The organism is Shewanella fodinae (assembly GCF_014651955.1).
Taxonomy (GTDB): Bacteria; Pseudomonadota; Gammaproteobacteria; order Enterobacterales; family Shewanellaceae; genus Shewanella; species Shewanella fodinae.
Genome location: NZ_BMXW01000007.1, coordinates 1 through 115,343 on the forward strand (window position 1 = coordinate 1; position 115,343 = coordinate 115,343).

Genomic DNA, 115,343 nt, shown 5'->3' on the forward strand with positions numbered 1-115,343 from the left:
CATTGGCTGGCGTGAAGGTGATGAACAAAGTCATAGGACTAGGTATGCCCATTCGCCAGAGGCTCAATTAACACCACGAACCATGATGGGAACTGGCTTATCTGCGATTGATTTGATCAACAAGGCCTCCTTTACATAAAGAAAATCAAAATAAAGACCTTTTATATAGATTGTGGCATGCCGTCTGTAACTGGATATGTAGGACTGATTTGGTATTATCTGATTTTGCCTGCTCTTCATCATACGCGAATGTTTGTTTTAAGATTGAATTTGAAGATGTTGATGTCCCCACTCAAGTATCTCAAGTACTTGCTCCCGAAACTCTCAGCAATTTAATAAAGACCTCTACATCTGTAGAAAATGGCATTCTGCATATAAGCTGTAAGTTCTTAAAAAAATATTTTCTTGCATTTCATCGAGCTGACAACGTTGCTGAGAGGACCATCATAAAATCATTGCTTACTGTTTTTATAAAAGAGTCTGTTGAATGTAATGACCATGAGGAGCTAGTTGAAAGTATTTTAGGTCATGTTTTTACTGATAATTATGGTAAAGAAGTGCATATGCTCACCGCACAATCCTTTCTGGATTACGTCAAAATGAGCTTACCTGAACCTTTAGTATTAGACCGTTTTGATGATGCCACCATTAAAATTGGGCTAGCATGGATGTCGAAAAGCCATACCGAGCCATGCTCTATCTACGGCAAAAATGAATGCACGCAATATTTACAAGACTTAACTTTGAATCTTTGGAAGGAAATCCAGTCATATTTGGGGTCTTTTAACAAGAAGGAGCTAATTAACTTCTTGCTTAAAAATTATACTGCTGTAGAAGCAGATATTGAGCATTGGCAGCGTACTTTCAAAGCCATGCTGGGACTCCATAATGATAAAGATGATGTATATTCAGTCGCATTGGAGCGAATTTCTTCAAATAATTCTGCACTTACGGGGTCTAGGATTCTTATTGAAATGGCTATCTGTGAATCCTTAGATGAAGGCGGAAAAGCTCCAAATCATCTGGATTTAACTAAGCTAATAACTTTTGCAACTGCAATTTTCCAATATGGTAATCTTTCAGATTCGATTATGTATGAGTTGGTTAAGCCCCATCTAAGGCTTTCCACATATGGTGATGTACAATTCGATCACACTGCGTATGACACAGTAGTAAATCCTTACGGTAAGTCCGTTCAAACAGTGATGATAGACCATGCTTCAAATAAATATGATGATCATTTCTCTGAACCAAAAGTTCATGAAAAGGTTGCCGGTCTACTTGGTCAAGAGTTCGAGACTGCTTGGCATGAAGAGTTTGGGGTATCTATCGATGAAGCCAGAAAAATCTTAGATGTTTTTGAAAATATTGGGATCGAAAAAAACAAAGCTGTCTATGAAATCTCATGCTCAGAGCTATTTTATCAATCGAATACTAGTGGTGTATCGGATGCTGCGTTGAAAGCTTTTATGGATAGATTTACCCTACCACAAAGATCCAGCTGGATGGCATTATCTTCAGGTTATCGTGTAAGCGATATTTCCCCATGGAGATATAGACGCAGGTTGTCATTGACAGCACGGCCATTAATAATACTTGGTGATAAGCTCGTTATAGCCCCAAGCTTAATACGAAGAGGGGTTTTGTATTGCTTATCCAATTCACTTGACGCAACTCTAGACGGCTCATTTTTCAACACCAAAGCGATGAAAAAATGGATTGGGGAGCAACGAAATAAGTCGGGGCACAGATTCAACCAAGAAGCTGCTGACAAATTTAGTAGCTTGGGTTGGAAAGTTGAGGCTGATGTGAAGGTCAGCAAGATTCTTAAAAAAAGAACCAAGAAAGACTTTGGAGATGTTGATGTGCTCGCATGGAACCCTTCAGAAAAAATTGTCTACCTCGTTGAATGCAAAGACCTAGAATTTGCCAAAACTCAAGGTGAAATAGCTAAACAAATATACGAATTTCGTGGTGTAGAGAAATCAGATGGCAAACCTGATCGCCTAAAGAAACACATGGATCGCTTCTTAGTATTGGATGAAAACATCGATAAGTTGAGGGATTACTTGAAGCTCGAATCTATAAACGAATTGAAAGTAATGTTGTTGTTTAGGCAGACCGTACCTGTTTCGTACGATAACGCTGACAGTGATATACCCGTTACAGTTTGTTTCTTTGACGAACTAAATGTCTAATTCAATGATCAAATAATTGACGTACCGTTGTATTGATTGAGTGAATTTGGTGGTTAGTCTATTCTAGATTTGCAATACCTGAACTTATGCGTGAGGAGCTAATTTAGCAAATTTGTCGACTCATTTATGTCCAGAAGTGAGCTGTATAGGCATACGCTCAAGTCACACTACACACCATATAATCAAAACGGCTAGAGCGTGTATAAGCCATTACACCTAAGAGCTTAAAGATAAGCGTGAGCGTTTCAATCAATCCAATCAAAGTCCTAGATTGACCTCTAGGACTTTGATAGCAATCTGCAACATCACCTTGCAAGGCGATGAGTTACACAACCTAACCGTATTAAGCTGCGACTATTCTTGGTTTTCCTGCCAGTTAACGGCCTTATCCGCTAACAATACCGGGATACCATCATCAATAGGGTAAACCAGACGGTCTGCTTTACAGATCAGCTGCTGGTGTTCTTTGTCATACTCCAGTTTGCCTTTACAAACCGGGCACGCCACTATGTCCAGAAGTTTTTTATCAAATGCCATCTGACTGTCCTTTCTATTTAGTCATGCTTGTTGCTCATTACTGAACGCACACATTCCAGTAATTGCGCTTCAAATGTTGCCGAGAATACCGCATCTACTGCCAAATACCACCACTGTGCGCCTGCAAATGTGCGACATTTAATGGCATCTTTTTCGGTCATCACAATGGGTTGCGAGGCAACCTGGGTAAAATCTTCAATATTGTAAGGATGATGATCCGCAAATACTATGGCCTGGCTCAGGGAATATCCTTGCCGTTGCAAGGTCTCAAAAAAACGTTGCGGATTGCCAATCCCCGCTAGCGCCACCACAGGTTGTGCGGTTGTTGGCGGCACTTGGTCAATGTCACTGGCAACAGGTTTTAACCCGGCAGGCTGCAATGTCATGGCAAAGTGCGCCGTGCTGTCTGCAAGCGCACCATTACACAACACAAAATCAGCGGTTTCTAAACGCCAAGCACCTTCCCGTAACGGCCCTGCGGGCAACAACATGCCATTGCCCAAACCACGGTTGGCATCCAGTACCACCAGTTCAATATCTCTGGCGAGTCGGTAATGCTGTAAGCCATCGTCGCTGATAATAATATCCACAATGGCTGATTGCAGTAGTAAGTGTGCACTAGCAATACGATCGGCGCCTACGGCCATGGGAACACCAGTACGGCGGACTATCATACAAGGCTCATCCCCTACATCTGCTGGTGTTGACGTGGCAGACACTAAACGTGAATGTCGTTGCTGGCTACCATAACCACGACTGATCACCCCAGGGCGATAGCCCTGACGCCTCAGCCACTCCACCAGATAGATCACCATAGGTGTTTTGCCACTGCCGCCGACAGTAATATTTCCGACAATAATGACGGGTACCGGTAACTTTACCTGTGTTTTAATACCAAGACGAAATGCCAGCCGCCGCAGACCACTGATAAGGGCAAACAACCAGGACAAGGGCCATAACAACCAACGCACCCAGTGCCGACCGTACCAGATCCGATTGACCCACGCTTCCATCTGCATCAGCTCCCAAACTGCATCTGATACAGTTTGGCGTACATGCCATCTAGCGCGAGTAGCGCCTTGTGGTTACCGCGCTCAACAATCTGACCTTGATCCACCACCAAAATTTCATCCGCATTTTCAATGGTAGATAACCGATGTGCAATCACGATTGAGGTGCGGTTACGGCGCAAATTATCCAGACCTTTCTGAATCGCTTTCTCTGATTCCGTATCCAGCGCCGAGGTAGCTTCATCTAGGATCAGCACTGGCGCATCGCGCAAAATCGCCCGGGCAATGGCGATACGTTGCCGCTGACCACCGGATAAGGTCACACCATTTTCACCAATTTCGGTATCCAGCCCGTGAGGCAGTTTTTCAATAAACTCCATGGCATAAGCCAGACGCGCCGCATCTTCTATCTGTTGTCTGGTAACTTCACCGGGATACGCATAAGCAATGTTGTTGGCAATGGTGTCATTGAATAACGTAACTTGCTGTGACACTAAAGCCACCTGACTGCGTAAACATTTAAGGGAATAGTCATAGATACTGACATCATCCAGCAGAATATCACCATTTTCCAGGCCGCTATAAAAACGCGTCAGCAAGCTGGCGATAGTGGATTTACCAGAGCCTGAACGCCCGACCAACGCCATTGTATGCCCTTGTGGCACATGAAAACTGACATGTTCCAGTGCTAGCTTGTCCTGGCTGGGATAGCCAAAGCTGACATTGCTAAAACGAACATCGCCCTGCACTCGCGCAACCTCATAACTGCCACTATCCTGCTCCGTTGGGGTATCCAACAGTTCAAAAACCGTGGTACAGGCCGCGATACCGCGCTGAAACTCAGCATTGATGCGGGTCAAATTTTTAATCGGCTGCAACATTGACAACATACAAGCCAACACTGTCGTAAAAATCCCGGCGGTTAACTCGCCACGTAAACTGTCAAGACTAGCGGCAAAGATCACTGCGCCCAGCGCAAAAGAGCCGATAATCATCACCAACGGTTGGCTGATAGCTTGAGTGGTTGCCAACTTCATATTCTGATAACGGTTAAAATCGTTAGCACTGGCAAACCGCTCGGCTTCGGTTTTCTGACCACCAAACGCCAGCACATTTTTATGGCCCTTGATCATCTGCTCAGTAACGGTAGTAACCGACCCCATAGCGTTTTGGATCTGCCGTGACACCTTGCGAAAACGGCGACTCACTATGGTGATCACCAAACCGATAGCCGGAGCAATCACCAAGATAAAAATCGAGAGTTTCCACGAGTAGTAAAACATGACGCCAATCATACCGATAACCGTGATGCCATCACGAACGATGGTGATCAGTGCATTGCCCGAAGCGCGAGCAATCTGCTCAGTATCATAGGTCACTTTAGAGATGAGATTGCCGGAATTCTGCTGATCCATAAAACTGACCGGCAGTTTGAGAATATGCTCAAACACCTGTTGCCGCATCTCCTGGATCACCTTGGTACTCATATAGGAAATGCCATACGTAGAAATGAAATTGCACACGCCACGCAAGAAAAATAGCCCCACAATAATAAACGGTGCCAGTGCCAACACATCATTACCAGACTGAAACCCATGCGTGGTCACCAGATCAGCGCCTACCGCAACGGAAGGTTTACTGGAAAACCCTTCGTCTACAAAGGGTTTGATAAAGGTCATAAAGGTGATATCAACGGCACCGTAGCCAAGTAGTCCCAGCACAGAGATAACAAACACCTTTTTCAGGTGCTGAACGTAGGAGATTAACCGCTTAAAGACTGTCCAGGTTTCGTGTTTTGGCGCACTGCTCATGGAGACTGTAACTTCACTAATATGGGCAAAGTCGGCATTCTACTCTGGATTGACGACGTTACCAAATCCAAACAAACGGTTATACCAATAGGGCGCTATTTGTTGGCGATAGCTATCAACATTAATGCCGCTATCATCGAAGTGAAAACTTACCTGCCCTTGCTCACCACTAACGAGCGATATGACATTTGCCAGTTGGTAACGCTCACGGATTTCCGGTCGCGGGAACTGCCAACGATTGTTGAGTCCGGCGGGGAATACAACCCACATAGGACTGACTGCTTTAATAAAATCAGTACTGGATGAAGTTTTACTGCCATGATGGGGTGCCAACATAATATCAGCGTTAATCGGCTTATCTTGTCGCAATAATGCAACTTCACCGGCTAATTCAATATCACCCGGCAATAACACTCGATGCTGATTATCCGCCACCAGCAACACACAGGAACCATCATTGCCACTTGCTGCGACTTCAGGACCTAACACTGTTAAGCTCAGAGCCCGCCACTGCCATTGTTTGGGACGGCAGCCTTGAGAAGCTGGCAAACCGCCAACATCAGTGATCAACTGACTATTGGGGAATGCATTGAGAATAACCGATGCGCCACCGGCATGATCGTTATCACCGTGGCTTATCACCAAGTAGTCCAGGTGTCTGACGCCGGCGGCGGCAAGAAACGGCAAAATCACCCGCTCAGCATAACTAAACCCAGAGGGAAAGGCCGCACCGGTATCGAATAACAGCGCCTGCGGCCCTTGCTGAACCACCACCGCCAAGCCTTGACCAACATCCAACACATGCAATTGCCAACCTTTTGCCGGCAGCCAGCCTTGCCATTGTGCAGTCTGGAATAACGCGGGCAACAACAGCAAGCATGGCAACCACAAAAAGCGTCGCCTAGGCCGCCAGTACCAGATTACCCCGCCGACCAGCACAAACATCAGGCTCAAAGTGAGCTGCCAAGGCAGCAATAACCAACTGCCCGGCAGATGGTCACTGAGTTGCCATAACCGATCTACTGGCCATAACGACCAATCTGCTAAGTGCCAGATAAACAGCTTGGCAGCAGACGTTGGCAACCACCATTGCAGAATTCCCCACGCCAACAAAGCTAACAAACTGAGGGGGATCACCACCACACTGAACCAAGGCACTAATAACAGATTGATCCAGAAGCTATGCAGGCTCACGCCTCCGAAAAGCAACGCTTGTACTAACGTCAATCCCAGACATAAACGCCACTGCACTCGCCAAAACTGACGACACCAGCGCCATAGTTTCTGATGCCAACTAGCATTGAACTGCGGCTCACTTCGATGCCACTCCAACAGGATCAGCGCCAAAGCCAAGAAAGAAAGCCAAACGCCGCCGCTGAGTGCGGCTAATGGGTCTAGCAGCAAGACACAGGTGAGCGCCCACAGCCAACGCTCCCAAGCAGATACCGAGCGCATTGACATATTAACCAACACCAGCGCCAACAGCATCAGTAACGACCGTTGCACCGGAATGCCAAAGCCAGCGAGCCAAGCGTAAACACCGGCCCCGGCTAACGCCAATAGCTGCGCCAACAGCAGATTACGTCGGCTTTGCACTGGCCAAAAGTGTAATAGCAGCCAGCGACTACTTACATATAACCATAAAGCGACGACCGACAGATGCAGCCCAGAAATCGCCACCAGGTGCCCCGTGCCAGTTTGCCTTAGCTGTTGCCAACGCTGTTCACTGATAAGACTGCGCTCACCCATGGTGAGCGCCAGTAAAATGTCCCCATTGTCAAAAGCTTGCAGAGTTGTTGCCAGCTGCTGCAGCAGTTGTGCTCGACCACCATCAACAGTTGCTAAACGGGTTGCCGCCTGAATGTTGCCTCTGGCGGTGATATGCTGGGCCAGTAATTGACGCTGCTGATTAAAACCGCCCAAATTCAGTACTGACGGGAACGCGCGCGGCCGAACCTCAAATGACCATAACTCCCCAACTTGCGGCAACGGGTGCCTATCTATGGCTGCCAAATGTTGCCGATCCCAACCCAATCGCCAGCGCCGTGGCGGCTTCCAGAAGCTTTGCGTCCGTGCTTCAGCAACTTCTATACTAATCCAGTCGCCATCGCCGCCAACCAGTGATATGATTTTTCCCCGCACAGTCAGGGGTGTCGTATGTCCCCGAAGCGATGAATACTCGTCCACTTCCCGCAACGACAACACACTATGGCAGTACAATATCATCCATAGTATTCCACCAAGTACGCCGCAAAGCAGCGTCTTGAGCGGGTGACGATGTTTGAGATGCCACAGTGCGCACAGGAGTAAAGCCCCTGCAATAATTAACTGTGATAATAGAGAGGATGGCATCTGCGGCCAGAAAACAGCCGAGATCAGAGCCAGGCAAAAGCCACTCAGTACGTAATTCATCAGCTAAGTTAAGACAGCAATCGAACCTTATGCCAAAGAAACTGATTAAAAAGTTCCTGCCCAAACCTGAAGTCCTGCGGGAACATAAATACCTGCGTGTTTTCGGTGATTTGCTGAATAACCCTAACCTATGGGCGCTGACGCGACGTTCAGCCCCCGGGGCCTTTGCCATTGGACTATTTGTGGCATGGGTGCCTATGCCATTCCAGATGGTGTTAGCCGCAGCGTTGGCGATTGCGTTTAATGTTAACCTGCCAGTTTCTGTCGCATTGGTGTGGATTACCAATCCGGTGACCATGCCGCCAATGTTTTATCTGGCATATCTAGCGGGTGCCAAGATACTGCATCATCCGCCAGAACAGTTTGCGTTTGAGTTGTCATGGAAATGGATAGAAGAATCGTTTTCCACCATTGCACCGCCGTTTTTCCTAGGGTGTTTCGTCTTTGGGGTGATAAGCGCGGTTGTAGGTTATGTGGTGGTGCGTAGCGCTTGGCAATATTCCATTTATATGCAATGGCAAAAACGCCGCAACAAATAGTCAATAGGCCGCTCTCGCGGCCTATGCTTTTAGTGGCGTTAGCGTGCGGCCAAGGCTTGTGCTGGCGCGATACGGCTGGCGCGATAGGCAGGATACAAGGTTGCCAGCAGGCTCATCATCAATGCCATTACCAACACCAGCAACACATCTGACAGTTCCAAACGTGACGGCAGAAAATCGATAAAATAGACATCGGCCGACAAAAATTTATGTCCGGTCAGCTGTTCGATAAACGCAGCAATCGCCGAGAGATTTTGCGCCAATAACACGCCGCACACAGTACCGAGCACGCAGCCAACAATGCCATTAAGGGCTCCCTGCACCACAAACACCGCCATCATCGCCCGACGACCAAATCCCATGGTCATCAGAATCGCAATCTCCGCCGCCTTGTCGCGCACGGCCATCACCAGCGTTGACACGATATTAAAACAAGCAACAGCAATGACCAACGCCAGCACCAGATACATCACGGTACGCACCATCTGGATGTCCTGATACAGGTGGCCCTGAGTCCGAGTCCAGTCACTGATATACAACATCTGCTGTTGTTGATAACCCAGTTCACGGATGAGCTTTGGCGCCTCAAATACCCGTGCTACTTTGATGCGTACAGCGGTCACGGCATCGCCCAGCCCCAGTAGTTTTTGTGCATAAGCTAACGGCACATAAGTATTGGCAAAGTCCAATTCGCCACCGACACTGAAACTACCGCTGATCACCAAGGTATGACTGCGAGCACGACCAATATCCGTCGCCGCGCCAGTGCCACGGGGGGGCGGCAGATAAAGCGTCACCGAATCGCCGACTTTCAGCCCGAGTTTTTTCAGTAAACCTTGCCCCATCACAATATGATTGCCATCGCCTTGCAGGCTTTGCCAACCCGGGGACAGATAATTACCCAAGGTCGAGACGTGCTGTTCCAGCGCTGGGTCGATACCCACCACCTGCACACCTGCAAAACCACCGGGTTTTTGCACCAGCCCTTGCATCTTCACCATAGGCGCCGCAGCGGTAATGCCGTGGATGGCACTCGCGTCGCTAAGCATCTGCCGCCAGTTGGCAATCGGTTGACCAGCAGACAACAACTCGCCTTGCGGCACGACCCCGAGCAAACGTTTTTCCAATTCGCTTTCAAAGCCATTCATCGCCGATAGCACTAGGATCAACACCGCCACCCCCAAGGCAATCCCTGCGGTGGAGGCAAAAGAGATAAAGCTGATAAAGCCACTGCGCTGCCGCGCCCGATAAAAACGCCAGCCAAGCAGTAAAGGCAGCGTCGACTTCATAGTGATGCCCCTGCCACACTCAGGCGACCATCCACCATTTGCAGTTGCCTATCCATCCTAGCCGCCAGTTGATGATCATGGGTGACCACCACAAAGGCAGTGCCCAATTGTGCTGCCAGTTCACGAATAAGCTCATAGACTGTTTCGCCGCTGTTAGCATCCAGATTCCCGGTCGGCTCGTCGGCCAACACAAGCTTAGGGTTATTAATGAGCGCCCGTGCAATCGCCACGCGCTGACGCTCGCCACCGGAAAGCTCCGACGGCAGATGCTGCAGCCGATGCTCCAGTCCGACCCGCGTTAACAACTGTTGGGCTTGCTGCTGCACATCGACTTTATTCCGCCCAGCAATCCAGCCTGGCATGCAGACATTTTCCAGTGCGGTAAATTCTGGCAACAGATGATGAAACTGATAGATAAACCCTAACTCCTGATTGCGGATCTGCGCTTGCCGCGCCGCCGACACTTGGTACAGCGTCTCACCATCGAGAATTACCTGACCGCCGCTGGGCTTATCCAGTGTACCTATGATATGCAGCAGGGTACTTTTGCCGGAGCCAGAACTGCCAACAATGGCAAGTTGCTCGCCGGCCTCAACGGTCAGTGACACGTCATGCAGCACCGGAGTACTGAGTTTGCCTTCCTGATAACTTTTGCTGACCCCAAGGACCTGCAGTAATGGCTGATTCTGCATCTGTTTTCTCTTAACTTGATTACTCATAACGGAGCACATTGGCGGGTTGAACTGCAGCCGCACGCAGTGCCGGGTACAGCGTTGCCAGTAACGTGATGATAACGGTACCGATAGCAATCATCAGCAATTGCTGCGGATTGATAATCACCGGCAACAACTGGCCGGCCCCAAGAATATTAATACCAACACCACTCAGCAGCGGATTAATATGTTCGGTGGCAACAATCCCCATTAGTAGGCCTAATGCCAAGCCCAACAAGGCATTCAATGACCCCTGCGACACAAATACCAGCATGATATCCGCCCGCCCTAACCCCTGGGTTTTAAGCACTGCCACATCGGCGGTCTTGTCCACTACCATCATCACCAGTGCCGAGACAATATTAAATGCCGCCACGGCGATGATCAGACTGAGCATCAACGACATCATATTTTTTTCCATCTTTACTGCCGCAAACAGATGACCATAATTATCCCGCCAGTCACTGACGGTAACCTTCAGTCCTTCACTCGCTAACAATTGCGCCACTTTAGGCGTAAGCTGCGGTGCTGCAAAAGGATCATCGAGAAACAAACGCAGATCCTGAATCGCATCAGGAGCTTTGCGTATCAAGCGTCGGGCATCGGCATAATACAGATAAGCAACATTGGCATCGACCTGCGAGCCCATTTCAAACACCCCGGCCACTTCAAAGGTGCGTTGGCTGGGCACCGGCCCTAAAGGCGAATACACTACACCATCACCGCTCAGCAACCGCACCTTATCGCCACTACTGACATTCAGTCGTCTGGCTAACTCGCCACCGAGCAGCACTTTGTAACTGCCACTCTGCAGCGCGTTATAGGCTTCTGGAAATGTATGATCAGCAACTGGTGACAACTGGCGGTCAGCATCAGGCAAAATACCATAGAGCTGCACCGCGCTGATATTGTCACTGGATTGTACCATCGCCTGCGTAGCAATAGACGGCGCGGCACCGCGTACGCCAGGTAAGGTCTTTAGCGTTGCCGCCAATTGTTGCCAGTGCACAATCGCTTGCTCACTATGAATTGTCAGCTGTGGCACTGCGCCCAAAATACGCTGCTTAAGCTGCCCTTCCAGACCATTCATCACTGAGCTAACAATGATCAATGCGGCGACCCCCAGGAAAATGCCACTGACCGCAAAGAAGGTAATAAAGGAAGCAAAGGCATTAGATTTGCGCGCCCGCCAGTAACGGTAACCGATAAAACAGGATAGGGCCGGATTCATGGGCAGAACAACGTCTCCTCAACTGCAGCGCGGTAAATCCGCAGCAGGCTTGCTAAATCATTGAAGTGGGCACGATAATAGGTGGATTGACCCGCTAAATACAAGAGGCTTCGCCTTGTTTCCAGAATCCAGTGGCTATTTCAGTGTTCCACACCCATTTGACGCTTACATCTCGTTATGGCCAGAAGACCAGGCATTGCCCGATGAAGATCAGCTACAAAGCATGAAATCCAAAGGCATGCAGTTAATGAGCGAAGTCAAGGCGTTGGAAGGTGACTGTCTGATCCATCTTAGACAATTGGGGGATGATGGCCGGGCCATAGTAGAATACTTGAAACTGCAATCCCGCAAAGTGGATCTGGTATTACAGCATCTGCTGGAACAGGAAGCCCGCGATGGCCAGCACTGCATCGGTCTGCAGTTTGGTGGTAGCGGTGTGCGTCTGCAAAGTGAGCAGGCACTACCGCGCAATGCGCAGGTAAAGCTGTTGTTGTTTGTCCGAGAAGAGATCCTTTCCGTACTGTGTCTTGCCAGAGTCAGTGATTGCCGGGAAGATCCCGATAATCCAGAACGCTACCTGCTGGATCTGGAGTACAGTGTCATTACCGAAGCCGAAGTGGAACAACTGGTCAAAGCCAGTCTGGTGGTGCAGCAAAAACAACTGAAGCAGCGCAAGAGCAGTCGCTAACGCCTCTGGTACTCACCGGCGCAAATCTCTACAATGTGCGCCATCTTTCAGAAACAAGCCTTTGCCGTTTCAATGACTGTTTTTTCTGTTCTGGCACCAGAAGGTGCCACTAAAGCCGGAGACATCCGCTATCTGGGCTTACCGGAAGGTGTTGCCCGCGCACTGACGTTAGCCGCGCTGGCAAGACAGCATGGCGCCATCAGTCTCTTGGTAACGCCAGATACGCCCACGGCGCTGACACTGGAAGCCGAACTGCGATATTTATTGGCAGACGACATGCCGGTATGGCTGTTCCCTGACAGGGAAACGCTACCCTATGACAGTTTTTCGCCACATCAGGACCTGATTTCGCAGCGGCTTGAAACCTTGTCGCGCCTGCCGGGCACCAAGCAGGCATTGGTGATTGTGCCGGTGACCACATTGATGGTCAGATTACCGCCGCAAGCATTCCTCAGTGCCAATGTAATGCTGCTGAAAAATGGCGACCATTACCCGTTACAAAAGATGCGCGAACATCTGGTAAACGCCGGATACCATCTGGTGGGTCAGGTGTATGAGCATGGTGAATTTGCCATCCGCGGCTCCATTCTAGATATTTTCCCTATGGGCTCGCCCGCACCGTTGCGCATCGAACTGTTTGATGACGAAGTGGAATCTATCCGTTACTTCGATGCCGATACCCAGTTGTCGCAAGATCCAGTCAATGAAATCCGCATGTTACCTGCACGCGAATTTCCAACCGATGATGCCGCGATTGAAGGCTTCCGTCTGCGTTACCGCCGCTATTTCGAAGTGGTGGTCAAAGAACCGGAATCGGTATATCAGCAAGTGAGTCGACACCTGATGCCAGCGGGCATCGAAAACTATCTACCGTTGTTCTTTGATGAAACCGCTAATCTGTTCGATTATCTGGGGGGCGAGATACAGTTACTCACCATCGGCGATTTGCAAAGCGCCGCCGATGAACATCTGACACAAGTGCAGCACCGCTATGAAGACCGTAAAGTTGATCCATTGCGGCCACTGCTGGCACCTAAAGATCTGTATCTGTTAACCGATCAGTTGTTCAGCAGCTTCAAACAACTGCCGCGCGTCCAATTGGATGGAGTCACCGATCACAAGCATCAGTGGCACGCTGCCCTCAAGCCGTTGCCGGATTTAACCGTTAATCATAAACAAAAACAGCCGTTAGCCGCCTTGAGTGCCTTTGTGGCGCAAACGCCCAAAGTTTTATTCAGCGCAGAAACGGAAGGCCGCCGAGAAGCCTTGTTGGAGCTGTTGGCCACGATTGATCTTAAACCGCAGTTATTTAGCAGTATCAAGGCGTTTCTCAATAGCCCAGACCCTATCGGGTTGATGGTGTCGCCATTATCACTCGGTTGTCAGTTGCAGCAACCGGCCTTAAGCATCATCTGCGAAACCGAATTGTTTGGCATGCGTATCGCGCAGCAACGACGCCGCGAGAAACAGCGTCAGATAAGCCAAGATGTGCTGATACGCGATCTAGCGGAGTTAAAAGTCGGCCAACCGATTGTGCACCTTGAACACGGCGTAGCCTTGTATCAAGGGCTGGAAACCCTTGACGCCGGCGGCATGGTTGCGGAATATCTGAAGTTGGAATATGCCGGTGGTGACAAACTGTATGTGCCGGTAGCATCGTTGCACCTTATCAGCCGTTATACCGTTGGCCCGGATCAGCAACCTGGACTCAATAAACTCGGCAACGATACGTGGGACAAAGCTCGAAAAAAAGCCATTGAACGGATCCGTGACGTGGCGGCGGAATTGCTGGATATTTACGCACGCAGGCAATCGCGTCCAGGCGTTGCCGTTGCACTCGACCAACAGGATTATGCACTGTTTGCCCAGAGTTTTCCGTTTGAAGAAACCGTTGACCAAGAAACGGCTATCGATGCGGTGCTGAGCGATATGCAATCGCCGATGGCGATGGATCGGCTGGTATGCGGTGACGTTGGCTTTGGTAAAACCGAAGTTGCCATGCGTGCCGCTTTTGTAGCAGTGAATGCAGGTAAACAAGTGGTGGTGTTAGTGCCCACTACCTTGCTGGCACAGCAACACTACGAAAATTTCAAAGACAGATTTGCCGATTGGCCGGTGCGGATAGAGGTGATGTCACGTTTCCGTACCGCTAAAGAGCAACAGCAAGTGATTGACGCGCTGGCTGAAGGCAAGGTGGATATCGTCATCGGCACCCATAAACTGCTCAATACAGACGTGCGTTTTGAAGATCTCGGCCTGCTAGTGATCGATGAAGAACACCGTTTCGGCGTGCGCCAAAAAGAGAAAATCAAGGCACTCAGGGCCAATGTGGACATTCTGACACTCACAGCAACGCCCATCCCACGCACACTTAACATGGCAATGTCGGGCATGCGCGATTTGTCGATTATTGCGACGCCACCCGCTAAACGGCTGGCGGTTAAAACCTTTGTCCGCGAATACGATAAAAATACCGTACGCGAAGCGATTCAGCGTGAAATTCTCCGTGGTGGTCAGGTTTATTTCCTGCACAACAATGTGGAAACCATTGAAAAAGCCGCTGCCGATATCCGTGAGTTAGTGCCACAGGCTCGAGTAGTGGTGGCTCACGGACAGATGCGGGAACGGGACTTGGAACGAGTGATGTCCGATTTCTACCACCGCCGTTACAATGTGCTGGTGTGTACCACCATCATCGAAACCGGTATCGACGTTCCCAGTGCCAACACCATCATCATTGAACGCGCCGATATGTTCGGACTGGCGCAGCTGCACCAGTTGCGTGGCCGCGTGGGACGTTCCCACCACCAGGCTTATGCTTATTTGATGACACCGCATTCAAAACGGATGACCACAGACGCCCGCAAGCGTCTGGAAGCGATTGACGCTTTGGAAGATCTGGGGGCCGGGTTCATGCTGGCAACCCAAGATTTGGAAATTCGTGGTGCAGGTGAACTCCTCGGTGAAGAGCAAAGCGGCCATATTTCTAAAATTGGCTTCAGCCTTTACATGGATATGCTGGAATCCGCCGTCAATGCCTTGAAGCAAGGCAAAGAACCGTCACTGGCACAGATGCTCAACGAGCAGTGCGAAATTGACCTGCGGATACCAGCGCTGTTACCGGAAGATTATGTTGGCGATGTCAACATTCGCTTGTCACTCTATAAACGCATCGCCAACTGTCGCAGCGAAGCCGCCTTAGACGAGCTGAAAGTAGAACTGATCGACCGCTTTGGCCTGTTACCAGAAGCTACTCGCAACCTGATGCAGTTGACGCTGTTGAAGCATCAGGCGACTGGACTTGGCATCAAGAAACTGGAAATGCACGGTCGTGGTGGCAGTCTGGAGTTTCGCGATGATCATCGGATTGATCCGGGATTCATTATCGGCTTACTGCAATCACAACCACAAATCTATCGAATGGACGGCCCGAATAAGTTAAAGTTCACGTTGGCGACTGAAAGCAGCAAGCAACGGTTAGAAATGGCCGAATTATTGCTGCAACAGTTGGCACAACACACAGTGGGAGACAGATAGTGTTTGCAAAATTTATGCTGGCAACGCTGGCCGCATTGACATTGAGCCCCCTGGTTCAAGCGGCGCAATATCCTTGGTACGAAGTGGAAATCTACATTTTTGAACGCCAGACACAAACCGATGAGCATTGGCCAGATAGCCCACTGGAACTAAAAACCACTAATGCATTGGATCTGCTGACACCGCAAGTTGCTAGTGATATCACCGGCGTCAGTATGGCGATGGGGGATTGTGGTAACAGCAACTGGAATACCATTGGCACCAGCAGCGGTGATAATTCAGCGACATCACCACAACCACCCTGCCATGGGTTGGAAAGCGCCAAAACCCTGGTTATACCGAAAGTTATGCCCGTAAATGTGTTGCCGAAGGACGAGCAAAGTGCCAACTTACAAACGGCGATTCTTGAAGGTGCCGATAAGGCCCGTTTTGGTGAAATGATAGCAAAACTGCAGCGTCAGGCCGGTGTACAACCACTGTTGCATATCACTTGGCGCCAAGAAATGAAGCCAAGGCGACAAGCACAACCCTTACATCTATTTGCTGGGCAGGATTTCGCTACACGCTTTCAGGCCAACGGTCTGCCTATCAGTGAACAACCGCTGAACCAGAGCAGCTTCGACGGTTTTAACAATTTAATGTCTCCAGAAAAATCTGCAGCCGTTTGGCAATTTGACGGTTTGCTCAATATCTATCTAAGCCATTATCTATACGTCGAGACCCGGTTCAATTTACGCCAACCAGGGCGGAAGAGTATTTCAATTGAAGGCCAGCCTGCCACAGTAATGCCTTATCTTTACAGCCTGCCCATGGAACAGAATCGACGAATTCGCAGCACCGAAATCCATTATTTCGATCACCCGGCAATGGGCATGATTTTGCAGGTAAGACGGATCCAGCAGTCAGATGACGCTGAGTCACAGGAACCAGAATTGCAGGAAACAGAGGCCGATCAACCGCAAACTCCGGCAGCAGATACATCGCCAGCCACTAACAGTATTCCGCCACAAACACGTTAAACCGTGATGGAAAAATCGAGGTAGATTTCATCTGCCTCGTCCTCTTCCACAAAGACACTGTCAACTTTGGCGTTAGCTGGTCCGGTTTCGCACCAGTGGATTAGTTGATCCACTGCCGGGAACGCTCCTTGCGCGAGGATTTCTACTGCGCCGTCATCTCGATTACTCACATAGCCGGTAACCCCAAGCGCGTTAGCTTTCTGCAATGCCGAATAGCGAAAGCCAACCCCCTGGACCTTGCCTCTGATGGTGATCATTACCCTTTTCATACCACCGATTCCCCTTTGCTATTGCTCTTATAAATCAAGCACTCCGATTGAAAAAAAGCAAAGTCAAAAAGTGATGGATGACAAATTGTGAACACCGCTACCCGTTAAACAGGCAAAATCGGTCACTCAGTGACGATGGGACTAGTGGTCACTCACGATTTGAGGCTCCAATGTCACCACTCACGGCTGCTTCTTGAAAGCCTTGATGGCGACCATGTGACTGGAGAGTGACGGAAACTTATGTGATTGCTGTTTATCCCAGATCACCTCGTAATATTGTCGCAACAGCGCATCGCTGCGGCAACTGTCCAGCACTTCGTCGTGAACAGATAACAGACACAATGCCCGTCCGCGATTTTTGCTGCGAAAATCCTTAACGCATTTTTGAGCGATGTCCACATATTCTTCTGGTCGGTCAATTTTCCCAGGCATGTTTTCTTCAGGCCAGAGATTAGGATTGACCAGCACGGTTTTAATCCCCGCCAAAAAGCCAATGCGTTCCGCCCAGAACCCGCCCAATCCAACACCTAGCAGCAAGGGCTGTTTATCATCTGTCAACTTCAGCTGTTTGCATACTTCGTTCAACAAATGCTGCATATCATGTTTGGGATATAGTGTGCTGTAACTCAGCAGTCGCACATCATCATCAATAAACTGCAACTGTCTGACTTTTTCATAATTGCCGGGACTGGTCGCGTCAAAGCCGTGTAGATACAAAATCATTGTTGCTGTTCCCTATGCAGGCATGTGCTGTATTCAAACTAACTAATCTTTGTGCAACTTTTCTTGTGCCAGGTCAAATTATTAGGGATGAAGCCTCGCCGCCAATGCCGATGCACTCAGCCAGCGCGATTCATTTTGCAAGGCATCAAGCAGCCGCCCTTGGTCCGGTCTCAGACGCGCCAGCATATCATTCGCTGACACTGGCCAAACAAAGTCTTGCAGCAGCGTTCTGGCCCCCTCCGGTTCATTACACACCAGTACCATATCACAGCCAGCAGCAATAGCGGCCGTTGCCCGTTGCCGAAAATCCCCAGCAAACGCCGCGCCCTTCATCCCGAGGTCATCGGAAAAAATGACGCCGTTGAACTGCAACTGTTGCCGTAACACTTGCTGCAACCAAAAATGAGAAAAGCCAGCAGGCTTAGCGTCCGCCTGTGGGTAAATCACATGCGCGGGCATAATGCCCTGTAACGCGCCTTCGGCAATCAGTGTTTTAAAAGGCTGCAGATCGTTGGCTGCAATCTCCGACAACGCTCGATTATCAACAGCCTGAGCATGGTGAGTATCGGCAGCGACACTGCCATGTCCGGGGAAGTGCTTCCCTACGGCGGCCATCCCGGAGTCCTGCATTCCAGCAACAAAACTGCGTGCCAATGCAGTAACAGTCGCCGCATCGCTGGCAAAAGCACGTTTACCTATCACTTCGCTGATGCCATCCAAGTCCAGTACCGGAGCAAAACTCAAGTCAATATCGCAGGCCAATAGCTCTACTGCCATCAGAAAACCGAGTTCTTTCGCCCAGTTGAGCGCTTGTGTCATATCTTGGGCGGCAGGCAGAATATTGCCCATGGCCGGGATCTGACTAAATCCGTCACGAAAACGCTGCACTCGACCGCCCTCGTGATCGACGGCAATGATCAGTTCCGGCCGCAATTGTCTAACGGAACGCACCAGTTCAATTAATTGTTCGCGGCTCTGATAATTGCGGCTAAACAGGATCAATCCGCCAACAGCAGGGTGCTGCAGCACTTCGAATTCATCCCCTTGTAACTGGGTTCCGGCCACATCCAGCATCAGATAACTCATGCATTTTCCTTATTAAATTTATTCTGTGTGGGTGCAATCCCTATATGCAGGATATTCAGCCAGTCTCTGACTATACTCAATACCCAACGTAATTATAAGTAACCCTAAAACAGCTAATGCGAATCTATAATGATAAAAATAACTAATGATATAGCTGCCGGAAAGTGTGGGATACTGAAGCTAATATCTGGTCAGCATTGCTGCCAAGATTACCTGTAAATTTCACTGGGTGCGAGAGTGGCACGCAGGAAGTACAACAATAGCGAGCACTATCAGGGTTTATTACATGATCAGCGTATTCGACATGTTCAAAATTGGTATCGGTCCGTCTAGCTCCCATACCGTGGGGCCGATGAAAGCGGGCAAATTCTTTATCGAAAGACTCGACCGTGAAGGCCTGTTAACCACAACCGATGAACTGCGGGCAGAACTGTTTGGCTCTTTGGGACAGACGGGTAAAGGCCATGGTACGGGGAAAGCCGTCATTCTCGGTTTAATGGGTGAAGATCCCGAAACGGTTGATACCGACGGAGTTGATGCCATTCTGCAACAGGTAAATGATAGCGAATTGTTACAACTGGCCGATGGTCGCCATGTCAAATTTACCCGCGAAGCTGGCATTACCTATCACCGGCGTAAAACCCTGCCAGCCCATGCCAATGCGATGACCCTTTCCGCATGGCAAGATGGTACTTGTTTGTGCCAGCGAACTTATTATTCCGTGGGTGGCGGTTTTATCCTCAACGAGGAGGAAATTCAACAGCAGGATGCTTCACCAGCTACGCCATTGCCCAAAGTCCCTTATGACTTTGATAGTGCCAGTCAGTTAGTGAATTTATGTCTGGATAACGGTCTGAGTATCTCATCGCTGATGCTGACTAACGAACTGACGATGCGACCGGAAGCCGAGGTTAAGGCAAAACTGTGGCATATCTGGCAGACAATGAAACACTGTGTTGAGAAAGGGTGTCGCAAGGAAGGCATTCTTCCCGGTGGACTGAAGCTACGCCGCCGTGCCCCCGCCCTGTATCGTCGCCTCAAGGCCGAAAGCAAAAATACCATAGACCCATTAAATGCGATGGACTGGGTAGACCTATTCGCGATGGCCGTTAACGAACAAAATGCTGCCGGAGAGCGCGTGGTCACGGCGCCAACCAATGGCGCGGCGGGGATCATCCCGGCGGTGCTATGCTATTATGACACCTTTGTCGAGCCAGTTGACGAAGATAGCTGTGCGCGCTTTTTGCTAACGGCGGCGGCGATTGGCATCCTCTACAAGAAAAATGCCTCTATCTCCGGTGCCGAAGTAGGTTGTCAAGGAGAAGTGGGCGTTGCCTGTTCCATGGCAGCAGCAGCACTGACCGAAATTATGGGTGGCACTGTGGAACATGTAGAAAATGCCGCCGAAATTGGGATGGAACATAACCTTGGTCTGACCTGCGATCCCGTAGGCGGCTTAGTTCAAGTGCCTTGTATTGAGCGTAATGCCATGGGGGCAGTCAAAGCCATTAACGCATCACGACTGGCACTGCGTGGGGATGGAAATCATAAGGTGTCACTGGACAAAGTGATTAAGACCATGATGGATACTGGCAAAGATATGCGTAGCAAGTATAAGGAAACTGCCAGAGGCGGACTTGCCGTTAATATCGTGGAATGTTGATGCGCTATCCGCTTGTCCCGTCCTTAGATAGGTTGACAGTTTTCAGGCCAGCTCCAGTAGCTGGCCTTATTACGTTTGCTTAACCGTTAAACTTAGCGCACAGGCAGCTCTATGTTAGCGAACATCTCTTCAATCAGTTGCGCATCTTTCAAAGCTTCGGCTTTTTCCACTACATCTCGAGTCAAATGAGGTGCAAAATGGCGGATAAAATCATACATATATCCTCTCAAGAAGTTACCTTTGCGGAAGCCAATCTTAGTGGTGCTATGGGCAAACAAGTGGCTGGCATCAATTGCCACCAAATCACTGTCAATCACCGGATCTACCGCCATGGAAGCGATAATGCCCACACCTAATCCTAAACGGACATAGGTTTTCAGCACATCCGCACTGGTAGCACTGAAGACCACCCGCGGTTCAATGCCCGCTCGCTTAAAGCCTTTTTCAATTTCTGATGCTTTGTCAAACCCAAACACATAGGTGACTAACGGGAACCGCCCTAACTCTTCAATAGTAATATGACTGCGTGACGCCAGAGGATGGTTCTTCTGGACTACCACCGAACGATTCCAGTGATAGCATGGCAACATGATTAAGTCGGTATACAGATGCATCGCTTCCGTGGCAATAGCAAAATCAGCAATGCCGTGGGCCGCAGACTCACTGATCTGCGCCGGGCTGCCCTGATGCATATGCAGGTTAACTTTGGGGTAACGCGCAATAAACTGCTGGATGATCTTCGGTAAGGCGTAACGGGCTTGGGTATCAGTGGTTGCCAAGTTAAGGTCACCCTGATCTGGCTTGGTGTACTCTTCTGATACCTTTTTAATACTTTCAACTTTCCCGAGAATGTCATTGGCAATACGGATGACCTGTTCACCAGCGGGCGTCACATGGGTTAGATGCTTGCCACTGCGGCCAAAAATCTGAATGCCTAACTCATCCTCCAGCATACGCACCTGTTTGCTGATCCCAGGCTGTGACGTGTAAAGATTTTCAGCGGTGGCAGAAACATTCAGGTTATGGTTAACCACTTCGGCAATATAGCGCAATTGCTGCAGCTTCATGTTGATAAATCCTTGAATTTCTGTACCGCACAGTGACAGAATGAGAGGTTGAATACCGCTTAACTATAATCAAATGTTATAGTACAACGTTATAACTAAATCAAACAGGAATATAATGATTTTCCTGTCCAAGATCTACGACACTGTCATTAAGCTAGGCTATGATAACTAGGCTAGTTTGTTGATTTATTGTAGCATTAACAAAATTATAAATTATCGGAACAACTATGGCATTTATCCTAGTACTGGTGCTGATCGGTGCGCTGCTGCTGTTGGTGATAGGGATTAACGCCCTGCAACAGCAAAAACAGCGCGCTGAAGCGTTGCGACGAACCGAACTGACTCGTCAGCGAGCCATTCTGGAGGAAACAGAGGAAGTATTAGCCAACACCGGCATGTTTCCCTGTACTAGCCATATTAATCTGGCACTATACAAAAGGATTAAGGAAGCGGCGCAACAAGCAATGATGCTCTGTAATGCCTCACAGCGGGCAGATTATGAGCGCCGCGTCATCGACTTAGACAGCATGATCAACAATCTGCAGAAAAGCCCCCCACAACAACCTTCCATTGAAAACTTTCGGCTACCTGATAATGACCGGCAAATTCTCGTACTGGTGCAGACCCTTAAAAAGCTGAAAGCGATCATTCGCGATGAGCATAATAAAGGGAAAATGGATCCTGTGGTATTTGCCAATGAAGAAAACCGCATCAACAGTTTGCAGTTGAGAATTAACGTCGACAGCATGATGTCCCGCGCTCGCAGCGCTTGCTATATGAAACAGTACGGCTCATCAAGGCAGATGGTAACTAAAGCGTTAGGCACGCTGAATACCATTAAAGGGCAAACCCCGGGAGACCCCTTTATTACCCGTAAGGTGGAAGAAGCCAAACAACTGCTGGAAGAGATCAACGGTGCAGTAAAAATGGCACAGCCCAGTGCTCCCAAGCCAAAAGAAGAAGACGATATCGACGTGTTGTTCCAACCGAAGAAGAAATGGTAAAAAGCAACGCCCTGCAATGCAGGGCGTTTTTATTAATATCCGTGAAACGTTCAGGCTTTCTTTTTGGAGCTATTCACCTGCCATTTGCCATCAACATAGTAAGCTGCCCAACCAGTCGCTTTACCGTTAACTTCACTGGCAACATACTGCTCCTTAGTCTTGCGACTAAATTTCACTACCGTTGGATGTCCATCATCGTCAACCACTGGCGCATCAGCCAAATACAAATATTTTGGCCACAGCAAGTCACGATATTTCACTAACTCCGCCACTAAAGGTGCTCTGGTTTCCCGTGATTTAGGGAAAGTGCTGGCAGCCAGAAATACCCCTGCTGCGCCATCGCGCAACACAAAATATCCATCAGATTTACTGCATTTGAGTTCTGGCAAATGGATAGGATCTTCTTTAGGTGGTGCGGCCTCACCATTTTTCAGCAACTTACGGGTGTTTTTACACTCGGGATTAACACAACCGAAATATTTACCAAAACGCCCGTTTTTCAGCTCCATATTAGCGCCACAACGATCACACTCAATGACTGGACCTTCATAGCCCTTAATCTTGAAATGACCATGCTCAATTTCATAGCCAGGGCAACTCGGGTTGTTACCGCACACGTGCAGTTTGCGCGTTTCATCTAGCAAGTAACTATCCATCGCCGTACCACAGAGTTTACAACGATGTTTCGCCCGTAGCGCTTCAGTTTCTGCATCTTCGCCGTCACTAATGGCTTCTTCGCCCGGGGTCAGGTTAAGCGTGGTTTTGCAGCGTTCCTTCGGCGGCAGCTCATACCCTGAACAACCGAGAAACACCCCTGTTGACCCGGTGCGGATCCCCATCGGCCTACCGCAGGTGGGGCACTTGATGTCAGTTAAAATCATCTGGTTAGGGCGCATACCGCCCTCTTCCGCTGGTAACTCAGCTTTCTCCAGCGTGTGACTGAACCCTTTATAAAAACTATCGAGTACCTTTTTCCATTCCAACTGTCCCTGCGCAACGTTATCGAGCGTTTGCTCCATCTCTGCGGTAAAGTCGTAACTCATCAGGTCAGAGAAGTTTTCTAACAAACGATTACTGACAATCTCACCCATCTTTTCAGCAAAGAAACGACGATTTTCCACCCTTACGTAGCCACGTTCCTGAATGGTGGAAATAATGGTGGCATAGGTAGAGGGACGGCCAATACCGCGTTTTTCCAACTCTTTCACCAATGAAGCTTCGCTGTAACGAGCCGGGGGTTTAGTGAAATGTTGTTTAGGTTCGAGTGATTGCAGCGACAGTTCATCGCCTTCAGCCACGTAAGGCAGAGTGACCTCTTCCTCATTTTTCTTTTTCAGTGCAGGTTGTACCCGTGTCCAACCGTCAAACTTGAGGGTGCGGCCGGTAGCACGAAGTTCAAAATCACCCGCGGAAACGGTTAAGCGCGTGGCATCATATTGTGCCGGGGTCATCTGACAGGAAACAAACTGGCGCCAAATCAACTCATACAGACGCTGGGCATCGCGTTCCATGTCTGTCAATGTTGCGGCATGGACTTTCACATCTGACGGACGAATGGCCTCATGTGCTTCCTGAGCCCCTTCTTTGTTGCCATAATGGTTAGGCGTTGCTGGCAGATAATTTTCGCCAAATTCTTTGGCGATCATAGTGCGCACGCTCTCTAACGCTTCTTGGCTGAGGTTAGTCGAATCGGTACGCATGTAGGTAATGTAACCGGCTTCGTACAAACGCTGCGCCAACATCATGGTCTTTTTAACACCAAACCCCAGGCGAGTACTTGCTGCCTGCTGTAAGGTGGAAGTGATAAAAGGTGCACTCGCCTTGCTTTGTGTGGCCTTAACTTCTCGGGAAACAACCCGATAAGCAGCGCGTTCCAGCAATTTGACCGCCGCCATTGCTTCGGCTTGATTACGCGGAGAAAACTCTTGATCCCCTTGCTTCACAACTTCCAACGCCAACGGTTGCGCCGCAAGGGTTGTCATATTGGCATGCACATCCCAGAATTCTTCTGGAACAAAGGCCTTAATTTCGGTTTCGCGTTCTACCACCAGCCGCACAGCGACTGATTGTACGCGTCCGGCAGACAACCCCCGCGCCACTTTTTTCCACAGCAATGGAGAAACCATGAACCCCACAACTCGGTCCAGAAAACGGCGCGCTTGTTGCGCATTAACCATGTTGTTGTTGAGCTCACCGGGATGACTAAAGGCCTCTTTAATCGCGCTTTTAGTAATTTCGTTAAATACTACGCGCTTAAAACGGGTCTTATCACCACCAATCACCTGTTGCAGATGCCAAGCAATCGCCTCCCCTTCGCGATCCAAGTCGGTAGCGAGATAGATTTCATCCGCGGCTTCTGCCAGCGACTTAAGCTCTTTAACGACTTTCTCTTTGCCAGGTAAGATCTGATAGTTTGCTTTCCAGCCGTGCTCGGGGTCTACCCCCATACGAGACACCAGTGCGGAATGCTCCTTCTGCTTTTTGTAATCGGCCTTTTCCTCCGGCGACATCTTACGCACATCTGCAACGGACTTAGTCTTGCCATTCGGCTCGGCAGAAGAGGAAGTCGGCAGGTCCCGGATATGACCAACGCTCGACTTAACGATGAATTCTTTACCAAGATATTTGTTAATAGTCTTGGCTTTAGCCGGCGATTCGACAATAACTAGCGATTTTCCCATAGTGTGATTCGCGCCAAAAGATCTCTGAAAGGTAAAAATTGCCCTCATATATAGAGGGTTGTCTATCGACTTGCAAGTCAATCCCCGTTTTATGTGCAACAGCGACTCACTTTTTAAGCAAGGAAAAAATATTTTAAAGAAATAATGTTGCGTTATTAAAAACTAATATTTCATATTCTGCGCTCAATCAAGCAATAGTTATGCAATTGTGACAATAAACCGCCTTCTCTATTGTATTGGCACAGGTTGTGAGCAGAGCGGACATCAGTATACTGGCATTCAGACTTTTACAATGACGCCCTGCATCACAGCAACAGGAATCGCCATGAAACAATTTGAAGCCAATTTTGATGGTTTGGTCGGCCCGACCCACAACTATGCCGGACTCTCCTTTGGCAATGTGGCCTCACAGAGCCACGCCACCCAACCATCTAACCCTAAAGCAGCTGCTAAACAGGGGTTGAAGAAAGCCAAATCTTTGGCCGACATGGGGCTGATACAAGGCGTGTTAGCGCCACAGGAGCGTCCCGATGTACACACGCTACGTCGTCTAGGATTCTCTGGCACCGATGCCGATGTATTGCAAAAAGCCGCCAAACAAGCCCCCGAGCTATTGCAGGCTTGTGCCAGCGCTTCCAGCATGTGGACGGCCAATGCCGCCACGGTATCGCCGAGTGCCGACACCCATGACGGCAAAATCCACTTTACCCCAGCCAATCTTGTCGATAAGTTGCATCGCAGCCTAGAGCCACAGACAACGGCCAATATTCTCAAGGCTATCTTTGCTGATAGTCGCTATTTTACCCATCATCAAACGCTACCCGCACATGCCACCTTGGGCGATGAGGGTGCGGCGAATCACACCCGACTGTGTCAAGCGTATGACCAGGCCGGAGTTGAAATTTTTGTATATGGGTATTCGGTGATTGATAAACAAGCACCTAGACCCCAGAAATATCCCGCGCGGCAGACGCTGGAAGCTTCAGCAGCTATCGCCAGACTACACCGGTTAGATGACGACAATACGGTTTTTATTCAACAAAACCCGGCCGTCATTGATCAAGGGGTGTTCCACAACGATGTTATCGCTGTAGGTAATCAGAATGTGCTGTTTTTCCATGAACAAGCCTTCTGGGACAGCAAGAAAAAATTAGCGGAATTACGCGCAAAATTACCGGGAACATTGCATCTTATTGAGGTTCCGAGTCATCAAGTCAGTATTCAAGATGCGGTAGCGACGTACCTGTTTAATACTCAGTTGGTGACGATATCGCAAGGAGAGATGGCGTTAATTGCGCCGACAGATTGTGCAGAAAATCCACGCGTTAAGGCCTATTTAGATGAGTTGCTGACGATGGATACGCCTATCAAACAGATCCATTACTTCGACGTAAAACAAAGTATGCATAACGGCGGTGGGCCAGCTTGTTTGCGATTGCGAGTCGCCATGAGTGATGTTGAGCTGGCGGCCATTAATCAACAGGTTTTGCTGACCGATACACTGTTTGACAAGTTAAATCTATGGGTCGACCGCCACTATCGTGACCGCTTAGTGGTCGCCGACTTGGCAGATCCCCAGTTATTAATGGAATCAAGAACTGCGCTAGATGAACTCACACAATTATTGAAACTTGGTAGTATCTATCCGTTTCAGCAATAGTTCTTCCAATCGTGTTATAGAGAAGGGCGCCTAAGCGCCCTTCTCTAAATCATCAATATATATTGACTGGAATATTCACGACTTCAGTGTTCAAGCCATCAGGGGACTCTACGGTCACAATAAATGAGCCAGAGTCTGGCTGATCAGCCCCTTTAATCGTCACACTGAACTGGCGTCCGCCATTATGATTGGAGCTAGGCCAAGTGTAACTGGTAGAACTCGCTACCGAACCTGCCGATGTTGTGAAGGTTACTACGCTACCAGCAGGCATCTGTTGGTTGTGCAAATCAGCGATAGTGAATTGCACTGTTGCGGTAGATTTACCATTAATATCAATGCTCCCCCCCAGATTATCGCCATCACGGTCAATGATCCGAATATCGTCTCTCGCAGTGGCATATGCAGTACTGCCTGACATCACCATCACTAAGCTGGCCCGGACATTCACAGACTTAGCATGATTAATACCATCGGCACATCCGGCATGTGCCGGAATAGAACATAACACCCCGTTATAAACGCCATCATGCTGATCGAATACACCATTATTGTTGAAATCGATCAGTTCTTCTTGATCGCCGCCGGCTTGACCGCCGCTTTGTGCGGGGTTAAACAAACCATCTTCGTTATAATCACCAAAAGCTTCATCCAGATCATATGGCTTACCACTGACATCTGTTCCCTTGAAAGCTGTCATTTCTGCGGCATCAAAGCGGCCATTGCCGTTGGTATCAGGGAATGATTCTTCACCGTCAGCAGTGGCTGTAATTGTGGCTCGGCCACCAAATTTCTGGCCATAGTAATTACCGCCGCTAGCATTTAAGTTTGCAATTGGATTGCGATACATTACCCCAAAACTGTCGATTAGCGCTTGTCCTTCGGGACGAGCATTCTGGCTGGTCCAGGTAACCGTACATGCACCACTGACGGTTAAACAGGAAGGTGTAATGGCTCCACCTTCTGTGGTGAAGTAAACGGCTGTGCCATCGGGTACGGGGTTATTAAATGCATCAGCCAGACGAGCGGTCACTTTGACTTGAGTACCATCCACGTCCCAGCCTTCTGCATTCAGAATTTCAGCAGAAAGTGAGAAGGAGTCTTGATCTGGAACGCCAGTAGAAATCACCAAGACACTTGATTGACTGGAGATCAGTGGGACGGTACCGTCTATCGCAGCTGTCACTCTCACCGTAGTGGCGACAGTGCCAGAATTAACCACAGTTTGAGCTATGCCTTCATTGTTTGTCGTTGCGGTTATAGGGTCAAGACTTAGCCCACCCACTGAGGTATTCAGGCTGAATGTAACCGCCTTATTCGCCACCGGATTACCATTGGTATCGAGGACCTTAAATCGTAGCGTTGATGACTCGTCGCTGCCAGTACCTTTAATGCCAATATTCTCAGGCGTAGCGTCAATAAAGACTATGCTTCCTGCATCTGCCGCTAACACATTAATAACACCAGTGGCCGATAAGCTCTTTCCTCCCACATCTGCTGATACGGTAATGTTATCGTCACCCACACAGCCTTTCGCCAGATAAGTGCTAGAAGCTAGGCCATTGACAGCTGTCACCGGACTACTAATCACCGCCTGCGGAGTGGCGCTCTTAGAGCATTTGGAAGCAAAACTGACATCTACTGGTTCGGTGAACGGATTACCATCGGCATCCTGCAACATCACCGAAATAGTAGCCGTACCACCAGCAGACAAGGTCGTGGTGCTAACAGCAGCTTTACCTGAGACAAATGGCGTACCACTGCCCATCATTACATTGCTAGCACCAATTACAAATACTTGATCCGCAGATTCCCCGGTGGCAATAGAGGCGGTGGCGGTGCCAGCTCCTGGGGTGCTACCTGCATAGATACTGACACTGGCGACACCATTAGCATCAGTAATGGCCGTTTTTATCGGTAAATCGCCGATTGTTGAGTCAAAGGTTACAATCACCTGCTTTGATATCCCCTTCACCGTGGCGGTCAACACGCCTGGAGAAGTGGAAGTAATACTGCTGCTAGCAACACCACTGGTGTCCGTTAGCTTTAGGGTGATTTGAGCGCTGCCTCCACTTGCCCCCCCATCGCCCGCCATAGTAAACCCTACTGTTGCTGAAGCACCTGAAGCTATGGATGCTTCAACCGTACCCGCACCAGCAACATTAGAAGTGGCGAGCGTCACAGTCGCCACACCATTGGCGTTTGTGAGTGCCGTACCGATAGCCGGTACAAATGTGCCAAGTGAGCTGTTGTTAAGAGTAAAAGTCACCAATTCACCAGCCAACGGGCCTGTAAGCGAATTTTTGACTGTAGCCGTTAATGTTGCTGGAGTCTCAGCATTGATATCGCTGTTGGAAATGGTTAGTGAGATAGTATTGCTGCCTGAAGGAGGTGTCTGACCGTTACCAGGATCAGAAAGTGCACTACCGCCACCACCACAGGCACTCAACAAAAAACTGCAAAATAACGCCCCAAAAAACTTAAATGCTGACTGCATTGTCAGCCTCCTTGTTGTCCATATGAACTTAAAGACTCGCATATACGCTACAGCTTAGAGTAAACATAATATTCACACAATAATTTCAATTTTATCATTCTATAAACGTGTATTTACTTTCAATATCTGTTCCTCTGTGTTCCCTGAATTATGCTTTCTTGATAGGCTTAACGCGCCAAGAATAAAATCTATAAATTAACAGGAATAATTATGGCGTTTATGAAGAGGAAGTTAGGGCTTACCAGCAAAATCCTAATTGGGATGACGCTAGGGATTTTTGTTGGCCTGATATTGCGCATTGCGTTTCCCGACAGCCAGTTTGTGCAGGAATATATTACTGAAGGGGTGTTGAACGTCATCGGTACCATATTCATCAACTGTCTTAAGATGTTAGTTGTGCCGATGGTGTTTATCTCTCTGGTATGTGGCACCAGTTCACTAAGTGAGCCCTCGAAGCTGGGCCGACTAGGTGGTAAAACTTTGGCCTTCTATCTTTTTACTACGGCAATAGCGCTGGTTCTGGCAATCTTTGTCGCGGTGATCATCCATCCAGGCAGTAACACGCTTTCTACAGCTAATCTGGTATACGATGCCAAAGATGCCCCTAGTCTAGCGCAAGTGATTATCAACATCGTACCCACTAACCCCATCAAGGCGATGACTGACGGCAATATGCTGCAAATTATTATCTTTGCAGTCATTTTTGGATTTGCTGTATCTCATGTCGGTGACAAAGGCCGTCGAGTGGCCGCCGTGTTTGAAGATCTTAATGACGTGATCATGCGAGTAGTCACGCTGGTAATGTATCTGGCACCTTATGGTGTTTTTGCATTGATGGGAAAACTGGCTTTAACGTTAGGACTAGGCACATTTGCAGATGTACTTAAATATTTCGGTGTGGTTTTAGGTGTGCTGTTGCTACATGGGTTTGTGGTATATCCGACATTACTTAAACTGTTTACCGGTCTCAACCCTCTGATTTTCATGCGTAAGATGCGTGATGCGCAGTTGTTTGCATTCAGTACTGCCAGTTCCAACGCCACATTACCAGTCAACATGGAAACTGCTGAACACCGACTGGGTGTTGATAACCGGGTCGCCTCATTTACGTTGCCTTTGGGGGCTACGGTCAATATGGATGGCACGGCGATTATGCAAGGGGTAGCGACTGTTTTTATTGCGCAGGTTTATGGCATTCACCTTTCCATTCAAGACTATTTTTCCGTAGTAGTAACGGCAACACTGGCATCGATTGGAACCGCCGGAGTTCCGGGAGTCGGTCTGGTAATGCTGGCCATGGTGTTAAAGCAAGTGGGACTTCCAGTTGAAGGGATCGCCTTGATCTTGGGGGTGGATCGTCTGTTGGATATGGTACGTACCGCCGTTAATATCACCGGCGACAGCGTTGCGACAATGATTGTTGCCAAAAGCGAAAATGCATTTGATTCAGAAACATATCACGATACCAATGCTGGTAAGGTTCGCAGTTTTATACCGAAATCAGATACTAAGTAAGTCTTGCACTAAGCATAAAAAAGGCGCTTTAAGCGCCTTTTTTAACGCTCGCTTAACGTTCCCAGTAAGCCTCTTCTAGGCTATCTTCGCGCTCCGGTAACCCGCGGGATAAGCGCGGGCTGTTCTGTGCTAGCACTTCATAGGCTACCCGGTTGGCATATTTACAGATCTGCGAAAAAGAGGAGTAGCACAGTCCCCCACGTTTATGCTTAATGGAACCAGGAACCCGTGATTTATGATAGTTATTAGCGGCCAAATCATGCAGTAGTGCTGCTAATGCGCCATCGCCAGCACCGTTAGTATTACGGATCTTTTCTGGCCCACCCATGTAAGGGGAGATATGCGCAAACACCTTGATAGGATTATCACAATCTTGCTTGCGCTTCGGACGAGAAAACTCATAACGGTTAAACTCAGGGATACTACCGGGTAACAACAGATGTGCAGTTTCGCGCTTTTCAGATTCTTCAGCATATCCCGCAGTATAAAGCCCGGTAGCACCGGCGGTGGTCAACACCATATCACACCACTCCAACGCCTTTTCTGACGCCTGTAGCGGATCGTCAAACCCCGTTAAAGCCTCGCCCTCATCCTCATTCATTGCCAGTACGGTGACATGTTCCCGGATAAAATATTGCCAAAACTTGGGGTCTTCCTCGATCAGAAAGCGCGTTCCAAGTGTCAGGACAACGGGCACATCAGCCTCTTTGGCATATGCAATTGCCTGCATCGCGGCGTCAGCAATACCATCTTCCTTACGCGCTCGCATCAAATAGGCCGTCAGTACCAGCGCCGCGCCACCTTGCACCAAAGGTTTGCTGATGTGGTCGGGGGTCAGTTTGTCCATCGACCCCTTGCTAATAGCAAAGGTCCGTTCGCCCTCAGCGGAGATCAGCGTAAAACACCGGCCAATGGGGCCATTCACCGGTTGTAGGTAGTCCAAATCAACTTTCGATGAGGTATGACACAAATAGCGGTAGGCATAACTGCCAACTTCAATCTGCTTACTCATTACCCCAAATAATACCGAGCGATCATCCGCCAGCACCGAATAGTTATGTACTGTATTACCAATCGTACCGCCGGCAAATTCGCCGGTAATCAACTGCTGTTGCTGCAGTTGCTGGTACAGTCGCTGTGCTGTCGTGTCATCAATGACGGTAGAGTTGCCTTTGGGCAGACTATAATCGGCAAGCAGTTGCTCATCCACCTGAGCTTCTATATCGACCAGAGTCTGATCAATACCGCAGATCCAAGTGTTTACAGGCGCAGGCTGAATTGTCAGTTGTGCCAATAACGGGTCTCGATTCATAACCGGGAAATAATGTTTGGATTTACGTTGTCCAGGAAACTTCATGATGCTTCTCAGTGCTCTCGCCAAGCGAGCCAAACAATCACCACCGTCAGCGGCGGTGATTTAGGGATGAAAGTAAAACTGCCGCGTATTAGCGGCAGCTGAATTGGTGCGAATTTTATCACATCATCTAAGACGCGCCAGCGCCATCAACGCCAATTTTCGGCATGAGAGATCACCAAGTCGGCAAGAAATGCCATATGTTGCTCACCATCATTCAGGCATGGCACAAAATGGTACTGCTCGCCTCCCGCATGTAAAAAGGTTTCCTTACCGCCCTGCGCAATTTCTTCCAGCGTTTCTAGACAATCAGCAGCAAATGCTGGGCTGATGATATCAACCGATTTCACACCTTTGCTGGGTAAGCTAGCGAGTGTTTCATCGGTATAGGGTGTCAACCATGGCTCCTTGCCAAAGCGGGACTGAAAACATACTTGCCATTCAGCTTCTGGCAATGCCAGGGCCTGCGCAACCAACGCTGCGGTTGTTAGGCAATGTTGTTTATAAGGATCACCTTCATTGATGTAACGCTCCGGCACGCCATGAAACGAAAACAGCAGTTTTTCTGCTTTGCCGTACTGTTGCCAGTGTTTGCGGATACTCTCGGTCAACGCAGCAATGTATCCTGGCCGATCATGATAGTCTTTGACCATCCGCAGTTCTGGAATATTACGACGAGGCTTCAATGCTGCGGCGACACCATCAAAAACGCTGGCAACGGTAGAGCAAGAGTATTGAGGGTACAATGGCAACACCAACACCTTATCGACACCTGCCCGTTGTAACTCATCTAGACCATCCGCCAGCGATGGCTGACCGTAGCTCATACCTAGCGCCACAGGGATGGCAAAGCCAAGTCTTGAGGCCAATTGATTGGCCAGCGCCAGTTGTTGCCGCTGACTGATCACCATTAAAGGAGAGCCCTCTTGCCACCAGATAGACTGGTAGAGTTTGGCAACTTTTGCAGGACGAATATTAAGAATGATCCCCTGCAGAATCGGCTGCCATTGCCAGGCGGGCAGATCGACCACCCGAGGGTCACTCAAAAACTGCTTTAAAAACGCACGGACAGCGTCTTTGGTGGGCGCGGCAGGCGTCCCTAGGTTAACCAGTAAAACGCCAAAAGGTGGATGGCTATGTGACACGGCAACTTCCTGATAAAAAGAACATGGCGTCAAGGTAACACCCCTTAAAACATAAAAAAAGTCCGCAACTGCGGACTTTTTCCAATTATGCGAATCGGCCTTATTGATAGCTTATGCCAATGCTTTCTCAATAGCAGCACTTACAGAGGCAACACTCTGGGTACCATCAAATTTGCTGTACTGAGTGTCACCTTTAGCAGCCATCGCGCTGTAGTAACTGACCAATGGTTCAGTCTGTTCATGATAGATAGCCAAGCGTTTACGCACCGTCGCTTCTTCATCGTCAGGACGGATCACCAAATCTTCACCAGTGACATCATCTTTGCCCGCATTTTTCGGTGGATTGAAGACCACATGGTAAACTCGCCCTGAACCAGGATGTACCCGGCGACCACTCATACGTTTAACAATGTCTTCATCCGGTACGTCAATTTCAATGACGTGATCGATATTGATACCGTTACTTACCATCGCGTCGGCCTGAGGAATTGTGCGAGGGAAGCCATCCAGCAAAAAGCCGTTAGCGCAATCGTCTTGAGCAATACGTTCTTTCACCAGTTCAATGATCAGATCGTCTGACACCAGTTGTCCGGCGTCCATCACTTTTTTCGCTTCCAAACCCAGCGGAGTACCTGCTTTTACCGCCGCACGCAGCATATCGCCGGTAGAGATCTGTGGAATACCATACTTTTCCATGATGAACTGAGCCTGGGTACCTTTACCGGCACCAGGGGCGCCCAATAGGATAATGCGCATATTAAAGATTCCTCTGTTCGCATCTATAATTCTTGTCAGGGCGGGGATCTTCGCATAAATGCGCACCGTTGAGAAGGTTTTTGGTTTCGACCTTCGCCGTAGCGAATGTAAGCGAAAGTTGGCAAATTCTCCTGCTAATCTGCTGTCTGCGCAGTAGAATTTGCCTATATCTGCAATTAATACAGCAAGCTGTATAACTTACGCCGATATTGTCCTGCTAGGGCATTCCCCTGCCCCAGCGCAGATAATAACGTCAGCAATTGCTGTTTTATCGCCCCATCTCCCATGTTCAAATCGCGCGATAATGGTGCAAACAACAGCGCCAGCGCTTCTTCATCTCGATGTGCCTGGTGCAATGCCGTCGCCAACTTTTGCAACAGCTCCACATCATCTGGCGCGGCATCCAAGGCTTGCTGAAGCGCACGAATCTCTGGGGTGTCCGCGGCTTTCTCTGCCAAGTCTAACTGTGACATCAGAGAGTTGTAGTAACCGTCTTGGTCCGCCAGTTTAATGGTTGCCAACAGTGTTTTAGCGGTTGCCAAATCTCCGGTTTTCAAGCACGCATCAGCATAAGGCAAGGCAACAGCCGCCTCCGCCTGTTCCGCATAAGCCTCTTTAAATAATGGCAACGCAGCATTGGCATCTCCTTGCTGCAACAGCGCCTTGGCGTCATTTAACTTCAATTCCCAAGCGGCAGGTAGATGCTTTTGCAAAATGGCGAGGATCTGCTCGCGGCTCTGCACACCAGCAAATCCGTCAACCGGCTGTCCTTGGCTCAGCAGCAAGGTGGTTGGCAGACTACGGATCTGGAAATAAGACGCTAACTCCAACTGTGTTTCACAGTTAACGGATGCCAACTGCAACTGACCTGGGAAAGCCGCGATGAGCTGTTCCATAGTCTGCAGCAGTGCTTTACTTTCCGGCATCTGCTCCGCCCAGAATACCAGGGCTACCAGTTGCTGATTGGAAAGTTCTACCACTTGCTGAATATTGTCGCGGGTAAGTTCCATAGTGGTTTCCATCGTTATTGCCGCGGACGTATCCATCGGCAGTCATTCATAAAATTGGGGTGTTTCACCCGCCAGTATAATGAGAAAAGGGCCAGAGCGGCCCCTTTCAACCAGCTTATTTCACGCTATCCATCAGCATTTTGTTGACCAGACCGACGAAAGTGGAAGGGTCTGACAAACTGCCTTTTTCGGATAACAGAGACTGTTGCAGCAACAGATTGCTCCAGTCGGCAAAAAGACTTTCGTCCTGCTCGTCATTCAGACGTTTCACCAGAGGATGCGCCGGATTGATTTCAAAAATCGGTTTCACTTCCGGCACCGGTTGCCCAGCGGCCTGCATCAGTTTGATCATCTGCGTCGACATTTCGCCTTCACCTACCACCACACAGGCTGGGGTGTCGGTTAAGCGGGTAGTGATGCGCACATCGGTAACCTTGTCACCCAGCGCATCCTTGATACGTTTTACCAGTGGCTCAGATTCTGTCGCCAGCTTTTCCTTTTCTGCTTTCTCGTCGGCATCTTCCAGCTCACCCAGTTCCAGATCGCCACGGGTCACAGAATGCAACTGTTTGCCTTTGTATTCATTCAGATGGCTGATCAGCCATTCATCAATACGGTCAGACAACAGCAACACTTCCACATCTTTCTTACGCAGTTGTTCCAGATGAGGACTATGCGCAGCGGCCTGATAACTGTCAGCAACGATGTAGTAGATGTGTGTTTGCCCAGCTTTCATACGCTCAATATAGTCATCCAACGACACATCTTGCGTTGCGCTGTCATTGTGGGTCGAGGCAAAGCGCAGCAGGCCGGCAATACGTTCTTTATTGCTCCAGTCTTCAGCTGGGCCTTCTTTCAACACCTGACCAAACTCAGTCCAGAACTGCTGATATTTTTCAGTATCATCCTGCGCCAGTTTTTCCAGCATACTGAGTACACGTTTGGTCAACGCACTACGCAGTGCCTGAGTGACTTTGTTGTCTTGCAAAATTTCGCGGGAAACGTTCAGCGGCAAATCGTTAGAATCGATCAAACCTTTCACAAAGCGCAGATAAGACGGCATAAACTGCTCTGCATCATCCATGATGAACACTCGTTGTACAAACAGCTTCAGGCCATGTTTGTAGTCACGATTCCACAGATCCCACGGCGCTTTAGCTGGGATATACAACAGACTAGTATATTCCTGTTTCCCTTCTACGCGGTTATGGCTCCACAGCAGTGGGTCACTGAAATCATGGGAAATATGTTTGTAAAACTCTTGATACTCTTCATCGGTGATCTCTGACTTGTTGCGGTTCCACAGTGCTGTGGCTTTATTCATCACCTGCCAGTGACCTTCTGTTGCCGGAATTTTCTCGCCATCTGGGCCATCATGTTCCGCAGTACCTTCCTGCCACATTTCAACCGGGATGGAGATATGGTCAGAGTATTTGGTGATAATGGATTTCAGACGCCAATCATCGGCAAACTCTTTCTCGTCTTCACGCAAGTAAAGGGTAATTTCAGTGCCACGGTTTTGTTTAACAATGTTTTCTACGGTAAAGCTGCCTTCACCGTTAGATTCCCACTGCACTGCTTCATCAGGTTTTACACCCGCAGCACGCGTGCGAACGGTGACCTTATCAGCCACGATGAAAGCGGAGTAAAAGCCTACCCCAAACTGACCGATAAGCTGTGAGTCTTTGGCGGCATCGCCAGACAGATTTTTGAAAAATTCAGCAGTGCCAGACTTGGCAATGGTGCCCAAATGCTCAATCACACCCTCACGGGTCATACCAATACCATTATCATCGATAGTCACTGTGCCTTTTTCTTTATCGGTGGTAATGCGTACCCGCAATTCGCCATCGCCTTCGTACAGTGAATCATCTGTCAACGCCAGATAACGCAGCTTATCAGCGGCATCGGCAGCATTTGACACCAGTTCACGCAAGAAAATCTCTTTGTTGGAATACAAAGAGTGGATCATCAAATGCAAAAGCTGTTTCACTTCAGCTTGAAAACCAAGAGTTTCTTGTTGTGACATGAATAGTTCCTTCGTTTATCGCTAACTAATGGGTAAAACACACCAAATTGGACTGTTACTTGAAGTGGGGATCATGAATATTTTTTCAAGGGCTGAACGATAAAAAGCCGTTGCCTGAAAAAACACAGCCCCGCTTAAACGAGGCTGAGATAGGAGCAAGAATAAACGCGTTTACAGCGGTAGCCGACCATTAAACGACAACGCCAGGGTGGTACTGTCAACATATTCCAATTCCCCCCCCACCGGCACGCCATGGGCAATACGGCTAACACTGACTTGATAGCGATGGGCAATATCAGCAATGAAATGCGCCGTGGCATCACCTTCAACCGTAGGATTGGTTGCCAAGATCAGCTCATTGATTTCACCACCTGCAAGATGCTGCTCCAACAGTGCTAACCCCAGTTCCTCCGGGCCGATACCATCCAAAGGCGATAGATGTCCTAGGAGAACAAAATAACGACCGCTGTAATGGCCTCCGGCCTCGATAGCCAGCACGTCTGCGGGGGTTTCCACCACGCAGATGGTATCGGCATGGCCGCGTTTGGCACTACCACAAATAGGGCACAACGATTCTTCGGTAAAAGTACGGCAGGACTGACAATGACCGACATCCTTCATCGCTTTATCCAATGCGTCAGCCAGTTGCAGGCCAGATTTACGATCCCGTTCCAGTAATTGGAATGCCATCCGCTGCGCCGACTTGGGGCCAACGCCCGGTAAACAACGTAGCGACTGAATAAGCTCATCCACCAATGGACTGAATTTCATCGTCTAATCCGCAACGCGCATCAGAATGGCAATTTCATGCCTGGCGGTAATTGCATACCACCAGTCACTTGCGCCATTTTTTCTTTCTGGTTTTCTTCCACACGACGTGCAGCATCATTGCAGGCAGCGGCAATAAGATCTTCCAGCATCTCTTTGTCGTCTTCCAACAGACTCGGATCGATGTCAACCTTGCGGACATTATGGCTACCAGTCATTGTCACTTTCACCAGTCCGGCACCTGACTCACCAGTAACTTCCATGCGGGCAATCTCTTCCTGCATTTTCGCCATACGTTCCTGCATCATTTGGGCCTGCTTCATCAGGTTGCCCATTCCACCTTTTCCAAACATAACGTTATCTCTTCAATTAACAGTGAGTGACAGGTTAAAGTTCGCTGATCTTACCCAAATAATTGCGCTTGGCAATCCGTAGCATGGCACAAACCGCGTTGTATCACTGCGGTAACTGTCCATCGGGAATAAGCGCGGTTTTTTGCACCAGTTGCTCTGGGTTATAACTCAAGGAATCCGCTTCTAAAGTTGCGCCCATGTGTTGCACCAACCAACGCACCTTGTCATCCGCTAGCAGTTTCTCACCCGCATGCGCCAATAACTCTTTTTTAAACCGTTGGCGGATATCCTGCGGGGTTTCTCGCCCCGGTTCATTGCCCACAGTGAACTCTACTGTGAGCGGGCGCTGTAAAGCATCGAGTAATGTTTGTTGCAGCTGATTGATAGCCGCAGCAGCGGCGAGATGTTTCTGATCCGGTTTGAGTAACAACAGACACTTTTCACTCAACGACAGGCACACAGAATTAGCTGCTAATTGCCGCACGCGCCCACGGATTGGCAGTGAAGAAACCAGTTTATACCACCCTAAATCAGCGGGATTACCTGCGGGAGCCTCGATAGCACTGGCTGCAACCTTCGGCGCTACGTTAGCCCCATCAGCCGCCGCAGTGACCGATGTAGTCGCCGCCGAAGATGTTACGATCGTTTGCGCGTCCGCAACGGCTACCGTTGGCGGTACTGCGTTATCTGATGGCGCTATGGTAGTGTCGTCACTGTCTGGCAGTGACGGTTCGTCGACTTGTTGCGCGGTCCATTCACCATAAACCTCTGCACTATTGTCAGAAAATGGCTCATCTGCCATTACATCAGCGTCTGACTCAGCAGGTTTGGGTGCACCAGTATTAGCAGCGCTAGAAACTGCTATCGCGCTGCCTTTCAGAGGGATTTCAGTGTTTTTTTTTGAGCTGGAATCGTGCTGATGCTCCGGTATTTTGGCTGGCGTTTCATCGGTTGCCAACGCATCAATATCTTGCAACAGTTGCTCTCTGGTTGCTAAAACCTGATCGAGTAATTCATCGCCAAAAAGCGATGTTGTCGAGGGTGTTGCTTGTGGATCTTCCACCACCGCTGCTTGAAGTTCATTTTTCGACAGTTCAGCGGCAAACATATCGCTGGTCAGTTCATCACGAAATGGCGGCTCTGCCGACGCATCCTCGCCAGAATTTATCGGTTCATCCTGCTGAAACTGATGCCCCATACTCTCAGCCTGCGACAAAATTAACGTCTGTTCAGCGATGAAAGCGGCATCATCTTCATCTATTTCATGGTCTTCAACATCAACCGATGTAGGGGCCGTTGTTGCATCACTCGGCGTAGGCGGCGTAGCAGCTGTGCTCACATGAGGGTTAGCAGTTGATACAGGTACTGACTTATCAGTGGTTGGCGCTATGCCACTCATAGCCGTAAACACTGGTTTGTCGCCATGAGTTGCTGAACTTTGCCAGCGCTGAGGCGGCGTTTCCGGGACAAAAGCAACGGCCCGTAACAGCGCCATTTCCAGTCCTGATTTTGGATCTGGCGCAAACGGTAGATCTTTGCGCCCCTGCAATAACAGCTGATAATAGAGCTGTACCTGCTCAGCAGATAGCTGTTCGGCAAATTCTTGGATCTGATCAGCGTATAGCGACAGTTGCGCGGCAGCAGGGGCAAATTGTGTTAGGGTGATCTGGTGTAATAATTCCAATAAGCTACGTAGCACTTCATTCGCATCAGCGCCAAAAGCCAATATACGTTCCGCTTCCTGCATTAACGGCGCCACATCGGCTTGTACCAGCGCTTGCAGCAGAGAAATCACTTGTCGTTCATCAATCGCGCCCAGCATGGTTTGCACCTGCTGCAGTTTGATCTGCCCAGCACCAAAAGCGATGGCCTGATCTGTCAGACTTAACGCATCACGCATGCTGCCGTTGGCGGCCTTGGCCAGCAGCGCCAGAGATTGCGGCTCAAAAGGTAATGCTTCTGCGGAGACAATATGTTGTAGCTGTCTGGCAATTTCGTCCTGAGTCAGGCTTTTCAGATTGAATTGCAGACAACGGGATAACACGGTTACCGGCAGCTTTTGCGGATCGGTTGTCGCCAGTAAAAATTTGACATGTTCCGGCGGTTCTTCCAGTGTCTTCAGCAGCGCATTAAAACTGCTGCGAGACAACATATGTACTTCGTCAATCAGGTAAACTTTAAAACGGCCACGACTTGGGCGGTATTGCACATTGTCGAGTAACTCGCGAGTATCATCGACCTTAGTGCGGGACGCGGCATCCACTTCAATTAAATCAACAAATCGCCCCTGCGCAATCTCCTGACAGGCACTGCATTTTCCGCAGGGAGTTGCGGTAATTCCTTGTTCGCAGTTGAGTCCTTTGGCAAAAAGGCGTGCCAAGCTGGTTTTACCCACACCCCGGGTGCCGGTAAACAGATAAGCATGATGCAGACGTTGCTGGCTCAACGCATTGGTCAGGGCGTGCAGTACGTGAGACTGCCCAACCACCTGTTCAAAACTGGCAGGTCGCCACTTACGGGCTAATACCTGATAGGACATGAAACTCCCCAGAATAGCTTTACATTCATATTACGGGAGCAAGCTCCACGGATCGCCAAACAATAACATGTGCCAATCTGACATGCTACCCAGGCGATCCGGGACCGGGAATAAAGAAGACTATTCTCCTTCAAATTCACACAGTTTCAGCACTTCTAATCCCTGTGACTGCAGGCGTTTTTCACCGCCAATATCTGGCAGGGAAATAACAAATGCGGCATGACTCACTTCCCCCCCAAGACGACGAATAAGCTTTACGGTAGCTTCAATAGTGCCGCCGGTGGCGAGTAGATCATCCACTACCAGTACCTTGTCCCCCGGCACAATCGCATCAACGTGCATTTCCAGCGTGTCGTGACCATATTCCAGTTCATAGGTTTCAGCAATGGTTTCACGTGGCAGCTTGCCAGGTTTGCGCACGGGGACAAACCCGACACCTAATTCCAGCGCCAACGGTGCGCCGAACAGAAAACCACGGGCTTCAGTACCGACAACTTTGGTAAAGCCAAGGCCTTGGTAATGCTCTAAAAATGCGCGGATAGTGGTCTGATAGGCAATCGGATCTTCCAGCAAACTGGTCACATCACGAAACAGGATCCCGGCTTTCGGGTAGTCAGGAATAGTTTTAATGCTTTGCTTAATCAGCGCTAAGCTGTCGGGGTTAATAGCCATAGTTTCAGTACTTAATTTCCCGGAATATACCGGCTTCATACAACAAAAAAGTCCACACCAAGGTGGACCGCGTTTCTAAATCCGGCTAAAGCTTAAGCCGCTTTGCAGTCAGTTGCAACAGCGATTATCCGATTGTGTGCCACATCGCAACATCGTCTACTCCGGGTCATAGACCGACGATTTTCCAGCATCGGCAACGACGGGAAGCCGCCATAAAAAAGCAACCAAGATCAAACAGATAATTGCAAGAAAAAGCTTGAGCCACAGCACAGACACCAGCCAAATACTCAAACTAAAACTAGCGATAGTCATCACCAATGCCCGGCGTTTTAAAGGCAAACGCAGTCCGCGCTGCTGATGCCAATCGCACAATGCCTGAGCAAACCATGGATGCTGATGCAACCAGCGATGCAGTTCCGGGCTGGAGCGGGCAAAACAAAACCCAGCCAGCAATACAAAAGGCACCGTTGGCAGCAGTGGCAATACGATTCCCGCCATGCCTAACAACAGACTAACGATTCCCAACCCCAGCAACACACTGCGTTTTATCATAGGTCACAAATAGCAATAGTTTTCATTTAACGGATATCTTAACAACAGTGTCTGAAGTAGCAAAGTGACTCGCCACTGCTTATGGAAAGCACTTCGGAAATCCGCCACAATCAGGTAGAATGCGCGCCTTTATCCGTATAGTGGAACAACCAACGTGAGAGTCATTCTGGCCCCAATGGAAGGGGTGGTCGATCATACGATGCGTGAACTTTTGTCCACCATTAATCCTTACGATTTAATGGTGACAGAATTTGTCCGCGTGGTGGATCAATTGTTACCAGAGAAAGTCTTTTTACGGATGTGTCCAGAACTGAATAATGCCGGATTTACCCAGAGCGGCACTCCGGTACGGGTACAGCTGTTAGGGCAGGAACCCGAGTGGATGGCCGAGAACGCCGTTCGCGCTATCAAGCTTGGCTCACATGGGGTTGATGCCAATTTTGGTTGCCCAGCGAAAATGGTTAACCGCAGTAAAGGCGGTGCTGTATTACTACAATATCCAGAGCAAATTTATCGTATAGTGAGGGCCATGCGCCAGGCCGTGCCCGCCGAGCACCCCGTCACCGCCAAAATCCGCTTAGGCTATGAAGACAAGAGTCTGTTTATGGAAAATGCGCTGGCAATTTATGAAGCCGGAGCCACTGAACTGGCGGTTCATGCCCGCAGTAAAGTGGATGGCTATCGCCCGCCAGCATACTGGGAATACATTACCGACATCCGCCAACGGTTGCCAATTCCTATCATCGCCAACGGCGAGATCTGGAACCGCGAAGATGCGCTGCGCTGCATATCTCAAACAGGCTGCGACAGCGTTATGGTTGGCCGCGGCGCCATCACCCTGCCGAATCTGGCAGCGCATATTAAAAACAACGAGGCCCCTTATAGCTGGCAACAAACGCTGGCATTGCTGATGGAATATACCCGTCAGCAACAAAGTGTCCCCCGCAATGATTATTTCCCCGGGCGAGTCAAACAGTGGTTCAGTTATCTGAATCGCCAGTACAGCCAAGCCGATACGCTGTTTCGCGAACTGCGACTGCACAAAACCACTGATGCGGTTGTTGCCGTGTTGGCAAGCGCTGCCTGAACAGCACACTTTGTTGTTGTAAACCTTGCTTTTGATGGGTATCACGGGAAATCTAAAGCGGATTTGATCCGCATCATAGTTGACCCACCATTGCCAATTAGACTAATAGGTCCATAAGCAAGCAAAAGGCGGTAAAGAGTGAGTGGTTCCCTGATCAGACAACGATTGTCTGCAATTGAGAAGGATCTCAGAGTCGCAATCACTGAGCTTAACGCTGACTGGGCAGAATGGTCTATAGGCGAGATCATTGATGCCATGGTCGGTGCCGAGCTGTGCCATCATCCGCTGTATAATAGGCTCAATCGACTGGATGCTGCCCAGTGTCAGTTAGATCTCGGGCTGTATGGTTTATGTGCCGATTGTGAAAATGAGATAGAACCTGAAAGGTTGGCTATGGATCCGACTGAGCAGCGGTGTCAGCACTGCTCTGAGCAATATGCCCATGAGCATCGCCAGGAACTGCGGCTCAGCCATTAACTCAGGTCACCTATGGACAAACACAATCTTAAAATAAATGGTCATTGCTCCAACAATAAAAAAAGGCGCTTTAAGCGCCTTTTTTTATTTCGTAGCAATTAACGGGTACGTGGGCAAATTTCATCAGCAGCGAAGAAATAAGCAATTTCACGTTCGGCAGAAGCCAGAGCGTCTGAACCGTGAACCGCGTTTTCGTCAATACTATCAGCATAATCAGCACGCAGAGTACCACGAGCAGCCTGAGCTGGGTTAGTTGCCCCCATGATTTCACGATTCGCAGCCACGGCATTTTCGCCTTCCAGCACCTGCACCATGATTGGACCAGACGTCATGAAGCTTACCAGTGCGCCAAAGAAAGGACGTTCACTGTGTTCAGCATAGAAGCCTTCAGCCTGCTCTTTGGTCAGGTGTACCATCTTGGCCGCAACGATTTTCAGGCCAGCGCTTTCAAAACGGTTGTAAATAGCACCGATGTGGTTTTTGGCAACAGCATCAGGCTTGATAATAGAGAAAGTACGTTCAATCGCCATGACTAGGATCCTTAATCAGCGAGTTTCAAAATTCGCGCGGATTATACGCAATAACGGCGACAAATCCTAATCCAATCTCACAAACTACAAGGATTATGCGAGTTTGCGACTAAATCCACCAAAGCTAACGTGTTAAATGTGGCAGCAGAAGGATTAAAAAACCTTACGTCACGATTTTTCGTTACTTTTCATCCATCCAGCATTGCAGAATGGCTTCCAAGATCTGCTCATTACACCGCTGGGGATCATCATCAAAATCATCCAGCGCCAGAATCCACTCATAGAGGTCGGTAAAACGCACGTTCTGTGGTTCTACCTCAGGATAGGCTTCGAGCAATTCCAGAGCCACATCCAACGAGTCAACCCATTTCAAAGACATAGGACCTCCAATTTCACTTATAACTATCTGATGACATTATAGCGTTGACGTTATTTGCCACATCAAAACAAAGCCGGTCTTAGACCGGCTGTGAGAATTTTATCAACCTTCGCTGACCTGATTCACCGTATATTTGGGAATTTCCACAACCAAATCGTCATCTGCGACCTTGGCCTGACAAGACAAACGACTTTCTGGTTCCAGTCCCCAGGCTTTATCGAGCATGTCGTCTTCTAGATCGTCACTCGGTTCTAGGTTATTGAAGCCTTCGCGCACAATCACATGACAGGTGGTACACGCACAAGATTTTTCGCAGGCGTGCTCTATCTGAATACCATTGCGCAAGGCCGCATCCAGGATTGATTCACCGGTTTTGGCTTCTACCACAGCACCATCAGGGCATAACTCCTCATGGGGCAAAAACACTATCTGAGGCATGATTTCACCTATATCTTGTCAACCGACTGACCTTTCAGTGCGGTCTTAATTGAATTATCCATCCTTCTGGCAGCAAAGTCCTGGGTTACTGCATCCACTTTCTCTATCGCTGTCTTGATATCATCGGCATTGTCACCGGTAGCCGCCACATCCAACGCCTTAATCGCGTTATCAATTAGTGCTCGCTCCTCAGCGGCAAGCAGGTTGCCATCCTGCTGCAGGGCAGAGTTTAGCGATTCAATTACCCGTGCCGCTTCTACTCGCTGCTCGGTGAGCATACGCAGTTCAATGTCAGCCTTGGCATATGTCATCGAGTCTTTGATCATGCCGGCAATCTCATTTTCAGAAAGCCCAAATGAAGGTTTCACCTGGATACTAGATTGCACGCCAGTGGACTTCTCCATAGCGGTCACACTCAGTAAACCATCGGCATCAACCTGGAATGTCACCCGGATATGCGCGGCGCCAGCGGCCATTGGCGGGATACCTTTTAACGTAAAGCGCGCCAGCGAGCGGCAATCAGCCACCAATTCGCGTTCACCTTGCACGACATGGATCGCCATCGCCGTCTGACCATCTTTAAATGTGGTGAATTCTTGGGCTCTGGCAACCGGAATAGTGGTGTTACGTGGTACTACCTTTTCCACCAACCCTCCCATGGTTTCAATACCCAACGACAAGGGGATCACATCCAGCAACAGCAATTCCGAATCGGGTTTATTGCCGACCAGGATATCGGCCTGAATCGCCGCGCCAATGGCGACAACCCGGTCTGGGTCAATGCTGGTCAGCGGTGGTTTACCAAAAAACTCACCCACTTGTTCCCGCACCAACGGCACCCGAGTCGAGCCACCAACCATGACGGTTTCTAGCACATCGCTGGCATCAACCTTGGCATCTCGGAGCGCTTTACGGCAACTACTGATGGTCTTACGTACCAATGGCAGAATAAGCGCATCGAAATCGCTACGGGAGATGTCACACTGTAACTGTTGTTCTGCAACTTTTAATGCGGCAGTTACACTATCCGACTGACTCAGTGCTTCTTTCACACGCCGAGCTTCCATCAGCAACTGGCGCTCCTGTTGACGGTTGAGTTCAGTAACGCCCATCTGCTGCCGCAATGCCTCCGCTAGCAGATGGTCGAAATCATCACCACCAAGACGAGAGTCACCGCCAGTTGCCAACACTTCAAATACGCCGCGATTCAGTCGCAGGATGGAGATATCGAAGGTACCACCACCAAGATCATAAACAGCAATAACACCTTCCTGCCCAGAATCCAGCCCATAAGCGATAGCGGCTGCAGTGGGTTCATTCAACAGCCGCAAAACTTTTATGCCTAGCAAATTGGCCGCATCTTTGGTCCCTTGGCGTTGAGCATCATCAAAATAGGCGGGGACGGTAATCACCACGCCTTCCAGTTCGCCCCCCAAGGTTGCTTCTGCGCGCGCAACTAAGGGCCGCAGGATCTCCGCTGACACTTGCACCGGATTCACTTTACCGGCACTGGTGACAAACACTGGCAAACCATTTTCGCTGGCTTCAAAATGATAGGGGAAACGCTGTTCACCTTGCTGTACGTCGACGAGTGAGCGTCCCATAAAGCGCTTGACTGAAACTATGGTATTTTCGGGATCCAGTGCTGAATTAGCCAAAGCGGCTTCGCCCACGGTCAAGCCGTCAGCGCCAAAATGCACTACCGAAGGCAGCGCATGTCGGCCAGCCTCGTCGGGTAACGTTGTGGCCTGGCCACTACGCACTGACGCCACCAATGAATTAGTGGTTCCCAAGTCAATGCCGGCCGCGAGTTTGTGTTGATGAGGTGCGGCCATCTGGCCGGGTTCAGCAATCTGCAAAAGTGCCATAATGTTCCATTCTTCGTTAAAAAAATGGCCCAATCATATTGAGCCAATTCAATGTGCTTCGTGCCAGAAAACCCGAGACGGACTAGTCGTACATAGCGTCCTGAATGCGCGTCAATTCATCTTGTAATTTTGCCATGAATTTCAGTTTTCTGACTTGATCTGCTGCCAACATTGCAGAGGATGCCTGGGTATCGACTAACTGTTTGCTCAGATTATCCAGCAGCTGTTGTCGATACTGGGTGAATTCAGCTTCCAGTGCTGCAATATCTGCGTCAATATTGTCACTATCACGCAATTCAGCCAAAGCTTCGCGCCATTCCAACTGCTGCATCAAAAAACCGCTATCTTTCATGGTGGTTGATTCATTGTCGATATCAACTCCCCGCAGCAACAGCATATGCTCAGCGCGACGGATAGGATCTTTCAGTGTTTGATAGCCATCATTCACTTGGGCCGTTTTTGATATTGCTAACAACTTCTGCTGCTCACCGGCGTTAGCAAATTTATCGGGGTGCACAGTTTTTTGCAGTTCCCGATAACGGTTAGACAATTCAGCAATATCAACATCAAAACGCTGAGGGATCTCAAACAGTTCGAAGTAGTTCATAAGCGTACTACGGTTACCGCGCTAGCTTACACAGTGAAGCTTTCGCCGCAACCACACTCCCCTTTGGCATTTGGGTTATTGAACTTAAACCCTTCATTGAGACCTTCTTTGACAAAATCCAGCTCAATTCCCTGCAGATAAATTAGGCTTTTGGCATCCACAATAATGTTGACACCATTCAGCTCAAATACCTCATCGTCTTCGTTAAGTTCATCTACGAATTCGAGGACATAAGCCATACCACTGCAGCCAGAGGTTTTTAAGCCCAAACGCAGACCTATACCCTTTCCACGATTTTGCAGAAAAGTACGTACTCTGTCCGCCGCGGCAGGCGTCATTGATATTGCAGCCATGTCAACTCCCGGCATTACTTCTGTTGCTTGGATTTGTATTCTTCCAACGCCGCTTTGATAGCGTCTTCTGCCAGGATTGAACAGTGGATCTTCACCGGCGGTAATGCCAGTTCTTCAGCAATATCAGTATTCTTGATTGCGGCGGCTTCTTCTACAGACTTCCCTTTCACCCATTCGGTGACCAGCGAGCTGGAAGCAATCGCGCTACCACAACCGTAAGTTTTGAATTTGGCATCCTCAATAATGCCATTGTCATTAATTTTCAGTTGCAGCTTCATCACATCGCCGCATGCTGGCGCCCCGACCATACCAGTCACAACGGAAGGATCATTCTTGTCGAACGTGCCTACGTTGCGAGGGTTTTCATAGTGGTCAATTACTTTTTCACTGTAAGCCATATTACCGCTCCAAATTCATCTGTTTGCTGGGAAAATTAGTGGGCTGCCCACTTCACCTGGTTGAGGTCTACCCCATCCTTGAACATCTCCCACAAAGGAGACATCTCCCTCAGCTTGCCGATAGAACTCTTGATGGTTTCTATCGCATAATCAATCTCTTCTTCTGTGGTGTAACGACCAATGGTAAAACGGATTGAACTGTGTGCCATTTCGTCATTCAACCCCAGAGCCCGCAACACATAGCTCGGTTCCAAACTGGCAGAGGTACAGGCAGAACCTGAGGATACCGCCAAGTCTTTCAGCGCCATCATCAATGATTCACCTTCAACATAGGCGAAACTGACATTGAGGCTGCCACAAAAGCGGTGTTCCATATCCCCATTGACATACGTTTCTTCAATGTCTTTAATGCCGTTCCACAGCTTGTCGCGCAGATAGCGAATACGGCTGCTATCAGCGTCCATTTCTGCTTTAGCAATCGCAGCGGCTTCACCCAAGCCCACGATTTGATGTGTTGGCAAGGTGCCGCTACGCATACCACGTTCATGACCACCACCATGCATCTGGGCTTCCAGACGGATACGTGGTTTACGCCGCACATACAGGGCACCAATCCCTTTAGGGCCATACATTTTGTGGCCAGAGATAGAGATCAGGTCAACCTTGGTCTGCTGCACATCCAGTGGCAACTTACCTGCCCCCTGGGCCGCATCAACGTGAAACACAACGCCTTTGCTGCGACACAGCTCACCGATAGCGTCGATATCTTGCACCACACCAATCTCATTATTAACGTGCATAATGCTCACCAGAATGGTGTCATCACGCATCGCCGCCTCAATACGTTCCAAGGGGATCAGACCGTTGCTGTCAGGATCGAGGTAAGTTACCTCAAAACCGTCACGTTCCAGATGACGACAAGTATCTAGTACCGCCTTGTGTTCGGTCTTACTGGTAATAATGTGTTTGCCCTTTTTCTGGTAAAAATACGCTACACCTTTGATTGCCAGATTGTCTGACTCGGTAGCACCAGAGGTAAACACGATTTCACGGGGATCGGCATTGATCAGATCCGCAACCTGATTACGGGCGATATCTACCGCCTCTTCAGCCTGCCAACCGTAACGGTGAGAACGGGATGCGGGATTTCCGAATACTCCGTCCATAGTCATGTACTGTGCCATTTTGGCAGCAACCCGAGGATCAACTGGGGTTGTTGCGGCATAATCCAAATAAATAGGAAGTTTCATTACACACTCCGTACTGCGCAGTCTCTGTCGAGGCTACATACAACGTACAATTATCATTATTTATGGCATTAAACAGAGCAGGCCTCAGGCACTGATCCTCTGTTCTTGATGCATCTGGTCTTGCTTGATGGAGATATATTGCACATCGCGCTTCTGCATCAATGCCGCAAGACTGATACCGTTTAAAAAATCAGAAATTTGTTTACTCAAATCTCCCCAAAGAGAATGAGTCAGACAACGTGAACCACTTTGACAGTTGGACTGCCCTTGGCAGCGAGTAGCATCAACCGATTCATCTACGGCATTCACTACCATACCGACAGAAATCTCGCTGGCTTCTAGTCCAAGACGATAACCCCCACCGGGACCGCGAACACTGGCAACTAGCCCTTGTTTTCTGAGTTTGGCAAAAAGTTGTTCAAGATAAGATAAAGAAATGCCCTGTCGCTCAGAGATATCTGCTAGAGGAACAGGTCCCTGAGCCGAGTGGATGGCAACATCCAGCATTGCAGTGACTGCGTAACGACCTTTAGATGTCAGTTTCATGGATACACCACAGCTCTTAATTGGAGATGGCTGAATTTCATCATACCCTAGTAATTTAGTCAACTATAAATCCGACTTTATCACTAGGGTGATGGCCCGATTTCTTTACGAATACCCTGACGGCTTGGTCGGATATTTAACATTTTTAGCCGTCAGGATTCAATGCTGTGAGTTCACATTTACCTATAAAAGTCAGATTTCCGGATCAAAAGCATCCAGTGCTTGTTGACGTTTCTCTGCAGCCGCCAACTCAGCCTCACAGAAATCCCCCACATCCAACTGTGGCAATCTTTCGGTACAGACAGCGCCACCCATCTTCTGAATGACCTGACACAGCTCAGCCACTTTAGAGTCCATCAAATGCATATGATCTAACATCTGCCCAATAGCATTTGCCACAGGATCGGGATTATCTGGCGACACCGCATAGGCATCAAAACCGTATTTCTTGGCCATGGCATTACGCCGTTCGCTCTTTTCTTTCGACTGTGGCGTAGCAACGGTGACCGCTCGCCCAGGAATACCAACAACCGTGGTATCTTTAGGGACATCTTTTACCACGACAGAGTTTGAGCCCACCCGTGCGCCATCATGCATCGTAATAGGGCCAAGCACTTTAGCCCCAGCGCCAATCACCACATTGTTACCCAAAGTTGGATGACGTTTGCCTGCTTTCCAGGTGGTTCCCCCTAAGGTGACACCATGATATAGCGTACAATCATCGCCAATTTCCGCCGTTTCACCAATCACCACGCCCATACCGTGGTCAATAAAGAAACGTCTGCCAATCACCGCACCGGGATGGATTTCAACCCCGGTCGCCCAACGCGCGAAAGTGGATAAACAACGCGCCAGAAAATAAAACTTAGCCATCCACAGCTTGTGACTGACACGGTGCATCCAGATGGCTTGCATGCCAGGGTAGTTGAGCAGGATTTCCAACGCACTGCGCGCGGCAGGATCGCGATGGTAGATGGATTGAATATCCTCTCTAATTCTTGATATCACACCCATTTGAGTTCCTCGGCTACTCTTTATTACCTGAGTTATCGACTATTTTCTTTTCAACCGACGTCAGGATACCGCGTAAGATATTCAGTTCCTGCGTTTCGATTTGCGCCTTGGCAAACAAACGCCGTAGTTTTTGCATCACCTGCCCAGGGTGATTCTTGATGATAAAGCCGGTTTCCTGCAAGGTACGCTGCAGATGTTCATAGAAACGTTCATGATCTTCAGCAGACGGATATGCAATGGGTTCCGCCGTCTGTGGCTGTAGTTGCTGTAAATGCGCCATCCGCGTTTCGTAGCACACTATCTGGACCGCCTGCGCCAAATTCAGCGAGCTATACTCTGGATTAGCGGGGATCAACAGATGATAATTACATTTCTGCAATTCTTCATTACTCAAACCATTACGCTCACGGCCAAAAACAATGGCTACTGCGCCATTCTGGCTCTGCACCGCTAGTTTTTCAGCGGCTTCCCGCGGTTCCAGCACCGGCCATTCCAACGTACGGCTGCGAGCACTGGTAGCCACCACTAGGCCACAGTCATGAATGGCTTCATCCAGCGTATCAACTTTGACCAATGTTTTAAGAATATCGGACGCTCCGGCCGCCAAGGCGATGGACTGCCCGTCAGGCTCGACCTGAGGGTCAACCAAATAAAGGGATGATAATCCCATCGTTTTCATGGCCCTGGCGACAGAACCGATATTTCCGGGATGAGTGGTCCCCACCAACACCACACGAATATTGCTGAGCATGAAATAGATGTCGAATCAAAAAAACAGGTGGCGGATATTACCATATCCCCCAATTTTTTAAGACAGAAAATTCGGCAGTTGCCATCTTGGCCTGGCAGAGTATAATGCGCCGGTTATTTTTCGTTCTTTTACATCCAGGGGATTGCAATGCATCCGATGCTCACTATTGGTGTGCGCGCCGCACGTGCCGCAGGCCAAGTTATAATGCGTGGTTTTTCTGAGTTGGACCGGATCCAGGTTGACGCCAAAGGTCTGAATGACTTTGTGTCTAATATTGATAAAGAAGCCGAAGCGGCAATTATTTATCAGATCCGTAAGTCATATCCAGACCACACTATCGTTGGTGAAGAAAACGGTGAAAACCGCGGTGAGAATCAGGACTATATTTGGATTGTGGATCCTTTGGATGGCACCAATAACTTTGTTAAAGGCCTGCCCCATTTCTCCGTTTCTATCGCCTTACAACACAAAGGCAAAACCGAAGTTGCTGTAGTTTACGACCCAGTACGTGATGAGCTGTTTAGTGCTGTTCGTGGTCAAGGCGCTAAGCTGAACGATTTCCGTTTGCGCGTTAACAACCCTGTTGATTTGAGTCATAGTCTGGTTGCGACCGGATTTCCATTCAAAGCACGCCAACATACCGAGACTTATCTGAAGCTGTTTGCTGAGACCTTTGCCATGTGTGCAGACATTCGCCGTGCTGGCTCGGCGGCGCTGGACCTGTGTTATGTTGCTGCTGGTCGTGTTGACGCCTTTTTTGAAATCGGTCTTAAACCCTGGGATATTGCTGCAGGCGATCTGATCGTGCGTGAAGCTGGTGGCACGGTCACTGACCTTTCAGGTGGTTATAAGTACTTAACATCTGGTCATGTCGTGGCAGGCGGGCCTAAAGCTACCACGTTGTTGGTAAAAAGTTTCCGCCCACTGCTGAGCGAAGCGCTTAAGTAAACATGTCGCCCGCTAGTGCTTCGGAAAAGTCGCCGTAAGGCGGCTTTTTTTATCTGTGACAACAGATTATGCTTTCCACTATATTAACCATATGAAAATTTGTGAAGCATATCACGCACTTTCCCATGCCGCGCCACTTCGCTTTTGTCGATAATAGAGCCATTCAATTTTTATCGGAGTTTTCATGGAATTATATCGGAAGTATGGCTCCAGAAGTCTCAAGGCCATCGAGCATCTGGTGCTGCTATTGATTGCCATTGCCACCATAGTTGCAATTGGTCAGGAAGTCTTTCATCTGATTGATATGCGCTCAGTAGAGTTGGCGGATCTGCTGTTGCTGTTCATCTATCTGGAAGTGTTGGCAATGGTAGCCAATTATGCTGAGTCGGGTAAGTTGCCGGTACGAATGCCACTGTATATCGCGATTGTAGCATTAGCGCGATACCTGATTTTAGATATGAAAGCGATGGAAGACTGGCGTGTATTAGCCGTTTCCCTATCAACGCTGGTACTGGCGACCACCGTTGTGGTGATCCGCTGGGGGCAACTGAAAATGCCCTATCCAAAAAATCAAGATTATGACAACTAAGTCTAAGCCCGGCTACTTGCCGGGCTTTTGATCACGCTTGTTTATTGTCTGATACTGGGTGAAAAACTGTTCTGTGCTATGTTTAACGGGCAGGGTCACATGACCATTACCACAGGAACCAATTATGGGTGCTGATAATGTTGAAAGCTTTAAGGAAAGAAGAACTTCGCTGAGAGTAGATCTCGAAGCAGAAGAAGTCCGGATTGGCTGGCAAGATAATGATGAAAAACTGTGTACCGATTCTGCAATCTGCGTTGATTTGTCCCGAAAAGGTCTGTTGTTCGAATATCGCCAGCCTTTTAAGGTCGGCGCCTTGATAGAGGTGACCTTTAACAGCGGTGGTGATGCCCAGAATACCGTAAAGGGACAAGTATGTCGTTGCACCAAGAGTGAGACCAGCCACCGCATCGCACTGCAACTACTTTAGCAAACACACGATTTTTACCGACTGTTCTATACTTTACCAACTAAGTATCTAATGCTCTGGGAGAAAATCTATGATACTGCTCGTTGGCGGCGAAAAAGGTGGCAGTGGTAAAAGCTGCCTTGCGCAAAATATTGCGGTTCACATTACCCAGAAGTTCAACGCCAACGTGTTGATGGTCGATTGCGACCCCCAGAGAACCACCTCCGACTGGATCCAAGCGCGTAATAATGATACCGCGCTGCCTGCAATAAACTGCATCCAGCTCTACGGTAAAATACGCAATGATCTGTTGAGCCTTGACCAACGTTTCGATTACGTTATCGTCGATTGCGGTGGGCAAGACAACTTGGCGATGCGCGCCGCGATGTCAGTAGCCACCTATGTGGTGATCCCGTTGCGCCCCAAACGTCGAGATTTGAAAACGCTGCCCCATATGGAAGATATGCTGAGTACCTGTAAAATGGTTAATCCTAAAATGGTTGCCACTATAGTGCTAACGCAGTGCCCATCGCTGCCAACGCAGGCCAAGCGCATTCTTGAAGCCAAAGAGGTTGTGGAATCTTTCGGATTGCGAGTACTCAATGCGGTCACCTTTAGTCGCAATATATATGACGACAGTGAGGAAAAAGGCTCGTCAGTCTTAGAACTAGAACCGGATGGCAAAGCTGCGGAGGAGATCCGGGCAATTGCAGATGAACTGCTGGCCATTCCGCCGGAAAACTCTTATGAGCTTAACTGATTTAAAACGTAAGCAGCAGAAACAGAAACCCCAAAAAGTGTCTATCGAAGAATTCATCGAAGATGCTGTCAATTATGCCGAGGGCAAACCCAGCCAATTGCAGAAATCGGCTAAGCCTAAAAAAACAGCACCGCGAAAATTCCGTCATGCCACCTTTAGTCTCAGTGAGACTAGCATCCGTCAGCTTGACAATTTAGCTCAGTCCACCGGGATCGCAAAATCCCGGCTGCTTAGAATGTTTATTCACTACTACTTTGATTTGTCGGAACCGGAGCAACAAGAGCTGTTGGAGCAGCTGCAAGATCTAACACCACCATCCGCTCAATGAAAGACTCATCAGTGATTGCAAATCAGGCTAGCGTCGGTGGTGAGCCCTTGGCTGCGATCAATAAATTTGCCTTTCTGCGCCAGAAACTGGAGCAGCGCCTCAGCATCCATGTCACTGGCACTACAAGTGTGAAAACGTGCATCAGCACCAAAACGCTGCGTCATCTGCAGTAGTAGTTCGCTCTTACTTAATCCCTGAGGGTATTCCAACAGCAATTGCAGTACTTCATGACCATGAATCGAGTCACTCATCTTTTCACTCCGATAAAAAGCATTAAAAATATATCTTATATCTACTTTTGTGCTGATTTCACTGATTTGGCGCAATAACGCTGGCAATATATGATTCCCGTCAGCAATATGGGAAAATTATCGCGTCCGTTAACTCTGCAGGTTTTCAATGTCACTTATTCTTGCCCTGACGCAACAGATGTGTCTGTACTTGGTAATTGTCTACCTCACCAGCAAGACACCGCTGTTTAAGCTATTTACTGAAAACTCCACGCGTTTACCGCACAAAATATTTATCTATCTGGTTTTTTCAGCGTTCTGCATCATGGCGACTTACTTTGGTGAACAAGCACATGGTGCCATTGCCAATACCCGCGCCATGGGGGCGGTACTCGGTGGTCTGTTAGGCGGTCCCGCGACTGGTTTTCTGGTGGGACTGACCGGAGGTCTGCACCGATACACTCTTGGCGGTTTTACCGATGTAGCCTGTGCCGTATCAACCACCATGGAAGGCCTGAGTGCCGGCATGATCAATTTATATCTGCGGCGGCACGGTAAAAGTGAACTGGTATTCAATCCGATGGTGGTCGGTCTGGTAACTTTCTATGCCGAGATGATGCAGATGTGCATTATTCTGATGATTGCCAATCCTTTCGAAGAAGCGCTGGAATTGGTGCGACAGATTGCGCCACCAATGTTAATTGTAAATTCCCTAGGTGCGGCGTCATTTATGAGCATGGTACGCGACCAGAAAACGATGTTCGACAAGATGTCGTCTACTTTTTCCACCAAAGCCCTTAAAATTGCCGAACGCAGCGTTGGCTTACTCAGCAAAGGTTTCAATGAAGCCTCTAGCACGCAAGTGGCGCAGATTGTCATTGAAGAAACTAATGTTGGAGCGGTGGCTATCACCGACCGTGAGAAACTCATGGCTTTTATCGGTATCGGTGCCGACCATCACTTACCGGGGACGCCGATATCCTCGCAAATCACTATGGATGCAATCCACCAGAACAAAGTCATGTTTGCCGATGGTGTAGAATTCCCCTATTCCTGCTCCATCTCACCTAATTGTAAGCTGGGCTCAAGTTTGGTGATCCCGCTTCGCAGTGACAACGAAGTGATTGGCACCATCAAACTGTATGAACCTAAAAACAAATTGTTTCTCAACATCAACCGGACACTGGGGGAAGGGATTGCCCGCTTGTTGTCGAACCAGATCCTATACGGCCGTTTTGAACAACAGCAGAATCTGCTGACACAGGCGGAACTCAAATTGCTGCAGGCGCAGGTCAACCCACACTTTTTGTTCAATGCCTTAAATACCATCAGCGCGATTATTCGTCGCAATCCGGACAAAGCCCGACAGTTATTACAGCAACTCAGTCAATTCCTGCGCATCAACCTGAAACGCACCACCGGCATGGTGAGCCTTGGCGATGAACTGGAGCATATCGAATCTTACCTAACCATCGAAAAAGCCCGTTTTATCGACAAACTCAAAGTCAGTATTGATATTCCTCAAGAGCTCTACGCTGTGCAGGTTCCAGCGTTTACCTTGCAACCTATCATCGAAAATGCGGTAAAACACGGCACTTCGCACATGATGGAAACCGGAATTATCACCGTTAAAGCGATACAACAAGATAATGATCTTATACTGGAAGTAACTGATAATGCTGGTTTATACCAACCACGCTCTGATTCTGATGGTTTAGGGATGAATCTAGTTCACAAACGGATCCAAAACCTATATGGCGATGAATATGGGGTAACCGTTGAATATGAACCGGAAGTGTTTACCAAAGTTAACATCCATCTACCCAACAAGGTCTAACGATGATTAGCTGTTTGATTGTTGATGATGAGCCTTATGCCAGACAAGAATTGGCGGATTTACTGCTGCAAGCGGGTGATCTACAAATAGTCGGTCAGTGCAGCAATGCGCTAGAAGCCATGCAGGCAATTAGCAAACATAAACCCGATCTGTTGTTTTTGGATATCCAGATGCCGCGTATCAGCGGTATGGAACTTATCGCAATGTTAGACCCGGAAACCATGCCTAGAGTGGTGTTTGTGACCGCTTATGATGAGTTTGCCGTGCGCGCTTTTGATAATCATGCCTTTGATTATCTGCTGAAGCCGCTCGATGAAAAACGCCTCCGGCAGACATTGGAAAAAGTGCGGAAGGATTTACGTCCTAAGTCACTGGATGTTCTGATGCCACAGTATCTAGAACATTTGCCCTGTTTCAGCGCTAATCGACTGAAGATCATCGCAGTTAAAGATGTTGAATATGTGTTTAGCGATCTCAGCGGCATCCATGTTGCGACGGCAAAGGAGAAGGTGCATACCGAGCTGACACTGAAAGTACTGGAGGAAAAGACGCCCTTGTTACGCTGTCATCGCCAATATCTGGTGGCCCCCTCGGCGATAGCGGAGATTGAAATATTGGAAACCGGGGCCGAAGTAACAACGCATAGTGGTGCCAAAGTCCCCGTCTCCAGACGTTTTCTTAAACCGCTCAAGCAGGCTTTCGGTTTCCAGTAATACAACAAGCAACAGCATCGCTGTTCATGTGGTAACGGTAAGTTACCACTTACCCCGATTATCGACCGCTCAACCCGGTATCTGACCGCTCAATTGTTACCAAAACCGCTTATCTGTATCAGCAACCGCTCAACCATCGCTTTTGACCGCTAACTCAAACTCAACTTGGCGTTGTTACGCAATTGTTTACACTTGCTACGATTCTAATTGGGGGAGACAAACCTATGTTGTGGTTCCTACTGTGTGTCGGCCTGCTGGTCGGCGGTTACTTTATCTACGGGACCTTCGTTGAGAAGGTGTTCGGTATTAACAAACAACGCCAAACTCCGGCTTATGCCCAGAACGATGGTGTTGACTATGTGCCAATGTCAAAAGGCAAAGTTTACTTGATCCAGCTTCTGAATATCGCAGGTGTTGGTCCAATCTTTGGCCCTATCTTGGGGGCGCTCTACGGCCCTGCCGCCATGTTATGGATTGTTATCGGCTGTATTTTTGCCGGGGCAGTACATGACTATTTTTCTGGTATGCTATCTGTCCGTAACAATGGCCAATCAGTACCAAACCTAGCAGGCAAATACCTAGGTAAGAATGCCAAAAACTTTATGAATATCTTCGCTCTGGTGCTATTGCTACTGGTCGGTGTGGTGTTCATTTCTGCTCCGGCAGGTCTGTTGGGTAAATTGACCGGTTGGAATGTCAGCATGTTCGTTGGCATCATTTTTGTGTACTACCTGATCGCCACCATCGTTCCCATTGACAAGATCATTGGCCGCCTGTACCCGTTCTTTGGTGCCTTGCTGATGTTCATGTCTGTCGGTCTGACTGCGGCAATTATCGTTTCTGACCAGCACACACTGTTGGCAGGCTTCGGTCCTGGCGACTTCCTGCAGAACCTGAACCCGAAAGATGCACCGCTGTGGCCAGCACTGTTCATCACCATCGCTTGTGGTGCGGTATCCGGCTTCCATGCCACTCAGTCACCGCTGATGGCTCGTTGTGTGGAAAATGAATCCAACGGTCGCTTTGTGTTCTACGGTGCCATGATTGGTGAAGGTATTATTGCGTTGATTTGGTGTGCAATTGCCCTGTCATTCTTTGATGGTGTACAAGGGCTGAGCGATGCGATGGCTGGCAACCCGGCTAACGTAGTGTACGGTGCCTCTACAGGTCTGCTGGGTGCGGTTGGTGGCTTCCTTGCAGTATTAGGGGTAATTATTCTGCCAATCACGTCTGGTGACACCGCCTTCCGCGCTGCACGTCTGATCCTGGCTGAATACTTCAACATGCCACAAACCAAAATCTCCAAACGTCTGGTACTGGCTATTCCGCTGTTCGTGCTGGGCGCCATCCTGACCCAAGTAGACTTTGGGGTTATCTGGCGCTACTTCGGTGTGGCTAACCAAGCAACTGCCGTGATGATGCTGTGGACTGCCTCAGCTTATCTGGTACGCCATAACAAGCTGCACTGGATCTGTACCATTCCAGCCATGTTTATGACTGACGTGGTGATCAGCTTCCTGCTGAACTCCAACACATTGGGTGCGGGGCTGCCGATGACAGTTTCCACCATTGCCGGTACTATCATGACCGTGTTAATCACCGGGCTGGTGATCTACATTGGCAAAGGCAAGGCGCAGGAACTGGCGGCGACTGAAGCTGAAGAAATTTAATAATAAATAAAAAACGCAACATGAAGACCAAAGAGCCAGTCCTTTAGGACTGGCTTTTTTATTATTGCAGAGGCAAATCTGTGCATATCAAATAGCGCCGGGCTGCAGGTGTTTCGCAAACGGAAAAGCAGCTTTCAGACGCTGAATTTCTGCTGCATCCGTAATCCGCAATAACCATTGCCCTAATTCCCAGTTTGTCAGTAAATCACTGTCAGCGAGTGGCGTATAAACTCGTGAAGCATCTCGGCGCACCAATTCCAGAAGTTCAGGTGCCTCTACGCCATCCATCGCCACCAGATCCACCCTTTGCAACCAGGGTATTGCCGCAATCGGTAATAACTGAGAGTCCACATCGTGCTGCAGTAATAGCAATTCGCCGTGGCTATCAATTTCAGTAAAACATTGCTGATATCGAGTGCGGGTGAGACCGTCAAAACGCTCGCCATTGATTTGCAAAAAGCGCTCCCAGAAACGTCGGCGCTGCTGAGGAGTTGGCAACTGTTGCTGAACATCTGCGCGTTTATCGGCAATAAAGTCCATCAGTGGTGCCAACGATGGCGGTAACAATGCTTCTAGTTTGCCACGGATATCCTTAGCAAATACCGGCGCGGCACCATTGGTACTCACCGCCACGATGAGCCGACCCCGATCCACCAGTGAAGGCGTGATAAAGTCGCAGTTGTCAGGATCATCTACCACATTAACCATCGCCCCTTCTGCTCGGGCCAACTCGGCTAACTGTTGGTTCAACAACCTATCGGCAGTGGCAATGTACACCAGATCAGCTTGTTGCAGATCGGCTGTAGTGACGGTACGACAGGACAGTGTGATACGGCCACTTTCGGCATATTCGGCAACATCATCACACACGTTGGGTGCAATCACCTGAATGTCGGCTTCAGAACGAGCCAACAAATCCAGCTTGCGACTGGCGACTTCACCGGCACCAACCAGTAACACAGATAGATTCGAAGTATCGACAAATAGCGGGAAATAGCGCATCGGTCCGGGTTCCAAAGCTGACGTTAGACGTTATCTGTCAGCATAAAACTGACAGATGTCACCGGATCGCAGTATTCAGGTCAGTTGTGACACTCACTGCGTTCGGCACTGCAATTCCAACACAGTTCGAAACTGGCGTCATTAAATTCGTGACATTGCAAACATTGCCATTGCGGCAAATCGGCATTTAACGTCGCTAACTGTGACTGAGCCGGCTCCTGTTGTGACTCCGGGATCCACAGCTCTACCGTCTGCATATCAACCGGTAACTCGCCAACACCGCCCATCAGCGCTTCACCACGTAACTCCACGGTTATACCACAGGCCTCCAGCATACCTTTCCATGTATGAGCCTGAAGCAAATTTCCGCCAGCAACTAGTATCTTACGTTCTTCCATGTGACTTCCTACCGCTAGACTCTACCCATCAGGTAAAGAAAAATCAGGAATAAATCGGATGGACAAAAATTAAGCTGTTCAAATTTTGTCAAGCGACATGCTACTGCCTGATAAAGCGGCTGTCGAGCGGTACTCAGTAAAAATTTACTTTTCATCAACATTTGGGGGCGAACACAGCAGCCCCGACAGATGTACAATAAAAAGAGCCACCCGATAGAGTGGCTCTTTCCAATTTAGCTATGGGCTTGATTAAGGCATGATAGAGGGCTGATCGGCGCCTTCTTTCTCGACCTGAACCGGCATCATATGTTCGCGGCAAATGCCTAGCTTGATTGCCAGAAAACTGGCCACATAGATAGAGGAATAAGTACCCACGGTAATCCCCATCAGCAATGAAGTTGCAAAACCATGGATCAGCGTACCGCCTTTCAAGAACAACGCAATTACCGTAATAATGGTCGTTCCGGTGGTAATGATGGTACGGCTCATGGTCTGAGTGATGGAAGTATTTACCACCTCAGTCGGTGTTGCCTTACGCATCTTCAGGAAGTTTTCACGGATACGGTCAAACACCACAATAGTGTCGTTCAACGAGTAACCGACCACGGTCAACACCCCGGCCAATACTGTTAGGTCAAATTCTAACTGTAGGAATGAGAACAGCCCCAGTGTTACCGTCACGTCGTGCGCCAGTGCTGCCACCGCGCCCACCGACAACCGCCATTCGAAACGAAAAGTGACATAAAGCAGGATACAGATAAGAGCCACCAGCACCGCCAGTGCCCCCTGTTCTGCTAGCTCCTTACCTACCTGAGGGCCAACAAATTCGACACTCTTCTGCACCACTTGTGGATCCTGCGCCTTAGCAGCACCTATCACCAGTTTTACTTGATCATCACTCTTGACGCCTTCCTTAGTCTGCAACCGCACTACGACATCGCGGCTGGAACCAAAGTTCTGCACCACTGCACCAGAAATGATTTCATTATCCAGTTTGTCACGCAGTAAATTCAGATCAGCGGGCTGACTAAACGTCAGCTGAATTGACGTACCACCAGTGAAATCCAAGCCCCAGTTAATGCCCTTGGTCGCCAGCGACACCAACGACAGCACCACCAGGATCAATGACATGATACTGATAGGTAATGCATGACGGAGAAAGTTGACTGAGCCTTTAAAAGATAAAATCTGCAACATGTCCACGATCTCCTATATAGACAGCTTTTTCAGGCGCTTACCGCCCCACAGGGCATTCACAATCGCACGAGTACCCACAATCGCGGTAAACATGGATGTGGCGATACCTATCATCAGCGTCACTGCAAAGCCCTTGATGGCACCAGTGCCTACGGCAAACAGGATCAGGGCCGTAATGAAGGTCGTAATGTTCGCGTCAGCAATCGTCGAAAACGCATTGCCATAACCTTCATGAATCGCCTGCTGAATAGAGCGACCTGCGCGTAATTCTTCACGAATACGCTCGTTAATCAGCACGTTACCGTCTACCGCCATACCGACCGTCAACACCATACCGGCGATACCAGGCAACGTCAGCACAGCACCAGGGATCATCGACATCACGCCCACCACCATCACCAGGTTAGCGGTCAACGCTAGGTTGGCTATCACCCCAAATGCGCGGTAGTAAACCATCATGAACAGCAGCACCACCACCATGCCCCAAATCATCGCCTGTAGACCATTCTGAATGTTCTCGGCGCCTAGGCTTGGACCAATTGTACGTTCTTCTACGATGGACACTGGCGCAATCAAGGCGCCAGCGCGCAGCAGCAACGCCAGATTCTGTGCTTCACCATGTGTCAGTCCGGTAATCACAAAGTTGCGTCCCAGGCGCGCCTGAATGGTGGCGACTGAAATCACTTCCTCGACTTTATTCATTTTCACTGAGCCATCAGGATTACGCTCACCGCTATCCTTATACTCAATGAACAGTGTCGCCATCGGCTTCCCGATGTTGTCTTTGGTCACATCAGAGAAAATGCTGCCGCCTTTGGCATCCAGATTGATGCTCACTTGAGGTCGGCTGTACTGGTCAAATGATGGTTGAGCACCGGTGATATGATCACCTGTTAGCATCACATCCTTGTAGAGGACGACTTCCCCGCCTTCACGACGTTTGTAAACTTCAGAACCAGCAGGAATACGCCCGGCTTTAGCGGCCGCCAAATCAGTTTTTTGATCCACCATGTGGAATTCAATAGAAGCGGTTGCTCCGAGAATTTCCTTAGCACGTGCGGTATCTTGCACCCCTGGTAATTCAACAATGATGCGTTCAGCGCCCTGACGCTGAACCACAGGTTCAGCCACCCCTAACTCGTTAACACGGTTACGGATAGTGGTGATGTTCTGGGTCAGTGCATCTTCTTTGATCTGTCGCAGATAATGTTCACTCATCGTCGCTAACAGCACAAAGTTGTCACCATCAGTGGTATCAGTAAACACCATCTCATTGTTGGAATGGGTTTTCAGGTATTGTTCCGCTTTTGCCAATGTTTCGGCATCTCGGAAACGTACTTCAATACCTTTCGGAGTCGCTTTGGCCCCAGCGTAACGAATACTCTGTTCGCGCAATTGGCTACGGAAATCCGCCACTTTAGCGTCTTCCATCTTGCGAATGGCTTCGCTCATATCCACTTCCATCAGGAAGTGCACACCGCCACGCAGGTCAAGACCGAGTTTCATGGGGTTAGCGCCAAGTTTCTCCAGCCACGCTGGCGTTGCAGGGGCTAAGTTAAGGGCTACCGAAAAGTTTTCACCCAGCGTAGAAGCTATCGCTTCCTTCGCCAACAGTTGATCTTCGGCACTGTTGACCCGCACCAGTAACTGGCCGTTTTCCAGTTCTGAGCGCTTGATCTTAATGCCTTTACTGAGCAACAGTTGTTCGACTTGAGTTTCAGTGGCAGGCGTCACGGCAGTACCGCGCGTTCCCACCACCTGCACCGCATGATCCTCACCAAAGAGGTTAGGCACAGCATAGAAAGCCCCCACGGCGATAATAATAATCACCAGCAGGTTCTTCCACATAGGATACTTATTTAACACGCCTCAGCTCCCTTGGCTTACAGCGACTGCATAGAGCCTTTAGGCAATACCGCCGCAATATAGTCTTTTTTAATGGTGATTTGAGTGTCGTCATTAAGACTGATGAGCACGTAATCATTGTCTTCGGCAATCTTGGCAATCTTGCCAACTAAACCACCACTGGTCAGCACTTCATCGCCTTTGCCCAGAGAGGCCATCAGATTTTTGTGCTCTTTCACACGCTTTGACTGCGGACGGAAAATCATGAAATAGAAGATCAGTGCAAAAATCGCCAGCATAAACACCAGTTCCATGGTGCCGCCAGACTGAGGTGCGCCACCGGCTGCACTCGCGTAAGCATTTGAAATAAACATAGTTCTCTCTTCTTATTAACAGTGGATTCAATCAATTGCTTCAGGGACTTCGCGCCCCTGACGGCTATAGAATTCCCTTACAAAGGCGTCTAATGTACCTGTCTCGATAGCGCCACGCAAACCTTCCATCAATCTTTGGTAATAACGCAGATTGTGAATGGTATTGAGGCGGGCACCGAGCATCTCATTGCAACGGTCAAGATGGTGCAAATAAGCCCGTGAGTAATGCTTGCATGTATAACAATCGCACTCAGGATCCAATGGTGATGTGTCATCCCTGTGACGCGCATTACGAATTTTTATCACGCCATCGATCGTAAACAGATGTCCATTGCGTGCATTACGGGTAGGCATCACACAGTCAAACATATCGACACCGCGGCGCACACCTTCCACCAAATCTTCCGGTTTGCCCACCCCCATCAAATAACGGGGTTTATCAGCTGGGATTTGTGGACAAATGTGTTCCAGAATGCGGTGCATATCGGCTTTAGGCTCACCGACTGCCAGACCGCCAATGGCATAGCCATCAAAGCCGATGTCCACCAGCCCTTTTAAACTCTCATCACGCAAAGTTTCGTAGATACTGCCTTGAATAATCCCAAACAGTGAGTTTGGGTTTTGTAAGCGATCAAATTCTTCGCGGGAACGCTTAGCCCAACGCAACGACATCTCCATCGACTTACGTGCTTCATCGGGTGTCGCCGGATAGGGCGTGCACTCATCAAATATCATTACGATATCAGACCCAAGCGCATGCTGAATTTGCATCGACTTTTCAGGGTCAAGGAAGATTTTTTCGCCATTGATGGGTGAACGAAAATGCACGCCCTCTTCGGTAATTTTGCGAATATCGCCAAGACTAAACACCTGAAAGCCGCCGGAGTCGGTCAAGATTGGTCGTGGCCAGTTCATAAAGTCGTGCAAATCGCCATGCTTACGCATGATCGCTTCGCCAGGACGCAGCCACAAATGGAAGGTATTTCCCAGCAGAATATCGGCACCGGTTGCGCGGACTTCTTCAGGGGTCATCCCCTTGACCGTCCCGTAGGTGCCCACCGGCATAAACGCTGGCGTTTCTACAGTGCCACGTTCAAAAATCAAACGTCCACGGCGCGCTCGGCCGTCAGTGGTATCCAGTTCAAATTTCATTTATTACCTCGTCAGAGAAACAGTCCGACTTTGCTATGGCCAGTGGCCCCTTAAATAAAGAAGGCAAGCGGTAACGCGATGCGTCCCCTTGCCCATTACCTGTTACAGTTAGCTTGGCAGTATACCGTAAGCCCAATGCTTAGTTTACTTTTTTGGTCACAAACATGGCATCACCGTAACTGAAGAAACGATATTTCTGTGCCACAGCATGTTGGTATGCCGGCATCACATGCTCAAAGCCCGCAAAAGCACTGACCAGCATAATCAGGGTGGATTCCGGTAAATGGAAATTGGTCACCATAGCGTCAACCACTTTGAACTCAAAACCGGGATAGATAAAGATGTCGGTATCACCACAAAATGGCTGAATGTCGCCGCCATTGAACTTAGCGGCGCTCTCTAGTGAACGGACAGAAGTCGTTCCCACCGCAATCACCCGTTTACCAGCCGCTTTAGTGGCTCTGATAGCCGCTACGACATCGGCAGGAACATTGGCCCACTCTGAGTGCATATGGTGTTTCTGCACATCATCAACGCGCACTGGTTGGAAAGTGCCCGCGCCTACATGCAGTGTCACAAACGCTTGCTTGATGCCTTTAGCTGCCAATTTTTGCAGTAATGCTTGGTCAAAGTGCAATCCGGCGGTAGGCGCAGCCACCGCACCAGGCGTTTTACTATAAACCGTCTGGTAGCGTTCTTTATCTGCATCTTCATCTGGCCGGTCAATATAAGGGGGTAAAGGCATATGCCCAACCGCTTCCAGCATCGACAGTATGGTGCCATCACCCTGCAATTCCAGCTCAAATAAGGCATCATGGCGAGCCAGCATTTTCAGCAAATAGCCGCCATCCAGCTCGATTTCAGAACCCGGCTTAGGAGACTTGGAACTGCGCACGTGCGCCAACATGCGTTTATCATCCAGCATGCGTTCCAACAGAATTTCCAGTTTGCCGCCGCTGGCCTTATGACCGTATACCCGCGCAGGCACTACGCGGGTATTGTTGAATACCATTAAATCGCCTTCTTCAACTAAATCAAGGAGATCAGTAAAATGAAGGTCATTGAGTCCACCAGTATTGCCATCCAGATGCAATAATCTGGATGCACTGCGTTCTGGCATAGGGAACTTAGCAATCAACTCTTCAGGAAGATCGAAAGCGAAATCTGCAACTCGCATTGGGAAGCCTCTGCATAGCGAAAAACGGCCGCTAGTCTAGGGGCTGGTCGGGACAAGATCAAGAACCCTTGGATTCCGACTCTGGCATCTCCTCTTGCTTATGTTCATCCATCATTGGCTGATTGGACGAAATTTGCTCAAACGGGATATCAACTTGCACCCGTTTACGTTGAGGTTGAGGGGTTTTACCGATAAATTTGCCGATCCAGTTCCACATCATCCTTGATCCTTAAAACCAACAGTCCTGACAAATAAGCGCGCACCATACCAGATACGCACAACAGCATCTGTGATGCTTTTCATACTCTGGTGCGACATAATAGTCCGATGATGAAAACCCGCAAGTACAAATTATGAACTTTTTGGCCCATCTGCACTTGGCAGATATTAGCGGAACCTCTCTAGCTGGTAATCTAGCGGGAGACTTTGCCAAAGGCAGCATTGCCGATCACCCGCAACACCTGCAACAAGGGATTTGGTTGCACCGCCAGATTGACCGAATCACCGATGAACACGAACTGACACGTGATCTGCGCCGACAATTTCCCAAAACACTACAGCGCGTGGCACCAGTGCTGATGGATCTGGCATTTGATCATATGCTGGCACGCTATTGGGAGGAATATCATCATCAAACCTTAGCCAGCTTTTGCGCTCATGCGTATCAACAGCTGGAACTGACAGCCCAATTACCTGAACGGCTGCAACGCCTAGTGCCGATGATGAAACAGGACAACTGGTTGTACTCCTATGCGGAACGTTCAGGGCTGGAAGCCGCCTTACAAGGTGTCAGCCGCCGAGTATCACAACCGCAGCTGTTTCAAGGTGCCGCCAAGGTCCTCAAGCAGTTGGATACTGAAGTCGAAATTGCGTTTCGTACCCTGTATCCACAACTGATGGCTTATAGCCGGATGCTGGCTCGCAAAACGCCAGAACAATACCTGTCCTGAACTGTGTAGTTTTTGGTAGAATGCCCACCCGTTCAAGGAGGCTTTATGCAAAAGTTCCACTACCAGCCACCCACATTGCCTTGGCTGGATATCCGTTATCGTGATCGTGACATTATTGTCATCAATAAACCTGTTGGCTTACTTTCCAATCCGGGAATGGCCGCAGAGACCCATGATTGCGCCCTCACCCGCCTGCAACAGTTATATCCAGAAACATTGCTGGTACACCGTCTCGATTGTGCAACTTCGGGGATCATGGTGTTTGCGCGCAGTAAAAAAGCCGAATCGAATCTGAAAACCCAGTTTCAGGAACATCGCAACGATAAACTCTATATCGCCGAAATTAGTGGCATTTTGGAAAACGATGAGGGAACGGTAGATTTGCCGTTGGCAGCAGATAAACAACATCCACCACTGCAACAAGTCAACGAAGATGGCCGTAAAGCGATAACTCATTATCGAGTGTTGGAACGTCGAGCCCACTCGACTTTGGTGACTTTACAGCCAGAGACCGGACGAACACACCAGCTCAGAGTCCATATGTTAGCCTTAGGTCATCCCATTCTTGGGGATGATTTTTATGGTGATGAACAGGTACAAAAAGCTCGGCCACGCCTGTGCTTGCATGCCGCCAGTTTGATATTCAATCACCCTTGGTCTGGCAAAGAGATGCACTTTGTCAGCATGGCCGGTTTCTAAATCGGCCTTAAGCGTTAAGCACTGAGCTTTTCAGCCTGGTAGCGACTGCCATTATCGCTGCAAAATACCAGCGAGTCGCTTCCCTGTAGCAACAAATAGTCACCAAAGAGATTGCCTTCGGTCTCTTCCAGACGCAGGCCTTCTGCAGTCTCCGTTGCTGTCATTTCATCGAGGCTGTGACAACCATCGCTGAACCAGGTTGCCATAAACCATTTACCGTTATCGCGAAACAGTTGTATTTCATCATTAAGATGCTGCCGCTGATCGCGCCAACACCCAATAAACTGGTGCTCACCGTGATGGACTTGTTGTAATCTACGGCGTTTTTCCAAAGCGGAAAGGCCGGAAAGTTTACTCAGTCCCTGCAGTTGCAAAGGTACTTTATTCTGGAGATCCAGCAGTAAACCCATAATACTTTTGCCCCCAAATGCAAAAAGTAATTAAAACGTAAAAAAAGATCAAATTATTTACAAACCAAGTAGTTAGTAAAAAATCTCTGATGCGTGCGCAGTGTAACCTATTGCACTAACAAAAGCGTGATAAAAATCACACTCAGTTGTTTATTTCAGCAGTTGGTGAAGTGGCTCACAGCTTCCTGAAACATAAAATAAAGGCAGCCAGATGGCTGCCTTGGAAAGAGAGATTATGCACTGTTAGCGACGCGGTGGTTCCCGTTCAGCCCCCATGCACGCCGCCGCGGTAAATACCACATCGGTGGAGGAATTCAACGCAGTTTCCGCCGAATCCTGGACCACGCCAATAATCATCCCCACGGCAACTACCTGCATCGCAGTACTGTTATCAATCCCAAATAAACTGCATGCTAGGGGTATCAATAATAACGACCCACCCGCCACGCCAGAGGCGCCACAGGCCGAAACTGATGCGATAATACTCAGCAGTATCGCTGTCGGCATATCTACCGGAATGCCCAAGGTATTCACCGCCGCTAACGTCAGTACTGTAATGGTGATCGCCGCACCGCCCATATTGACCGTAGCGCCTAATGGGATTGACACTGAATAGGTGTCCTCATGCAGTTGCAACTTCTCACAAAGTGCCATATTTACCGGAATATTGGCGGCGCTGGAGCGGGTGAAAAATGCAGTGACACCACTTTCGCGCAAACAGGTGAGCACCAAGGGGTACGGATTGCGACGGATTTTGTAATACACCAACAGCGGGTTGATCACCAAGGCAATAAACAGCATGGCACCCAACAGCACCGCTAACAGATGTGCATAACCGGCAAGCACACCAAAGCCAGTTTCGGCAACCGCAACGGCCACCAATCCAAAGACCCCGAACGGTGCCAAACGGATAACAAAACGCACCATCTGCGAGATGCTATGGGCGATGTCCCAGAACACCTGCTTACTGACATCAGTGCCGTGGCGCAGTGCCAGACCGAGTCCGATAGCCCAGACCAAGATACCGATATAATTACCTGTCATCAGGGCGTTGACCGGATTATCGATCAAGCGGAACAGCAGCGTATGCAACACCTCTCCGATATCCTGTGGCGGTGTCAGTTGCTGCTGCGACAGTTGTAATTCCAGTGTGGAGGGAAACATAAAGCTGGCAGCAACGGCGGTCAGTGCCGCCGCGAAGGTTCCCACCAAATAGAGGATCACCACCGGGCGCATATTCGTTTGGGTATTTTTTTTCTGATTAGCAAGTGACGCCGCAACCAACACAAACACTAGGATCGGCGCGATGGCTTTCAACGCCCCAACAAACAAGTCACCAAGGAAAGCGATACTTTGAGCCCACTGAGGCGCCATAACAGCAAGCACAATGCCCGCCACAATACCGATAAAAATTTGCAATACCAAGCTACCATGCAGTAGCCGTTTAAGAACAGAGGAGGAAGGGTTCATTATTTAACCTGTCGTTATTATTCATGATGGCCGATGCCATTGCAGCTACGTTTTTAACGGAGATGTCTCGGCTTGTCCAGCCATCACACGGCAAAAACGCCAATTCAGAGCAAATAACGATAAGTTAGCTTTCTGTCAGTGATTTAGCCCCACGTAACATGGCCTCCACCAACTCACGGGCATCAAATTTGGTCAGCGCTTCGTTTGCCCCCACCTGATGTGCCTGACTGACACTGATCTCGCTCGAAAGAGAAGTGTGTAAAATAATGTAGGCATGGCGCAACAACGGATTATCGCGCACTTCAAATGCCAGCTCATAACCATCAAGTCCCGGCATTTCAATGTCGCTCACCAGAATATCCACCGGTCGTTTATCTGCCGCCCCCTGTTCCATAATGGTCAAGGCTTCTTTACCGTTGGAGGTGACATCATAGGGGATATTAAGATTGTCCAGTGCATCGCACAGTTGCTTACGCGCCACCTTAGAATCATCTACCAATAAAATACGTAACGGCCGTAGCAGTTCACGCTGAATGTCTGTCACCCCGGCAAGATTCTGCGATGCCAGCGGGAAGATTTTTGACAATAGCAATTCCAGATCCAGCAGTTGGATCAGCTGGTTGTCGTAGCGGGTGACGCCTGTTAGAAACGCATTTTTCCCAAGATTAGATGGCGGTGATTCAATATCTCGCCAATTACACTCAACTATTTTCTCAATGCCACGCACCAAGAAACCTATCACCATTCGCTGGCAGTCGGTGATAATGATAAACGATGACGCCATTTCCTCTTTGCTGATCGGGGCATATCCCACGGCCGCCGCCATATCCACCACAGGTATCGTATGCCCACGGATAGCCGCGGCCCCCACCACGCACGCATGGGCATTAGGAAGCTGACTCAGCGGTTGGAACGGCACTAGCTCACGAATTTTCAAGGTTCCCATGGCAAATAACTGACGCTGAGACAAGCGGAATAGCAGCAGCCCCTGCGACTGGTTGGCCTTGCTTTTCATGTGTTCTCCGGAAATGAAAGACGGTGATTATTGCGTTTTAGCATAACACAGCCCCTAAAAACAGGCGCTCTAGCAGTAGGATCTCGTGCACAAGTTTGATTTTTTATCCTTGAAGACGATAAAGCACATCAAAAACAAATTGGTCCCAACCGTCATCAGCAAAAGCAGCATCGTACATGGAGCGAACTTGCGCCACAGCGTGCACAGGCGCCGCTCCGTCACTCGCCAACAATTCTGCCATCATTACGCCCAGCAAACCAGCATCTGCCGCCGTCAGTAACAGCTTATGTCCGAGCTGCAATTGCTGCGCGGCAAAACTGAGGGCTTGCGGTAATAACTGTGCCAGCTGTTGCAGTAATGCTTCGTCCGGCGTTAAGTGAATGGGTAATGGCAGTTGCAATGCCGCCACGCTGGCAGACACGGCGGTCGAAGAAGGCTGTAATTGCAGTAGTGCCAACAATTGATGCTCATGCATCAGCGCGGGTAACGCTACCTGCGGCGTCATCATTAACGATGCGACATTGTCATTTAACCAGATTAGTTCCACGTTTTTACCACAGAGCCACTGAAATATCGGCAACGACAATACCGCAATGTTTATTCGTAATCGGTGATATTCAGCAAAAAATTACGCTTCAGCGGCCTCCAATACCAGTAATTGCTGTTTCATTGTCAGCCCCCAGGCATAACCGGTCAGCGCTCCGTTTTTTCCTATCACGCGATGACAGGGAATAATAATTGCGATGTGATTAGCGCCGTTAGCACTGCCAACCGCCCGTGCGGCCTTAGGCTGCTGTATGCGTTGTGCCAACTCGCCATAACTGCAAGCCTCACCATAAGGGATCTGCAATAACTGAGACCAGACCCGTTGTTGAAACTGAGTGCCCGCGGGTGCCAGCGGTACGCTGAAGTCACGTCGTTTTCCTGCAAAATACTGTTGCAGTTGTTCAGCGGCTTGCTGTAAAAACTGATGCGCCTGCAGCATCTGTGCTGATTCAGCCGTAACGGTGAGCGTCTTTTTCGCGGCAACAGGTCTAAGGTCAGTTAATCCCACACCACTTGCGGCTAACCACAATGGGCCACAGGGCGAGTCAATGGTCAATTCCGCCAGCGGTGGTGATGGTGCCATAGTCAGTATCAGGTTATTCATGCTTCAATATTACTCCTACGGTTGTCGTTACAGGTGTCGTCTGCGGCCGCTTGCTGCCAAAGATTTAACGTCAGATAACTGCCCCAAGGTGCCGCCATTTTGGCAATCTGCTGCAGAGCAACTTCAATCTTTACTGCTGGGTCCGGTAACAGTTGCAGTAACTGTTTTCTGACAACCAAATCACCACTTAGCAATATGTCAGGAGCAGAAAGACCACGCATAGCCGCATAGGCGACCGTCCACGGCCCGATACCTTTTAGTGTTAGCCAATCCGCTAATGGCCGCTCATCGGGCGACATAGGTGTGTCGGCAGTTTGCAGGTAACGAGCGAGCCGCAGTAACGTCTGCTGGCGACTTTGTGGCATCGGCAATGTGGCACAAAGTTCATCGGTCAAGGCGGTAGGCTCCGGGAAAAATACACAATGCCGCCCATTTATCAGTAATTTCTCTCCCGTTTGTTGCAGTAGTTGTCTCAGCAACTTGGTGGCTTGTTTCACGCTGACCTGCTGCCCCAATATTGCCCTAATACCCGCTTCAGCAACTGAGCCGCAACCTGGCAGCCGCAATCCCGGTTGCAGTTGCAACGCTGGTAACCGATGCTGCAATGCTGACAATCTGCCGTGGATCACCGCAGGTTCAGCATCTAGATCCAGTATCTGCCTCAGACACTGCAACCACATCGGCAGCAAGGCCAAACTGTCTTCAGCAACCAGCGCCACTTCTACTCGGAATCTGTGCTGCTTGGGCTCATCCACCGCAAAAAACCAACCGCGAAGTTGTTGTTGCAACTGTCTCACTCTCAGTGTGCGACCATATCCTTGTTGGCCTTGATGTTCAAACCACTCCATGTCTGCAACTGAACGCCATTGCAAAAAGTGCCGCAATTGCTGCCAAGCATAGGGGGGCCGGTAGCTTAGAAAAAGCGTGATGTGGGTTTGAGACGTTTCCGTTGATGAGCGATGCCGGATGGCCGTTGGTGGTAGTTGCAATCGCTGCTGAAAGACTTCATTGAAACGCCGTATGCTGTTAAACCCGCAAGCCAGCGCTATCTGTGTCACTGGCATGCTTGTCTCGTGCAACAGCTGTTTGGCAAACAATAACCGACAATAAATAGCGTACTGCAGCGGTGAAGTGCCTAATGCGTCATTGAATAATTTACGCAACCAGCGGCTACTGATCCCCAATCGCTGAGCCAACTGCTCAACGGCCTGCGATGTATCACCATTGAGTGCCCCCTGCTCTATCAAACGCATGGCGCGTTCCAACGTCGTGCGCGTTCCACGCCAGGCACTGGAACCAGGCGCACTCTCGGGACGACAACGTAAGCACGGTCTTAAACCGGCCGCAGCCGCAGCGGCAGCGCTGGCAAAATACTGCACATTGCGTTCGCTAGCACTGACCGCCGGACACACTGGGCGGCAATAGATACCGGTGCTGTGTACCCCCACAAAAAAACGCCCATCAAAACGAGGATCACGGCTGAGGCGTGCCTGGCGACAAATCGCAGGAGATAAGCAAGAAATACTCATAAGTTCGGCCAGAAGTCAGCAGTTATGCGCCAGATTACCCAACCTCGGCAAAGGTGACTAGCGGAAAACGGAACTCAATTGGTGAGATTATTCATGACAAGGTGGTCGCCATCAGCTCATGCCGGTCTCCCCATAAATAGGGTATGCTATGACCACTGACATTAATGAAGAAAACACTATGATCCAAAAGCTGTTTAGTATTTTTGAGGGCTGGACTAATCCGCTGCCAGATATCGATCCGCCGCAGCCGCCTAAAGGACTACTGGCGTTTTGTCGCCACTATACTCGCGGCTTTGAAAAACCGCTTATCATCATGTCGTTACTAACAGCATCACTGGCAGTGCTGGAAGTCTCACTGTTTGGCTTTATGGGACAACTGGTTGACTGGCTGGTGAGTAAAGATCCCAACACGTTACTGCAACAAGAAGGTAGCAAACTGCTCGGTATGACACTGATGGTGCTGGTACTGATCCCACTGTTAACGCTAGCCCATGCATTGATTGTGTACCAGAGCCTATTGGGTAATTATCCAATGTCGGTGCGTTGGTTAGCCCACAAGTATTTACTTAAACAAAGTGTGGCCTTCTACCAAAACGATTTTGCCGGACGCATAGCAACCAAAGTGATGCAAACATCTCTGGCTATTCGCGAGACCGTAATGAAGCTGCTGGATGTGCTGGTGTATATCCTAGTGTATTTCACCTCAATGGTAGTGATGATGGCTCGCGCCGATTGGCGGCTAATGTTGCCGATGATGGTGTGGCTGCTATGTTATGTCTGTCTGCAGTGGTATTTTGTCCCACGACTGAAACGTGTTGCCAGCGAACAAGCCGATGCCCGCTCGACCATGACAGGTCGCATCGTCGACAGCTATACCAATATCGCCACAGTGAAGTTATTTGCACATACCCATCAGGAAGCAGACTACGCCCGCAAAAGTATGAGCGGATTTCTCGACACTGTGTACCGCCAAATGCGCCTAGTCACTGGTATCAATGTCAGCGTGCAAGTGCTCAATTACCTGCTGGCATTTACCGTTGCCGCGCTATCTATTTGGTTGTGGATGGGTAGCGCCATCACCGTAGGGGCGATTGCCATTGCCGTCAGTTTGGCGTTGCGACTTAATGGGATGTCGCAATGGATCATGTGGGAAGTCAGTGCGCTGTTTGAAAATATTGGTACCGTGACGGATGGCATGCACACACTGTCGCAGCCCACGAAAATAACTGATGCACCAGCCGCAACCCCCTTACTTGTCACCAAAGGTGCCATCGACTTCAACCATGTCAATTTCCATTACGGTGAACAAAACGGGGTGCTGAATAATCTGGATCTGCATATCAAACCCGGCGAAAAAATTGGTTTGGTCGGCCGTTCCGGTGCGGGTAAGTCAACGATGGTCAACCTGTTGATGCGTTTTTATGATGTCGAAGACGGTAGCATCTGTATTGATGGGCAGAATATCCGCGAGATCACGCAGGATTCATTGCGCTCTAACATCGGGATGGTGACCCAGGATACGTCTCTGCTGCACCGCTCCATTCGGGAAAATATTCTCTACGGTAGGCCCGATGCCACTGAAGCTGAAATGCTACAGGCCATTGAAAAAGCACAGGCAAAAGAATTTATTGCAACGCTGACAGATCCTAAAGGGAATAGTGGCCTGGACGCCCAAGTGGGAGAACGCGGCGTTAAGCTCTCTGGTGGGCAGCGCCAGCGTATTGCCATCGCGCGAGTGCTGTTAAAAGATGCGCCAATCCTGATTTTGGATGAAGCCACTTCTGCACTGGACTCTGAAGTTGAAGCGGCTATCCAAGAAAGTCTCTATCAACTGATGGAAGGCAAAACCGTTATTGCCATCGCCCACCGGCTATCCACCATAGCTGCGATGGATCGGTTGATAGTATTAGATCAAGGACGAGTGGTTGAACAGGGAACCCACCAGCAACTGCTGCAACACAACGGCATTTATGCACACTTGTGGGCTCATCAGACCGGGGGATTCCTTGGCGTTGACTAGGTTCAACCATCAGAACGGTTAAGCCTTCAGACTTATCATGACCTATGTTGGCGCGATAGCGCCTGCGCCAACGAAAGAGCGCCCCAACAACCGCAAGGTCTGGACGCGCTCGCCACTCTCCACTCACCACTCGCCAGAAAAGATAATATTGCAGTAGCCGCTAATATCGTTCGCCGCCAATGTCCCATAACACGCCACGAGTTGTCTGAAAGATACCGTGCATAGCGAAATCGTTATCCCGGCCAAGACGGCTAACGGATAGACACCAAAATTTTGCTAAAAATCTGCACTTACACCGTTGAAATTTTGCGCCTTTGCTACACTTTTCCCATCACAATTCTGTTGAGAGAAAAGGCATCATGAACTGGCGTAAAATGAAAATTGCTTGGCGTGCTGGTGTAAGCTTCGGTTTGATTGCAATCATTATGGTATTGATGGCGGTTTTTTCTGTGCAGCAGATGAATCAGCTCAATAACGCGTCCACCGAAATCAACAAAAACTGGCTACCGAGTGTACGTCAGAATTCGGCTTTGCTATATCTCACCCAAAAATTGCGAGTCGCAGAATTTACCCATGTACAGCAGTCCCGAGAAGAAGATATGCGTGCGACTGAGCAACAATTTGTGGTGATCATGCAGGATATCGAAAACTCTGAAAAACAATACCAACATCTTATCGATCCCAACTCTGCAGAAGAAAAACAACTATTTGAGCGTTATTCCCAAACAAAACAACATTATCTAGCGCAACATGATGAATTTTTAGTCATCTCCAAGCAAAACCTGACACAGCAGGCCTTTTCTAAATTAATGGACATGGAGCCCACCGCCAAAGAACTTGAACAAGCGTTGCAGGCGATGATTGAGTTCAACAACAAAGGGGCGGCCAACGCCAGTGATGCTGGCGATATGCGTTACGAGTTTGCCATGACCGCCATAGGCATTGTGTTGTTGCTCAGTTTTGCCGTCATGGGCGTTATCAGTGTGATATTTACTCGCAGCATTGTGCGGCCACTGGCCGAAGCTGTTGCCAGTGCAGAAGCCGTAGCGGATGGCAATCTTAATCATGTCATCAACGATGAAGGTTCCGATGAACCCGCGGCGGTGATGCGCGCCATGCAAAATATGCAGCGGCAGTTGCGAGATACCATTAGCCAAATATCTACCGCATCAACCGCGCTTTCCAATGCAGCGTTATTGTTGAATCAACAAACCGATGCCAATCGACAAGAACTTAATATCCAAAATGGTGAAATTCAATCCGCTGCGACCGCAGTAACTGAAATGACCAGTGCAGTAGAAGAGGTTGCCCTCAATGCTCAGTCCACCTCAGATGCGACAGAGAAAGCAGAATCGTCGGTACAAGATGGTTTCGCCCAAGTTGCACAAACCACCGAGCAGATAGTCGCGGTGGGTAAAGAGATCACCCGTTCAAATCAACTTTCCAGCGATTTAGCCCGTAGAGTTGATGACATCAGTAAGGTGTTGGATGTTATTCGCGCGATTGCGGAGCAAACTAACTTGCTGGCCTTAAATGCTGCCATTGAAGCTGCACGGGCAGGCGATCAAGGCCGTGGTTTTGCCGTGGTAGCTGACGAGGTGCGCACACTGGCACTGCGGACACAAAATTCCACCGAAGAGATTGAATCGACCATCAGATTAGTGCAACAAGAGTCTCGCCAGGCGGCGGACGCCATGCAAAAAAGCCATCAGCAGGCGCAGGCAATGGAGGAGAACGCACGGGCAACACGTCAGAGTATTGAGATAATCGCCTCGCAGATTAAAGATATCAGTCAACGCACCCTATTAATCGCTAGCGCCGCAGAAGAACAGGTAGCGGTCGCCAGAGAAGTAGACCAAAACCTAAATAATATTCAAAGTGCTTCGTCCACGATTACCGATGGGGCCAATCAAACCGCAACCGCCAGTACAGAATTACAGCAACTGGCGCAACGACTGAAAGATTTAGTCAGTCGATTTCAGTTCTAACCAATATTAACTGACCCTAAGGACATGATGTGGCGAGGATGAGTTAGCTTGGGCTCAACATGTTGCAACGCCATGCAGCGAGCTCAAGGGTGCCACGCATAATGGCGAAGCCGCATTCTTGAGGCTTTGGCGCCAGCGCTTAAAACAGATAAAACGCTATCTAGAAATGATAGGCACAAAAAAACCGCCACTAGGCGGTTTTAATTAAGTGGTGGAGCTATGCGGGATCGAACCGCAGACCTCTTGCATGCCATGCAAGCGCTCTCCCAGCTGAGCTAAAGCCCCAAATTCATATTCCCGATGGAAGTGAATTTGGCATCCCCTAGGGGATTCGAACCCCTGTTACCGCCGTGAAAGGGCGGTGTCCTAGGCCTCTAGACGAAGGGGACCTTGGAAAGTGTTTCTCTCCGCTACCGGAGTAGTTCATGCGACTGGCACAAACTGAATATTTGGTGGAGCTATGCGGGATCGAACCGCAGACCTCTTGCATGCCATGCAAGCGCTCTCCCAGCTGAGCTATAGCCCCGAAATTCGTATTCCGAATATCGGAATTGGCATCCCCTAGGGGATTCGAACCCCTGTTACCGCCGTGAAAGGGCGGTGTCCTAGGCCTCTAGACGAAGGGGACCCTGGCTGAAACTTTACTCTGTTTCCTGAGGCGGTTAAACCTGCTGACTTTTTTATTCCACCAATATAAGGCTGTATCGGTGAAATTGGCATCCCCTAGGGGATTCGAACCCCTGTTACCGCCGTGAAAGGGCGGTGTCCTAGGCCTCTAGACGAAGGGGACCCTGGNGATTCGAACCCCTGTTACCGCCGTGAAAGGGCGGTGTCCTAGGCCTCTAGACGAAGGGGACCCTGGACTGAAACTTTACTCTGTTTCCTGAGGCGGTTATACCTGCTGACTTTTTCACTCCACCAATATAAGGCTGTATCGGTGAAATTGGCATCCCCTAGGGGATTCGAACCCCTGTTACCGCCGTGAAAGGGCGGTGTCCTAGGCCTCTAGACGAAGGGGACCCTGGACCAAGAAATTGGTGGAGCTATGCGGGATCGAACCGCAGACCTCTTGCATGCCATGCAAGCGCTCTCCCAGCTGAGCTATAACCCCGAATCTCTTGAACATTTGAGCATGCTACAGCGGACTGTCACCCATGTCTCAAGTGCGAGGCGCATTCTATGCAGCACACCCAAATGTGTCAACGCATTTTTTAGGAATTTAATCTGGCTGCTACAAATTCAACCGCTTTGGAGATTCTTTGCTCGCAACGGACTTTTCCGATAAGAAACAGCGTAATATCTAACGATGGTGATTGGCCAACACCGGTGACGGCAACCCGCAGTGGCATACCCACTTTGCCCATACCCACTTCCAGTTCGGCAGCAGTTTCTTCTATCGCCTGATGCACCGCTTCTTGGGTCCATTCAGGTAATGCGGCCAGCTTCTGCTGAACCAGTTTTAGGGGCTCCATTGCCACACCGCGCAGGTGCTTTTTAGCCGCGGATTCTTCAAACTCCGCAAAATCTTCATAGAAGTAACGGCTATGTTCAGCCATCTCTTTTAATGTTTTGCTGCGTTCCGCCAACGCGGTCACCACCGCCGACAATGCAGGGCCATTGCTGGTATCAATCTGCTGATCCTGCATATGCCATTGCAGATAGCCTGCAACGTATTCAGGATCCAGCGTTTTGATGTAATGCTGGTTCAGCCACTGTAGTTTTTCGGTATTAAAGGCAGAGGCCGATTTGTTGATGTCATCCAGTTTGAAATACTGCACCATCTCATCGAGAGAGAAAATTTCCTGGTCACCATGAGACCAACCCAAACGTACCAGATAGTTCAGCAGTGCTTCAGGCAGATAGCCATCGTCACGATACTGCATCACACTAACCGCGCCATGACGTTTTGATAACTTGGCACCGTCATCACCGAGGATCATGGCCACATGGGCATATTCGGGAATAGGTGCACCCAGCGCTTTTAGAATATTGATCTGTTTTGGGGTGTTGTTGATATGGTCTTCACCACGGATAACGCAAGTGATCCCCATATCCCAGTCGTCCACCACCACACAGAAGTTATACGTCGGTGTACCATCGCTGCGAGCGATGATCAGGTCATCTAATTCTTCGTTGGCGATTTCAATGCGGCCACGGACGTGGTCATCAAATACTACGCTACCGTCCTGGGGCATTTTAAAGCGGATGACGTAAGGCTCATCGGTGTCGCGGGGCGCAGCATCACGACAGCAGCCATCATATTTCTGGCGTTCACCTTTAGCGGCCTGCCCTTCTCGCAACGCCTCAAGACGTTCTTTTGAGCAGTAACACTTATAGGCTTTACCCTCTTCCAGCAGTTTTGCAATCACTTCATTGTAACGGTCAAAACGCTTGGTCTGGTAATAAGGGCCTTCGTCCCAATTCAGGCCAAGCCATTCCATACCTTCAAGAATGGCATCCACTGCTGCCTGAGTTGAACGCTCCAGATCCGTATCCTCAATACGCAGTACAAACTCACCTTTATTGGCCCGGGCGTGAAGCCAGGAATAAAGAGCTGTACGGGCACCGCCCACATGTAAATAGCCGGTTGGGCTAGGAGCAAAACGCGTCTTGATGGTCATAATCGAACACAAACCTTATTGAGTAAGGAGCCTGTTCACAGGCGAGTGAAAAAAGAGCGTCTATTCTAACAGTCCTAGACATTAGGGGGAAAGAGTAAAGCATCACCTTGCATAATCGCCGCCGTTCATGTCTTCGCTCGCACCAATAGGCGGAAATCCACCCATCTTCACTTTAAATGTGAGCCATTTCTCACACACCTAACATTTACGCGTGATCCATATCAAACAATCTACACTTGAATAACCAATAGGTTACGTAAAAGTAAACAAATTGGCGCACAACTTGCCTTTAGTCAGGGCAACCATTGGGAAATAAAGCTGTTTTCCCGGGTCCAGATACGTATTTATGGGGCTCGTATCTGCAAAAACTTATAATTCAGAAGGATTAAAACGATGACTATAAAAAGTACCAAGCACCTCAATATGTGGTCTCAGCCATTAAAGACACTGGCCAAGCTGGCGTTATTGGGCAGCGTTATGACCGCCAGCTTCCTAGCGGTGGCTGAGCCAGTAGAAATCAAGTTTTCCCACGTAGTTGCAGAAAATACACCTAAAGGCCAGGCAGCACTCAAATTTAAAGAATTGGTGGAGCAGCGGTTGCCGGGTGAATACAAAGTCAGTGTTTTCCCTAACTCACAGCTCTTCGGCGATAACAACGAATTGGCAGCGTTGCTGCTGAATGATGTGCAGTTTGTGGCACCGTCGTTATCCAAATTTGAACGTTATACCAAAAAACTGCAGTTGTTCGATCTGCCCTTCCTGTTTAAAGATATGGATGCGGTAGAACGTTTCCAGCAGAGTGATGAAGGCCAGAAACTGCTGAGTTCCATGAAACGCAAAGGCATTGTGGGCATTGGTTACCTGCATAACGGCATGAAGCAGTTTTCTGCGAACGAACCGCTGTTATTACCGAAAGATGCTTCCGGTAAGAAATTCCGCGTAATGGCGTCCGATGTACTGGCGGCGCAATTTGAAACCCTCAATGCGATGGCGGTGAAAAAACCGTTCTCTGAAGTGTTTACGCTGTTACAAACCCGAGCCATCGATGGTCAAGAAAACACCTGGTCCAATATCTATTCGAAGAAGTTCTATGAAGTGCAATCCTATATCACCGAGAGTAACCACGGGGTACTGGATTATATGGTCGTCACTTCCGATACCTTCTGGAAAAGCTTGCCAGCAGACAAACGCAAAGTGATCAAAGAGTGTCTGGATGAAGCTATTGCTTACGGTAACAAAATGGCGGCCGACAAGAATGCGGAAGATCGCCAAGCGATTATCGACTCAAAAGAATCCAAAGTGGTTGAGTTGACACCTGCGCAACGTCAGGCATGGGTCGATGCGATGAAACCTGTGTGGAAAAAATTCGAAGATCAGATCGGTAAAGAAACGATTGCAGCTGCTGAATCAGCCAACCAGTAAAGTTGTCCGGGGGCAAAACTTGCCCCCTTTTCCCACTGGGGACGGATTATGTTATCGCGAATTTTTGCCTACTTCGAAGAGGGCTTTCTCAACGTATTGATTTCTGCCATGACCATTTTGGTCTTTGTGGAAGTGATTGCCCGCTTCTTCTTTAACGTTGGTTTTCTGTGGATGCAGGAGCTGACACTGACAATTGCTGGCTGGTTTGTACTGTTTGGCATGTCTTACGGTGTCAAAGTGGGAGCCCACATTGGGGTTGATGCTTTTGTTAAAAACCTGCCACAAAAAACTCGTAAATATACCGCACTGGTGGCCGTCGCCATCTGCTTGGTGTACTGCAGCCTGTTCCTGATTGGCAGTTGGGATTACCTCAAGCAGATGTATACCACTGGCGTGCCCATGGAAGATATCAGTTTTCCCCATGCCTGGATGGCTGGTCTCGACGCTGACAAGGTGTGGGATACCTGGCGCATCGATGTAGAAGACCCGCGCGTGCCACTGTGGATGTCACAAAGTATTCTATTGTTTGGTTTTGCCATGTTGACCTGGCGCTTTATCGAGCTGTTTATTGCCATTATTCGTAACCAATCTTTAGGGTTCAGTTTTCACGATGAAGCCAAGGAAAGCATGCAGTTAGCGGATGATGCAACTGACAACGGTAATGCCCCTGACCATAACCATTCAGATCCGCAGGTGAAGCCATGACAATTGCCACGCTGTTTATCACATTGTTTCTCTGCATGCTGCTTGGAATGCCAATTGCGATTGCGCTGGGTTTTTCCAGCATGCTGACCATCCTGTTATTTTCCAATGACTCGCTGGCCTCAATTGCATTGAAACTGTACGCATCGACTTCAGAACACTATACCCTGTTGGCGATCCCGTTCTTTATTTTATCGTCTGCGTTCTTATCAACCGGTGGTGTTGCTAGGCGCATTATCGACTTTGCCATGGACAGTGTCGGCCATATTCGTGGTGGTCTAGCGATGGCTTCGGTAATGGCTTGTATGCTGTTTGCCGCCGTTTCCGGTTCATCTCCGGCTACCGTTGCCGCCATCGGCTCAATAGTGATCGTGGGCATGGTACGCGCGGGTTATCCAGAGAAATTCGCCGCAGGGGTTATTACTACTTCGGGGACGCTCGGGATCCTCATTCCGCCATCCATCGTGATGTTGGTATATGCCGCCGCCACGGAAGTTTCTGCAGCCAGAATGTTCATGGCAGGATTAATTCCTGGCTTGATGATGGGCGGTTTGCTGATGATCGCCATTTATATCACGGCGAGGATCAAAGGGTTACCCTCACAGCCCTTCCCGGGTTTTGGCAAACTATCGATTTCCTTGGCCAAGGCCATGGGCGGCTTAATGCTGATTGTCATCGTCCTGGGTTCTATCTATGGCGGTGTTGCCAGCCCAACCGAAGCCGCCGCTGTCGCTTGTATCTACGCTTACCTGGTCGCCGTATTTGGCTATCGCGACATCGGACCGCTGAAGAACGTGGCGTGGCGTAATCCTGGAGAAGCCCTACCTGTCGCGATTGTGCGAAACTTGTGGCATATGCTGCTTGGCTTGCTCAAAACTCCCGCGGATAAAGAGATACGCACAGTGGTCCGTGACGGCGCTAAAGTATCCATAATGCTGTTGTTTATCATCGGTAACGCGATGCTGTTTGCCCATGTGCTGACCACTGAACGCATCCCCCATCACATTGCCGAAACTATCGTGAGTTGGGGCCTACCTGCCTGGGGATTTCTGATCATCGTTAACCTGTTGCTACTGGCGGCTGGTAACTTTATGGAGCCATCGGCCATTTTGCTGATCATGGCACCAATTCTGTTCCCGATAGCCGTCAAACTGGGGATTGATCCGATCCACTTAGGGATCATCATGGTCGTCAACATGGAGATTGGGATGCTGACGCCACCAGTGGGGCTCAACCTATTTGTGACGTCGGGAATTACCAACCGCAGTATCGGCTGGGTGATTAAGGCCTGTCTGCCGTGGTTACTATTACTACTGGGCTTCTTAATCATTATCACATACGTACCGCAGGTATCCTTGGTACTGCCAGAATTTCTTGACAGCCTGCGTAACCCTTAGCCCTTGAAAAATCATGAAGTATCGGCGAGTCTAGGCCAGACTCGCCGTGATTCAGGGCAATGGCCGGAAATGCAAACGCAATCTTCCACGCGTAAACGTCTACTGATCAGCATCTTGTTGATTAGCGGACTATTTATAACTCTTAGACTGACTTACTGGTACCATCTAGAGCAAGGGTTTTCCCGCGCATTACCGTTGGCTAGCCGACAACTCGAAGAAGTGATCAACTTCATCGATGGTGCCTTGATCCGCTATGAGAGTATTCCGCATGTGCTGTCAACTAACCCACTGTTGGCCAAGGCTTTACGCCACAGTGATGATCATACGGAAATTCAGCACATCAATCGCTATTTTGAAGAGATTCAACATGTCACCGAAGCCTCAGACATCTATTTACTCAACAAAAACGGTGATGCCGTTGCTGCTAGTAACTGGCAGAAACCCTATTCCTTCATTGGTCAAAACTATGCTTTTCGACCCTACTACACCGAAGCAGTAGCGGGTCGTTTAGGCAGCTACTATGCCGTGGGAACATCGTCAGATACCCGTGGTTTTTACTTTTCTTACCCTATTCAGGAAAAAGCCGAAATCCTAGGGGTTATTGTTGTGAAAGTGGATATTGCGGATATTGAAGCGCAACTCACCGGTCTGGCAAAGTCGGGCCAATATGAACTTGCTATCAGTGGTGATGATCAGGTGATCTTTGTTGCCAGCATAGAAAGTTGGCGCCTAAAATCGCTGGTACCACTGGATGACAACAGTCAGCAGATTATCTACAAAAGCCGCCGCTATGCTAACCGTATTATCAGTGCGCTCACGCTTAAACCGCCCTATGCACCATTTGAGCATTCAGAAAAAACACCGATCTATCAAATTCCCAATGACAGCGGCAAAGCACAGTATATAGATACGCGCAGCGAAATGACCAAAGCCGGCTGGAATGTCCATGTGATGACCCCCGTGAAGCCACTGTATACATCGCTGCCACCACTGTTAATGCTATCCGCTTGTCTGTACCTGCTGGCGGCGTTGGGGTTACTTTTCAGCCTCGAACGCCGCAAAAATATGCGGCGGATGCAGCAAGCCCAACAACTACTGGAACAACGAGTACAGGAGCGTACCCGCGAATTACAAGATGCCAATGACAAGTTGCAGGAAACACGGGACGAATTAGTACAAGCTGCCAAACTGACCGTTATTGGCAGTCTCTCTGCCAGTATCAACCATGAGATCAACCAACCGCTAGCGGCGCTGCGTAGCTATGCGCAAAACACGCAAACCCTGTTGACCCGCCATATGCAGGAGAAAGCGCAGGAGAATCTTGCCACCATTATCAGTCTGGCAGACAGACTGGCGGAAATTGTCGCGCAATTTAAAAGCTTTACCCGCAAGACTAAAGGACAAGACAAACTCACTGATTTGCGAGTGGCCGTCGAAGATGCCCTCACCATCGTCACCCCGGAAATTGAAAAACAGCAAGTTCAGCTACGGTTACAACTACCCAATGCCCCATTACGCTTTTTTGGTGATAAAGTACGGTTACAACAGGTACTGGTGAACCTGATAAGTAATGCGATAACGGCCATGCAGCATTCGCCAACGCGACAACTCACCATTACCATTAGTGCCGGAGAACAGCTTTGCATCCAAATCCGTGATTCCGGCCCCGGAGTAAATGAAAGTCAAATGGAAAAGATTTTTGAGCCCTATTTCACCACCTCTCAACGCCAGGGACTGGGCCTGGGGCTGTCTATCTCACGACGAATTGTTGAATCTATGAACGGCAGCATTACCGTTGCCAATGCTATCGATGGGGGAGCCGAATTCAAAATCCTGCTGCCGTTGTGCCCGGCGGAGGATAACGTATGAGTCATGACACTTATACCGTCCTTATCCTAGATGACGAGCCCCATATTGGTACTGTGCTAACCCAGTTGTTTGAATTGGAAGGTATTGCGGCCAAAGCCACCACGCAACCGCAGGAGATCTTGAAATCTCTCGATCGCAACTGGATGGGCGTGGTCATCACCGATGTCAACATGCCTGGGATGGATGGCATCAGCGTTATGCAGCAAATAAAACAGCAAGATGCTGATATTCCGGTGATTCTAATTACCGGGTTTGGTGACATTGCCATGGCAGTCAGCGCGGTAAAACAAGGCGCTTATGATTTTCTAGAAAAACCATTTAACAATGAACATATTCTGGACATCGTGCAACGCGCACTGGAAAAACGCGCACTGACGTTAGAAAATCGCAAACTGAAACAGGAGCTGCAATCACAAAGCCTACCGGGACCACGGATCCTAGGTAACAGTCCGGGGATCCGGCAGATGCGCCACGTTATTCACCAGGTATTGGACACCCCAGCGGATATTCTGGTGCATGGCGAAACCGGTACAGGGAAAGAACTGGTTGCCCGCTATTTACACGATCACAGTCCACGCAACGCTGCTAATTTTGTGGCCATCAACTGTGGTGCTATTCCAGAGACGATCATCGAAAGTGAGTTATTTGGCGCTGAAGCGGGTGCCTTTACCGGAGCAGACAAAACCCGTATCGGCAAATTCGAGTATGCCAACGGCGGCACCCTGTTCCTCGACGAAATTGAAAGCACGCCGATGTCATTACAGGTCAAATTGCTGCGAGTGTTAGAAGACCGCAAAGTAGTGCGTCTGGGTTCCAACAAAAGCATCGAATTGGACATTCGCATTATTGCTGCCACCAAAGTTGATCTTAAGGCGCTGTGTGACAAGGGCGAGTTCCGCCATGATCTGTTCTATCGGCTGAATTTGGTCACCATCGAAATTCCACCATTGAGGGATCGACGCGAAGATATCTCACTACTGTTCCTGCATTTCGCACGGGTAGCCTCCGCCAGATACCACAAAGAGGTGATCGCATTGGATACCTCGCATGTAGCCAAGCTGAGTACCTATGACTGGCCCGGCAATGTACGGGAACTGCGCAATCTGGCAGAACGTTACGTGCTGTTGGGAAGCGATGCGGCATTCGGTGCTATGAGTAGTGATGAACAACTGCACAGCGGCATGTCACTGACACAGAGAGTGGAATTTTTTGAACGCCTGTTGATTGAGGACGCGCTCAATCACAACAAGGGCTCTATCAAACATACCATGGAACAGTTGGAACTACCCCGCAAAACCCTTTATGACAAGATGCGTAAATATGGGCTTGAGCGGAAAGACTTTATTAATGATGAGCTTTAGCTAACTGCGGCGGTGCACTAAGGCTGTGTCGCTGCGCACTGCCGAGCCGCCACACCGCAACAGCAATCACCACTAGCAATAACAGGGAGCCCACAACAATCCCCTGCCAAGCACTATGATGCCAGAACATCATCAGATAGGGGCCGCCCATTGCCGCGCCAAAATAATAAAAACACAAATATAGTGATGTTGCCTTAGCTCGATGGCGGTTCGCGCGCATCGCCACAAAAGAGTTGCAACAGCTGTGAGTCACAAAAAAACCACAACTACTGAGCAAAAAGCCAATACAGATAGTGACCTGGTTTTCCAGCAACGTCAGCAAAGTCCCCGCCAGCATCAGCACTAATGACATCTTAAATAACGGCAACTGCCCGTGACGGGTTATCCACCTAGCAGTGAAGTAAGACGCGATAGTCCCGCTGGAATAACATAAAAAGATCAGCGTCGCCTGGAAACGACTCCAGTAATAAGGTTCCGCCATCAACCGTAACTGGATAAAGCTGTACTGATTCACCATCATCATAAAAGTCACACCACCGATGATGTAAGCAAGCCGCATCTGGTTGTCCTGTAAATGCCGCAGAAATCCGCGCAAATCAATACGTCCTTCCTGTCGGAACTGCCAGCGTCGTATCCGATGCTCTCGTTTTGCTGCACTGCGGGCACTGGGTAACAGCCAGTTAGTGACTGCTACCCCCAGCAAACTCACCAGTAGTAACACCCACATGGCACTTTGCCAGTCAAAGTATTGTGACAATACGCCACCCAGCAAACGGCCGACGATACCACCGAAGCTATTGGCGGTGATGTAAACCGCCGCGGCTTTCAGCATGGTCTGCGGCTGCAGTTGCTCTTTAAAATAGGCCATAGCAATAGCCGGCAACGATGCCAACAAAACGCCTTGCAGCAACCGCACCGCCACCAACCCATCAAAACTGCGGATATAGATCAATAACAAGTTGGACAAAGCTAGCGCCCACAAGCTCCAGACAATAGGTTTATGACGCCCAATACGGTCCGAAATTACGGCATAGATCAGCAGTGAAAACGCCAAGGTAAAACTGGTCACGGACAATACCAACGTCGAGCGCGCCGCCGACACCTGAAACCGTTCAGCAATCAGCGGCAGCATCCCTTGCATCATGTATAAGTTGATGTAAATGACGATGGAAGCCACACATAACGCCCAAATTAAGCGATTATCGCGGGACATGCGTGCCAGCGCGTTTTCACCCATGATGTGACACACCTCAAACTTTTATTGAATTAACATAAGACTAGCACGCCCACACACATAACAATAATAGATAAAATATATGACATCCATTGATTTTTGTTATGCTAAATCACAAGTATTCCTCTATAAAAAATGGATACCGTGGATGGATATTAAACAGCTAAAACATCTTGATGCCTTGGTGCGCTATGGCAGTTTTACCCGGGCAGCCGAAAAGCTCAGCATGGCACAACCAGCGCTCAGCCAAAGTATCAAACGCCTTGAACAATCGCTGGGGGTTACGCTGGTTGATCGCAGTCAACGCAAGCAGGATAGCGGTTTAAGGCTCACAGCAGAGGGCGAAACGCTGCACCAATATGCGGTGCTTATTCTGAAACAGGTGCAGCAGGCTGAAAGTCATATTCGCTCAATGGCACAGTTGTCCCTCGGCGAAGTACGGGTCGCTGTACCAGGCATGTTAGGCTCCTTCTACTTACCCAGCCGCCTGATGGCATTTCGCCATAAATACCCTGGACTAAAACTATCGCTCTTCGAAGGGGGAACTCGTGATGCTCTGCGCATGCTAGAACAGCAAGAAGTCGATATAGCCATTATTACCGCACAAGATCTCAAGCCAGAATTTGATTCAAAGCTACTGATCAACGAACAAATGGTGGTTGCCACATCACTAGATCATCCCCTGGCAGAGCAAACCAGTGTCACGCTCGAACAATTCTTCCAGCATGAATTGGTGATGTTCAAACGTGGTTACTATCATCGGGAGTGGATCCTGCAACAAGCGGAGGAACTGGGGCTGAACCCCAAAATTGCCTTTGAAACCAATCTTATCAATCTTATCAAACAGGTGGTTAATCAGGGCTATGCCATCACCACCGTGCTGGAAATGGTGATCACCGCCAAAGACGGTATCCTCGCGTTGCCCTTTTCACCACCTGTCTATCTGGAATTACATATTGCCTGGAAAAAACAACGTCCATTAAGTCAGGCAGATCAAGCGTTTGTTGCATTTCTGCTGGAAAACAAATAGGCCTTGGGAATCCCAAGGCCTATCCCAATAATTGATATCAACGACTACATAGGGACTTGCTTATCTGTGGCATGGTCCAGTTTTGCTCTGATGACTTGACTGTCTTGTGTCACCTGTTGGATCAGAGATAACAAATCAGCATCTGATTTCGCGGCTAGCAATACTAAGTTGTCAGCACCTTGCCAATCCAACCGCAAGCCATAACGTTCCGCAAATGAAGAAACATTCACCGATGGCTGTAGCTTAACCACCAACTTGCCAGTCAGAACAGCTAAGGGCGCGCCGCTCGCGGTTACTAGCTGCTCGCCTTTACTCAGACGAGAAGCTTTTTGGACACCTGTTTTGCTCTTCACATAGTAGTGACCGTTATAAACGCTATCCATAAATTCCGCTTTTAGGCCAGGCTTTAATGTTTTACTTCCCATCGCTGCCTCAGGTAACTTGGCTGCCAATGCCGCAGTTGAAAGCAACCCAAGTCCGATAATCATCATATTCGATATTTTCATCTCTCACTCCTTAAGAGGCTGAAGCCACTTTATGTCCGTGGAACCGAATGGACCATCCCTTCAGCACGCCTTGAGACTCGTTAGGAATATCAACGTATTGAACTGGATATAGAATAAAACTGTAATCTCCGCTATTAACGTCAATCACTTTCAGCGTCCACGTTCCTTTCGTACTCTCACCATAAAAGGCGTTGGACAGCATAGGTGTATTTTCAAATCCAGGCACATAATCAGTAGGATCGCTAGGATCCATAACACCCTGATATACCATGCCATTGTATGGTGTCATCACTACACTGCGGGTACCTGAAGGTGAAATCAACTCTACCGCCAGATCCGGCAATCGGAGATGATCTGCACTGACTTCTATCTGAACGGCCTCGATCACCATATCATCAGCAATCTCAATGCCATCAGATGCTCCCGAAACACTCGCGTCTGGAATAGATTTCTCTAAGTTTTCGTGAGACTGCCAATCAGTGATGATATAACTACCTAAATCTTGAGTATAATTTTTGGCAGCTGCTACAGCGGCACTTACGTCCACGCGGCCAAATCCGTAAAAGTTATGGAAATGGAACCCCGCAGCATTTTTTATCCAGCTCGGAATTGCATCGTACTCTACCGCCGAGTCACCAGAGCCGACAGGCACTTCGACAGGGGCGATATCAGGCTGAATTTCTGTAGCTGTTGAAGCCAAGATATAACGCACATCACGCCAGCTCAGTGAGGGATTGGCACTCATAATCATGGCAACAGCCCCTGATGTATTCGGTGCTGCAGATGAGGTTCCATTCATTTCAGAGGTATAATCACACGTTAAATTGAGCGGGTGCTGGCCGCCAGCAAAGGGGGTAGCAGGTCTATCGTCGGTAACAGTCCATCCTTTATCACAACCTGCACGGTCAGTGGTGACAATAGCAGGATCATCATCACCATATTCCCCTCCAGGGGCTGTCACAAATACGTTAGACCCAACAGAAGAATAGCTAGATAACTCACCTTTAGCATTCACCGCAGATACCACTAAATTAAATACGTTAGCATTATCGGTCGACATGTTAGCGTTATGGAAGGGCAGTCCTAAATTGGCCTTCTCATTCCCGCTGACATCAAAGTAATCGCCCGGTAACCAATAATATCCAGACCAGCTATAATAGTTATAACCGTTGCCAGCAGACTTCACAAAGATGCTGCCTTTTCCATCAGCACTATTTTGCGCAATATCGGCATATACCTCATTTTCATCTTCATCAAATGTATGAGGAAATGGCACATTGTAGCCGTAGCTTTGATTGAACACCCGAGCATAATCACTGTAAGCACTCGCGCCATGAGACTTAGCAAAATTCTCAAAGGTCTGCACACTACTTACGGCTCCGGTTGGATCTGAGTCGAGAAAGTTAAATCCAATCACTTTTGCCTCAGGAGCAACCCCACGTCCACCAATGCCATTCCATCCGGCAGCAGCTATAATGCCGCTCACTGCGGTGCCATGAGCTGCGCCGTCAGAAAAAGGTGTAGGATCAACAGTTCCGGTAATCAAGTTATAGGAGCCACCGGACACAATATTAGGAGCTAGGTCTGGATGACTGATTTCCACACCATCATCGACAACAGCTACAACGACACCTTGGCCTTTGACGCCAGAGGCAATAGCATCCGCCACATTAATGTCTTCACCTGCGATACCACGATTTGCAGCAAAAGCATTTTGGCCGTTATTCTTCAGATGCCATTGATATGCATATAAAGGATCGCCGCCAGTGATATTAATGGTGAGGGTAGAAATTGACTCATACTGACCATCGCTGACTTTAAACCGCACAACTTCGGTGCCTTCCATTGCATCACTGCGATAGGTAAAAGCGCCACTGGACGGATTAGTGATGGTAAGCGTCCCTAGCTTAACGTCTGCAGGATCAACTAAAGAAAAACTAAGACCACCTTCAGCATCAGAGCCTTCTAGCTGCCCAGACAAATCCATAGATTGGGCGACATCATAGGCAACATCAGTACTTTGTGGTGGTGTATTGACGGTCTCAGGGGTTTTATTATCGCTTCCGCATCCCGCTAATATTGCAGCAGTAACGCTAAGCGCGATTAATGACTTGCGCATACTTCAGTTTCCTTCTGGTAATAAGTCACCTATGGAATAAAACATCCATGAGGTGCAATGTTGGCTTATTATTACTCCATGGTTCTTGTTATCTGTTATTGTTGGATATATTGAAAACAAGAAAGAAACATTTTTAACACAAAAAAACAAAACAGCAACACAACAAGTCAATAGCTTGCCTAAAAAACAACCTTTATAAATTGAAATTATGACGTCTATTTAACTCACTGTATAAACAATTAGCATTGATTACCGCTTAAAGAACTGAAATAAAAAAGAAAAAATATAAAATAATATATGCAGCAACAGAAACAAAAAGTTACATATTAGCCTTTTCTACATCAAGGTAAAACAGCATTCGAAAGATGACACCTCGATTGTGAGTCGCCGTTTCACATATATAACGTCCTACGATTAAGGTTCTTTATTAATACCGTAATCTCGCAGTTTATTAGCTATGGCCGTATGAGATACACCCAGTTTTTTCGCCAATTGCCGTGTGGATGGGTAGGCAGGATATAAACGCCGCAGTAAATTCGCTTCATACTGCTTCATTGCCTGTTCTAGCGTGCCTTCAAACTGCTGATCAAAATATCCTTGCCCTTCATCATAACTAGGCAACTTTAACTGCTCGACCGAGAGTTCCCCTGCCCCATCCCACATGGATACGGCGCGGAAGATGGCATTTTTAAGTTGCCGCACGTTGCCCGGCCAAGCATAAGATTGCATGAAACTGCGGCATTTTGCGGAAATCCGCCTTACCGGACATGACAACTGCGCGCAATAATGTGCTAGAAACATCTCGGCGAGCGGCAGAATATCGACTTTCCGCTCCCTCAGCGCGGGTAAATGAAACGCCAGTACATGGATACGATAGTATAGATCTTCCCGGAATTGTCCCTGTTGACAGCGGGCGGCGAGATCTTCCTGTGTTGAACAGATAATTCGGACATCAGGCCGGATATCCTCTTCCCCGCCAACCCGGCGGAAACTGCCATCTTGTAATAACCGCAGTAACTTCACCTGTGCTGCTGCCGACATTTCAGCAACTTCATCAAGAAACACAGTTCCGCCTTGTGCTTCTTCAAAGAAACCTCGCTTCATCAACTTACCGTGACTGACGTAGCCAAACAGTTCCTCTTCCACCGCACTGTCGGGAATGGCAGCGCAGTTGATGGCCACAAATGATTTTTCACGACGCATACTGGCATCATGGCAGGCTCTTGCCATCATCTCTTTGCCAGTGCCGGTTTCCCCGGTGATCAGTAGCGGCGCATCCAACTGCGCCATCCGTTCGGCCTGTTTCAAGACTTGCTGCATCCGTTCACTCACCGCCAAGACATTAGCAAAGCCCTTGTTTTGACTTTGAAGTGCATTGAACTGTTGGCCGACCCGTGCCGGACTTTTTAATGTGACCACTGCCCCGGCACGAATTTCACTTCCTTCGCCATCAGGTAGCATCACAGGCAGCATCTCTGCCAGATATTCACTATTACCGATACGCACCCTGGCAGCCTGGGGTAACAGCTGAGGTTCGCTGAGCCAACGCCCAAAATTAAATCCCTGAACCCAATGATTCAATGATTCATCCAATACTTCATGCAGCTGCATTCCTAGCATGAACTGGGCAGCATCATTGGCGATACGGATTCGGCCTTTGGCGTCTAGCGAAAATACGCCATCAGGCAATGTCTTAAGCAGCGTTTGCAACGCATAATGTTCCTGCTCAGACGGCATAAAGGCGACGGTTCTGACATCATATACCGCCTCAATTTTGCGGATCTGCGGCATCAGGGCACTTAGTACATCGAATGGCACATCAGCAAATTGCAGAAAGAAAAAGCCCTTGTTGCTGGCATCAATTGACATCAGATTGATGCCGTAGGTTTCCAGCACACTTAAAATATCCTTGGCCAAACCGACTCTGTCCTGACAACTGATTTCCAGACGCATAACGACTGCTGTCCCTTTTTATGTTTTGTATGTGCTTGTGGGATTCTGTGCATAAAAGCCATACGGCGCTCAAATGCGGATACTAAGTTAGAGGGTTCTGAACAAGGTGGCAAGTCTTCTTTACAGTGTATTGATAAATAACCGATGTATGTCTTATTTACGTGGCAGTTTTCCCTACACCGTTTTCTGTTAACAATTTTATCTCGATGCAGAGGACTGGTTAATCTCTGGTTACTCAAGTTAAAAGCCGCATAATCCCCTCGTGATTCACGTAGCATTTATCCGCTGTTTGTTTACAATGAATACCTTTCAGATGGCCTATCAAAAAAGGAAAAGGATGCCTATGAAATCAAGTATTATTCGTAAAGCAGTTATCCCTGTTGCCGGCCTGGGCACGCGTATGCTGCCGGCAACCAAAGCGATTCCTAAAGAGATGTTACCCGTGGTTGATCGGCCGTTAATTCAATATGTGGTTAACGAAGCTATCGAAGCGGGTATCAAAGAGATTGTTCTGGTAACCCATGCGAGTAAAAACTCCATTGAAAACCACTTTGACACCAGTTTTGAGTTGGAAGCCCAGCTCGAACGGCGTGTTAAACGTCAGCTGTTGAATGAAGTTCAGTCTATCTGCCCTAAAGATGTCACCATTATCAGTGTACGGCAGGCTGAAGCCAAAGGGCTTGGTCACGCCATCCTGTGCGCCAAACCAGTGGTGGGAGATAATCCCTTTGCAGTATTGCTGCCTGATGTGCTGATTGATGAAGCCAGTTGCAACCTCAAGCAGGACAATCTAGCGGCAATGGTCAAACTCTATGGCGAAACCGCCAATGGCCAGATCATGGTAGAAGGTGTGCCTGCGGATATGGTCGATCAGTATGGTATTGCCGATGTCAACGGTCAGGACATACAACCTGGGGGGTCGGTACCACTGGCAGAATTGATTGAGAAACCCGGCATTGACGAAGCGCCTTCCAATCTGGCGGTCGTTGGACGTTATGTATTACCTGCAGAAATCTGGTCGTTATTGGCCAAAACACCCAGTGGTGCCGGTGGAGAAATCCAGTTGACAGACGCCATTGCTATGTTGATGCAACAGCAGCAAGTTAATGCCTACTACATGCTGGGGAAAAGTCATGACTGCGGTAATAAACTAGGCTATATGCAGGCAATTATTGAACATGCGGTACGCCACCGTGAACTCGGTAAGGATTTTGTCTGCTATCTGAAACAATTCGTGAAGGGACTGGATTAATGAACGTGCTGGTCACCGGCGGTGCAGGTTATATTGGTAGTCACACCTTGGTAGAGCTGTTAAATGCAGGCATAAATGCCGTCGTCGTTGATAACCTCTGCAACTCCTCAGCGGAATCATTACACCGGGTGGAGCAATTAACTGGTAAAACGGTGCAGTTTTATCAAGGTGATATTCTCAACAAACCGCTGATGCAGAAGATTTTCGCCGACCATCAGTTTGATGCAGTTATCCATTTTGCCGGACTAAAGGCGGTCGGCGAATCAGTCGCCAAGCCATTGAAATATTACCAAAATAATGTCTGCGGTACGTTAGTGCTTTGTCAAGTGATGCAGGAAGCGGGAGTGCGCAATCTGGTTTTCAGTTCTTCAGCAACAGTTTATGGCGACCCCGCCAGCCTGCCAATCCGAGAAGATTTTCCCACCAGCGCCACCAACCCCTATGGGCAGTCGAAGCTGATGGTCGAAAATATTCTGGCAGATTTCCAGCGAGCGAACCCTCAATGGAACATCGCTCGCCTCCGTTACTTTAATCCAGTTGGCGCCCATGAGAGTGGCTTGATTGGTGAAGATCCCAATGACATTCCTAACAATCTGATGCCCTATATCGCCCAGGTTGCTATCGGTAAGCGCGACAAACTCAGTATATTTGGCAACGACTACCCAACAGCTGATGGTACGGGGGTCAGAGACTACATCCACGTAGCTGATCTGGCGCTAGGTCATGTCAAAGCATTGCAAAAACTGCAAACCAACCCAGGATTGGTGACTTACAATCTCGGTACCGGACAAGGTTACAGCGTACTGGATATGCTACATGCTTTCGAAAAGGCCTGTGGTAAATCGATTCCTTACCAGATAGCTCCCCGCCGCCCCGGCGATGTGGCCGCATGTTATGCCGATCCAACGTATGCCGCACAAGAACTCGGCTGGCAAGCGACCCACACATTGCAGGATATGGTGGATTCCAGCTGGCGTTGGCAGTCACTCAACCCAAATGGATACCAAAGTTAATGGTTGATCCATCGCGTCGGCGCTTATTTACCGCACATTCCGCAACGGTAACTAAGCTTCGCGCGCCATGGAGTGTCCCAGAAGCCGACTTCACGGACAATTGCAGCCGTTGTGGTAAGTGCGTTGACGCTTGTGAAACCGGGGTACTGATCAAAGGGGCTGCGGGATTTCCAGAAGTTGACTTCCAACAGGCCGAGTGCAGTTTTTGTGGTCAATGCGCCGCAGTCTGTCCAGAACCTGTCTTTAGCAGTACCGCGCTGAAACCGTGGCAACTGACAGTCACATTTCAACAATACTGCCTGACTTATCAAGGGGTTGCCTGCCAAAGCTGTAAGGACTTTTGCGATACGTCCGCCATCAGTTTTATCCCTCAGAGCGGAGGTATCGCAACGCCACAACTGGCAACAGCGCAATGCACAGGCTGTGGCGCTTGTGTGGCCGCTTGCCCGGTAAACGCTATTGCCATCGTTAGTAATGATTAACCAATAACTGTCGAGCTACCGACTTTTTCTGTCAGGTGTCAAATCTTTGTGGTTTTGCTTAACCCATTTTCCCTATACCATCAACAGCGATGTCAATCACGGTTAAAGGATTCCCGCGATGTTTGGTAAGAATAAGAAAATGGGTGAAATCACTTATATTGCTTCAGGCTGCAATATTAACGGCGAAACAGAATTCACCGGTAATGCACTGGTAGGCGGTTCATTGTTTGGAAAAGTACACTCTGAACAGCAGATTACTATCGAACCTGAAGGATTAATTCATGGCGAGCTTTGCTGCCATGAACTAAAGGTAGCAGGCGTATTTAAAGGTAAATTAAAGTGTGAGCGGCTGGTGATTACGGGCACTGGTAGCGTCGAAGGGGAAGTTGCCAGCAAGAGTATGGAAATCTTTGACGGAGGCCAATTTGTCGGGGTGAGAGTCAAGGATGAAGTAAATCTCCTACAAAAGCTTAATAACAAAAATAATACAAATAAAAACAACATATTAAGCGAAATCGAATTACAACCACAATAATCTAGAAAGGCATCTTTAGTCTTAGGTCGTATTGCATTGTCAAGCTTTTGACATAGATCACAATTTTATTACATGAATCGCTGAATTAGAAATATCGATGGGGGTTGTCACAGTTATTTTGGCAACTTATGTTTAGACTTATGTGATATTTCGTAAGTTAATTAACTTTAACTGCATTTCAGCTTTCGAGTAGATATATCTATGGCAAGCCGACTTTTAAAGCAATTGTGTGAGTTGGATATTTTCACACTAATGGTATTCAAAACCATTTACGAAACAGGACATGCAAATATCACAGCAAGGGAATTGTCAGTTTCAGCCCCCAAAATAAGCCGTTGTCTCAGTTCGCTCAGATTGGCATTTGATGATGAGTTGTTTTACCGCCGTCAACAGAAGCTGAAGGCTACACCTCTTGCCGAGAATTTGTATCGGCCTGTCTGTGATTTTATACAGTCTGTTTATCAGCTTGAGTTACAGGCCAGCAGCAGCCGTGACTGCCGCACCGACGGTTCTCTGCAGATCGCCGTAGGCTATGGTCTATTAAGCGCATTATCCAAGGTGTTTGGTCAAAAAGAGATGACGGATAAGCTTGGAAAGGTGCGGCTGTATAAATGGCAGAATGACTCTGCCGATCTGATCCATAGCGGCGAATTGGATCTGGGGATCAGCATAGAAATACCTGACAACCAAGAGTTGCAACTGACAACTGTTGGTGAATGTCGAGAAATTGGTATGGTTTGCCGTAAAGACCATCCAATATGGCAACATTCTTCCAATATCACCTTGGAAGAGATTGCGCGCTACCCTTATGTTTACATGACCATTAAAAATTTTAATGAGAAGATCGAGCCACTAGAACTCTACTGCCAGCAGGAAAATTTGCCCCCGTTGGAGATGGATTCGGTCGAAGATATTGAAGAATGGCATGCACATTTATTGACTATGAATAGCATAGGTTTGGTTCCCGCCACTGAACTCTGCCAAACCGATAGAGTTAGCGAATTGAAGTGCTGCCTGCTATCCACGAGTGAAGTAGAAAAACTTAAACGCACGTTAGCACTCCCATGCTATCAACTCATTGAAAGATCAGATGATTATCGACGATACAGTACGGAACAACGGCAACTAATTACCGATGTTGTTACGAGATTACTCAGTTTCAGAGTTCTCCCCGAAGAGCGACAATTCGGCACCTAAACTGACGCGTTTTTGCAAGGCCAGCACTCAAGGTAATTTTAGTGACTGGCCTTTGATTTACATCATATTTTTTGTCAATTTAAAAAATACATTTCACGATAACCTAAAATTGAAATTTCGAATTTCAATTTTAGAAATTTCTCTATCAAATTCTTAACCCATGATTCACAATTCGCGCATGTACTAACTTAATACCCCCTAATATGTAGGTATATTTACGCTACTGCAAATGCAGTACACATAATTTGAACAAGGGACGCAATGATGAAAAATCATAATAAGTCATTACTCGCGTTAGTCCTGTTAGGTATGCTCGGGCTTTCAGCCTGCGGCAGCGACGGGAAAGACGGCGCAAATGGTGCACCAGGTACTCCAGGGGCCCCAGGGACTCCAGGTACTGACGGTCAAAATGGGACAGACGCTGGTTCGGTTGTTTCTACCGTCTATAAAGCTGGTGATGTGACTTTCACTATCAACCCAGCAGAAAATACTCTGGCTGGCAGCGGTACGTTTACACTGAAGTTCAAGGCAGAGGCCAAGAACCAAGCTGGTCAGGAAAAACCGTTAACAGGTTTGAACAAAGTTCGCGTTTATTCTGCTACTGCCGTGACCAACACTACTGCTGATGGTCCAGCTGTGTACTGGAAAAGCAATGGTTCTTTGTACTGTACTGATACTGGTCTAAATGGCTCATCAAACGCCTGTACTCTGGTTGAAGACCCTGCTAATCCAGGCAGTTACACCGGCACATGGACCTATGACGGTGCGCCATCCATTATGGTAGCCGACGATAATCTGAATGCGCCTCACCGCATCATGATCTATGCATACAACGTGACTGATGCTGATGGTGTTGCCATCTCTGACAAAATTCTGTCTAACTTGACTTACATCCCTGCAACCGGTGAAACAGGTGTTGCCTCAGGCAAAGACACTGTCGCTGACGCAGCTTGTAAACAATGTCATGGTGAAAGCACTACCACTGGCAATATCGCCAACATTTCTGCACATCACAACTACCAGAGCGTGACAAACTGTATCCAGTGTCACAATCCTGGCAGACAGCCAAACGCAGAACAGGCCGCTGAAGGTTATGTATTTGACTTGCCAGCCATGATCCACCGTATCCATGGTGGTGCACACATCGCTGCATACTCAGGTGGTGTTCCTGCTGAGTGGGCTGAAATCAATTATCCAGCACCACTGTATGAATGCACTGTGTGTCACAGCACTGAAGAAGGCAAAACCTCTTGGGAAACACCAAATCGTGCAGCCTGTCAGGGTTGCCATACTGGTGTTAACTTTGAGACAGGTGTAGGTCACTCTGAATTCGACCTGGCTCAGGCTGATGACAGCCAGTGCGCTGCATGTCACTCTAGTGGTGCGTTAGCTCCTATTAATGCTCACAAAGTGGGTAAACGTGCTGAATACGCAAGTTTGGTCACTGTAGACTTCACCAATGCGACTGCTGCGGTATCCACTATTGATCCAACCAAGAACACCGTGACCTTGACCGTTAAAGTGTCTGTCAACGGTGCACCAGTAACTAATGGTGCTGATCTAACCGCCTATAACGCCACTACTAACCCAACTGGCAAGTTCATGAAAGACGGCCTGATCATCGGTACTGTTGCTGCTAACGGTGAAGTCACCGCTTGGTCAGATGAAGGTGGCTCAACACCTAAACTGTCAGCATTTACCTTTGGTTCTGATGGTGTAGGTACCTTGTCTGTAGACGTACCAGCAGCTATTGGTGCAGGTACACTCTATGTCGGTACTGAAGATAACTTCTGTGCTAAAGACGGCGCAGCTGTTGCCTGTGGTACTGAAGGTGTTCAGTTTGGTACTACTGATCCAGTAGGCGTAACTTCCACTGTTAAATTCTTCAACGTCGATGGCGGTACTGCAGTGACTGCACGTTTTGCAGATCCTACACGTATCACTGTTGCTGAAGCTAAGTGTGAAGCTTGCCATAGTTCTCTGGACTACGCTAAAGGCTATCGTCACGGCGTGTACACCTTTGACCAATGTATGCAGTGCCACAACAACACTCATCCAGGTTCAGGCCATGCCAATGTGTCATACCTTGATGATGATGGCACCACTTTGGTTCCAACAGGTGTAACCTTTGCTAACCGTGATCTGGTAACCGTTGCTCACCGTCTGCACAGTGGTAACTTCGCAGAAGCTGAAGGTATCGTATTGCACAAAGACGGTTCTGTGACTGGCTTCCCTGGTCTGGCAAATGACTGCTCTGTATGTCACAAAGATGGCGCTCAACTGTTTGCCGCTGATGGTGGTTTAACTTCAGGTAAACGTGCTATCGCCGTTACCGGTGGTTTCGTAACTCCAGTAGCTGAATCTTGCCGCAGCTGTCACACCAGTGCTTCTGCTCTGGCACACTTCAAGTCTAATGGTGCAACTACCTCTGATGCTCCAGACTCTACCGCTGACCTGCCAGTTGAGTCTTGCTCAACCTGTCATGCTCAAGGTAAGTCTTACGGTATCGACAAGTTCCATATCATGAAATAATGAATACGCCGGGGCCACCTGCAAGGCCCCGGATATTTTTTATGGGAGAATGCCAGTCAGTTAAGCTGACTGGCATTCTCTTTGTTAGGGTATGGTTTTACCTCATGGGTGGAGCATATTTTGTTAAATCAAGTAACAAATGCGGTCTTTACTCATAAAACACATAAGCCGTGAATAAGTTGCGTTCAGCTTTACTCCGATTCATAAGCGCTTTTTATGTGAGAGACTAACCTTTTACCTAACTTGTTCATTTTTTAGGTTAGAGTGCTCTCGTCCTGTAATTTACCCAATTCAAGAAACAATCAGTTAAGAGCAGTTTGAACAACGTACTTCCCTAAGAACACCAAGAGAAGTATCCCATTCTGCAGAAATAGTTAGCACTCATGCTCTAACCTTTCATTTTAAATGAATTCTCAAATTAGATCATAAACCTGTGATCACTGAACTCACATTATTTATGTAACTATGGCAGCATATTCAGCGAGTTACCATAGGACAGTTATTCTCCTTTTCAAAACCACAAATAAGATCTGTAAATAAGGACATACTAATGAAGAAAATCGCTGTGTTGATTGGTGTCAGTTTATTAATGACTGGCTGCGGTTCCATGAATAACGCAATGGTTGAGAAAACAAAAACTGTGGAATATTACCGCATTTTTAATATTGGAACTGCTGCCGATCGTTATGCTGTAGCTGATGCGGCAAGTAATGGATTAGGCCGTAATGTTAACTCGGCAAACGAAGCAAGACCCATCCCAAATTTTTCCGAGCCCCCAGAAAAGCCCGGGCGCTTTCAACTGACCAATCCATTTGAAGGTTCGAAATTCGCAGCCCTCATGGCTTAAGGAGGGTCAATTGGAGTCAAAATCGCTAGCTGCGATGGTGCGGTTTGGACTGCCACAGCCAATCGAACAGTTAGCGGGAGCTCAGATTTAAAATTGACGGCATGCCTATGGCAATACAAAGATGGTTATCATTTAGATATGTATGCAACATTTAGTAAATCTGAAGGCGGTTTAATGCAGCTTAGTCGTAGCTTGGCAAACGCAATGGTAGGCACGCCAGAAGAGTGGACCGAAAAGACATTTATGGATATTGTTCGTGCAATACAGAAAGAGACAGGGGCTGAAATCTCTTACTTGGAAGGTTATCCAAAATTGTCAGGCACACCATGGCTTGATGAATATGATATTTAGTCCCTATTGCCACTAAAAAGACTAGTTAGTAAAGTAAAAACATCGGTTGATGTATCGGGAATCATTCACTGGTTTCCGATTTTTTATGTATCACTGGTAAGATATCTATCGTCTTAGTATTACTTTTCTGTACGTCAGACTTGGCCTTCAGCTTCGTATAGTAATTTTGCCGTAAATCCGCTAAATCGGGTTACGAGAAGTTAAGTGACTTAATCGTTACCCCGTAACTGCTGTTGTCTATATTCCCTGAGTTGTCGCAATAATTGCTCAGGAGCCAGCGGCAGAAAATCGACCGGAATATATAAGTGAAACCCCAGATATTTATCCAGCATTAAACAGCGGCGGCCAAACATTGCTAGCAATCCACGGTAGCGATCGCCATTCACCACTAACGGTTCAAACTCCGCTGATAAGTAATGCTCTAGGCTCTGCAATTCGTCATCATTGGCCACCGCCGTTATCATTAAAGAACGCTGTTCCGCCAGTAATCCTGTTGCCAATCGTGGCGAGATGCCGTCAAGCACCGGATTAATGGCTTTGAGCTTGATACCGAGATAAGGCAATGTCAGCCAATCAATGCCACGTTGAACCCGCAGCAAATCTAGGCGTTGAATATTCTGCCACTCAACCTGCAACTGACCTCTTCGGTGGAAAAACACCAGCCCTTGAGCATCGAGCCGCAATACCACTTCCGGCTCAACCTGTTTGGCAACGCCCAAAACTAAGGCTATCGCCCCACCGAAGAAGCACATGAAGGCAATAACAAAAAGCTCACGCCATCCCACAAACAGGCAAAGCCCCACCAACAGCAAAACACTGCCAGTAAGGGTCAGCGTGAGTGCATTGCGTTTGCTTAAGGTACGGATCTCAACCGGGTCATTGTTCATGGTAAGGAAAGATTGAGCACTAAACGCCCAACATAATACGGATGCTCAGCCAAGTCATGCCTAAATATTCATGTAGCGCTTTGGCGGAACCATCCAGATTGTCAGTGCTTAAGCGCCACCAATGGTCGCGCCTAGCAAGAAAATCTGTCGGGGCGGCGACAGGCTCCATTCCCGCCATTTTAAAAATCTTCATGGCCCGCGGCATATGGGCAGCAGAAGTGACTAATACTAACTGGCGCCCGCCAACGGCATCATCGCCCTTATCGGTTGCTGACGCACCAAATGCCTGACGCAATGCTAACGCTTCCTCCACGGTATCGCGGGCATCAGACAACGCTAAGATCCGCTCAGGATTTGCCCCCATGGCCACAGCGGCATCACGCATTTGCTCAGCATGAGGCGTGCTATTCAAACCGCCAGTCCAGCCACTCACCACTAACAGACAATCATTGCTGGCCGCTTTTTTCACTTGTGCCAGCCCTTCTGTTAATCTCGCCAATGCGGTGGCCGACAGTTTATGACGCGCCTCCCCCGCTAACGCATCATCGTGTCCCGCTCCCAACACCAATACCACGCTGGCATGCTTTGGGGCTGCAGTTCTCACCGAATATTGGTGTTCCAGCGGCCATAACAACCAGTAACTGCCAAAACTGCTGCTAAGGAACAGCAACCAGGCTATGGAACACACGATTAGTCCTTTCGCCAGTCTGGGGCGTCGGCGCCAAAGCCATAAGGCCAGCAGCAATAAGAGCAAAGTCATTGGGATTGGCATAAAAAGCTGAGAAAGCATTTTTTTTATTAGAAACATGAGTTGTCGTGTTATCGGCTGTAATCGTTAGAGAGAGCACTGTACTGAACCGCCATGTTGGGTGCCAGTGAACTTATGTTAATCGGCTATAATGGCCACAGCCAAGCCGCACCGCGTACGCCAGAAGAACTGCCATGCAGATTTTTTACCACGGGCGTTTCACACTCCTTGCCCACGACATATTGCGTTAGCATCAGCGGCAACCGTTCATAAATGGCATCTACATTTGACATACCGCCGCCTAACACGATGACATCAGGATCCAAGATATTGATCATCGATGCCAGCGAGCGCGCCAGTCGGTCCAGAAAACGCTCAAATGCTGCCAAAGCCAACTCATCGCCATCAGCCACCAGCTGCATAATGTCATTGCCTGAAACGACTTTACGCTCAGCGCTTAGATTGTAATCCCGCACAAAACCCGTGCCTGAAATATAGCATTCGGTGCAGTCATAATTACCGCAAAAACACTTTGCTGAGCGGAACTCTTCAGGACGCATCCAAGGCAACGGGATATGGCCCCATTCACCCGCAATGCCGTTGCCACCGGCATGAACTTTACCATCAACCGCAATACCACCACCGACACCGGTACCAAGGATAACCCCAAAGACCAAACGTTTTCCGGCACCGGCACCATCCACCGCCTCTGAAACGGCAAAGCAGTTCGCATCATTAGCAACACGGACTTGTCGATTAAGGCGTTGCCCGAGGTCTTTATCTAGCGGATGTCCATGCAACCACACCGAGTTGCCATTTTTAACCTCACCAGTGAAAGGAGAAACTACACCTGGGATACCCACACCGACAGTTCCCTGCTGACCAAGGACATTTTCAGCCGTAGAGACCAGACTACAGATTGCATCGAGGGTGCCGGAATAATTTCTGGGCGTGGCTAAACGTTGCCGATAAAGCTCACTCCCCGTGTCATCCAGGGCCACGAGTTCTATCTTAGTGCCCCCCAAGTCAATGCCAAATCTGATCATGCTTTCTCCTGAGCTTACAATGCTGTTGCCAATAACCACACAAATAATCCAAGTGATTACTCGCAAAACGGTGACCGATTGCGGTCACTAGTGTTGCCTAACAACCAGCAAACGCTGGCGGCATGCGACAATACTTGATCTCGGGCGATATGCCAACTGCCCATGGCAACCAAATCACTAGGGACTCGCATACGCCAACACCTCAGCGCATTCAACACGCTACAAAGTCAAAGTGCAGCCGCAGCAACCACTAACGCTTAAATCTAAGCAAAGTATTCCAGTAGATCAACGACGGTGCGGTGACCACGTTCATGCAGAAAATCCAACAGCTTATTTGGGGTGTAATTCAGCAGTCGTTCCTGCGGATAGCCGGCGGCATCAATCAGTTTCAGCGCCTCACCAAATTGCCCTAAGGTAAATGCAACGTGCGAATCAGACCCCATGACCAACGGTGCATCATACTGCTTGGCTAACTTTGCAATCGACAAACAGGTCGGTTCACTGCCTTTGCGCGAAGATACAAACGAAGAGTTATTGATCTCCAACGCCACATTATGTTCGGCGGCAGCTCTGACAATCAGCTCTTGCTCAATAGGATAACGAGGATTACCAGGGTGGGTGATAATGTCGACATGACCACTTTGGATACAGGCAAGCAGGGCTTCAGTATGGTTCGCTACATCTGAAGGGGGGAATACGGGTTCATGAAAACCCGCCTGCACCAGATCGAGCTCAGCCAGATAATCGCCGTAATAATCAATATCGCCCTGTTCGTTGCAGATATTGGCTTCAATACCGCGCAAGATGGCAACATCATCGACTATACGCGGCAACACCCGCAAATTGACAAAATGCCAAAAATGCGGCGCATCAGCCATTGCAGGGCCATGATCAGTTAACGCAAACAGCCGTATACCACGCTGCTTGGCAACATTCAGGTAATCGTGCACAGTACTGTAGGCGTGAGTAGAAGCGATGGTGTGAGTGTGGGTATCAACCGCAAACATGGCAGTCCCTAGGAAATAACGTGATTAGCTCTGGCATCACTTTACCGAAAGCGGTCAAGCAACGCCAGTCACGCTAGAAGATAGTGGCGGCAGATTTATGCGAAAAAACACTGCGCCGTAACGGATGCCGAATAAGCACCAATGAGATAAAAATCGTGTGCCAACAACGGCTAACAGGGCTATGCCGCTAGCTGTTGTTGTCAGTTTTAACGCTGGTAGTATGCTTGGTACCACTTGGCAAACGCGTTAACCCCCGCCTTGATACCAACACTGGGTTTGTAACCTACCGCCCGGAATAGGTCTTCAGTATCGGCCCACGTGGCCTGCACGTCCCCATCCTGCATTGGCAGCATAATTTTTTCGGCCTTTTTACCCAGCGCCTGTTCCAGTTCAGAGATAAAATCCAGCAAACGCACCGGACTACCGTTACCAATATTGTAGATCCGGTATGGCGCGCTGCTAGTGGCCGGACTGCCCTGCTCCACCGTCCACGCCGGATTGGGTTGAGGGATTTTGTCGGCACACAACAACACCCCGTTCACGATATCATCAATGTAGGTAAAATCCCGGCTCATATCACCGTGGTTAAATACCTTGATCGGCTGATCAGCGCTGATAGCATTGGCAAACAACATAGGCGCCATATCGGGTCGGCCCCACGGCCCGTAGACGGTGAAAAAGCGCAGCCCGGTAGTGGGCAAGCCATAAAGATGGGCATAACTATGAGCCATCATCTCATTGGCCTTTTTGGTCGCAGCATAAAAAGACACCGGATGATCCACTGAATCACTGGTGGCAAACGGCATCTTTTTGTTAAGCCCGTAGGTTGAGCTAGACGAAGCATACACCAGATGTTCAACGTTATGGTGACGGCAGCCTTCCAACACACATAAGGTCCCAACTAGGTTACTGTCGGCATAGGCAAATGGATTACTGATAGAATAACGCACACCAGCTTGGGCGCCGAGATGGATCACTCGCTGAAACTGCTCTGCGGCAAATAGAGACGCCATGCCATCACGGTCAGCCAGATCTTGCTTCAAAAACCGAAAACCCGCATACGCCGCCAGATTATTAAGCCGGGATTGCTTCAGGCTGACATCATAGTAGTCATTCAGGTTGTCGATACCGACAACCTGGTGTCCTGCTTCACACAGTTTTTCTGCTACCCGAGCCCCAATAAAACCCGCAGCCCCCGTCACCAAATATTTCATGCCTAAACCTCGTTCAAAAGGCAAGTTTCCACATTTAGCGGGTTACTTGCCGCCACGACTCTGCGTTATTTTTAGTCCTGACCGAACAGATCGCGAGTGTAAACTTTATCCGCCACATCGCGTAATTCATCCATCATGCGGTTAGAAATAATCACATCAGACATGGCTTTGAATTCATGCAGATCGCGAATAACGCGGGAATTAAAGAACTGTTCTTCTTTCAACACCGGCTCGTAGACCACCACTTCAATACCCTTGGCCTTGATCCGTTTCATCACGCCTTGCACCGCCGAGGCCCGGAAATTATCGGAGCCACTCTTCATGATCAGCCGATATACACCAACTATTTTGGGTTTGCGACTGATAATCGAATCCGCCATATAGTCTTTGCGGGTACGGTTAGAGTCTACAATCGCGGCAATTAGATTGTTTGGCACATCGTTGTAATTTGCCAGTAACTGTTTAGTGTCTTTCGGCAAGCAATAGCCACCATAACCAAAAGACGGGTTGTTGTAATGACTACCAATACGCGGATCTAGACAGACACCATCAATGATCTGTCGGGTATCGAGCCCGCGGGAGTCGGCATAAGTATCCAGCTCATTAAAGAAAGCAACGCGCATTGCCAAAAAGGTGTTGGCAAACAATTTGATCGCTTCAGCTTCGGTACTGTCGGTAAACAATACCGGAATATCTTGCTTCAAAGCACACGATGCCAACAGCTTGGCAAACTTCTCCGCTCTCGCTGAACGCTCACCCACAATTATCCGGGATGGATATAGATTGTCGTAAAGTGCTTTGCCTTCTCTTAAAAACTCTGGTGAAAAAATAATGTTTTCAGACCCAAAGTTTTGCCTCATCTGCCTAGTAAAACCGACAGGGACTGTTGATTTGATAATAATGCTGGCATCAGGATTAATTGTCACAACATCATTAATGACAGACTCAACAGAACTGGTATTGAAGTAATTGGTTTTCGGATCATAATCCGTTGGGGTGGCAACTATCACAAAATCCGCGCGTTGGTATACTGATTTATCCAATGTGGCAGATAGGTGTAACGTGTTGCTAGCGAGATACTCCTGAATCATATCATCCACTATTGGTGAACGGTGCTGATTCACGAGGTCTACTCGTTCCTGAACAATATCTAGAGCCACAACTTCATGATGTTGCGCCAACAATACTGCATTGGAAAGGCCAACATATCCCGTACCAACAACAACAATTTTCATAATAGTTTCCGGCTCAATCAGGTATTGCAAAACACCTGAATAAATCACAAAGATTGAAAAATGGCACAATCATAAAACTTATGGCGCGCTATGTCAGTCTTTACGATAAAAGGCGACAACTGAATGACAAAAAGTCGCCAATTGTTGCGCTGGTAAGGCATTGATGCCCCCCGCTGCCGCTCGGCCGCCGCCAGAGGCAAACTGCTGACAGATTTCTCCTGCTCCTTGTCGATTATTGATAGGAGCCCGCAATGAAATCATCACTGTGTTATCAGGATTATTGGTGACGATTGCTATCGCCTTATTGGGGTTGCTATTGGCAAGTTTGTTGCCAAGCACGCCACTTACCCGTCTAGCCCAAGGGGCATCCGGCAGTTGGTATAACAACAGGTAATCGTCAGCGTATTCGGCACTTAACTTGTCAAGCTGCAGCATATCTGCCGCGTAAGCCGCTTGTAACATATAAAAGGGAGAGGCGAGATCTTCCCGAACGGCCCAAGGTGAGGGATAAGCCAGCAACTGGCGATACAGCAGCGCCGGGGCAATGTGTAACTCATCAACACATTGACCATAAGCGTTATAGTTGATTAATGTGCCGAGTTCGCGCAGGAAAGCGACATCGGTGTCACTCAGCGCTAATTCCGCCGCTAATCGCTGTGCCGCGACCAACAGGTTATCGCCAAAGGCGGCGGCAATGGCCCAGAGTCGGCGCTGCCCATCAAGCAGTTTGTCAACAATCAGTGCCGTACAGGTATCCGCGCTGAGATCGATATGGGGGGTCAGTAATGGTGATTGCGGTATATCGCCAGCACGGTGGTGGTCAATGTAGTTAACAGTAACCTCTCGTTGCAGCAAATGTTGCAGTGGCAAAAGATTTTGCGCTAGGGAGATATCCAACACCTGCACTGTGTCGCCAGCGTTCGCCGGCACGCGTTGCAACAACGAAATATCGCGCTTTACGCCGGTCACTAACACGGATTCTCGTGGGTCAAGCTGACGCAGTTGCAGCAGCGACAAAATACCATCAGCATCACCGTTAAACACGTCATAATGCATCGCTAAATCCTGAGACGGATTGGCGCAAGTAGCCGCCATCATTAAGATATTGCAAAATGGCTGACACACAACTGTCAATATCCATTTCAACGGTTTTTAGATGGATTTCAGCCGCAATGGGTGCCTCATAAGTTGAGTCGATACCAGTGAAGTGCTTAATCGCTCCAGTACGCGCCTTCAAGTAGAGTCCTTTAGGATCCCGCTGCTCACACACCGCCAAGGGTGTATCAACAAAAATCTCAATAAACTCACGGTCCTTATGTAATTGCCGTACCAATTGCCTATCCGCCTGAAACGGCGAGATAAACGCGGTCAATACCAATAACCCTGCATCAACAAACAGTTTGCTGACTTCCCCTATGCGCCGAATGTTTTCCATTCGGTCAGCATCGCTAAAGCCCAAATCCCGATTCAACCCATGCCTCACATTATCGCCATCCAGCAGATAAGTGTGATAGCCCAATTCCGCCAGCCGTTGTTCCAATGCATTAGCAATGGTTGACTTGCCAGAACCACTCAATCCAGTAAACCACAAGACTGCCGAGGTATTGAGTCCTTTGGCATGGGCTCTGGTGGCCTTGCTCACCTGGTGCGGGTGCCAGACCACATCTGCAGGAGGTTGTTTCATCATAAAAAAGATCCTTCGCTCTGACCTGCCGCCATCGCCCGCTTAAAACGGAAAAAATTTTGGCACCATTACAACCACAATGATCCCATAGGTTAATGCCACTGGCACTCCCAGCTTGAAAAAGTCGCTCAAGCAGTATTTCCCTACGTTATAAACCATCAGATTAGTCTGATAACCGAATGGGCTAACGAAACTGCCACTGGCAGCAAAGGCAACCACCATCACAAACGGCAGAATATCAACCTGTAATCCTTTCGCCAAACCGACAGCCAATGGGAACATTAATGCTGCAGCCGCATTGTTAGTGACCACTTCCGTCAGTAGCCAGGTAACAACATAGGTTAATAGCAACAAATAATATGGTTGCAGCCCACTTGCATACTGCCGCACCTGTTGTGTAAACCATATTGCCACACCACTGCTCACCAACGCATAGGACAGTAAAATTGCCACCGATACAATCAGCCAAATGTCGAGAGGAAACCGTCGAAGTAGCTCATTGACTGTCACGCAGCCGCTGAAAATGTAGAGCCCCAACAACAGTAACATGGACTGCATCAGGTCCATTAAACCTGTGATCGATAAAACCACGGCGATAATAAAACCACCCAGCGCTAACCATTCACGGCGACCACTCAGGTGCTGCTCCGGCGCAACGCCACTAACACTGATGAAATTTTTACTAATGTTGTGGCGTTGGCGGTAATCTTCCCCCGTCGCTAGGACCAGAAAGTCACCGGCCGCAATCGTCACCTCACCAAGCTTGCCAGAAAGGTTCTGCCCGTCTCGGCGAATCGCTACCACCGCCGCATCAAACAATGCCCGAAAACCGATCCCCTTGAGTGTTTGCCCTACGAGAACGCTCTCTTGGCGCACCACTACTTCGGTTAACTCTCGCTGCAACAAACCATCTTTATCCGCAAACAGCTCCAGGCCGGAGAAATGATGCAACTGCATCACTTTGTTAATATCGCCGGCAAAAATTAGTCGATCGCCCTCTTGCAAAATTTCTGTTGGCGCAACCGGCGACCGCAACTGTGCCCCACGGATCACCTCCACCAAAAACAACGATTGTAGATGGCGCAGACCATTAGCTTCAACACTCTTACCCGCCAGTGGAGATCCATTGGCAACCTTGGCATCAATAAAATAACTTTTTTGATTTAAGTCATTAGTGTGATATTCCGGCAGCCTTCGGCTATAGAGGCCAAGTACCGTACCACAGCCGAGCACCAACAGCAGCCCCACCGCTGCAAATGAAAAAAATGGCAATGACTTTCCGGTTTCATTGATATAAAAACTGTTAACTATCAAATTAGTAGAGGTGCCAATCAGGGTGACGGTACCGCCGAGTATGGCTGCATAGGATAGTGGCAAAAGTAATCGGCTGGCGTTGTGGTACGGGTTCGAGCGAATAGGAGCCATCAAGGTGGCAACCACCGCCGTATTATTTAAAAACGCCGAACATAGCGTGGTTAGACCGAACAATCGAAGCCAACTAGTGCGATAGCTGGCCACGATGACTTTCTTAGCAAGTAGCCGCAAAAAACGCGTTTTCTCCAACACCAGCGAACACAACATCAACAAAATTAATGTCACCAGTCCGGAATTCGCCATTGCAGCTAATATCTGCTGCCGATTAACCAACCCAAAGCCAACCAGACACAACAGTAAACTGCCGAAAACTGCAGCAGGTCTTGTCTGAAATCGGATCAGTCCGACAACAGTCATGACGAACAGCAATAATGTGAGGCAAGCATTCAGCGTCATGCTTCACCCACTAGGCAAATAGTCAGCATATCGCTGTTAGTCCTGACTGATATCCCGCACATTCCAGTGCGGATACTGTTTGCGGATCAGTGCATTAAGCTCAAGTTCAAATTCACTGTAGCTTTGATGCTGAGTATTTCCGGCAAGTGGTAAGCGGCGGATCATCCCGGCGCCTACAGTGGCATTGGTGAGCCGGTCAATAATGATAAAAGCGCCGGTATTTCTATTGGTATCATATTGATCAAATGCTATTTTTTCGTTGAGTTCCCAGCGGCACTCACCTATTTCGTTCAGCGATAACTCTCTAGCATCACGCTGCTGCAGTGTATTAACATCCACCTTAAAATTTATCGCTTGTACATAACCCGATGTCAGCTTACTCCCGACCTTGATAAGGTATTCACGATCAGCACAGAGTGGCTCCGGTGTCATCCACACCACATCAGCATCAAAGCTGTAACCCACAGTGCAAGACTCATGCGGTCGTACCAGCATATCGCCGCGGCCGATATCAATCTCATCGGTCAGCGTCAGCGTTACCGCCATCCCCGCGGTTGCTTGTGGTAAATTGCCGTCAAACGTCACAATCGCCTTGACCTGACTCTGCTTACCTGACGGCAGCACTTGCACAGTATCACCAACACGAATATCACCAGATGCCACCGTACCACTGAATCCTCGAAAATCCAGATTGGGTCGGTTTACATACTGCACCTGAAAGCGGAACGCATCGGCCACACGCCGGTCAATCGTCACAGTATTCAATAGCTTTAACAGCGGTGAACCGGGATACCAGCTCATGTTGTCGCTGGCATTCACCACATTGTCACCTTTCAGCGCCGAAATAGGCACAAAGCGGATATCTGTGAATTTCAACTGCTCGGCAAAATCGCGATAATCCTGTTTGATTTTTTGATAAACCGTCTGCTCATAGCCAACAATATCCATCTTATTGACGGCTACTATGATGTGCTTAATCCCCAGTTGGGAGCAGATATAGCTGTGGCGTCTGGTCTGCACCTGTACACCGTGACGCGCATCGATCAGGATAATGGCCAAATCACAGGTGGAAGCGCCGGTGGCCATATTGCGGGTGTACTGTTCATGTCCAGGTGTATCAGCAATAATGAATTTACGTTGTTCGGTCGCAAAATAACGATAGGCCACATCAATGGTGATCCCCTGCTCCCGTTCTGACTGCAAACCGTCCACTAATAGAGCTAAATCAAAGGCTTCATCTGTGGTATTAAAACGCTTGGAATCTTTTTCAATGGCAGCCAGTTGATCTTCAAAGATCATTTTACTGTCATATAGTAACCGCCCAATAAGCGTGGACTTACCGTCATCAACACTGCCACAAGTAAGAAAACGCAGCATATCTTTGTTTTCATGAACTTTTAGGTAGCCTTCAATATCAGTCGCAAGCAAATTTGAACTGGTAGACATACACATCTCCACTGGCCTCGAGTAACGAGTTGCGCGATTCGAGCCCCTTGTCCTAAACCTATTACTCAGCACTAACCTGCAACGTTTTCATTAGTGCCCCCAACATCCGGGATATTTGTTCTGCCTCTGATTGCCAGTGACTAGAGACTTCCGCTGATATGTAACCAACATCCTTAGCAATCATCGCTTGAGTTTTAAACTCACCACATGAGCCCTTTGCAATTGACACAAACCGTGCTTTTTCTTTATTAGAAAATCGCTCAAAACCTTCAGCAATGTTGCTAGGAACTGACAAAGCTGAACGAGAGATTTGGTCCTTAAAAGAAAAGTCCCTAAGCGCAATCAATTCTCTATACACAGCCACAACTAACTTATAGCTTCGCTGCCATACAACTAACTGTTCATATTGCATACCACCTCCGTGTGATGTGTTTTAATGTCGCTAAAAACTCGTCTCTCGTGTCTCGCGGCCCTTAGAAATAACCTTCTATTTTCTTCTTTTCCATGGAGCCGCTGCTATCGTGATCGATGACGCGGCCCTGGCGCTCAGAAGTGGTACTCAGCAACATTTCCTGAATAATCTCAGGTAACGTGGTTGCCGTTGATTCAACAGCCCCCGTCAGTGGATAACAACCCAAAGTCCTGAAGCGGACAGCACGCATTTGTGGTACTTCACCGTCTTGTAATGGCATACGCTCATCATCCACCATGATTAACGCACCATCACGCGCCACCACCGGACGTGGTGCCGCCAAATACAGGTCGGGAATTTCTATCTTTTCTAAATAGATATATTGCCAAATATCCAGCTCGGTCCAGTTGGATAAAGGAAATACCCGAATGCTTTCGCCTTTATTCACTTTACTGTTGTAGATGTGCCACAACTCAGGTCGCTGGTTTTTGGGGTCCCAACGGTGTTTGCTGTCACGGAAAGAGTAAACACGCTCTTTGGCACGGGACTTTTCCTCATCGCGGCGAGCGCCGCCAAACGCGGCATCAAAACCATATTTGTCCAGAGCCTGCTTCAGCGCCTGGGTTTTCATAATATCGGTATGCTTAGCACTGCCATGATCGAAAGGATTGATATTGAGTCTAAGCCCTTCTGGATTGGTATGAACCAGCAGTTTAAACCCATACTTGCGCGCCATCTCATCACGAAAACGGATCATTTCGCGAAACTTCCAGGTGGTATCAACGTGCAATAACGGAAATGGGATTTTACCCGGATAAAACGCTTTACGGGCCAGATGCAGCAACACAGAAGAGTCTTTACCAATAGAGTAAAGCATAACTGGGTTATCAAACTCCGCCGCCACTTCACGCATGATGTGTATTGATTCAGCCTCTAGCGCCTGCAGATGCGTCATGCGCTGTGGATTTGTGCTTGTTATCACGCCACTTAACCTCTTGCTACAAAGCTGGTGTAAAGATATTTAATAGCAATACCACGAACCAACATATTGGCGAACAAATGCATTAGTTTAGCGAGAGTCTAACAGAAGCCTATATAAGCTAAATCTTCATTTTTTGAATTTGTTATTCAAATAATGAATATCAACAGATAATATCTCACATCTAAATAATGATGTGGCTATTGAGCCACAACAGCCGCTCCCCAAGAGACCATAGACATCTAAGTTCTTCTTAACCACAGAGATCTCTATCATAAAATCAATGTCGCCCATATCATCTGAACACAGCCGATAACAATTGTTAAACCACACATTTTAACGATATCTAGGTTACACATAGAGAGGAGTGGCACATCACTTGAGCCAGACATCCAAGGCCGCAAGTTCTTCCGCTTGCCGATTTTGGGATTTGTTTGTTCGAGCACTTAATACAGTGAACATCGTTTTACAAAGCTGCCACCACCTTAAAGGGTAATAACAGTAAACCCACCATGATTCGGCGTTTACCGAGAACAATAGTGCCATTTTTTGTCGCGAAGGAAAAAGTTTTGAAAAAAACCACTTGGCTTTACCGACTATTCCCCTCGCTTTA

General features: G+C 48.7%; 104 protein-coding genes, 7 tRNA genes and 1 pseudogene (1 of these 112 running past the window's edge). 37 read left to right on the forward strand and 75 right to left on the reverse strand.

Features of this window, described 5'->3' with window-relative positions; genetic code table 11:
- Nucleotides 1-161 precede the first annotated feature (161 nt).
- Nucleotides 162-2,198: pseudogene (locus tag IE064_RS07950) on the forward strand (anti-phage protein Upx-like protein); the annotation flags it as partial.
- Between the two features lie 354 nt (nucleotides 2,199-2,552).
- On the opposite strand, the gene IE064_RS07955 reads toward IE064_RS07950, so the two are convergent.
- Genes IE064_RS07955 through IE064_RS07970 form a run of 4 tightly spaced genes read right to left on the reverse strand, consistent with a single transcriptional unit; the run spans nucleotide 2,553 to nucleotide 7,968 of the window.
- Nucleotides 2,553-2,735 (reverse strand): Trm112 family protein, encoded by a 183-nt coding sequence (locus tag IE064_RS07955; RefSeq protein WP_189617384.1) that lies wholly within the window; start codon nucleotides 2,733-2,735, stop codon nucleotides 2,553-2,555.
- A 17-nt stretch (nucleotides 2,736-2,752) separates the two neighbouring features.
- Nucleotides 2,753-3,748 (reverse strand): tetraacyldisaccharide 4'-kinase, encoded by a 996-nt coding sequence (gene lpxK, locus IE064_RS07960; protein ID WP_189617385.1) that lies wholly within the window; start codon nucleotides 3,746-3,748, stop codon nucleotides 2,753-2,755.
- 5 nt (nucleotides 3,749-3,753) lie between these two features.
- Complete coding sequence (msbA, locus tag IE064_RS07965) at nucleotides 3,754-5,556, reverse strand: lipid A export permease/ATP-binding protein MsbA (protein WP_133038716.1); 1,803 nt, start codon at nucleotides 5,554-5,556, stop codon at nucleotides 3,754-3,756.
- A 39-nt stretch (nucleotides 5,557-5,595) separates the two neighbouring features.
- Nucleotides 5,596-7,968 carry a DNA internalization-related competence protein ComEC/Rec2 gene (locus IE064_RS07970; RefSeq protein ID WP_308427311.1) on the reverse strand — a complete coding sequence of 791 codons (2,373 nt, stop codon included), beginning with the start codon at nucleotides 7,966-7,968 and terminating at the stop codon, nucleotides 5,596-5,598.
- Nucleotides 7,969-7,997: 29 nt separating this feature from the next.
- On the opposite strand from IE064_RS07970, the gene IE064_RS07975 reads away from it, so the two are divergent.
- Nucleotides 7,998-8,507, forward strand: coding sequence for a DUF2062 domain-containing protein (locus IE064_RS07975; RefSeq protein WP_133038714.1), 510 nt, complete (start codon nucleotides 7,998-8,000; stop codon nucleotides 8,505-8,507).
- A gap of 38 nt (nucleotides 8,508-8,545) precedes the next feature.
- Here IE064_RS07975 and lolE read toward each other — a convergent pair whose 3' ends face one another.
- From lolE to IE064_RS07990, 3 genes are read right to left on the reverse strand one after another with little or no spacing between them, the layout of a single operon-like run.
- A complete protein-coding gene (gene lolE / locus IE064_RS07980) occupies nucleotides 8,546-9,796 on the reverse strand; it encodes a lipoprotein-releasing ABC transporter permease subunit LolE (RefSeq protein ID WP_189617387.1) in 1,251 nt (416 codons plus the stop codon).
- Complete coding sequence (gene lolD / locus IE064_RS07985) at nucleotides 9,793-10,515, reverse strand: lipoprotein-releasing ABC transporter ATP-binding protein LolD (RefSeq protein ID WP_189617388.1); 723 nt, start codon at nucleotides 10,513-10,515, stop codon at nucleotides 9,793-9,795. The genes lolE and lolD overlap by 4 nt, the downstream gene beginning before the upstream one ends.
- On the reverse strand, nucleotides 10,508-11,740 hold the full coding sequence (locus tag IE064_RS07990) for a lipoprotein-releasing ABC transporter permease subunit (RefSeq protein WP_189617389.1): 1,233 nt from the start codon (nucleotides 11,738-11,740) through the stop codon (nucleotides 10,508-10,510). The genes lolD and IE064_RS07990 overlap by 8 nt, the downstream gene beginning before the upstream one ends.
- Nucleotides 11,741-11,855: 115 nt before the next feature.
- Here IE064_RS07990 and IE064_RS07995 point away from each other — a divergent pair, with 115 nt between their 5' ends.
- The 3 genes from IE064_RS07995 to IE064_RS08005 all read left to right on the forward strand — a co-directional run bounded on the left by IE064_RS07995 (nucleotide 11,856) and on the right by IE064_RS08005 (nucleotide 16,984).
- Nucleotides 11,856-12,428 (forward strand): hypothetical protein, encoded by a 573-nt coding sequence (locus IE064_RS07995; RefSeq protein WP_133038710.1) that lies wholly within the window; start codon nucleotides 11,856-11,858, stop codon nucleotides 12,426-12,428.
- A gap of 72 nt (nucleotides 12,429-12,500) precedes the next feature.
- Nucleotides 12,501-15,965, forward strand: coding sequence for a transcription-repair coupling factor (gene mfd / locus IE064_RS08000; RefSeq protein WP_189617390.1), 3,465 nt, complete (start codon nucleotides 12,501-12,503; stop codon nucleotides 15,963-15,965).
- Nucleotides 15,965-16,984 carry a CsiV family protein gene (locus tag IE064_RS08005; RefSeq protein WP_189617391.1) on the forward strand — a complete coding sequence of 340 codons (1,020 nt, stop codon included), beginning with the start codon at nucleotides 15,965-15,967 and terminating at the stop codon, nucleotides 16,982-16,984. The genes mfd and IE064_RS08005 overlap by 1 nt, the downstream gene beginning before the upstream one ends.
- On the opposite strand, the gene IE064_RS08010 is transcribed toward IE064_RS08005, so the two are convergent.
- The 3 genes from IE064_RS08010 to nagZ all read right to left on the reverse strand — a co-directional run bounded on the left by IE064_RS08010 (nucleotide 16,981) and on the right by nagZ (nucleotide 19,062).
- Nucleotides 16,981-17,253: an acylphosphatase gene (locus IE064_RS08010; RefSeq protein WP_133038707.1), complete on the reverse strand. Its 273-nt coding sequence runs from the start codon at nucleotides 17,251-17,253 to the stop codon at nucleotides 16,981-16,983. The two genes, IE064_RS08005 and IE064_RS08010, sit on opposite strands and share 4 nt — an antisense overlap.
- A 180-nt stretch (nucleotides 17,254-17,433) precedes the next feature.
- Nucleotides 17,434-17,976, reverse strand: coding sequence for an alpha/beta hydrolase YcfP (ycfP, locus tag IE064_RS08015; protein ID WP_189617392.1), 543 nt, complete (start codon nucleotides 17,974-17,976; stop codon nucleotides 17,434-17,436).
- 81 nt (nucleotides 17,977-18,057) lie between these two features.
- Entirely contained in the window at nucleotides 18,058-19,062 is a 1,005-nt protein-coding gene (nagZ, locus tag IE064_RS08020; RefSeq protein WP_189617393.1) for a beta-N-acetylhexosaminidase, read from the reverse strand.
- Nucleotides 19,063-19,348: 286 nt separating this feature from the next.
- Between nagZ and IE064_RS08025 the strand changes: the two genes are divergently transcribed.
- On the forward strand, nucleotides 19,349-20,725 hold the full coding sequence (locus IE064_RS08025; RefSeq protein WP_133038704.1) for an L-serine ammonia-lyase: 1,377 nt from the start codon (nucleotides 19,349-19,351) through the stop codon (nucleotides 20,723-20,725).
- A 92-nt stretch (nucleotides 20,726-20,817) separates the two neighbouring features.
- Here the strand turns inward: IE064_RS08025 and cysB are convergent, their stop codons facing one another.
- On the reverse strand, nucleotides 20,818-21,792 hold the full coding sequence (cysB, locus tag IE064_RS08030) for an HTH-type transcriptional regulator CysB (RefSeq protein ID WP_189617394.1): 975 nt from the start codon (nucleotides 21,790-21,792) through the stop codon (nucleotides 20,818-20,820).
- A gap of 227 nt (nucleotides 21,793-22,019) precedes the next feature.
- Between cysB and IE064_RS08035 the strand changes: the two genes are divergently transcribed.
- Nucleotides 22,020-22,796: a hypothetical protein gene (locus IE064_RS08035; RefSeq protein ID WP_189617395.1), complete on the forward strand. Its 777-nt coding sequence runs from the start codon at nucleotides 22,020-22,022 to the stop codon at nucleotides 22,794-22,796.
- 50 nt (nucleotides 22,797-22,846) lie between these two features.
- Here IE064_RS08035 and topA read toward each other — a convergent pair whose 3' ends face one another.
- Nucleotides 22,847-25,477: a type I DNA topoisomerase gene (topA, locus tag IE064_RS08040; RefSeq protein ID WP_189617396.1), complete on the reverse strand. Its 2,631-nt coding sequence runs from the start codon at nucleotides 25,475-25,477 to the stop codon at nucleotides 22,847-22,849.
- A 325-nt stretch (nucleotides 25,478-25,802) separates the two neighbouring features.
- Between topA and astB the strand changes: the two genes are divergently transcribed.
- The gene (gene astB / locus IE064_RS08045; RefSeq protein WP_189617397.1) at nucleotides 25,803-27,137 is read left to right on the forward strand and encodes an N-succinylarginine dihydrolase; all 1,335 of its coding nucleotides are present in this window, start codon (nucleotides 25,803-25,805) and stop codon (nucleotides 27,135-27,137) included.
- 52 nt (nucleotides 27,138-27,189) lie between these two features.
- Here the strand turns inward: astB and IE064_RS08050 are convergent, their stop codons facing one another.
- On the reverse strand, nucleotides 27,190-29,631 hold the full coding sequence (locus IE064_RS08050; RefSeq protein WP_189617398.1) for an Ig-like domain-containing protein: 2,442 nt from the start codon (nucleotides 29,629-29,631) through the stop codon (nucleotides 27,190-27,192).
- 210 nt (nucleotides 29,632-29,841) lie between these two features.
- On the opposite strand from IE064_RS08050, the gene IE064_RS08055 reads away from it, so the two are divergent.
- The gene (locus tag IE064_RS08055) at nucleotides 29,842-31,146 is read left to right on the forward strand and encodes a dicarboxylate/amino acid:cation symporter (protein WP_133038698.1); all 1,305 of its coding nucleotides are present in this window, start codon (nucleotides 29,842-29,844) and stop codon (nucleotides 31,144-31,146) included.
- A 52-nt stretch (nucleotides 31,147-31,198) separates the two neighbouring features.
- On the opposite strand, the gene IE064_RS08060 is transcribed toward IE064_RS08055, so the two are convergent.
- The 10 genes from IE064_RS08060 to IE064_RS08105 form a co-directional block, all read right to left on the reverse strand.
- Complete coding sequence (locus IE064_RS08060; RefSeq protein WP_189617399.1) at nucleotides 31,199-32,503, reverse strand: inosine/guanosine kinase; 1,305 nt, start codon at nucleotides 32,501-32,503, stop codon at nucleotides 31,199-31,201.
- A 146-nt stretch (nucleotides 32,504-32,649) separates the two neighbouring features.
- Nucleotides 32,650-33,678 (reverse strand): ferrochelatase, encoded by a 1,029-nt coding sequence (gene hemH, locus IE064_RS08065; RefSeq protein WP_229799917.1) that lies wholly within the window; start codon nucleotides 33,676-33,678, stop codon nucleotides 32,650-32,652.
- 78 nt (nucleotides 33,679-33,756) lie between these two features.
- Nucleotides 33,757-34,401 carry an adenylate kinase gene (gene adk, locus IE064_RS08070; RefSeq protein ID WP_189617400.1) on the reverse strand — a complete coding sequence of 215 codons (645 nt, stop codon included), beginning with the start codon at nucleotides 34,399-34,401 and terminating at the stop codon, nucleotides 33,757-33,759.
- A 176-nt stretch (nucleotides 34,402-34,577) separates the two neighbouring features.
- Nucleotides 34,578-35,423 (reverse strand): tetratricopeptide repeat protein, encoded by an 846-nt coding sequence (locus IE064_RS08075; RefSeq protein ID WP_189617401.1) that lies wholly within the window; start codon nucleotides 35,421-35,423, stop codon nucleotides 34,578-34,580.
- Between the two features lie 103 nt (nucleotides 35,424-35,526).
- A complete protein-coding gene (gene htpG, locus IE064_RS08080; protein WP_189617402.1) occupies nucleotides 35,527-37,440 on the reverse strand; it encodes a molecular chaperone HtpG in 1,914 nt (637 codons plus the stop codon).
- Between the two features lie 171 nt (nucleotides 37,441-37,611).
- Nucleotides 37,612-38,211 (reverse strand): recombination mediator RecR, encoded by a 600-nt coding sequence (gene recR / locus IE064_RS08085; RefSeq protein ID WP_133038693.1) that lies wholly within the window; start codon nucleotides 38,209-38,211, stop codon nucleotides 37,612-37,614.
- A 20-nt stretch (nucleotides 38,212-38,231) separates the two neighbouring features.
- On the reverse strand, nucleotides 38,232-38,561 hold the full coding sequence (locus tag IE064_RS08090) for a YbaB/EbfC family nucleoid-associated protein (RefSeq protein WP_133038692.1): 330 nt from the start codon (nucleotides 38,559-38,561) through the stop codon (nucleotides 38,232-38,234).
- 103 nt (nucleotides 38,562-38,664) lie between these two features.
- Nucleotides 38,665-41,100: a DNA polymerase III subunit gamma/tau gene (gene dnaX / locus IE064_RS08095; RefSeq protein ID WP_189617403.1), complete on the reverse strand. Its 2,436-nt coding sequence runs from the start codon at nucleotides 41,098-41,100 to the stop codon at nucleotides 38,665-38,667.
- Nucleotides 41,101-41,220: 120 nt separating this feature from the next.
- Nucleotides 41,221-41,772 carry an adenine phosphoribosyltransferase gene (gene apt, locus IE064_RS08100; RefSeq protein WP_133038690.1) on the reverse strand — a complete coding sequence of 184 codons (552 nt, stop codon included), beginning with the start codon at nucleotides 41,770-41,772 and terminating at the stop codon, nucleotides 41,221-41,223.
- Between the two features lie 156 nt (nucleotides 41,773-41,928).
- On the reverse strand, nucleotides 41,929-42,324 hold the full coding sequence (locus IE064_RS08105; protein WP_189617404.1) for a YbaN family protein: 396 nt from the start codon (nucleotides 42,322-42,324) through the stop codon (nucleotides 41,929-41,931).
- A gap of 154 nt (nucleotides 42,325-42,478) precedes the next feature.
- Between IE064_RS08105 and dusC the strand changes: the two genes are divergently transcribed.
- The gene (dusC, locus tag IE064_RS08110; RefSeq protein WP_189617405.1) at nucleotides 42,479-43,411 is read left to right on the forward strand and encodes a tRNA dihydrouridine(16) synthase DusC; all 933 of its coding nucleotides are present in this window, start codon (nucleotides 42,479-42,481) and stop codon (nucleotides 43,409-43,411) included.
- Nucleotides 43,412-43,549: 138 nt separating this feature from the next.
- Nucleotides 43,550-43,888, forward strand: a complete 339-nt coding sequence (locus IE064_RS08115; protein ID WP_133038687.1) for a TraR/DksA family transcriptional regulator — start codon at nucleotides 43,550-43,552, stop codon at nucleotides 43,886-43,888.
- Nucleotides 43,889-43,986: 98 nt separating this feature from the next.
- Here IE064_RS08115 and ndk read toward each other — a convergent pair whose 3' ends face one another.
- From ndk to trmJ, 11 genes are all read right to left on the reverse strand, one after another.
- Complete coding sequence (gene ndk / locus IE064_RS08120) at nucleotides 43,987-44,418, reverse strand: nucleoside-diphosphate kinase (protein WP_133038686.1); 432 nt, start codon at nucleotides 44,416-44,418, stop codon at nucleotides 43,987-43,989.
- Nucleotides 44,419-44,599: 181 nt separating this feature from the next.
- Complete coding sequence (gene iscX, locus IE064_RS08125) at nucleotides 44,600-44,797, reverse strand: Fe-S cluster assembly protein IscX (RefSeq protein WP_133038685.1); 198 nt, start codon at nucleotides 44,795-44,797, stop codon at nucleotides 44,600-44,602.
- Between the two features lie 102 nt (nucleotides 44,798-44,899).
- Nucleotides 44,900-45,235, reverse strand: coding sequence for an ISC system 2Fe-2S type ferredoxin (gene fdx / locus IE064_RS08130; RefSeq protein ID WP_133038684.1), 336 nt, complete (start codon nucleotides 45,233-45,235; stop codon nucleotides 44,900-44,902).
- Between the two features lie 8 nt (nucleotides 45,236-45,243).
- A complete protein-coding gene (hscA, locus tag IE064_RS08135; RefSeq protein ID WP_189617406.1) occupies nucleotides 45,244-47,103 on the reverse strand; it encodes a Fe-S protein assembly chaperone HscA in 1,860 nt (619 codons plus the stop codon).
- An 82-nt stretch (nucleotides 47,104-47,185) separates the two neighbouring features.
- A complete protein-coding gene (hscB, locus tag IE064_RS08140) occupies nucleotides 47,186-47,710 on the reverse strand; it encodes a co-chaperone HscB (RefSeq protein WP_189617407.1) in 525 nt (174 codons plus the stop codon).
- Between the two features lie 26 nt (nucleotides 47,711-47,736).
- Nucleotides 47,737-48,063 (reverse strand): iron-sulfur cluster assembly protein IscA, encoded by a 327-nt coding sequence (gene iscA / locus IE064_RS08145; protein ID WP_229799918.1) that lies wholly within the window; start codon nucleotides 48,061-48,063, stop codon nucleotides 47,737-47,739.
- 14 nt (nucleotides 48,064-48,077) lie between these two features.
- On the reverse strand, nucleotides 48,078-48,461 hold the full coding sequence (gene iscU / locus IE064_RS08150) for a Fe-S cluster assembly scaffold IscU (RefSeq protein ID WP_133038681.1): 384 nt from the start codon (nucleotides 48,459-48,461) through the stop codon (nucleotides 48,078-48,080).
- A gap of 35 nt (nucleotides 48,462-48,496) precedes the next feature.
- Nucleotides 48,497-49,711, reverse strand: coding sequence for an IscS subfamily cysteine desulfurase (locus IE064_RS08155; RefSeq protein WP_133038680.1), 1,215 nt, complete (start codon nucleotides 49,709-49,711; stop codon nucleotides 48,497-48,499).
- Nucleotides 49,712-49,795: 84 nt separating this feature from the next.
- Nucleotides 49,796-50,257 carry a Fe-S cluster assembly transcriptional regulator IscR gene (gene iscR, locus IE064_RS08160; RefSeq protein WP_189617408.1) on the reverse strand — a complete coding sequence of 154 codons (462 nt, stop codon included), beginning with the start codon at nucleotides 50,255-50,257 and terminating at the stop codon, nucleotides 49,796-49,798.
- 192 nt (nucleotides 50,258-50,449) lie between these two features.
- Nucleotides 50,450-51,271: a serine O-acetyltransferase gene (cysE, locus tag IE064_RS08165; protein WP_189617409.1), complete on the reverse strand. Its 822-nt coding sequence runs from the start codon at nucleotides 51,269-51,271 to the stop codon at nucleotides 50,450-50,452.
- A 13-nt stretch (nucleotides 51,272-51,284) separates the two neighbouring features.
- Entirely contained in the window at nucleotides 51,285-52,022 is a 738-nt protein-coding gene (trmJ, locus tag IE064_RS08170; RefSeq protein WP_189617410.1) for a tRNA (cytosine(32)/uridine(32)-2'-O)-methyltransferase TrmJ, read from the reverse strand.
- A 147-nt stretch (nucleotides 52,023-52,169) separates the two neighbouring features.
- Here trmJ and suhB point away from each other — a divergent pair, with 147 nt between their 5' ends.
- The 5 genes from suhB (at nucleotide 52,170) to IE064_RS08195 (ending at nucleotide 55,053) form a co-directional block, all read left to right on the forward strand.
- Nucleotides 52,170-52,970 (forward strand): inositol-1-monophosphatase, encoded by an 801-nt coding sequence (gene suhB, locus IE064_RS08175; RefSeq protein ID WP_133038676.1) that lies wholly within the window; start codon nucleotides 52,170-52,172, stop codon nucleotides 52,968-52,970.
- Nucleotides 52,971-53,154: 184 nt separating this feature from the next.
- Nucleotides 53,155-53,559: a phosphate-starvation-inducible protein PsiE gene (locus tag IE064_RS08180; protein ID WP_189617411.1), complete on the forward strand. Its 405-nt coding sequence runs from the start codon at nucleotides 53,155-53,157 to the stop codon at nucleotides 53,557-53,559.
- Between the two features lie 124 nt (nucleotides 53,560-53,683).
- Entirely contained in the window at nucleotides 53,684-53,986 is a 303-nt protein-coding gene (locus IE064_RS08185) for a PilZ domain-containing protein (RefSeq protein ID WP_189617412.1), read from the forward strand.
- 70 nt (nucleotides 53,987-54,056) lie between these two features.
- Complete coding sequence (locus tag IE064_RS08190; RefSeq protein WP_189617413.1) at nucleotides 54,057-54,725, forward strand: AAA family ATPase; 669 nt, start codon at nucleotides 54,057-54,059, stop codon at nucleotides 54,723-54,725.
- On the forward strand, nucleotides 54,712-55,053 hold the full coding sequence (locus IE064_RS08195; RefSeq protein ID WP_189617414.1) for a replication protein RepA: 342 nt from the start codon (nucleotides 54,712-54,714) through the stop codon (nucleotides 55,051-55,053). The genes IE064_RS08190 and IE064_RS08195 overlap by 14 nt, the downstream gene beginning before the upstream one ends.
- Before the next feature lie 8 nt (nucleotides 55,054-55,061).
- Here the strand turns inward: IE064_RS08195 and IE064_RS08200 are convergent, their stop codons facing one another.
- Nucleotides 55,062-55,304: a YecH family metal-binding protein gene (locus IE064_RS08200; protein WP_189617415.1), complete on the reverse strand. Its 243-nt coding sequence runs from the start codon at nucleotides 55,302-55,304 to the stop codon at nucleotides 55,062-55,064.
- A 148-nt stretch (nucleotides 55,305-55,452) separates the two neighbouring features.
- Here IE064_RS08200 and IE064_RS08205 point away from each other — a divergent pair, with 148 nt between their 5' ends.
- The 3 genes from IE064_RS08205 (at nucleotide 55,453) to IE064_RS08215 (ending at nucleotide 59,503) form a co-directional block, all read left to right on the forward strand.
- Nucleotides 55,453-57,120: a sensor histidine kinase gene (locus IE064_RS08205; RefSeq protein ID WP_189617416.1), complete on the forward strand. Its 1,668-nt coding sequence runs from the start codon at nucleotides 55,453-55,455 to the stop codon at nucleotides 57,118-57,120.
- Nucleotides 57,121-57,122: 2 nt separating this feature from the next.
- Complete coding sequence (gene btsR / locus IE064_RS08210; protein ID WP_189617417.1) at nucleotides 57,123-57,833, forward strand: two-component system response regulator BtsR; 711 nt, start codon at nucleotides 57,123-57,125, stop codon at nucleotides 57,831-57,833.
- Nucleotides 57,834-58,057: 224 nt separating this feature from the next.
- Nucleotides 58,058-59,503, forward strand: coding sequence for a carbon starvation CstA family protein (locus IE064_RS08215; protein WP_189617418.1), 1,446 nt, complete (start codon nucleotides 58,058-58,060; stop codon nucleotides 59,501-59,503).
- Between the two features lie 87 nt (nucleotides 59,504-59,590).
- On the opposite strand, the gene IE064_RS08220 is transcribed toward IE064_RS08215, so the two are convergent.
- The 8 genes from IE064_RS08220 to IE064_RS08255 form a co-directional block, all read right to left on the reverse strand.
- Nucleotides 59,591-60,505, reverse strand: a complete 915-nt coding sequence (locus IE064_RS08220) for a siroheme synthase (RefSeq protein ID WP_189617419.1) — start codon at nucleotides 60,503-60,505, stop codon at nucleotides 59,591-59,593.
- An 80-nt stretch (nucleotides 60,506-60,585) separates the two neighbouring features.
- The gene (locus IE064_RS08225) at nucleotides 60,586-60,903 is read right to left on the reverse strand and encodes a putative signal transducing protein (RefSeq protein ID WP_189617420.1); all 318 of its coding nucleotides are present in this window, start codon (nucleotides 60,901-60,903) and stop codon (nucleotides 60,586-60,588) included.
- A 249-nt stretch (nucleotides 60,904-61,152) separates the two neighbouring features.
- The gene (gene secF / locus IE064_RS08230) at nucleotides 61,153-62,100 is read right to left on the reverse strand and encodes a protein translocase subunit SecF (RefSeq protein ID WP_133038665.1); all 948 of its coding nucleotides are present in this window, start codon (nucleotides 62,098-62,100) and stop codon (nucleotides 61,153-61,155) included.
- Between the two features lie 12 nt (nucleotides 62,101-62,112).
- The gene (secD, locus tag IE064_RS08235) at nucleotides 62,113-63,966 is read right to left on the reverse strand and encodes a protein translocase subunit SecD (RefSeq protein ID WP_189617421.1); all 1,854 of its coding nucleotides are present in this window, start codon (nucleotides 63,964-63,966) and stop codon (nucleotides 62,113-62,115) included.
- Between the two features lie 17 nt (nucleotides 63,967-63,983).
- Nucleotides 63,984-64,319 (reverse strand): preprotein translocase subunit YajC, encoded by a 336-nt coding sequence (yajC, locus tag IE064_RS08240; protein ID WP_189617422.1) that lies wholly within the window; start codon nucleotides 64,317-64,319, stop codon nucleotides 63,984-63,986.
- Nucleotides 64,320-64,346: 27 nt separating this feature from the next.
- Nucleotides 64,347-65,471, reverse strand: coding sequence for a tRNA guanosine(34) transglycosylase Tgt (tgt, locus tag IE064_RS08245; RefSeq protein WP_189617423.1), 1,125 nt, complete (start codon nucleotides 65,469-65,471; stop codon nucleotides 64,347-64,349).
- A gap of 139 nt (nucleotides 65,472-65,610) precedes the next feature.
- Nucleotides 65,611-66,648, reverse strand: coding sequence for a tRNA preQ1(34) S-adenosylmethionine ribosyltransferase-isomerase QueA (gene queA, locus IE064_RS08250; protein WP_189617424.1), 1,038 nt, complete (start codon nucleotides 66,646-66,648; stop codon nucleotides 65,611-65,613).
- Nucleotides 66,649-66,706: 58 nt separating this feature from the next.
- The gene (locus IE064_RS08255) at nucleotides 66,707-66,868 is read right to left on the reverse strand and encodes a hypothetical protein (RefSeq protein WP_189617425.1); all 162 of its coding nucleotides are present in this window, start codon (nucleotides 66,866-66,868) and stop codon (nucleotides 66,707-66,709) included.
- 133 nt (nucleotides 66,869-67,001) lie between these two features.
- Between IE064_RS08255 and IE064_RS08260 the strand changes: the two genes are divergently transcribed.
- The gene (locus IE064_RS08260) at nucleotides 67,002-67,598 is read left to right on the forward strand and encodes an acyl carrier protein phosphodiesterase (protein ID WP_189617426.1); all 597 of its coding nucleotides are present in this window, start codon (nucleotides 67,002-67,004) and stop codon (nucleotides 67,596-67,598) included.
- Nucleotides 67,599-67,643: 45 nt separating this feature from the next.
- A complete protein-coding gene (locus tag IE064_RS08265; protein ID WP_189617427.1) occupies nucleotides 67,644-68,297 on the forward strand; it encodes an RluA family pseudouridine synthase in 654 nt (217 codons plus the stop codon).
- A gap of 14 nt (nucleotides 68,298-68,311) precedes the next feature.
- Here IE064_RS08265 and IE064_RS08270 read toward each other — a convergent pair whose 3' ends face one another.
- From IE064_RS08270 to IE064_RS08295, 6 genes are all read right to left on the reverse strand, one after another.
- Nucleotides 68,312-68,707 carry a hypothetical protein gene (locus tag IE064_RS08270; protein WP_189617428.1) on the reverse strand — a complete coding sequence of 132 codons (396 nt, stop codon included), beginning with the start codon at nucleotides 68,705-68,707 and terminating at the stop codon, nucleotides 68,312-68,314.
- Nucleotides 68,708-68,950: 243 nt separating this feature from the next.
- Nucleotides 68,951-70,177, reverse strand: coding sequence for a serine/threonine transporter SstT (gene sstT / locus IE064_RS08275; protein WP_189617429.1), 1,227 nt, complete (start codon nucleotides 70,175-70,177; stop codon nucleotides 68,951-68,953).
- Between the two features lie 124 nt (nucleotides 70,178-70,301).
- On the reverse strand, nucleotides 70,302-71,192 hold the full coding sequence (locus IE064_RS08280) for a chemotaxis protein CheV (RefSeq protein WP_189617430.1): 891 nt from the start codon (nucleotides 71,190-71,192) through the stop codon (nucleotides 70,302-70,304).
- A gap of 103 nt (nucleotides 71,193-71,295) precedes the next feature.
- Nucleotides 71,296-71,739: a hypothetical protein gene (locus IE064_RS08285; protein ID WP_189617431.1), complete on the reverse strand. Its 444-nt coding sequence runs from the start codon at nucleotides 71,737-71,739 to the stop codon at nucleotides 71,296-71,298.
- An 81-nt stretch (nucleotides 71,740-71,820) separates the two neighbouring features.
- Entirely contained in the window at nucleotides 71,821-72,342 is a 522-nt protein-coding gene (locus tag IE064_RS08290; protein ID WP_189617432.1) for a methylated-DNA--[protein]-cysteine S-methyltransferase, read from the reverse strand.
- Complete coding sequence (locus tag IE064_RS08295) at nucleotides 72,339-73,871, reverse strand: DNA-3-methyladenine glycosylase 2 family protein (protein WP_189617433.1); 1,533 nt, start codon at nucleotides 73,869-73,871, stop codon at nucleotides 72,339-72,341. Before IE064_RS08295 ends, IE064_RS08290 begins: the two co-directional genes overlap by 4 nt.
- Nucleotides 73,872-74,061: 190 nt before the next feature.
- Here IE064_RS08295 and IE064_RS08300 point away from each other — a divergent pair, with 190 nt between their 5' ends.
- Nucleotides 74,062-75,891 carry an ABC transporter ATP-binding protein gene (locus IE064_RS08300; protein ID WP_189617511.1) on the forward strand — a complete coding sequence of 610 codons (1,830 nt, stop codon included), beginning with the start codon at nucleotides 74,062-74,064 and terminating at the stop codon, nucleotides 75,889-75,891.
- 359 nt (nucleotides 75,892-76,250) lie between these two features.
- Nucleotides 76,251-77,879, forward strand: a complete 1,629-nt coding sequence (locus IE064_RS08305) for a methyl-accepting chemotaxis protein (protein WP_189617434.1) — start codon at nucleotides 76,251-76,253, stop codon at nucleotides 77,877-77,879.
- Nucleotides 77,880-78,088: 209 nt separating this feature from the next.
- On the opposite strand, the gene IE064_RS08310 is transcribed toward IE064_RS08305, so the two are convergent.
- The 8 genes from IE064_RS08310 to gltX all read right to left on the reverse strand — a co-directional run bounded on the left by IE064_RS08310 (nucleotide 78,089) and on the right by gltX (nucleotide 80,500).
- Nucleotides 78,089-78,164, reverse strand: a tRNA-Ala gene (locus IE064_RS08310).
- A gap of 28 nt (nucleotides 78,165-78,192) precedes the next feature.
- Nucleotides 78,193-78,268: transfer RNA gene (locus tag IE064_RS08315), tRNA-Glu, on the reverse strand.
- Between the two features lie 61 nt (nucleotides 78,269-78,329).
- Nucleotides 78,330-78,405 (reverse strand) — tRNA-Ala (locus tag IE064_RS08320).
- A gap of 26 nt (nucleotides 78,406-78,431) precedes the next feature.
- Nucleotides 78,432-78,507: transfer RNA gene (locus IE064_RS08325), tRNA-Glu, on the reverse strand.
- An 86-nt stretch (nucleotides 78,508-78,593) separates the two neighbouring features.
- A tRNA-Glu gene (locus IE064_RS08330) sits at nucleotides 78,594-78,669 on the reverse strand.
- Nucleotides 78,670-78,823: 154 nt separating this feature from the next.
- Nucleotides 78,824-78,899 (reverse strand) — tRNA-Glu (locus tag IE064_RS08335).
- 15 nt (nucleotides 78,900-78,914) lie between these two features.
- Nucleotides 78,915-78,990, reverse strand: a tRNA-Ala gene (locus IE064_RS08340).
- A gap of 100 nt (nucleotides 78,991-79,090) precedes the next feature.
- On the reverse strand, nucleotides 79,091-80,500 hold the full coding sequence (gene gltX / locus IE064_RS08345) for a glutamate--tRNA ligase (RefSeq protein ID WP_189617435.1): 1,410 nt from the start codon (nucleotides 80,498-80,500) through the stop codon (nucleotides 79,091-79,093).
- A gap of 393 nt (nucleotides 80,501-80,893) precedes the next feature.
- Between gltX and IE064_RS08350 the strand changes: the two genes are divergently transcribed.
- The 5 genes from IE064_RS08350 (at nucleotide 80,894) to IE064_RS08370 (ending at nucleotide 87,251) form a co-directional block, all read left to right on the forward strand.
- Complete coding sequence (locus IE064_RS08350) at nucleotides 80,894-81,922, forward strand: TRAP transporter substrate-binding protein (RefSeq protein ID WP_283166101.1); 1,029 nt, start codon at nucleotides 80,894-80,896, stop codon at nucleotides 81,920-81,922.
- A gap of 48 nt (nucleotides 81,923-81,970) precedes the next feature.
- A complete protein-coding gene (locus IE064_RS08355; protein ID WP_189617436.1) occupies nucleotides 81,971-82,627 on the forward strand; it encodes a TRAP transporter small permease in 657 nt (218 codons plus the stop codon).
- Entirely contained in the window at nucleotides 82,624-84,021 is a 1,398-nt protein-coding gene (locus tag IE064_RS08360) for a TRAP transporter large permease (protein ID WP_189617437.1), read from the forward strand. Before IE064_RS08355 ends, IE064_RS08360 begins: the two co-directional genes overlap by 4 nt.
- A 69-nt stretch (nucleotides 84,022-84,090) precedes the next feature.
- Nucleotides 84,091-85,890 carry a sensor histidine kinase gene (locus IE064_RS08365; protein WP_189617513.1) on the forward strand — a complete coding sequence of 600 codons (1,800 nt, stop codon included), beginning with the start codon at nucleotides 84,091-84,093 and terminating at the stop codon, nucleotides 85,888-85,890.
- Nucleotides 85,887-87,251, forward strand: a complete 1,365-nt coding sequence (locus tag IE064_RS08370; protein ID WP_189617438.1) for a sigma-54-dependent transcriptional regulator — start codon at nucleotides 85,887-85,889, stop codon at nucleotides 87,249-87,251. Before IE064_RS08365 ends, IE064_RS08370 begins: the two co-directional genes overlap by 4 nt.
- Here IE064_RS08370 and IE064_RS08375 read toward each other — a convergent pair.
- Nucleotides 87,235-88,488: an MFS transporter gene (locus IE064_RS08375; RefSeq protein WP_189617439.1), complete on the reverse strand. Its 1,254-nt coding sequence runs from the start codon at nucleotides 88,486-88,488 to the stop codon at nucleotides 87,235-87,237. The genes IE064_RS08370 and IE064_RS08375 overlap by 17 nt on opposite strands.
- 145 nt (nucleotides 88,489-88,633) lie before the next feature.
- Between IE064_RS08375 and IE064_RS08380 the strand changes: the two genes are divergently transcribed.
- A complete protein-coding gene (locus IE064_RS08380) occupies nucleotides 88,634-89,515 on the forward strand; it encodes a LysR family transcriptional regulator (RefSeq protein WP_189617440.1) in 882 nt (293 codons plus the stop codon).
- Nucleotides 89,516-89,559: 44 nt separating this feature from the next.
- Here IE064_RS08380 and IE064_RS08385 read toward each other — a convergent pair whose 3' ends face one another.
- The 3 genes from IE064_RS08385 to tyrR form a co-directional block, all read right to left on the reverse strand.
- Nucleotides 89,560-90,021 (reverse strand): serine protease external chaperone, encoded by a 462-nt coding sequence (locus IE064_RS08385; RefSeq protein ID WP_189617441.1) that lies wholly within the window; start codon nucleotides 90,019-90,021, stop codon nucleotides 89,560-89,562.
- Between the two features lie 10 nt (nucleotides 90,022-90,031).
- Nucleotides 90,032-92,140 carry a S8 family serine peptidase gene (locus IE064_RS08390; RefSeq protein WP_189617442.1) on the reverse strand — a complete coding sequence of 703 codons (2,109 nt, stop codon included), beginning with the start codon at nucleotides 92,138-92,140 and terminating at the stop codon, nucleotides 90,032-90,034.
- A 414-nt stretch (nucleotides 92,141-92,554) separates the two neighbouring features.
- Nucleotides 92,555-94,093, reverse strand: coding sequence for a transcriptional regulator TyrR (gene tyrR, locus IE064_RS08395; RefSeq protein ID WP_189617443.1), 1,539 nt, complete (start codon nucleotides 94,091-94,093; stop codon nucleotides 92,555-92,557).
- Nucleotides 94,094-94,436: 343 nt separating this feature from the next.
- Here tyrR and galU point away from each other — a divergent pair, with 343 nt between their 5' ends.
- The 8 genes from galU to IE064_RS18130 all read left to right on the forward strand — a co-directional run bounded on the left by galU (nucleotide 94,437) and on the right by IE064_RS18130 (nucleotide 102,302).
- Nucleotides 94,437-95,345, forward strand: a complete 909-nt coding sequence (gene galU, locus IE064_RS08400; RefSeq protein ID WP_133038641.1) for a UTP--glucose-1-phosphate uridylyltransferase GalU — start codon at nucleotides 94,437-94,439, stop codon at nucleotides 95,343-95,345.
- Nucleotides 95,345-96,358, forward strand: coding sequence for a UDP-glucose 4-epimerase GalE (gene galE, locus IE064_RS08405; RefSeq protein WP_189617444.1), 1,014 nt, complete (start codon nucleotides 95,345-95,347; stop codon nucleotides 96,356-96,358). The genes galU and galE overlap by 1 nt, the downstream gene beginning before the upstream one ends.
- A complete protein-coding gene (gene napF / locus IE064_RS08410; RefSeq protein WP_189617445.1) occupies nucleotides 96,358-96,840 on the forward strand; it encodes a ferredoxin-type protein NapF in 483 nt (160 codons plus the stop codon). Before galE ends, napF begins: the two co-directional genes overlap by 1 nt.
- A 118-nt stretch (nucleotides 96,841-96,958) precedes the next feature.
- On the forward strand, nucleotides 96,959-97,375 hold the full coding sequence (locus IE064_RS08415; protein WP_189617446.1) for a bactofilin family protein: 417 nt from the start codon (nucleotides 96,959-96,961) through the stop codon (nucleotides 97,373-97,375).
- A 252-nt stretch (nucleotides 97,376-97,627) separates the two neighbouring features.
- Nucleotides 97,628-98,572 (forward strand): LysR family transcriptional regulator, encoded by a 945-nt coding sequence (locus IE064_RS08420; RefSeq protein ID WP_189617447.1) that lies wholly within the window; start codon nucleotides 97,628-97,630, stop codon nucleotides 98,570-98,572.
- A 261-nt stretch (nucleotides 98,573-98,833) separates the two neighbouring features.
- Nucleotides 98,834-101,104 (forward strand): OmcA/MtrC family decaheme c-type cytochrome, encoded by a 2,271-nt coding sequence (locus IE064_RS08425; protein ID WP_189617448.1) that lies wholly within the window; start codon nucleotides 98,834-98,836, stop codon nucleotides 101,102-101,104.
- Between the two features lie 550 nt (nucleotides 101,105-101,654).
- Nucleotides 101,655-101,951, forward strand: coding sequence for an EexN family lipoprotein (locus IE064_RS18125; RefSeq protein WP_229799919.1), 297 nt, complete (start codon nucleotides 101,655-101,657; stop codon nucleotides 101,949-101,951).
- Between the two features lie 138 nt (nucleotides 101,952-102,089).
- Nucleotides 102,090-102,302, forward strand: a complete 213-nt coding sequence (locus IE064_RS18130; protein WP_229799920.1) for a hypothetical protein — start codon at nucleotides 102,090-102,092, stop codon at nucleotides 102,300-102,302.
- A gap of 209 nt (nucleotides 102,303-102,511) precedes the next feature.
- Here IE064_RS18130 and IE064_RS08435 read toward each other — a convergent pair whose 3' ends face one another.
- The 14 genes from IE064_RS08435 to IE064_RS08495 form a co-directional block, all read right to left on the reverse strand.
- On the reverse strand, nucleotides 102,512-103,189 hold the full coding sequence (locus IE064_RS08435) for a DUF2982 domain-containing protein (protein ID WP_189617449.1): 678 nt from the start codon (nucleotides 103,187-103,189) through the stop codon (nucleotides 102,512-102,514).
- 19 nt (nucleotides 103,190-103,208) lie between these two features.
- Nucleotides 103,209-103,877 carry a YdcF family protein gene (locus IE064_RS08440; RefSeq protein WP_229799921.1) on the reverse strand — a complete coding sequence of 223 codons (669 nt, stop codon included), beginning with the start codon at nucleotides 103,875-103,877 and terminating at the stop codon, nucleotides 103,209-103,211.
- 206 nt (nucleotides 103,878-104,083) lie between these two features.
- Complete coding sequence (mak, locus tag IE064_RS08445) at nucleotides 104,084-104,983, reverse strand: fructokinase (protein ID WP_189617451.1); 900 nt, start codon at nucleotides 104,981-104,983, stop codon at nucleotides 104,084-104,086.
- Between the two features lie 56 nt (nucleotides 104,984-105,039).
- Nucleotides 105,040-105,174 carry a hypothetical protein gene (locus tag IE064_RS18235; protein ID WP_268244745.1) on the reverse strand — a complete coding sequence of 45 codons (135 nt, stop codon included), beginning with the start codon at nucleotides 105,172-105,174 and terminating at the stop codon, nucleotides 105,040-105,042.
- A 72-nt stretch (nucleotides 105,175-105,246) separates the two neighbouring features.
- Complete coding sequence (locus IE064_RS08450) at nucleotides 105,247-105,990, reverse strand: phosphatase (protein WP_189617452.1); 744 nt, start codon at nucleotides 105,988-105,990, stop codon at nucleotides 105,247-105,249.
- A gap of 206 nt (nucleotides 105,991-106,196) precedes the next feature.
- Complete coding sequence (locus IE064_RS08455) at nucleotides 106,197-107,204, reverse strand: NAD-dependent epimerase (RefSeq protein ID WP_189617453.1); 1,008 nt, start codon at nucleotides 107,202-107,204, stop codon at nucleotides 106,197-106,199.
- 71 nt (nucleotides 107,205-107,275) lie between these two features.
- Nucleotides 107,276-108,439: a nucleotide sugar dehydrogenase gene (locus IE064_RS08460; protein ID WP_189617454.1), complete on the reverse strand. Its 1,164-nt coding sequence runs from the start codon at nucleotides 108,437-108,439 to the stop codon at nucleotides 107,276-107,278.
- A 93-nt stretch (nucleotides 108,440-108,532) separates the two neighbouring features.
- The gene (locus IE064_RS08465) at nucleotides 108,533-109,495 is read right to left on the reverse strand and encodes a DHH family phosphoesterase (RefSeq protein ID WP_189617455.1); all 963 of its coding nucleotides are present in this window, start codon (nucleotides 109,493-109,495) and stop codon (nucleotides 108,533-108,535) included.
- Nucleotides 109,485-110,126: an adenylyl-sulfate kinase gene (cysC, locus tag IE064_RS08470; protein WP_189617456.1), complete on the reverse strand. Its 642-nt coding sequence runs from the start codon at nucleotides 110,124-110,126 to the stop codon at nucleotides 109,485-109,487. The genes IE064_RS08465 and cysC overlap by 11 nt, the downstream gene beginning before the upstream one ends.
- Nucleotides 110,127-110,165: 39 nt before the next feature.
- On the reverse strand, nucleotides 110,166-111,893 hold the full coding sequence (locus IE064_RS08475; RefSeq protein WP_189617457.1) for an SLC13 family permease: 1,728 nt from the start codon (nucleotides 111,891-111,893) through the stop codon (nucleotides 110,166-110,168).
- A gap of 36 nt (nucleotides 111,894-111,929) precedes the next feature.
- The gene (gene cysN / locus IE064_RS08480) at nucleotides 111,930-113,339 is read right to left on the reverse strand and encodes a sulfate adenylyltransferase subunit CysN (RefSeq protein ID WP_189617458.1); all 1,410 of its coding nucleotides are present in this window, start codon (nucleotides 113,337-113,339) and stop codon (nucleotides 111,930-111,932) included.
- Between the two features lie 61 nt (nucleotides 113,340-113,400).
- A complete protein-coding gene (locus IE064_RS08485) occupies nucleotides 113,401-113,751 on the reverse strand; it encodes a four helix bundle protein (protein WP_189617459.1) in 351 nt (116 codons plus the stop codon).
- 61 nt (nucleotides 113,752-113,812) lie between these two features.
- Nucleotides 113,813-114,730 (reverse strand): sulfate adenylyltransferase subunit CysD, encoded by a 918-nt coding sequence (gene cysD, locus IE064_RS08490; protein ID WP_189617514.1) that lies wholly within the window; start codon nucleotides 114,728-114,730, stop codon nucleotides 113,813-113,815.
- 375 nt (nucleotides 114,731-115,105) lie between these two features.
- On the reverse strand, nucleotides 115,106-115,343 hold the 3' portion of the coding sequence (locus IE064_RS08495) for a nucleotidyltransferase domain-containing protein (RefSeq protein ID WP_189617460.1). Its footprint extends 977 nt past the window's final position; 238 of the gene's 1,215 nt are visible here — the last part of the coding sequence; its start codon lies beyond the right edge, outside the window; it ends in the stop codon at nucleotides 115,106-115,108.

Coding starts and splice junctions, on each gene's coding strand:
- IE064_RS07955 (WP_189617384.1), bottom strand. CDS start 2,735: ATGGCATTTGATAAAAAACTTCTGGACATAGTGGCGTGCCCGGTTTGT.
- lpxK (WP_189617385.1), bottom strand. CDS start 3,748: ATGGAAGCGTGGGTCAATCGGATCTGGTACGGTCGGCACTGGGTGCGT.
- msbA (WP_133038716.1), bottom strand. CDS start 5,556: ATGAGCAGTGCGCCAAAACACGAAACCTGGACAGTCTTTAAGCGGTTA.
- IE064_RS07970 (WP_308427311.1), bottom strand. CDS start 7,968: ATGAATTACGTACTGAGTGGCTTTTGCCTGGCTCTGATCTCGGCTGTT.
- IE064_RS07975 (WP_133038714.1), top strand. CDS start 7,998: ATGCCAAAGAAACTGATTAAAAAGTTCCTGCCCAAACCTGAAGTCCTG.
- lolE (WP_189617387.1), bottom strand. CDS start 9,796: ATGAAGTCGACGCTGCCTTTACTGCTTGGCTGGCGTTTTTATCGGGCG.
- lolD (WP_189617388.1), bottom strand. CDS start 10,515: ATGAGTAATCAAGTTAAGAGAAAACAGATGCAGAATCAGCCATTACTG.
- IE064_RS07990 (WP_189617389.1), bottom strand. CDS start 11,740: ATGAATCCGGCCCTATCCTGTTTTATCGGTTACCGTTACTGGCGGGCG.
- mfd (WP_189617390.1), top strand. CDS start 12,501: ATGACTGTTTTTTCTGTTCTGGCACCAGAAGGTGCCACTAAAGCCGGA.
- IE064_RS08010 (WP_133038707.1), bottom strand. CDS start 17,253: ATGAAAAGGGTAATGATCACCATCAGAGGCAAGGTCCAGGGGGTTGGC.
- ycfP (WP_189617392.1), bottom strand. CDS start 17,976: ATGATTTTGTATCTACACGGCTTTGACGCGACCAGTCCCGGCAATTAT.
- nagZ (WP_189617393.1), bottom strand. CDS start 19,062: ATGAGTTATCTGATGCTGGATGTGGCCGGAACCCAGTTACAAGGGGAT.
- IE064_RS08025 (WP_133038704.1), top strand. CDS start 19,349: ATGATCAGCGTATTCGACATGTTCAAAATTGGTATCGGTCCGTCTAGC.
- cysB (WP_189617394.1), bottom strand. CDS start 21,792: ATGAAGCTGCAGCAATTGCGCTATATTGCCGAAGTGGTTAACCATAAC.
- IE064_RS08035 (WP_189617395.1), top strand. CDS start 22,020: ATGGCATTTATCCTAGTACTGGTGCTGATCGGTGCGCTGCTGCTGTTG.
- topA (WP_189617396.1), bottom strand. CDS start 25,477: ATGGGAAAATCGCTAGTTATTGTCGAATCGCCGGCTAAAGCCAAGACT.
- astB (WP_189617397.1), top strand. CDS start 25,803: ATGAAACAATTTGAAGCCAATTTTGATGGTTTGGTCGGCCCGACCCAC.
- IE064_RS08050 (WP_189617398.1), bottom strand. CDS start 29,631: ATGCAGTCAGCATTTAAGTTTTTTGGGGCGTTATTTTGCAGTTTTTTG.
- IE064_RS08055 (WP_133038698.1), top strand. CDS start 29,842: ATGGCGTTTATGAAGAGGAAGTTAGGGCTTACCAGCAAAATCCTAATT.
- IE064_RS08060 (WP_189617399.1), bottom strand. CDS start 32,503: ATGAAGTTTCCTGGACAACGTAAATCCAAACATTATTTCCCGGTTATG.
- adk (WP_189617400.1), bottom strand. CDS start 34,401: ATGCGCATTATCCTATTGGGCGCCCCTGGTGCCGGTAAAGGTACCCAG.
- IE064_RS08075 (WP_189617401.1), bottom strand. CDS start 35,423: ATGGAAACCACTATGGAACTTACCCGCGACAATATTCAGCAAGTGGTA.
- htpG (WP_189617402.1), bottom strand. CDS start 37,440: ATGTCACAACAAGAAACTCTTGGTTTTCAAGCTGAAGTGAAACAGCTT.
- recR (WP_133038693.1), bottom strand. CDS start 38,211: ATGAAATTCAGTCCATTGGTGGATGAGCTTATTCAGTCGCTACGTTGT.
- IE064_RS08090 (WP_133038692.1), bottom strand. CDS start 38,561: ATGTTTGGAAAAGGTGGAATGGGCAACCTGATGAAGCAGGCCCAAATG.
- dnaX (WP_189617403.1), bottom strand. CDS start 41,100: ATGTCCTATCAGGTATTAGCCCGTAAGTGGCGACCTGCCAGTTTTGAA.
- apt (WP_133038690.1), bottom strand. CDS start 41,772: ATGGCTATTAACCCCGACAGCTTAGCGCTGATTAAGCAAAGCATTAAA.
- IE064_RS08105 (WP_189617404.1), bottom strand. CDS start 42,324: ATGATAAAACGCAGTGTGTTGCTGGGGTTGGGAATCGTTAGTCTGTTG.
- ndk (WP_133038686.1), bottom strand. CDS start 44,418: ATGGCGATTGAACGTACTTTCTCTATTATCAAGCCTGATGCTGTTGCC.
- iscX (WP_133038685.1), bottom strand. CDS start 44,797: ATGTCTTTGAAATGGGTTGACTCGTTGGATGTGGCTCTGGAATTGCTC.
- fdx (WP_133038684.1), bottom strand. CDS start 45,235: ATGCCTCAGATAGTGTTTTTGCCCCATGAGGAGTTATGCCCTGATGGT.
- hscA (WP_189617406.1), bottom strand. CDS start 47,103: ATGGCACTTTTGCAGATTGCTGAACCCGGCCAGATGGCCGCACCTCAT.
- hscB (WP_189617407.1), bottom strand. CDS start 47,710: ATGAACTACTTCGAACTGTTTGAGATCCCTCAGCGTTTTGATGTTGAT.
- iscA (WP_229799918.1), bottom strand. CDS start 48,063: ATGGCTGCAATATCAATGACGCCTGCCGCGGCGGACAGAGTACGTACT.
- iscU (WP_133038681.1), bottom strand. CDS start 48,461: ATGGCTTACAGTGAAAAAGTAATTGACCACTATGAAAACCCTCGCAAC.
- IE064_RS08155 (WP_133038680.1), bottom strand. CDS start 49,711: ATGAAACTTCCTATTTATTTGGATTATGCCGCAACAACCCCAGTTGAT.
- iscR (WP_189617408.1), bottom strand. CDS start 50,257: ATGAAACTGACATCTAAAGGTCGTTACGCAGTCACTGCAATGCTGGAT.
- cysE (WP_189617409.1), bottom strand. CDS start 51,271: ATGGGTGTGATATCAAGAATTAGAGAGGATATTCAATCCATCTACCAT.
- trmJ (WP_189617410.1), bottom strand. CDS start 52,022: ATGCTCAGCAATATTCGTGTGGTGTTGGTGGGGACCACTCATCCCGGA.
- suhB (WP_133038676.1), top strand. CDS start 52,170: ATGCATCCGATGCTCACTATTGGTGTGCGCGCCGCACGTGCCGCAGGC.
- IE064_RS08180 (WP_189617411.1), top strand. CDS start 53,155: ATGGAATTATATCGGAAGTATGGCTCCAGAAGTCTCAAGGCCATCGAG.
- IE064_RS08185 (WP_189617412.1), top strand. CDS start 53,684: ATGGGTGCTGATAATGTTGAAAGCTTTAAGGAAAGAAGAACTTCGCTG.
- IE064_RS08190 (WP_189617413.1), top strand. CDS start 54,057: ATGATACTGCTCGTTGGCGGCGAAAAAGGTGGCAGTGGTAAAAGCTGC.
- IE064_RS08195 (WP_189617414.1), top strand. CDS start 54,712: ATGAGCTTAACTGATTTAAAACGTAAGCAGCAGAAACAGAAACCCCAA.
- IE064_RS08200 (WP_189617415.1), bottom strand. CDS start 55,304: ATGAGTGACTCGATTCATGGTCATGAAGTACTGCAATTGCTGTTGGAA.
- IE064_RS08205 (WP_189617416.1), top strand. CDS start 55,453: ATGTCACTTATTCTTGCCCTGACGCAACAGATGTGTCTGTACTTGGTA.
- btsR (WP_189617417.1), top strand. CDS start 57,123: ATGATTAGCTGTTTGATTGTTGATGATGAGCCTTATGCCAGACAAGAA.
- IE064_RS08215 (WP_189617418.1), top strand. CDS start 58,058: ATGTTGTGGTTCCTACTGTGTGTCGGCCTGCTGGTCGGCGGTTACTTT.
- IE064_RS08220 (WP_189617419.1), bottom strand. CDS start 60,505: ATGCGCTATTTCCCGCTATTTGTCGATACTTCGAATCTATCTGTGTTA.
- IE064_RS08225 (WP_189617420.1), bottom strand. CDS start 60,903: ATGGAAGAACGTAAGATACTAGTTGCTGGCGGAAATTTGCTTCAGGCT.
- secF (WP_133038665.1), bottom strand. CDS start 62,100: ATGTTGCAGATTTTATCTTTTAAAGGCTCAGTCAACTTTCTCCGTCAT.
- yajC (WP_189617422.1), bottom strand. CDS start 64,319: ATGTTTATTTCAAATGCTTACGCGAGTGCAGCCGGTGGCGCACCTCAG.
- tgt (WP_189617423.1), bottom strand. CDS start 65,471: ATGAAATTTGAACTGGATACCACTGACGGCCGAGCGCGCCGTGGACGT.
- queA (WP_189617424.1), bottom strand. CDS start 66,648: ATGCGAGTTGCAGATTTCGCTTTCGATCTTCCTGAAGAGTTGATTGCT.
- IE064_RS08255 (WP_189617425.1), bottom strand. CDS start 66,868: ATGATGTGGAACTGGATCGGCAAATTTATCGGTAAAACCCCTCAACCT.
- IE064_RS08260 (WP_189617426.1), top strand. CDS start 67,002: ATGAACTTTTTGGCCCATCTGCACTTGGCAGATATTAGCGGAACCTCT.
- IE064_RS08265 (WP_189617427.1), top strand. CDS start 67,644: ATGCAAAAGTTCCACTACCAGCCACCCACATTGCCTTGGCTGGATATC.
- IE064_RS08270 (WP_189617428.1), bottom strand. CDS start 68,707: ATGGGTTTACTGCTGGATCTCCAGAATAAAGTACCTTTGCAACTGCAG.
- sstT (WP_189617429.1), bottom strand. CDS start 70,177: ATGAACCCTTCCTCCTCTGTTCTTAAACGGCTACTGCATGGTAGCTTG.
- IE064_RS08280 (WP_189617430.1), bottom strand. CDS start 71,192: ATGAAAAGCAAGGCCAACCAGTCGCAGGGGCTGCTGCTATTCCGCTTG.
- IE064_RS08290 (WP_189617432.1), bottom strand. CDS start 72,342: ATGAATAACCTGATACTGACTATGGCACCATCACCACCGCTGGCGGAA.
- IE064_RS08295 (WP_189617433.1), bottom strand. CDS start 73,871: ATGAGTATTTCTTGCTTATCTCCTGCGATTTGTCGCCAGGCACGCCTC.
- IE064_RS08305 (WP_189617434.1), top strand. CDS start 76,251: ATGAACTGGCGTAAAATGAAAATTGCTTGGCGTGCTGGTGTAAGCTTC.
- gltX (WP_189617435.1), bottom strand. CDS start 80,500: ATGACCATCAAGACGCGTTTTGCTCCTAGCCCAACCGGCTATTTACAT.
- IE064_RS08350 (WP_283166101.1), top strand. CDS start 80,894: ATGACTATAAAAAGTACCAAGCACCTCAATATGTGGTCTCAGCCATTA.
- IE064_RS08355 (WP_189617436.1), top strand. CDS start 81,971: ATGTTATCGCGAATTTTTGCCTACTTCGAAGAGGGCTTTCTCAACGTA.
- IE064_RS08360 (WP_189617437.1), top strand. CDS start 82,624: ATGACAATTGCCACGCTGTTTATCACATTGTTTCTCTGCATGCTGCTT.
- IE064_RS08365 (WP_189617513.1), top strand. CDS start 84,091: ATGCAAACGCAATCTTCCACGCGTAAACGTCTACTGATCAGCATCTTG.
- IE064_RS08370 (WP_189617438.1), top strand. CDS start 85,887: ATGAGTCATGACACTTATACCGTCCTTATCCTAGATGACGAGCCCCAT.
- IE064_RS08375 (WP_189617439.1), bottom strand. CDS start 88,488: ATGGGTGAAAACGCGCTGGCACGCATGTCCCGCGATAATCGCTTAATT.
- IE064_RS08380 (WP_189617440.1), top strand. CDS start 88,634: ATGGATATTAAACAGCTAAAACATCTTGATGCCTTGGTGCGCTATGGC.
- IE064_RS08385 (WP_189617441.1), bottom strand. CDS start 90,021: ATGAAAATATCGAATATGATGATTATCGGACTTGGGTTGCTTTCAACT.
- IE064_RS08390 (WP_189617442.1), bottom strand. CDS start 92,140: ATGCGCAAGTCATTAATCGCGCTTAGCGTTACTGCTGCAATATTAGCG.
- tyrR (WP_189617443.1), bottom strand. CDS start 94,093: ATGCGTCTGGAAATCAGTTGTCAGGACAGAGTCGGTTTGGCCAAGGAT.
- galU (WP_133038641.1), top strand. CDS start 94,437: ATGAAATCAAGTATTATTCGTAAAGCAGTTATCCCTGTTGCCGGCCTG.
- galE (WP_189617444.1), top strand. CDS start 95,345: ATGAACGTGCTGGTCACCGGCGGTGCAGGTTATATTGGTAGTCACACC.
- napF (WP_189617445.1), top strand. CDS start 96,358: ATGGTTGATCCATCGCGTCGGCGCTTATTTACCGCACATTCCGCAACG.
- IE064_RS08415 (WP_189617446.1), top strand. CDS start 96,959: ATGTTTGGTAAGAATAAGAAAATGGGTGAAATCACTTATATTGCTTCA.
- IE064_RS08420 (WP_189617447.1), top strand. CDS start 97,628: ATGGTATTCAAAACCATTTACGAAACAGGACATGCAAATATCACAGCA.
- IE064_RS08425 (WP_189617448.1), top strand. CDS start 98,834: ATGATGAAAAATCATAATAAGTCATTACTCGCGTTAGTCCTGTTAGGT.
- IE064_RS18125 (WP_229799919.1), top strand. CDS start 101,655: ATGAAGAAAATCGCTGTGTTGATTGGTGTCAGTTTATTAATGACTGGC.
- IE064_RS18130 (WP_229799920.1), top strand. CDS start 102,090: ATGTATGCAACATTTAGTAAATCTGAAGGCGGTTTAATGCAGCTTAGT.
- IE064_RS08435 (WP_189617449.1), bottom strand. CDS start 103,189: ATGAACAATGACCCGGTTGAGATCCGTACCTTAAGCAAACGCAATGCA.
- mak (WP_189617451.1), bottom strand. CDS start 104,983: ATGATCAGATTTGGCATTGACTTGGGGGGCACTAAGATAGAACTCGTG.
- IE064_RS18235 (WP_268244745.1), bottom strand. CDS start 105,174: ATGCGAGTCCCTAGTGATTTGGTTGCCATGGGCAGTTGGCATATCGCC.
- IE064_RS08450 (WP_189617452.1), bottom strand. CDS start 105,990: ATGTTTGCGGTTGATACCCACACTCACACCATCGCTTCTACTCACGCC.
- IE064_RS08455 (WP_189617453.1), bottom strand. CDS start 107,204: ATGAAATATTTGGTGACGGGGGCTGCGGGTTTTATTGGGGCTCGGGTA.
- IE064_RS08460 (WP_189617454.1), bottom strand. CDS start 108,439: ATGAAAATTGTTGTTGTTGGTACGGGATATGTTGGCCTTTCCAATGCA.
- IE064_RS08465 (WP_189617455.1), bottom strand. CDS start 109,495: ATGCATTATGACGTGTTTAACGGTGATGCTGATGGTATTTTGTCGCTG.
- cysC (WP_189617456.1), bottom strand. CDS start 110,126: ATGATGAAACAACCTCCTGCAGATGTGGTCTGGCACCCGCACCAGGTG.
- IE064_RS08475 (WP_189617457.1), bottom strand. CDS start 111,893: ATGACGCTGAATGCTTGCCTCACATTATTGCTGTTCGTCATGACTGTT.
- cysN (WP_189617458.1), bottom strand. CDS start 113,339: ATGTCTACCAGTTCAAATTTGCTTGCGACTGATATTGAAGGCTACCTA.
- IE064_RS08485 (WP_189617459.1), bottom strand. CDS start 113,751: ATGCAATATGAACAGTTAGTTGTATGGCAGCGAAGCTATAAGTTAGTT.